The sequence below is a fragment of the Streptomyces sp. NPDC054047 genome, assembly GCF_055585065.1.
In genome coordinates, this window is record NZ_JBVJKV010000003.1 from 791,540 (window position 1) to 903,497 (window position 111,958).

The 111,958-nt window shown below is 70.2% G+C and carries 96 protein-coding genes and 5 pseudogenes (1 of these 101 only partly in view); 52 read left to right on the forward strand and 49 right to left on the reverse strand.

Annotation, left to right across the window (positions count from 1 at the left end; all coding sequences use genetic code 11):
- The 3 genes from ACZ6ZP_RS15135 to ACZ6ZP_RS15145 form a co-directional block, all read left to right on the forward strand.
- On the forward strand, positions 1 to 264 hold the final stretch of the coding sequence (locus ACZ6ZP_RS15135; protein ID WP_469407021.1) for a hypothetical protein. 462 nt of this gene lie to the left of the window's left edge; only the last 264 of its 726 coding nucleotides appear in the window; the start codon falls outside the window, past its left edge; it ends in the stop codon at positions 262 to 264.
- A gap of 214 nt (positions 265 to 478) precedes the next feature.
- Positions 479 to 1,027, forward strand: coding sequence for an EF-hand domain-containing protein (locus ACZ6ZP_RS15140; protein ID WP_351156414.1), 549 nt, complete (start codon positions 479 to 481; stop codon positions 1,025 to 1,027).
- A gap of 246 nt (positions 1,028 to 1,273) precedes the next feature.
- Positions 1,274 to 1,825 carry an EF-hand domain-containing protein gene (locus ACZ6ZP_RS15145; protein ID WP_469407022.1) on the forward strand — a complete coding sequence of 184 codons (552 nt, stop codon included), beginning with the start codon at positions 1,274 to 1,276 and terminating at the stop codon, positions 1,823 to 1,825.
- A 1,053-nt stretch (positions 1,826 to 2,878) separates the two neighbouring features.
- On the opposite strand, the gene ACZ6ZP_RS15150 is transcribed toward ACZ6ZP_RS15145, so the two are convergent.
- The gene (locus ACZ6ZP_RS15150) at positions 2,879 to 3,415 is read right to left on the reverse strand and encodes a DUF6790 family protein (RefSeq protein WP_469407023.1); all 537 of its coding nucleotides are present in this window, start codon (positions 3,413 to 3,415) and stop codon (positions 2,879 to 2,881) included.
- Positions 3,416 to 3,471: 56 nt separating this feature from the next.
- On the opposite strand from ACZ6ZP_RS15150, the gene ACZ6ZP_RS15155 reads away from it, so the two are divergent.
- Positions 3,472 to 3,930: a MarR family winged helix-turn-helix transcriptional regulator gene (locus ACZ6ZP_RS15155; RefSeq protein WP_351156406.1), complete on the forward strand. Its 459-nt coding sequence runs from the start codon at positions 3,472 to 3,474 to the stop codon at positions 3,928 to 3,930.
- A gap of 668 nt (positions 3,931 to 4,598) precedes the next feature.
- Here the strand turns inward: ACZ6ZP_RS15155 and exaC are convergent.
- The 8 genes from exaC to ACZ6ZP_RS15195 form a co-directional block, all read right to left on the reverse strand.
- Positions 4,599 to 6,122 carry an acetaldehyde dehydrogenase ExaC gene (gene exaC / locus ACZ6ZP_RS15160; protein WP_383827240.1) on the reverse strand — a complete coding sequence of 508 codons (1,524 nt, stop codon included), beginning with the start codon at positions 6,120 to 6,122 and terminating at the stop codon, positions 4,599 to 4,601.
- A 234-nt stretch (positions 6,123 to 6,356) separates the two neighbouring features.
- Positions 6,357 to 7,613 (reverse strand): GAF domain-containing protein, encoded by a 1,257-nt coding sequence (locus tag ACZ6ZP_RS15165; RefSeq protein WP_361464969.1) that lies wholly within the window; start codon positions 7,611 to 7,613, stop codon positions 6,357 to 6,359.
- Positions 7,614 to 7,724: 111 nt separating this feature from the next.
- The gene (locus ACZ6ZP_RS15170) at positions 7,725 to 8,324 is read right to left on the reverse strand and encodes an N-acetylmuramoyl-L-alanine amidase (protein WP_351156398.1); all 600 of its coding nucleotides are present in this window, start codon (positions 8,322 to 8,324) and stop codon (positions 7,725 to 7,727) included.
- A gap of 39 nt (positions 8,325 to 8,363) precedes the next feature.
- Entirely contained in the window at positions 8,364 to 9,377 is a 1,014-nt protein-coding gene (locus ACZ6ZP_RS15175; RefSeq protein ID WP_468616849.1) for an acetamidase/formamidase family protein, read from the reverse strand.
- A gap of 411 nt (positions 9,378 to 9,788) precedes the next feature.
- Positions 9,789 to 11,204: a tetratricopeptide repeat protein gene (locus tag ACZ6ZP_RS15180; protein ID WP_469407027.1), complete on the reverse strand. Its 1,416-nt coding sequence runs from the start codon at positions 11,202 to 11,204 to the stop codon at positions 9,789 to 9,791.
- Positions 11,205 to 11,341: 137 nt separating this feature from the next.
- Positions 11,342 to 12,616 carry an MFS transporter gene (locus tag ACZ6ZP_RS15185; RefSeq protein ID WP_469407029.1) on the reverse strand — a complete coding sequence of 425 codons (1,275 nt, stop codon included), beginning with the start codon at positions 12,614 to 12,616 and terminating at the stop codon, positions 11,342 to 11,344.
- The gene (locus tag ACZ6ZP_RS15190) at positions 12,616 to 13,554 is read right to left on the reverse strand and encodes a MerR family transcriptional regulator (RefSeq protein ID WP_469407031.1); all 939 of its coding nucleotides are present in this window, start codon (positions 13,552 to 13,554) and stop codon (positions 12,616 to 12,618) included. Before ACZ6ZP_RS15190 ends, ACZ6ZP_RS15185 begins: the two co-directional genes overlap by 1 nt.
- 69 nt (positions 13,555 to 13,623) lie before the next feature.
- Positions 13,624 to 14,514: a LysR family transcriptional regulator gene (locus tag ACZ6ZP_RS15195; protein ID WP_469407032.1), complete on the reverse strand. Its 891-nt coding sequence runs from the start codon at positions 14,512 to 14,514 to the stop codon at positions 13,624 to 13,626.
- Positions 14,515 to 14,678: 164 nt separating this feature from the next.
- On the opposite strand from ACZ6ZP_RS15195, the gene ACZ6ZP_RS15200 reads away from it, so the two are divergent.
- A complete protein-coding gene (locus ACZ6ZP_RS15200) occupies positions 14,679 to 15,152 on the forward strand; it encodes a cupin domain-containing protein (RefSeq protein WP_469407033.1) in 474 nt (157 codons plus the stop codon).
- A 167-nt stretch (positions 15,153 to 15,319) separates the two neighbouring features.
- Here the strand turns inward: ACZ6ZP_RS15200 and ACZ6ZP_RS15205 are convergent, their stop codons facing one another.
- Both ACZ6ZP_RS15205 and xylB read right to left on the reverse strand, forming a co-directional pair.
- A complete protein-coding gene (locus tag ACZ6ZP_RS15205) occupies positions 15,320 to 16,522 on the reverse strand; it encodes an ROK family protein (protein ID WP_399972306.1) in 1,203 nt (400 codons plus the stop codon).
- A 28-nt stretch (positions 16,523 to 16,550) separates the two neighbouring features.
- Entirely contained in the window at positions 16,551 to 18,014 is a 1,464-nt protein-coding gene (gene xylB, locus ACZ6ZP_RS15210; RefSeq protein WP_469407034.1) for a xylulokinase, read from the reverse strand.
- Positions 18,015 to 18,206: 192 nt separating this feature from the next.
- On the opposite strand from xylB, the gene xylA reads away from it, so the two are divergent.
- Entirely contained in the window at positions 18,207 to 19,373 is a 1,167-nt protein-coding gene (xylA, locus tag ACZ6ZP_RS15215) for a xylose isomerase (RefSeq protein ID WP_469407035.1), read from the forward strand.
- Positions 19,374 to 19,612: 239 nt separating this feature from the next.
- Positions 19,613 to 20,008, forward strand: coding sequence for a hypothetical protein (locus tag ACZ6ZP_RS15220; RefSeq protein ID WP_469407037.1), 396 nt, complete (start codon positions 19,613 to 19,615; stop codon positions 20,006 to 20,008).
- Positions 20,009 to 20,037: 29 nt separating this feature from the next.
- Here ACZ6ZP_RS15220 and ACZ6ZP_RS15225 read toward each other — a convergent pair whose 3' ends face one another.
- The 3 genes from ACZ6ZP_RS15225 to ACZ6ZP_RS15235 all read right to left on the reverse strand — a co-directional run bounded on the left by ACZ6ZP_RS15225 (position 20,038) and on the right by ACZ6ZP_RS15235 (position 26,050).
- Complete coding sequence (locus ACZ6ZP_RS15225) at positions 20,038 to 21,390, reverse strand: esterase-like activity of phytase family protein (RefSeq protein ID WP_469407038.1); 1,353 nt, start codon at positions 21,388 to 21,390, stop codon at positions 20,038 to 20,040.
- A 530-nt stretch (positions 21,391 to 21,920) separates the two neighbouring features.
- Positions 21,921 to 23,246, reverse strand: coding sequence for an SWIM zinc finger family protein (locus tag ACZ6ZP_RS15230; protein WP_469407040.1), 1,326 nt, complete (start codon positions 23,244 to 23,246; stop codon positions 21,921 to 21,923).
- Positions 23,243 to 26,050, reverse strand: coding sequence for a DEAD/DEAH box helicase (locus tag ACZ6ZP_RS15235; RefSeq protein WP_469407267.1), 2,808 nt, complete (start codon positions 26,048 to 26,050; stop codon positions 23,243 to 23,245). Before ACZ6ZP_RS15235 ends, ACZ6ZP_RS15230 begins: the two co-directional genes overlap by 4 nt.
- 307 nt (positions 26,051 to 26,357) lie before the next feature.
- Between ACZ6ZP_RS15235 and ACZ6ZP_RS15240 the strand changes: the two genes are divergently transcribed.
- Together ACZ6ZP_RS15240 and ACZ6ZP_RS15245 are read left to right on the forward strand one after the other, a co-directional pair.
- Complete coding sequence (locus ACZ6ZP_RS15240) at positions 26,358 to 27,413, forward strand: fatty acid desaturase family protein (protein ID WP_361464930.1); 1,056 nt, start codon at positions 26,358 to 26,360, stop codon at positions 27,411 to 27,413.
- 140 nt (positions 27,414 to 27,553) lie between these two features.
- A complete protein-coding gene (locus ACZ6ZP_RS15245; RefSeq protein ID WP_361464928.1) occupies positions 27,554 to 27,736 on the forward strand; it encodes a hypothetical protein in 183 nt (60 codons plus the stop codon).
- Positions 27,737 to 27,781: 45 nt separating this feature from the next.
- Here the strand turns inward: ACZ6ZP_RS15245 and ACZ6ZP_RS15250 are convergent, their stop codons facing one another.
- Together ACZ6ZP_RS15250 and ACZ6ZP_RS15255 are read right to left on the reverse strand one after the other, a co-directional pair.
- Entirely contained in the window at positions 27,782 to 28,651 is an 870-nt protein-coding gene (locus tag ACZ6ZP_RS15250; protein ID WP_351156360.1) for a hypothetical protein, read from the reverse strand.
- Between the two features lie 81 nt (positions 28,652 to 28,732).
- Positions 28,733 to 29,011 carry a hypothetical protein gene (locus ACZ6ZP_RS15255; protein WP_361464923.1) on the reverse strand — a complete coding sequence of 93 codons (279 nt, stop codon included), beginning with the start codon at positions 29,009 to 29,011 and terminating at the stop codon, positions 28,733 to 28,735.
- Positions 29,012 to 29,108: 97 nt separating this feature from the next.
- Between ACZ6ZP_RS15255 and ACZ6ZP_RS15260 the strand changes: the two genes are divergently transcribed.
- Positions 29,109 to 30,014, forward strand: coding sequence for an oxygenase MpaB family protein (locus ACZ6ZP_RS15260; protein ID WP_383824033.1), 906 nt, complete (start codon positions 29,109 to 29,111; stop codon positions 30,012 to 30,014).
- On the opposite strand, the gene ACZ6ZP_RS15265 is transcribed toward ACZ6ZP_RS15260, so the two are convergent.
- Positions 30,003 to 30,524, reverse strand: coding sequence for a PadR family transcriptional regulator (locus ACZ6ZP_RS15265; RefSeq protein ID WP_366462594.1), 522 nt, complete (start codon positions 30,522 to 30,524; stop codon positions 30,003 to 30,005). The two genes, ACZ6ZP_RS15260 and ACZ6ZP_RS15265, sit on opposite strands and share 12 nt — an antisense overlap.
- Before the next feature lie 101 nt (positions 30,525 to 30,625).
- Between ACZ6ZP_RS15265 and ACZ6ZP_RS15270 the strand changes: the two genes are divergently transcribed.
- Positions 30,626 to 31,381 carry an alpha/beta fold hydrolase gene (locus ACZ6ZP_RS15270; protein WP_469407043.1) on the forward strand — a complete coding sequence of 252 codons (756 nt, stop codon included), beginning with the start codon at positions 30,626 to 30,628 and terminating at the stop codon, positions 31,379 to 31,381.
- Between the two features lie 30 nt (positions 31,382 to 31,411).
- Here ACZ6ZP_RS15270 and ACZ6ZP_RS15275 read toward each other — a convergent pair whose 3' ends face one another.
- The gene (locus ACZ6ZP_RS15275; protein ID WP_469407044.1) at positions 31,412 to 32,011 is read right to left on the reverse strand and encodes a class I SAM-dependent methyltransferase; all 600 of its coding nucleotides are present in this window, start codon (positions 32,009 to 32,011) and stop codon (positions 31,412 to 31,414) included.
- Positions 32,012 to 32,162: 151 nt separating this feature from the next.
- Between ACZ6ZP_RS15275 and ACZ6ZP_RS15280 the strand changes: the two genes are divergently transcribed.
- The 5 genes from ACZ6ZP_RS15280 to ACZ6ZP_RS15300 all read left to right on the forward strand — a co-directional run bounded on the left by ACZ6ZP_RS15280 (position 32,163) and on the right by ACZ6ZP_RS15300 (position 37,002).
- Positions 32,163 to 32,936, forward strand: coding sequence for an MHYT domain-containing protein (locus ACZ6ZP_RS15280; RefSeq protein WP_351156345.1), 774 nt, complete (start codon positions 32,163 to 32,165; stop codon positions 32,934 to 32,936).
- A gap of 66 nt (positions 32,937 to 33,002) precedes the next feature.
- A complete protein-coding gene (locus ACZ6ZP_RS15285; RefSeq protein WP_469407047.1) occupies positions 33,003 to 35,552 on the forward strand; it encodes a sensor histidine kinase in 2,550 nt (849 codons plus the stop codon).
- Complete coding sequence (locus ACZ6ZP_RS15290) at positions 35,549 to 35,983, forward strand: roadblock/LC7 domain-containing protein (RefSeq protein ID WP_351156340.1); 435 nt, start codon at positions 35,549 to 35,551, stop codon at positions 35,981 to 35,983. Before ACZ6ZP_RS15285 ends, ACZ6ZP_RS15290 begins: the two co-directional genes overlap by 4 nt.
- Positions 35,984 to 36,002: 19 nt before the next feature.
- Positions 36,003 to 36,416, forward strand: a complete 414-nt coding sequence (locus ACZ6ZP_RS15295) for a DUF742 domain-containing protein (RefSeq protein ID WP_469407049.1) — start codon at positions 36,003 to 36,005, stop codon at positions 36,414 to 36,416.
- A complete protein-coding gene (locus ACZ6ZP_RS15300) occupies positions 36,397 to 37,002 on the forward strand; it encodes a GTP-binding protein (RefSeq protein WP_351156335.1) in 606 nt (201 codons plus the stop codon). The genes ACZ6ZP_RS15295 and ACZ6ZP_RS15300 overlap by 20 nt, the downstream gene beginning before the upstream one ends.
- Positions 37,003 to 37,024: 22 nt before the next feature.
- Here ACZ6ZP_RS15300 and ACZ6ZP_RS15305 read toward each other — a convergent pair whose 3' ends face one another.
- On the reverse strand, positions 37,025 to 37,453 hold the full coding sequence (locus tag ACZ6ZP_RS15305; protein WP_383824046.1) for a PPOX class F420-dependent oxidoreductase: 429 nt from the start codon (positions 37,451 to 37,453) through the stop codon (positions 37,025 to 37,027).
- Positions 37,454 to 37,546: 93 nt separating this feature from the next.
- On the opposite strand from ACZ6ZP_RS15305, the gene ACZ6ZP_RS15310 reads away from it, so the two are divergent.
- Entirely contained in the window at positions 37,547 to 37,960 is a 414-nt protein-coding gene (locus tag ACZ6ZP_RS15310; RefSeq protein WP_351156330.1) for a roadblock/LC7 domain-containing protein, read from the forward strand.
- A gap of 109 nt (positions 37,961 to 38,069) precedes the next feature.
- Positions 38,070 to 39,083: a DUF6397 family protein gene (locus tag ACZ6ZP_RS15315; protein ID WP_366462589.1), complete on the forward strand. Its 1,014-nt coding sequence runs from the start codon at positions 38,070 to 38,072 to the stop codon at positions 39,081 to 39,083.
- Between the two features lie 25 nt (positions 39,084 to 39,108).
- On the opposite strand, the gene ACZ6ZP_RS15320 is transcribed toward ACZ6ZP_RS15315, so the two are convergent.
- From ACZ6ZP_RS15320 to ACZ6ZP_RS15330, 3 genes and pseudogenes are all read right to left on the reverse strand, one after another.
- A complete protein-coding gene (locus ACZ6ZP_RS15320) occupies positions 39,109 to 39,615 on the reverse strand; it encodes a tetratricopeptide repeat protein (protein ID WP_351156324.1) in 507 nt (168 codons plus the stop codon).
- A 182-nt stretch (positions 39,616 to 39,797) separates the two neighbouring features.
- Entirely contained in the window at positions 39,798 to 40,826 is a 1,029-nt protein-coding gene (locus ACZ6ZP_RS15325) for a LacI family DNA-binding transcriptional regulator (RefSeq protein WP_469407051.1), read from the reverse strand.
- Positions 40,823 to 41,297, reverse strand: a pseudogene (locus ACZ6ZP_RS15330) (hypothetical protein); the annotation flags it as partial. The pseudogene ACZ6ZP_RS15330 and the gene ACZ6ZP_RS15325, both read right to left, overlap by 4 nt.
- 219 nt (positions 41,298 to 41,516) lie before the next feature.
- Between ACZ6ZP_RS15330 and ACZ6ZP_RS15335 the strand changes: the two are divergent.
- From ACZ6ZP_RS15335 to ACZ6ZP_RS15345, 3 genes are all read left to right on the forward strand, one after another.
- Positions 41,517 to 42,524: a glycosyl hydrolase gene (locus tag ACZ6ZP_RS15335; protein WP_469407052.1), complete on the forward strand. Its 1,008-nt coding sequence runs from the start codon at positions 41,517 to 41,519 to the stop codon at positions 42,522 to 42,524.
- A 173-nt stretch (positions 42,525 to 42,697) separates the two neighbouring features.
- Positions 42,698 to 44,968 carry an MMPL family transporter gene (locus tag ACZ6ZP_RS15340; protein WP_468616821.1) on the forward strand — a complete coding sequence of 757 codons (2,271 nt, stop codon included), beginning with the start codon at positions 42,698 to 42,700 and terminating at the stop codon, positions 44,966 to 44,968.
- 72 nt (positions 44,969 to 45,040) lie between these two features.
- On the forward strand, positions 45,041 to 45,943 hold the full coding sequence (locus ACZ6ZP_RS15345; protein ID WP_351156314.1) for an NADP-dependent oxidoreductase: 903 nt from the start codon (positions 45,041 to 45,043) through the stop codon (positions 45,941 to 45,943).
- Between the two features lie 223 nt (positions 45,944 to 46,166).
- On the opposite strand, the gene ACZ6ZP_RS15350 is transcribed toward ACZ6ZP_RS15345, so the two are convergent.
- Complete coding sequence (locus tag ACZ6ZP_RS15350) at positions 46,167 to 47,072, reverse strand: acyl-CoA thioesterase (protein WP_351156313.1); 906 nt, start codon at positions 47,070 to 47,072, stop codon at positions 46,167 to 46,169.
- Positions 47,073 to 47,131: 59 nt separating this feature from the next.
- Positions 47,132 to 49,645, reverse strand: a complete 2,514-nt coding sequence (locus tag ACZ6ZP_RS15355) for a DEAD/DEAH box helicase (protein WP_366462583.1) — start codon at positions 49,643 to 49,645, stop codon at positions 47,132 to 47,134.
- A 121-nt stretch (positions 49,646 to 49,766) separates the two neighbouring features.
- On the opposite strand from ACZ6ZP_RS15355, the gene ACZ6ZP_RS15360 reads away from it, so the two are divergent.
- Positions 49,767 to 50,561: a metal-dependent hydrolase gene (locus ACZ6ZP_RS15360; protein ID WP_351156307.1), complete on the forward strand. Its 795-nt coding sequence runs from the start codon at positions 49,767 to 49,769 to the stop codon at positions 50,559 to 50,561.
- Positions 50,562 to 50,608: 47 nt separating this feature from the next.
- Here the strand turns inward: ACZ6ZP_RS15360 and vph are convergent, their stop codons facing one another.
- The 3 genes from vph to ACZ6ZP_RS15375 are packed head-to-tail and all read right to left on the reverse strand — an operon-like array spanning position 50,609 to position 55,132.
- Entirely contained in the window at positions 50,609 to 51,520 is a 912-nt protein-coding gene (gene vph, locus ACZ6ZP_RS15365) for a viomycin phosphotransferase (protein ID WP_361464884.1), read from the reverse strand.
- Entirely contained in the window at positions 51,513 to 53,294 is a 1,782-nt protein-coding gene (locus ACZ6ZP_RS15370; RefSeq protein ID WP_351156302.1) for an ABC transporter ATP-binding protein, read from the reverse strand. The genes vph and ACZ6ZP_RS15370 overlap by 8 nt, the downstream gene beginning before the upstream one ends.
- Positions 53,291 to 55,132 (reverse strand): ABC transporter transmembrane domain-containing protein, encoded by a 1,842-nt coding sequence (locus ACZ6ZP_RS15375; RefSeq protein WP_399972351.1) that lies wholly within the window; start codon positions 55,130 to 55,132, stop codon positions 53,291 to 53,293. Before ACZ6ZP_RS15375 ends, ACZ6ZP_RS15370 begins: the two co-directional genes overlap by 4 nt.
- Before the next feature lie 290 nt (positions 55,133 to 55,422).
- Here ACZ6ZP_RS15375 and ACZ6ZP_RS15380 point away from each other — a divergent pair, with 290 nt between their 5' ends.
- Complete coding sequence (locus ACZ6ZP_RS15380) at positions 55,423 to 56,163, forward strand: L,D-transpeptidase family protein (protein ID WP_351156298.1); 741 nt, start codon at positions 55,423 to 55,425, stop codon at positions 56,161 to 56,163.
- 265 nt (positions 56,164 to 56,428) lie between these two features.
- Positions 56,429 to 57,916: a cation:dicarboxylate symporter family transporter gene (locus ACZ6ZP_RS15385; protein WP_469407053.1), complete on the forward strand. Its 1,488-nt coding sequence runs from the start codon at positions 56,429 to 56,431 to the stop codon at positions 57,914 to 57,916.
- Here ACZ6ZP_RS15385 and ACZ6ZP_RS15390 read toward each other — a convergent pair.
- The 3 genes from ACZ6ZP_RS15390 to ACZ6ZP_RS15400 form a co-directional block, all read right to left on the reverse strand.
- Positions 57,855 to 59,324 (reverse strand): Gfo/Idh/MocA family protein, encoded by a 1,470-nt coding sequence (locus ACZ6ZP_RS15390; protein ID WP_469407054.1) that lies wholly within the window; start codon positions 59,322 to 59,324, stop codon positions 57,855 to 57,857. The two genes, ACZ6ZP_RS15385 and ACZ6ZP_RS15390, sit on opposite strands and share 62 nt — an antisense overlap.
- A gap of 154 nt (positions 59,325 to 59,478) precedes the next feature.
- On the reverse strand, positions 59,479 to 62,397 hold the full coding sequence (locus tag ACZ6ZP_RS15395; protein ID WP_469407055.1) for an FAD-binding and (Fe-S)-binding domain-containing protein: 2,919 nt from the start codon (positions 62,395 to 62,397) through the stop codon (positions 59,479 to 59,481).
- A 61-nt stretch (positions 62,398 to 62,458) separates the two neighbouring features.
- Positions 62,459 to 62,902, reverse strand: a complete 444-nt coding sequence (locus ACZ6ZP_RS15400) for a MarR family winged helix-turn-helix transcriptional regulator (protein WP_351156289.1) — start codon at positions 62,900 to 62,902, stop codon at positions 62,459 to 62,461.
- Positions 62,903 to 63,037: 135 nt separating this feature from the next.
- On the opposite strand from ACZ6ZP_RS15400, the gene ACZ6ZP_RS15405 reads away from it, so the two are divergent.
- Both ACZ6ZP_RS15405 and mltG read left to right on the forward strand, forming a co-directional pair.
- Positions 63,038 to 64,855 (forward strand): ABC transporter ATP-binding protein, encoded by a 1,818-nt coding sequence (locus tag ACZ6ZP_RS15405; protein WP_361464864.1) that lies wholly within the window; start codon positions 63,038 to 63,040, stop codon positions 64,853 to 64,855.
- 46 nt (positions 64,856 to 64,901) lie between these two features.
- A complete protein-coding gene (gene mltG / locus ACZ6ZP_RS15410) occupies positions 64,902 to 65,777 on the forward strand; it encodes an endolytic transglycosylase MltG (protein ID WP_469407269.1) in 876 nt (291 codons plus the stop codon).
- Positions 65,778 to 65,801: 24 nt separating this feature from the next.
- Here the strand turns inward: mltG and ACZ6ZP_RS15415 are convergent, their stop codons facing one another.
- From ACZ6ZP_RS15415 to ACZ6ZP_RS15440, 6 genes are all read right to left on the reverse strand, one after another.
- Positions 65,802 to 66,923, reverse strand: a complete 1,122-nt coding sequence (locus ACZ6ZP_RS15415) for an NAD(P)-binding domain-containing protein (RefSeq protein WP_469407271.1) — start codon at positions 66,921 to 66,923, stop codon at positions 65,802 to 65,804.
- Between the two features lie 60 nt (positions 66,924 to 66,983).
- Entirely contained in the window at positions 66,984 to 68,192 is a 1,209-nt protein-coding gene (locus tag ACZ6ZP_RS15420) for an LLM class flavin-dependent oxidoreductase (RefSeq protein ID WP_469407056.1), read from the reverse strand.
- Positions 68,193 to 68,194: 2 nt separating this feature from the next.
- Positions 68,195 to 69,238, reverse strand: a complete 1,044-nt coding sequence (locus ACZ6ZP_RS15425; protein WP_469407058.1) for an ABC transporter substrate-binding protein — start codon at positions 69,236 to 69,238, stop codon at positions 68,195 to 68,197.
- A 68-nt stretch (positions 69,239 to 69,306) separates the two neighbouring features.
- Complete coding sequence (locus tag ACZ6ZP_RS15430; RefSeq protein WP_469407060.1) at positions 69,307 to 70,134, reverse strand: ABC transporter ATP-binding protein; 828 nt, start codon at positions 70,132 to 70,134, stop codon at positions 69,307 to 69,309.
- Positions 70,107 to 71,030, reverse strand: coding sequence for an ABC transporter permease (locus ACZ6ZP_RS15435; protein ID WP_361464855.1), 924 nt, complete (start codon positions 71,028 to 71,030; stop codon positions 70,107 to 70,109). The genes ACZ6ZP_RS15430 and ACZ6ZP_RS15435 overlap by 28 nt, the downstream gene beginning before the upstream one ends.
- A gap of 119 nt (positions 71,031 to 71,149) precedes the next feature.
- Positions 71,150 to 71,233 (reverse strand): putative leader peptide, encoded by an 84-nt coding sequence (locus tag ACZ6ZP_RS15440; protein ID WP_349817350.1) that lies wholly within the window; start codon positions 71,231 to 71,233, stop codon positions 71,150 to 71,152.
- 101 nt (positions 71,234 to 71,334) lie between these two features.
- Here ACZ6ZP_RS15440 and ACZ6ZP_RS15445 point away from each other — a divergent pair, with 101 nt between their 5' ends.
- The gene (locus ACZ6ZP_RS15445; protein ID WP_351156276.1) at positions 71,335 to 71,757 is read left to right on the forward strand and encodes a secondary thiamine-phosphate synthase enzyme YjbQ; all 423 of its coding nucleotides are present in this window, start codon (positions 71,335 to 71,337) and stop codon (positions 71,755 to 71,757) included.
- Between the two features lie 14 nt (positions 71,758 to 71,771).
- Here the strand turns inward: ACZ6ZP_RS15445 and ACZ6ZP_RS15450 are convergent, their stop codons facing one another.
- Positions 71,772 to 72,212 (reverse strand): hypothetical protein, encoded by a 441-nt coding sequence (locus ACZ6ZP_RS15450; RefSeq protein ID WP_351156273.1) that lies wholly within the window; start codon positions 72,210 to 72,212, stop codon positions 71,772 to 71,774.
- A gap of 183 nt (positions 72,213 to 72,395) precedes the next feature.
- On the opposite strand from ACZ6ZP_RS15450, the gene ACZ6ZP_RS15455 reads away from it, so the two are divergent.
- A complete protein-coding gene (locus ACZ6ZP_RS15455) occupies positions 72,396 to 73,076 on the forward strand; it encodes a response regulator transcription factor (protein ID WP_351156271.1) in 681 nt (226 codons plus the stop codon).
- Here ACZ6ZP_RS15455 and ACZ6ZP_RS15460 read toward each other — a convergent pair.
- Positions 73,051 to 74,253: a sensor histidine kinase gene (locus ACZ6ZP_RS15460; RefSeq protein WP_469407062.1), complete on the reverse strand. Its 1,203-nt coding sequence runs from the start codon at positions 74,251 to 74,253 to the stop codon at positions 73,051 to 73,053. The genes ACZ6ZP_RS15455 and ACZ6ZP_RS15460 overlap by 26 nt on opposite strands.
- Before the next feature lie 250 nt (positions 74,254 to 74,503).
- Here ACZ6ZP_RS15460 and ACZ6ZP_RS15465 point away from each other — a divergent pair, with 250 nt between their 5' ends.
- Positions 74,504 to 76,720: an MMPL family transporter gene (locus ACZ6ZP_RS15465; RefSeq protein ID WP_469407063.1), complete on the forward strand. Its 2,217-nt coding sequence runs from the start codon at positions 74,504 to 74,506 to the stop codon at positions 76,718 to 76,720.
- A 37-nt stretch (positions 76,721 to 76,757) separates the two neighbouring features.
- On the opposite strand, the gene ACZ6ZP_RS15470 is transcribed toward ACZ6ZP_RS15465, so the two are convergent.
- Positions 76,758 to 79,217 (reverse strand): tetratricopeptide repeat protein, encoded by a 2,460-nt coding sequence (locus ACZ6ZP_RS15470; protein WP_469407064.1) that lies wholly within the window; start codon positions 79,215 to 79,217, stop codon positions 76,758 to 76,760.
- A 210-nt stretch (positions 79,218 to 79,427) separates the two neighbouring features.
- Between ACZ6ZP_RS15470 and ACZ6ZP_RS15475 the strand changes: the two genes are divergently transcribed.
- Together ACZ6ZP_RS15475 and ACZ6ZP_RS15480 are read left to right on the forward strand one after the other, a co-directional pair.
- Positions 79,428 to 79,883: a carboxymuconolactone decarboxylase family protein gene (locus ACZ6ZP_RS15475; RefSeq protein ID WP_351156262.1), complete on the forward strand. Its 456-nt coding sequence runs from the start codon at positions 79,428 to 79,430 to the stop codon at positions 79,881 to 79,883.
- An 85-nt stretch (positions 79,884 to 79,968) separates the two neighbouring features.
- Positions 79,969 to 80,451, forward strand: a complete 483-nt coding sequence (locus ACZ6ZP_RS15480) for an iron chaperone (protein WP_399972381.1) — start codon at positions 79,969 to 79,971, stop codon at positions 80,449 to 80,451.
- Positions 80,452 to 80,537: 86 nt separating this feature from the next.
- Here the strand turns inward: ACZ6ZP_RS15480 and ACZ6ZP_RS15485 are convergent, their stop codons facing one another.
- The gene (locus ACZ6ZP_RS15485; RefSeq protein WP_469407283.1) at positions 80,538 to 80,816 is read right to left on the reverse strand and encodes a hypothetical protein; all 279 of its coding nucleotides are present in this window, start codon (positions 80,814 to 80,816) and stop codon (positions 80,538 to 80,540) included.
- A gap of 55 nt (positions 80,817 to 80,871) precedes the next feature.
- A pseudogene (locus ACZ6ZP_RS15490) lies at positions 80,872 to 81,162 on the reverse strand (2-methylisoborneol synthase); the annotation flags it as partial.
- 386 nt (positions 81,163 to 81,548) lie between these two features.
- Here ACZ6ZP_RS15490 and ACZ6ZP_RS15495 point away from each other — a divergent pair.
- The 4 genes and pseudogenes from ACZ6ZP_RS15495 to ACZ6ZP_RS15510 form a co-directional block, all read left to right on the forward strand.
- Positions 81,549 to 81,695: pseudogene (locus tag ACZ6ZP_RS15495) on the forward strand (SAM-dependent methyltransferase); the annotation flags it as partial.
- 98 nt (positions 81,696 to 81,793) lie between these two features.
- A complete protein-coding gene (locus ACZ6ZP_RS15500; protein ID WP_351156254.1) occupies positions 81,794 to 83,578 on the forward strand; it encodes a bifunctional metallophosphatase/5'-nucleotidase in 1,785 nt (594 codons plus the stop codon).
- A gap of 91 nt (positions 83,579 to 83,669) precedes the next feature.
- Positions 83,670 to 84,227: a PadR family transcriptional regulator gene (locus ACZ6ZP_RS15505; protein ID WP_361464830.1), complete on the forward strand. Its 558-nt coding sequence runs from the start codon at positions 83,670 to 83,672 to the stop codon at positions 84,225 to 84,227.
- A 66-nt stretch (positions 84,228 to 84,293) separates the two neighbouring features.
- Positions 84,294 to 86,015, forward strand: a complete 1,722-nt coding sequence (locus ACZ6ZP_RS15510; protein WP_351156249.1) for an acyl-CoA dehydrogenase family protein — start codon at positions 84,294 to 84,296, stop codon at positions 86,013 to 86,015.
- 95 nt (positions 86,016 to 86,110) lie between these two features.
- Here ACZ6ZP_RS15510 and ACZ6ZP_RS15515 read toward each other — a convergent pair whose 3' ends face one another.
- Positions 86,111 to 86,527 (reverse strand): Fur family transcriptional regulator, encoded by a 417-nt coding sequence (locus ACZ6ZP_RS15515; protein ID WP_361464825.1) that lies wholly within the window; start codon positions 86,525 to 86,527, stop codon positions 86,111 to 86,113.
- A 341-nt stretch (positions 86,528 to 86,868) separates the two neighbouring features.
- Between ACZ6ZP_RS15515 and katG the strand changes: the two genes are divergently transcribed.
- On the forward strand, positions 86,869 to 89,082 hold the full coding sequence (katG, locus tag ACZ6ZP_RS15520; RefSeq protein ID WP_351156244.1) for a catalase/peroxidase HPI: 2,214 nt from the start codon (positions 86,869 to 86,871) through the stop codon (positions 89,080 to 89,082).
- Positions 89,083 to 89,183: 101 nt separating this feature from the next.
- On the opposite strand, the gene ACZ6ZP_RS15525 is transcribed toward katG, so the two are convergent.
- Both ACZ6ZP_RS15525 and ACZ6ZP_RS15530 read right to left on the reverse strand, forming a co-directional pair.
- Positions 89,184 to 90,593: an MFS transporter gene (locus tag ACZ6ZP_RS15525; protein WP_366462571.1), complete on the reverse strand. Its 1,410-nt coding sequence runs from the start codon at positions 90,591 to 90,593 to the stop codon at positions 89,184 to 89,186.
- Positions 90,590 to 91,459 carry an alpha/beta fold hydrolase gene (locus ACZ6ZP_RS15530; RefSeq protein ID WP_469407068.1) on the reverse strand — a complete coding sequence of 290 codons (870 nt, stop codon included), beginning with the start codon at positions 91,457 to 91,459 and terminating at the stop codon, positions 90,590 to 90,592. The genes ACZ6ZP_RS15525 and ACZ6ZP_RS15530 overlap by 4 nt, the downstream gene beginning before the upstream one ends.
- A 92-nt stretch (positions 91,460 to 91,551) precedes the next feature.
- On the opposite strand from ACZ6ZP_RS15530, the gene ACZ6ZP_RS15535 reads away from it, so the two are divergent.
- Entirely contained in the window at positions 91,552 to 92,502 is a 951-nt protein-coding gene (locus ACZ6ZP_RS15535; protein ID WP_361464816.1) for a LysR family transcriptional regulator, read from the forward strand.
- Positions 92,503 to 92,509: 7 nt separating this feature from the next.
- Here the strand turns inward: ACZ6ZP_RS15535 and ACZ6ZP_RS15540 are convergent, their stop codons facing one another.
- A complete protein-coding gene (locus ACZ6ZP_RS15540) occupies positions 92,510 to 93,853 on the reverse strand; it encodes a Gfo/Idh/MocA family oxidoreductase (RefSeq protein ID WP_469407069.1) in 1,344 nt (447 codons plus the stop codon).
- A gap of 202 nt (positions 93,854 to 94,055) precedes the next feature.
- Between ACZ6ZP_RS15540 and ACZ6ZP_RS15545 the strand changes: the two genes are divergently transcribed.
- From ACZ6ZP_RS15545 to ACZ6ZP_RS15580, 8 genes are all read left to right on the forward strand, one after another.
- Positions 94,056 to 95,174 (forward strand): Gfo/Idh/MocA family protein, encoded by a 1,119-nt coding sequence (locus ACZ6ZP_RS15545; protein WP_469407071.1) that lies wholly within the window; start codon positions 94,056 to 94,058, stop codon positions 95,172 to 95,174.
- On the forward strand, positions 95,171 to 96,094 hold the full coding sequence (locus tag ACZ6ZP_RS15550) for a DUF6807 domain-containing protein (protein ID WP_469407072.1): 924 nt from the start codon (positions 95,171 to 95,173) through the stop codon (positions 96,092 to 96,094). Before ACZ6ZP_RS15545 ends, ACZ6ZP_RS15550 begins: the two co-directional genes overlap by 4 nt.
- Positions 96,088 to 96,834: a cupin domain-containing protein gene (locus ACZ6ZP_RS15555; protein ID WP_361464808.1), complete on the forward strand. Its 747-nt coding sequence runs from the start codon at positions 96,088 to 96,090 to the stop codon at positions 96,832 to 96,834. Before ACZ6ZP_RS15550 ends, ACZ6ZP_RS15555 begins: the two co-directional genes overlap by 7 nt.
- A 67-nt stretch (positions 96,835 to 96,901) precedes the next feature.
- Positions 96,902 to 98,185, forward strand: coding sequence for an ABC transporter substrate-binding protein (locus ACZ6ZP_RS15560; RefSeq protein ID WP_351156227.1), 1,284 nt, complete (start codon positions 96,902 to 96,904; stop codon positions 98,183 to 98,185).
- Positions 98,182 to 99,141, forward strand: a complete 960-nt coding sequence (locus ACZ6ZP_RS15565; RefSeq protein ID WP_351156224.1) for a carbohydrate ABC transporter permease — start codon at positions 98,182 to 98,184, stop codon at positions 99,139 to 99,141. The genes ACZ6ZP_RS15560 and ACZ6ZP_RS15565 overlap by 4 nt, the downstream gene beginning before the upstream one ends.
- Positions 99,138 to 100,004 (forward strand): carbohydrate ABC transporter permease, encoded by an 867-nt coding sequence (locus ACZ6ZP_RS15570; RefSeq protein WP_351156222.1) that lies wholly within the window; start codon positions 99,138 to 99,140, stop codon positions 100,002 to 100,004. Before ACZ6ZP_RS15565 ends, ACZ6ZP_RS15570 begins: the two co-directional genes overlap by 4 nt.
- Entirely contained in the window at positions 100,001 to 100,609 is a 609-nt protein-coding gene (locus tag ACZ6ZP_RS15575) for a hypothetical protein (RefSeq protein WP_366462564.1), read from the forward strand. Before ACZ6ZP_RS15570 ends, ACZ6ZP_RS15575 begins: the two co-directional genes overlap by 4 nt.
- On the forward strand, positions 100,606 to 102,414 hold the full coding sequence (locus ACZ6ZP_RS15580; protein WP_469407077.1) for a hypothetical protein: 1,809 nt from the start codon (positions 100,606 to 100,608) through the stop codon (positions 102,412 to 102,414). Before ACZ6ZP_RS15575 ends, ACZ6ZP_RS15580 begins: the two co-directional genes overlap by 4 nt.
- Here the strand turns inward: ACZ6ZP_RS15580 and ACZ6ZP_RS15585 are convergent.
- A pseudogene (locus ACZ6ZP_RS15585) lies at positions 102,371 to 102,577 on the reverse strand (hypothetical protein); the annotation flags it as partial. The gene ACZ6ZP_RS15580 and the pseudogene ACZ6ZP_RS15585 sit on opposite strands and share 44 nt — an antisense overlap.
- A gap of 127 nt (positions 102,578 to 102,704) precedes the next feature.
- On the opposite strand from ACZ6ZP_RS15585, the gene ACZ6ZP_RS15590 reads away from it, so the two are divergent.
- The gene (locus ACZ6ZP_RS15590; RefSeq protein WP_468616784.1) at positions 102,705 to 103,148 is read left to right on the forward strand and encodes a hypothetical protein; all 444 of its coding nucleotides are present in this window, start codon (positions 102,705 to 102,707) and stop codon (positions 103,146 to 103,148) included.
- Between the two features lie 24 nt (positions 103,149 to 103,172).
- Here the strand turns inward: ACZ6ZP_RS15590 and ACZ6ZP_RS15595 are convergent, their stop codons facing one another.
- Together ACZ6ZP_RS15595 and ACZ6ZP_RS15600 are read right to left on the reverse strand one after the other, a co-directional pair.
- Complete coding sequence (locus ACZ6ZP_RS15595) at positions 103,173 to 103,682, reverse strand: DUF6420 family protein (RefSeq protein WP_469407079.1); 510 nt, start codon at positions 103,680 to 103,682, stop codon at positions 103,173 to 103,175.
- The gene (locus ACZ6ZP_RS15600; RefSeq protein WP_469407080.1) at positions 103,682 to 103,840 is read right to left on the reverse strand and encodes a hypothetical protein; all 159 of its coding nucleotides are present in this window, start codon (positions 103,838 to 103,840) and stop codon (positions 103,682 to 103,684) included. The genes ACZ6ZP_RS15595 and ACZ6ZP_RS15600 overlap by 1 nt, the downstream gene beginning before the upstream one ends.
- 313 nt (positions 103,841 to 104,153) lie before the next feature.
- Between ACZ6ZP_RS15600 and ACZ6ZP_RS15605 the strand changes: the two genes are divergently transcribed.
- From ACZ6ZP_RS15605 to ACZ6ZP_RS15625, 5 genes and pseudogenes are all read left to right on the forward strand, one after another.
- Positions 104,154 to 105,137 (forward strand): ArsR/SmtB family transcription factor, encoded by a 984-nt coding sequence (locus ACZ6ZP_RS15605; RefSeq protein WP_399972423.1) that lies wholly within the window; start codon positions 104,154 to 104,156, stop codon positions 105,135 to 105,137.
- 138 nt (positions 105,138 to 105,275) lie between these two features.
- A complete protein-coding gene (locus ACZ6ZP_RS15610; protein ID WP_351156202.1) occupies positions 105,276 to 105,647 on the forward strand; it encodes a hypothetical protein in 372 nt (123 codons plus the stop codon).
- 123 nt (positions 105,648 to 105,770) lie between these two features.
- On the forward strand, positions 105,771 to 106,265 hold the full coding sequence (locus ACZ6ZP_RS15615; protein ID WP_351156199.1) for a hypothetical protein: 495 nt from the start codon (positions 105,771 to 105,773) through the stop codon (positions 106,263 to 106,265).
- 866 nt (positions 106,266 to 107,131) lie between these two features.
- Positions 107,132 to 107,944 (forward strand): phytanoyl-CoA dioxygenase family protein, encoded by an 813-nt coding sequence (locus tag ACZ6ZP_RS15620; protein ID WP_351156196.1) that lies wholly within the window; start codon positions 107,132 to 107,134, stop codon positions 107,942 to 107,944.
- 61 nt (positions 107,945 to 108,005) lie between these two features.
- A pseudogene (locus tag ACZ6ZP_RS15625) lies at positions 108,006 to 108,546 on the forward strand (helix-turn-helix transcriptional regulator); the annotation flags it as partial.
- Between the two features lie 292 nt (positions 108,547 to 108,838).
- Here the strand turns inward: ACZ6ZP_RS15625 and ACZ6ZP_RS15630 are convergent.
- A complete protein-coding gene (locus ACZ6ZP_RS15630; protein WP_469407084.1) occupies positions 108,839 to 109,900 on the reverse strand; it encodes a fatty acid desaturase family protein in 1,062 nt (353 codons plus the stop codon).
- 1,455 nt (positions 109,901 to 111,355) lie between these two features.
- On the opposite strand from ACZ6ZP_RS15630, the gene ACZ6ZP_RS15635 reads away from it, so the two are divergent.
- Positions 111,356 to 111,694 (forward strand): helix-turn-helix domain-containing protein, encoded by a 339-nt coding sequence (locus ACZ6ZP_RS15635; RefSeq protein WP_351156191.1) that lies wholly within the window; start codon positions 111,356 to 111,358, stop codon positions 111,692 to 111,694.
- Positions 111,695 to 111,958 lie beyond the last annotated feature (264 nt).

The following is a 111,958-nucleotide window of genomic DNA, read 5'->3' on the forward strand; positions in this document are numbered from 1 at the left end:
GGTGAGGTACGTCGGCGGATTGATGAGCTGGCTGGCTCAGGCGCTCCCGCCATGCTGTTCCTGGACCGTCTTGCGCGTCTGATGCTGGAACGCCGTACGGGTGACGTGCTCGAACGGACCGAACGCATCCCGATCGTCCTCGACCACCTTGTGCAGTGCTTCTTCGCGTGGCGCCGACACGACACCTTGCCCGAGCCGGCTCAGGTATGCGAGGCGGCCCGTGAGTCGTGGATGTTCCGGCCGGACGAGCAAGGCCGCCCCTGAACGTATGCGGCCCCCTCCGGTCTCGTGCCTCCGCTGCGGCTACCCAGGGGGCGATGCACGATCGGGAGCCGGGACGCCGCCGATGGGGGCATACCCCCGCCGATGTCGACCTCGACGACGAGACATCGCTCGCTGAGCAGTGCAGCCCACCCGTCCACGTCGGCGGCCGGGAATAGGCCTAGTCGCACCGCCGAGGCGCATTTACCGTGCGCCTATGGATGAGCTGCGCACACGCAAGTACGAGCGGTGGTTCCGCGCCGCCGACGTCGACGGCGACAGCGCGATAACGCGGCAGGACGTCGTCACGATGAGCGAACGCTACGTCCAGGCCAGGGGCATCGCCCCCGACTCCCCTCAGGCACGGCAGATGTACGAGACCATGCACGGGTTCTGGGAGTCCGTGATCGCCCCCGCCGACGCCGACAAGGACGACAGGGTGACCTTGGCGGAAGTCACACAGGCGTTCGCCGCCACCTTCACCGATCGCGCCCACTACCCCGAGGAGCTCGCGCCGGTCGCCGACCGCTTCTTCGACCTCGCCGACGGCGACAGCGACGGCGCGATCAGCCGCACCGAGTTCACACACATCTTCGGAAGCACCGGACGGGCCGCCGACGACGAGTGCGCCGAGGTGTTCAACGCGCTCGACCTCGACGTCTCCGGATCCCTCTCACGGGCCGAATATCACAAAGCCGTCTCCGAGTTCTTCTACGGAGACGATCCCGGCTCACCGGCCAACCACATCTTCGGCCGTCTCACATAAGGGAATTGGGCCGACTCCCTCACACACATCGAAACCTGAGGTTCCGACGGAACCCAGGGCGCGCCGGCTCCAGGTTCCAAGGTTGGGCCGACCACCTTCAGCGCCCAATATGTATTCGCCGTAGCATCTGCCGACTACATCCACTACATGTGCCTGACCAGCAGAAACGCGGGAGGCAGGTGTGCGCCACGGTAAGCAGGCAGGACATGAGAGCCCTGACCAACCATCCCGTTCAAGGAGGCCACCATGGCGCAGAACAGCACCGAGCAGAAGTTCACCTTCCTGTTCACCTGGTTCGACCGCACTGGCGACGGCTACCTCACCCGTGATGACTTCCAGCAGATCGGCGAGGTGTTCGCCGCGGTGGCGCCGGACGAGAGCAACAAGAGCGCGCTGCGCGAGGCCTTCATGCTCTGGTGGGACGTCCTGGGCGAGGCCGGCGCCCCTGATGCTCAGGGCCGCGTCGGGCGCCAACAGTTCATCACCGCCATGCGCTCCCATATCGCCGCCGATGCCCAGACCGTCGAACGCTTGGTGACGCCCATCATCGACGCCCTCATGCGCGCCCTGGACACCGACAAGAGCGGCATGCTCACCGCTGATGAGTACGTCCGCATGTACGAGGCCCTCGGTATCGACCCGGCCACCTCCAGCGCGGCCTTCCAACGACTCGACCGCAACGGCAGCGGCACCATCACCCACGACGAATTCCGCACCGCCATCGAGGAGTTCTACCTCAGCACCGACACCGAGGCACCCGGCAACTGGCTGCTAGGCTCGCCACTGCCGAGCAGCTGATTGGTCCCGATCAGCACCCAAGCACCCATCTTCATGCCGCTGCTGCCCTGACCAAGGAACCTGCTGACTCAGGCAGTTCCCCGTAGATGTGCCGCCGCGGGTCCGCACTGTTCGACACCCGGAATCCACGAACCTGTTCGCTTCCGTCTTCGACATCCTCCGGCTCCGCGACGAAGTATTGCTCAAGCGCCCCCGGCGGGAGCGCCGGGCACTCCTGGAGTACTGTTCGCGCGCAGTGCGCTTACGGCGCCGTGGACACTGTGCTCGGCTATCACCGGTCCCGGTCAGGCGAGGCAGTGACTGGTCCGGCCTGGGCCGCCATCGGCGTCGAGGGCGCGTCAGGAACACGTCTAGGCCCGCAGTTGCATTCCAGCCGATCATGTCCCACGCTGAGCCAGATCCGGGATGCCCTGGGGCCGCATCAAATGGTGCGGCCCTCGTCCATGTCTCCGTTGGCGGCACGTATCCGCATCCAGACGTGAGTGACCGATACCCGACACTCCGCACGCTGCTTCCAGCTTGCCGAGCCTGGGGCAATCGGGGTGCGGACGCCGGGCGAGGTCGCCAGAGACCCGCCTCTTCGGACGGCGCCGAGAGTGCTCTCGGTGAACTACGCCCTCGACAAGGGACCACACGCGCGCCTATCGCGTGGCAATTGCGCAACCCCGCTCGCCCGGACAAGCGACTGTGGCGACTCTGTGGACCCTGGCTGTAAGCCCAACGGCAGAGGCGCCGGTGACTCACGAGGTGCCGCCGGCCGGCGGGGGCGCTGGACTAGGTATGCCCTAGAAGTGTCTGCGGCCATTGTCTGCGCCGCTGTAGTCGTCGGTCGGGTGTGCGCCCCACCCGGGTTCCGCACCGGCAGTCAGTGGCAGGAGATGCCGGAGGGTGGAAGTGGAGACGTGCGCAGAGGAATTAGCATGCGCCGAACGGGGACGCACGGGGACGTGGGGTGCGGTGCGGGTTCGCCAAGCTCGTGACGTGAGGCTCGAAGTGCCGGGCAGTGGAGCGCAGTTGGCGCGAGCGCGGCCGTCGCCGCTTACGTGGCGGAGGTCACCGCAAAGGCGAGGCGGCCGGGTCGATGGCGCGACTGACGCCGGGTCGCGCACGGCGGAGGTCCCGTGCCGCCAGGGCGATCATCACGGCGGGGATGAGGATGTCGTTGGCCAGGATGCCGCCCGTGTTTCCGGCGGCGTGATCGCCGTGGGCGAGCCACTGGTAGACGTGGCCGATCGCCGCTCCCCACAGGAACGCGGCGGCCGCGAGCCCGCTCGTGAGGCGTTCACGGGGTGACGCGGACGCGCCGCGGAAGCCCAGCAGGGCGAGGCCGAGGTTGGCAAAGGCGATCTCGAACTGGAACGGCGAGTGGGCGAAGCCGATCGTGTCGGCCATGCCGTCCGGGAACGCCAGGAATGAGAGCGTGATCCACAGGCTTCCGATGCCGAGGGCGCCGACGGACCACCAGCGCTGCCAGACCTCCGCCGCGGGCCTGCCGGGGTTGCGGCGGCAGCTCAGCAGTGACCCGAGGGCGGGCACCAGCATGAAGAGGAGCGGGAACGTGGTCTGAACCGCGTACGGGAGAGTGTTCATGCATTGAGTGTTGCATGGTTAATATTAACCACGCAAGTATCCGGTAGGGTGGGCTCATGGACGAAGGACTGGCAGAGCTTCTGTACCGCGTGGTCATGCTGATGGGTGAGGCGGCCCGGCGCCGCTCCGGCCCCGAACAGCGCCTATCCCCAAGCCAGTTGCGACTGCTTGGCACCCTTGAGGAGATCCAGCCCGCCACCCAGCACCAGCTCGCCGAGGCGCTGAACCTGTCCGACCCGGCCATCAGCCGCGCGCTGCGCCCGCTGGAGGGGGAGGGGCACGTGACGATCAGCGTCGACCCCGCCCACCGGCGCCGGCGCCTGGTCTCCCTCACCCCGATGGGCCAGGCCGCCTTCCTCGCCGAGGGGAAGCCCCTCGAGGAAGAACTCCGCACAGCCCTCCTGAAGGCCGGCTTCCCCTATGAGCGCTATCTGGCAGACACCCTTCGGCTCGCCGCCCTACTGACACCCACTGAACCCCGGCGCGGATCCGCACCCCTCAACGAACGCTCGTGACGCCGAAGCGGCCACCGAGGGCTGGCCGAGCGCCCCTCACCAACCCCATGCTCTTGGCCACCTCGGCCTGGGCTGCCGCGATCTGCTCCTTGTGGACTCGATGGCATCCGCCCCCCAGGGCGCGTCAGCAGGTCCGCGAGAGCCTGCTTGTGAGCAGGGTGCGTGATCGGTACGGCGTCGAGGGCGGTGCTTATCAGCCAGTCGAACAGCGCGATGGCGTCAGAACGCGACAGGCGGAGCTCGACGCTTGGCGTCGCCCTCAAGGGAACCCGGATTCCATGCGGGCATCTTGCCAGGTCAGCGGGCCACACCCGGGACCTGATCCGGCACCGGCAGTGCGAGAGCACACGAAGTCGGAGACCGACCCACCCGCAGACCCAGGCCGCCGCAGAAAAACCCGATCATCGAACCCGTGGTGCACGTAGTCGTCTTTCAGGAGGCACGACGCGGTCGTTGTCCAGCTTGTGTGCGTCGTCAGGGTAGGGGTCGGCGGGGCCGCCTGGTCCGCCTGGTCCGCTACTGGCCCGGGAGAATTCGCTCGAGTCGCCCATCGTGGCGCGAGGTGCTGAGGTGCTGAGGTGCTGAGGTGGAGGTGATCGCGGGGGAGCGGCGTACGTGTAGAGGTTGCCTGGAGCGGAACGGAGCCTCCAGGCAACCGACTTGAGGCTCTAGAAGAACCCAAGCTTCTGAGGGCTGTATGAACAAAGAATGTTCTTCGTCTGCTGGTAGTGCTCCAGCATCATCTTGTGGGTCTCGCGCCCGATCCCGGACTGCTTGTAGCCACCGAACGCCGCGTGTGCGGGGTACGCGTGGTAACAGTTCGTCCAGACCCGACCCGCCTGGATCGCGCGGCCCGCCCGGTAGGCGGTGTTCATGTCGCGCGTCCACACTCCGGCGCCCAGGCCGTACAGCGTGTCGTTCGCCGTCTTGATGGCGTCGTCGAAGTCGCTGAACGACGCGACCGAGACGACCGGGCCGAAGATCTCCTCCTGGAAGATCCGCATGCGGTTGTCGCCCTCGAAGATCGTCGGCTGGACGTAGTAGCCACCGGCCAACTCGCCGTCGTACGTGATGCGCTGGCCGCCCGTCAGGACCTTCGCGCCCTCCTGCTGGCCGATGTCCAGGTAGGAGAGGATCTTCTCCAGCTGGTCGTTGGAGGCCTGGGCGCCGATCATCGTGTTGGTGTCCAGCGGGTGCCCCGGCACGATCTGCTCCGTGCGGGCGACCGCCGCTTCCATGAACTCGCTGTAGTGACCCCGCTGGACCAGGGCACGCGACGGGCAGGTACAGACCTCGCCGTTGTTGAGGGCGAACATCGTGAAGCCCTCGAGCGCCTTGTCGCGGAAGTCGTCGTTGGCGGCCCACACGTCGTCGAAGAAGATGTTCGGCGACTTCCCGCCCAGCTCCAACGTCACCGGCTTGATGTTCTCCGAGGCGTACTGCATGATCAGCCGCCCCGTCGTGGTCTCACCGGTGAAGGCGACCTTGGCGACGCGCGCGCTGGAGGCGAGAGGCTTGCCCGCCTCGACCCCGAAGCCGTTGATGATGTTGACGACACCCGGCGGCAGCAGGTCGGACACCAGGCTCATCCAGTAGTGGATGGAGGCCGGGGTCTGCTCGGCGGGCTTGAGGACCACCGCGTTGCCCGCCGCGAGGGCCGGCGCGAGCTTCCATGTCGCCATCAGAATGGGGAAGTTCCACGGGATGATCTGCGCGACGACGCCCAACGGCTCATGGAAGTGGTACGCGATGGTGTCCTCGTCCACCTCGCTCAGCGACCCCTCCTGGGCGCGGAGGACCCCCGCGAAGTAGCGGAAGTGGTCGATGGCGAGCGGGATGTCGGCGGCCAGCGTCTCGCGTACCGGCTTGCCGTTCTCCCAGCTCTCGGCAACCGCGAGGCTCTCGAGGTTCGCCTCCATCCGGTCGGCGATCTTCCGCAGGACGTCCGCGCGGTCGGTGGGGGAGGTACGGCCCCAGGCCGGTGCGGCGGCGTGCGCCGCGTCCAGGGCGCGCTCCACGTCCTCGGCCGTACCGCGGGCGATCTCGGTGAACGGCTGCCCGTTGATCGGGCTCGGGTTCTCGAAGTACTGGCCGCGGGCGGGCGGGACGTACTCGCCGCCGATGAAATGGTCGTAGCGGGCCTCGTAGGAGACAACTGCTCCGTCGGTACCGGGCGCTGCGTAACGGGTCATCTTGGTGGCCTCCCGGGGAAGGCTGCCCGCCGTTGGGCAGCTCTCGCCCGGAGAGTAGGAGCGCGGACGTTGCAGGTACGTTGCGGGAGTTGATCGGCGGTGGCTGATCGGAGGTTCGCAGGGGGCGGGTTCGGTCAATCTCGTCTGCGCCTGCCCCCCCCGGGCGCCTGCGCCGGCACGCCGAGTTCGGCCCACAGGCGTCGACCAGCAGCCCACCCGGCGGGTTCAGCTCGCCTACCCCGCGTCAGTCAGCTCCGCGTCCAGCTCGCGCAGCCGGGCCAGCACCGGCGGGGTCGCCCGTACCTGCGCCAGCGCCCGCCACACCACCAGGTCGTCCTCGCCCCACGGGGTGTGCGCCCAGTCGGCCAGGAGGTCGGGGTCGCGGCGAGCGATGAGCGCCGCCCGCAACTGATCGGCCAGCCTGCGCCGCAGCCGCGCCACGGCAGGTGCCTGCGAAGCGGGCAGGAGCGGACCCGCGTACGCGGCGGCGGCCGCGGCGACCGCCCCCGAACCGAGCCGCCGCTCGACGGCGTCGACGTCCGACTCGACGGGCAGCGCGAGCCGGTATGGGCGTGATCGCAGCAACTCCGGGCCCAGCAGTCGCCGCAGCCGGGCCAGTTCGGCCCGCAGCGTCACCGGCGTCACCGACTCGTCCTCGTACAGCGCGCACAGCATCTCGTCGCCGGTCAGGCCCTCCGGGTGGCGGGCGAGCAGGACGAGGATCTCGCTGTGCCTGCGGCTCAGCCGCACCTTGCGACCGCCGGTCAGGAGCAGCGCCTCATCACGGCCGAGCGCGGTGAGACCCACCGTGTCCCTGGTCTCCACCGGTGGCGACAACAGGGCCAGTTGGGACTCCCCCGCCCGGGCGACCGCCTGCACGAAGGCCAGGCTGTGCGGATGCGCGAGCCCGTCGCCCCCGGTGATGTCCACCGCCCCGAGCAGCCGCCCGGTCCGCGGATCGTGCACCGGCGCCGCCGCGCACGTCCACGGCTGGACGCGCCGGATGAAGTGCTCGGCGGCGAACACCTGTACCGGCCGGTCCAACGCCACCGCCGTGCCCGGAGCATTCGTGCCCATCGCGGACTCCGCCCACCGAGCGCCCGGCACGAAGTTCATCCGTCCCGCCTTCTGCCGGGTCGCGGAGTGGCCCTCGACCCAGAGCAGCCTGCCGTGCGCGTCGCACACCGCGAGGAGATGCTCGCCGTCCATCGCGAACGTGCCCATCAGCTCACGGAACAGCGGCATCACCCCGGCCAGCGGATGCTCGGCCCGATACGAACCGAGGTCCCCGTCGGTGAGTTCCACCGCCGCGCCGGTGTCCTCCGGGCTGACCCTGGCCCTGGCCGAACGGCGCCACGAGTCGGCCACGACGGAACGCACCGGTCGCGTGACCGTCCCCGCCTCGGTGAACCTCTCATGGGCACGCCGCAGCACCCGCACCCGCTCGGCCGGATCGACACCGGCCTCCAGGGCCACCCATGGTTCGGTCAATTCGGCCTCCCGGGACGGCGATGCGGTGCTGCCATCGTCACCCCGTGAGCGTGCCCGGACAAGCGCCCCGACAAGCGCCCGGACACGCGCCACGGGATGAGGAGGCCGATGTCAGGTGGAATTGACCAGGCGGATGTAGCGCGTCCAGTCCCAGTGCGGCCCCGGATCGGTGTGGTCGCTCCCGGGCACTTCGACGTGCCCGATGATGTGCTTGCGGTCCTTGGGGATGCCGTACGTATCGCAGATGGCCGAGGTCAGCAGCGCCGACTGCTCGTACATCGCGTCGGTGAAGTACTCGGGCTGATCCACCCATCCTTCGTGCTCGATTCCGATGCTGCGGGTGTTGTAGTTCCAGTTGCCGGCGTGCCAGCCGACGTTCCGTTCGCGGACGCACTGGGCGATGTGGCCGTCCTGGGAGCGGACCACATAGTGGGCCGACACCTTCTTCGCCGAGTTCTGGAAGATGGCGAGAGTGTCGGCGTAAGTCTCCTGGGTGACGTGGACGATCACGTAGTCGACGGGGTAGGTGCTGGGGCGGTTGGCGGCCGTGTAGTTGGAGGTACTTGCCGGGACCCACTCGGCGAGCGGATAGTCGACCGCCCGAGGCCCGGCCGTGGCCCGGGTGGCGGGGAGGAGCGCGGCAGGGAGGGCGGCGAGGGCCGCTCCCTGCAACAGCCTGCGCCTGCTGGGGAATCGTCTTGCTCGATCCATGGCTGGCCTGCCTCTCGGTGGGGGGAGCAGCTGGAGTTCTCAGTGGGGTAGCACCTTGGCCGTCTCGCGCAGCCGCGCGTGCAGCCCCCGGTGAGTTTCGCGCGCGGGCAGCCACTCCTTGCGGATCTTGGCCACGCACGTGTAGTTGGTGTCGCAGACGTTGGCGAGCGGCGACTCGACGGTCTGCGTCGCGAACTGGTAGGCGTCGAGCTCGCTGAAGCCGTAGTCCCGCACCAGCCACTGCACCAGGTCGAGTTGGGATATTCGGAACGCGTCCTCAAGGGGGCGTGCCGAGCCGGTGGAGATGATGTGGGTGTCGGACTCCAGGCGCGGCCAGGGCGTTGCGATCCCCTTCAGGAGTTCGACGATCACGACTGTGTTCATGGCGCATTCGACGGCGACTCCGCAGGTCTCTCCCTCGCCCTGCCGCGCGTGTCCGTCGCCCAGGCTGAGGAGAGCGCCCTCCACATTCACCCCCAGGTAGCAGGTGACCCCGGCTCGCATCTCGGGGGTGTCCATGTTGCCCCCGTGCGCGTCGGGCACGAGCGCTGAGCGCACCTCCAGATTGGCCGGTGCGACGCCGACCGTGCCGTGCATCGGGTCCATCGGCAGCGCGATCTCGAAGTCGCCGTCATGTGCGCTGAACTGTGCGGTGCGCCGGTCCCGGTCGAGTTGCCATATCCAGACGGTCTCGGGCAGCGGCGGCTGGAGCGATGCGGTGGTGTGGGTGGAGGTGAGCGCCCCGAAGAGAGGGACCGTGGTGGACGCCGCCCAGTCGCGGGCCGGTTCGATCGACACGAAGTGCACGGCGACGGTGTCGCCCGGCTCCGCGCCCTCGACATGGAAGGGACCGGTCTGCGGATTCAGGAACGGGAACTGGCAGACCTCGGACACCAGGTCCTTCTCGGAGCGCACATTCCCCGCGAAGCAGTCCTCCGTGTACAGGTCGAGGACCGTGCCGGGAGCGATCCGTGCCACGGGTGGCGCACCGCCGAACGTCCAGGCGAACTCACCCGGTTCGGGGCGCACGGTCAAGATCCGAGGCTGGTTCATGGCAGGCTGCTCCGCTCCGTCGCTCTGTCTCTTTGTCGCTGTGTGGGGAACTTGGGGAACCTTGTGCGGCCCGCAGACCCCGTGCGCAGCCCAGGATGGATTGCCCCCGACACCTGAATCCCCCGATCCGCGTGGACACGAAACCGCCGCCAGAGCGATGGTGTCCCGCCTCAAATACGTTACGGCGAGGGCTGGTTGAGCCGGAAGGGTGTGAACTGAATCTGTGTACAGCACCGTGAATGTGGATAACGCGGCCACCCTGAAGGGGACCGGGGCCCTTGAGGTGCGCACGCGCATGAACGCCCGCGCATGAGCGATCCGTACGCAGCCGCAGCCGCAGCCGCAGCCGCAGCCGCAGCCGCAGCCGCAGCCGCAGCCGCAGCCGCATTCGCATGTGCAGCCTGAGCAGCCTCAGCCCAACGCAGCCGCCCCCACAGCAGCCTGCTCCTCGGCCCGGGCGCGGGCGGCCGCAGCCTGGCCCGTGTCTCCGAGCCGGTCGGCCAGCCTGGCACGAGCTCGCCAGTTGTACGGGCAGATGGGACGCAGGTTGACGCGTTCGCTGAGCAGGGTGCGCGCCAGATCGTGCCGGCCGGAGCGGATGGCTGCTTCCACCAGCGTGCGCTGGATGGCGTCGCGCTGTGCGTGGCTGCCGCCGAAGGAGTTGAGGTTATAGCGGATCGGGGCGAGCAGCTCGACCACGCGGTCGTACTGCCGCTGCCGATAGGCGATGAGGGCGCGGCACACCGGGATACCGATTTCGCGAGTCATCGCGTGGTTGGACACGGCGGGGTCGGTTCGGACGAGCCATTGCTCGCGGTCCTTCACCAGCCGTTCGGCGTCGGAGAGCCGCCCGGCCCCCGCGAACGCCATCACGGCATGGACGTCGTTGAAGGCGTAATAGGCGCCATCCTCGCGCCCCGCCCATGCCTGGGCGAGCGCCGCCCAGCGTCCCTCGACGTCGATGTCGGTGAGGAGCAGCCGCCACAACAGGGCGGAGGCGTCCAGGAGTTCCATGGCGACTGCCTGCGACGCCTCGTTGTGGAGGGTGTTGTCGTAGACGCCGAGGACGCGCTCGATGCTCCCCGCCTCCAGCGCGTACAGGGCGTAGTGCCATGCGTTGTGCACGGAGAGATAGTTGCCGTCGGCCCAGTCTTCGGTCCGGGCGTCCAGATAGCGGATCCCCTCGCCGAACAGTCCCCGCATCTCGTACGTGTGGACGACCGCATGGATGCCCCACACGTCCCGCGGATGACGTTCGACCGCCCGCAGTCCGATCTCCTCGGCGTGTCCGTAGTGCCCGGCCTCTTCAAGCCCGAAGGCGTACATGCCCAGCAGCGGGCCGAAGTGCGGATCGTCGCCGTCCCACGCGGAGAGCGCGCCGCCGACCCGGTCGCGCAGCCGCTGCGCATCGCCCGTGAAGAAGTCGATCTGGTGGCCGACGGCCAAGGCGAGGGCGTCGCGTGGGAACTCGGTGCTGACCTCGCCGAGGATCGCGCCGGCGCGCAGCATGTCCCCGTCCAGCCATGCCTCGGCAGCCGCCGCGTGCATCCTCTCGCGCGGCGAGAGCCCGGCAAGATCGACCGCGCCCCGGAACGCGCCGAAGGACCGCCGGGCCTTGGCCGCCTCCTTCTCCTCGGTACCGAGGAGCCCGAGATAGGCGCTGAAGACGTGTGCCATCGCGGAATCGGGAGACGCGGCCACCATCGCCTGCGCCTCGTCGGCGACCTCCGCACGGAAGAACAACAGGGCGTCGAGCGCCCGCTCGTAGTGGCGTGCGGCTTCGCCGCTGGTGCCACTCAGGACGTGGGCCTGCCGGTCCATCTCCATCGCTGTCCCCTCGTCCGTCGGCTCTGTCCGCTCTGTCCAGTCTCGCGATTCTGCCCGCGCGACACGAGCGCGACGCTCGGTTCACCGGAACGACATATTGCCGCGATGCGCCCCGGCAGTTCGAGGCCCGGGGATCGTCACGGCGTCCGTGCCCGCGTGTTCCAGCTGACCACGGCGGCCACCAGGACGACCGCAGGTACCCACAGCAGTGCCGTCCGGCTTCCCTGTTCCGCCGCGATGTGGGCGAACACTGCCGCGCCGATCGCACCACCGGCCATGTCCAGGCTGCTCAGCCAGGACATCGTCTCGGTGACGCGCCCCTCGGGGGCGAGGCCGCCGCCGGTCGTGCGCAGCGTCGCAAAGGTGCAGCCGATCACCAGCCCGGCCAGCGGGCAGACCAGGAGCACCGCGAGCGGCGACACTTCCGTGGCCCACGTCAGCGCACCAGTCCCCACAGCGAACACACAGAGCAGCACGGAGATTTTGCGCCCCCGGGGGGACAACAGATTGGGTACGGCACCCAGGGCGAGGCTGCCCAGAACACTGCCGACGGATAGAACCCCCAGGTACAAGCCGGTGAACCCGGCCGCGTGGTACTCCCGTGCGTAGATCGGCAGGACGACATCCACGGCGGTCACCGCCATGACGAAGAGCGCGTCCGCGGCCAGGAGAGACCGCAAGGGAGGGGATGCCAGAGGACCAAGCCGATGTCCGGAGCGAGCGGAACGTGGCGGTGGGCCCGCTGAGTTGACCAGCAGGCCGACCGTCGCAGTAGTGAGGAGGGCAACGACTGCGAACGGGACGACAGGGGAGACCGAAAGGCTCAGCCAACTGGCGAGCACAGGGCCGGTGATCAGCGCGGTGGCCATCATCGACGAGTCGAGAGCCATCGCGGTGGCCAGCATCCGGGTGTCCGTGGAACCGTCCACAGCGTCGTCCGCGGAACTGCCCGTGGAGCGGTGCCAGACCGAGCGCATCATCACGGTGACCGGTGGGGCGCTCGCCCCCATGGCCGAGGCGAGCGTCAGGATCGCGGAGGCAGACCCACCCCCGCGCACCACCAGGACCAGCACAAGAGTGGCCGTCAGATGCACGGCAAGACAGCCCAGCAGGACCGGACCCGGGGAATGGCGGTCGATGAGTCGTCCGCGCAGGGGAGCGGTGACACCTTGGCCGATCGCCAAGCCGCTCACCGCAAGGCCCGCCGTGCCGTAGGAATGGTCCCGGCCGACCAGGAGCAGCAGGCTCAGGCCGGCCATGCTGGGCGGCAGTTTCGAAGCCATGCCGATCGTGGCTAGGCGCCAGAAGCCGGGTACGTCCGCCAGGAGCCGGTAGCTGGAGATGAATCGACGCTGTGCGGCATCGGCTGGTTCGGTGAGGTGGGCGGTGCGGATCGATCTCGGCTGGCTCACTACCGGGGCATTCGGGCGCGCAGGGCTCGTACGGCCCAGTCCAGCACCGGCGCCAGACTCTCCGGCGCCGGCCACCCGTTGATCACCGCGAGCAACGTCAGGTAGCGGTCCCTGCGGGGGTCGTCCATGGTCTCCAGGCGAGTCACCAGGCGTCGGCGGAGGGCGGTGTCATCGGGCAGTCCGAGGATGTGCGCGTAGTGCGCCGAGAGGCTCGCGACGACGGGCTCGGCTGCGGGCGATGCCGGATCGGTGCCTGCGTCCAGGGCCGGGGTGACCTGGGTGCGCACGGCAGCGGCGAGGACGCGTGGCAGGCCTGTGACGTCGTCCGGGGCGCGGTCGGCCGCCAGATCCCTGGCCATGCCCTGCATGGTGGAGCGGAACCCCGAATCCTGAAACAGCTCGGCCAGCTCCACCCATGCCTCGACCTGCGCGGCCTCGGGGGTGTCGGGCAGTTCCGGAGTGAGGGAGCGGGTGACCGCAGCGAAGGCGGGGTGGTCGCGGAGACCATCGAAAACAGTGCCCAGGAAGTCGTCGATCAGACGTCGGCGTTCGTCCTCGGAGAGCTTGGCCAGCTTGTGCATGAGATCCAACTCCTCAGGTGTGGACCCGCGCTTGGCCACCGCTGTCAGAACCGCGCGCCGCAGGCGCAGCACACGGATCTGCACTTCCAGCGCCTCTGCGTGCGCCGCGGCGACCTCGGGCAGCGAGACCTCCCGGTCCACCACCTTCCGGATGGTGGCGAGGTCAAGCCCCAGATCGCGAAGGGTGCGTACGAGATCGAGGCGGGCGACGGCATCGGCGCCGTACAGGCGGTAGCCGGCCGGGCTGCGGTCGGCGGGCGGCACGATCCCCGCGTCGGAGTAGAACCGGACGGTTTTGACCGTCAGTCCGGTCCGCCGCGCCAGATCACCGATCGAGTAGAGCGTGTCGCCGTTCATGCCCCTACCTTCACGTCTCCCCCTACTGGAGACTCAAGCCCCACCACCCACGGGGACGGGTCACAGGACCTATGACGCATCCATGGGCTTCAGCGCAGTGAGCAGATGCCGGATCGCGGGGGACAGCGGCCCTGGCCGCACGGCAAGGCTGACGGCCGATCGCGCGCCGAGGAGCGGCCGGAAGGCGACGCGGCGGGCCGAGGGGAGCCCTCCCACGAGGTCGAAGACCGTCCACGAGTCCGCGCCGCTCACGGAGTCCGCGGCGATCGCCGCCAGAGTCCCCTGCAAGGTGGTGAAGTGCGGGCCGGTCGGCACGTCGACCCCGGAAGTCCGCAGCAACCCCGTCACCAGGTCATGAAAGGCAGGGTTGCGGTCCCGCGGCGCCAACCGCAGCGGCAGGTCGGCGAGATCGGCCGGTTGAAGACGGGGCAGAGCTGCCAGTGGGTGCGTCACGGGCAGCGCGACGATCAGTGGATCGTCCCAGACCCGCACCGCCGCCAGGCCCGGCAGCAGTCCGTCGCCCCGGACGAGCGCGGCATCCAACTCTCCGCTCCGTAGCGCGTCGATACGCCGCTCGCGAGCTTCCTGGACCAATCGGATCCGAAGCCTCGGCACCCGCTCAGCCAGCACGTCGAGAGCCGGATGCACGCGCTCCGCGAACGCCCGGGCGGTGCCCAGCCGCAGCACACCCTCCCCACCGGAGACGATCTCGGCGGCCACATGGCTCACGTGAGCAGCGGCCGCGAGCGCGGCCCGAGCCTCCGGCAGCAGCCGCTCCCCGGCCGCCGTCAGACCCACTCGACGGGTGGTCCGGTCGAAGACGCGTACGCCCAACTCCCGCTCAAGACGGGCGATCTGTTGGCTCACCGAGGCCTGCACGACGTGCAGCCGCCCGGCCGCCCGGCCGAAGCCGCCCTCGTCGACGACTGCCACGAAGTACTCGAGCTGCCGAAGCTCCACAGCCGTCGCCCCTCCCGTGTCCGGTGCCCATGTCCGTTCCACACCTCACGCATTCATCAGCGCAAGTGATCACTGCCTTCATGAACGGCTTCTTGGACGTGCTGTGTTCCCGCGATGGACTGGTCCCTCGCGCACGCCCACCACAGAGCCCGAAGGAGTACGGCATGCCCCGCAACCCGCAAGCCTTGATCGTCCACGAACGAGACGCGGAGGAAGTGCCGCTGCCTGGGGGCGGCCGGTTCCGTTTGCTGGAGGACAGCCGGGCGACCGGCGGACTCCTGGGCGCCAACCGGCTCGTCCTGCCCGCCGGTTCCGACGGCACGCGTCCGCACCACCACCGCCTGTCCACAGAGATCTTCTACGTGCTCGGCGGCACGATGGAGTTCCTTCTCGACGGCACCCTGACGGTGGTGGGCAAGGGCGGTCTGATCGTGGTGCCGCCCGGCACAGTGCACGCCTTCGGAGCGTCGGGCGACGGCTCGGCGGAGTTCTTCGCCGTGCTCACTCCGGGGATCGAACGGTTCGGCTACTTCCGGCAGCTGGGGCGCATTGCGCGGGGTGAGGCGGGGTGGGACAGCATGGACGACCTCCACGACAGGTACGACGTGCATTTCGTCGGGGGACCGCAATGGCGCTGACAGGAAGGCGACCGCAACGCGGCGGCATGCAAGGAGGCGGCTACAACGCGGCGGCGCATAAGGAAGCGGCCCACAAGGAAGCGGCCCACCAGGAGGCGGCCCACAAGAAGTCGGGCCCCAAGGAGGCAGCCGTCAGCTACGTAGCGTGCGCCGGGGACCAGCAGACCCTACGCCGCCGCCCCCGCCGGATCATCGAGTACCGCCCGTACGACCGAGTGCGCCGCCCCCAGCAACGGACCATCGGAGCCCAGCCCGGAGACAGCGACATCGCACGTCGTACTGGCCGTGCGGCGCCCCAACTCGGCCTCCAGCGACGGCAGCAGCCACGGCGCGAGCCGCGACAGGGCTCCGCCGAGCACCACCGAGCGCGGGTCCAGCAGATTCACCGCACCGGTCAGCGCGATGCCCAGTGCGGCCCCGGCGTCGTGCAGCGCCCCTCGTACGTCCTCGTCGCCCTCAGCGGCGCGCTCCGCGAGCAGCCCGACGCGGTCCGTGCCCGGATCAAGGCCCGCCGCGCGCAGCACCGCCTCCTCGCCCGCGTACTGCTCCAGGCAGCCACGGCCGCCGCAGGGGCACGCCGGGCCGTCCGGCCACACCGGCACATGGCCCAACTCCCCGGCGAAGCCACGCGTCCCGCGCAGCAGCCGGCCGTCGACGACCAGCGCGGCGCCGATGCCGATCTCCGCCGAGACGTGGAGGAAGTCCTGCGGCACCGAGTCGCCGAGCCACAGCTCGGCCAGTGCGCCGAAGTTGGCTTCGTTGTCCACTGTCAGTGGCAGGCTGCCCGGCAGCAGTGTGCCGAGGTCGACGTCGTGCCAGCCGAGGTTGGGGGCACGGACCACTGTTCCTGTTCCGCGGGCGACGAGCCCGGGGACGGCGACGGCGAGTCCCGCCGGACGCAGCCCGGCCTGGTGGGCTTCGTTGCTCACCTGCCGTATCAGGGCGATGAGTTCCTTGACGACGGGCTCGGGGGCACGCCCCCGGTTGTCGCCCTGCCGCACGGCACGCGCGCGTACCTCTCCACGCAGGTCGACGGCGCAGACCGAGAGATGATCGACACCCACTTCGGCGCCGATGCCGGCCGGTCCGCTTCCGCTGACCGCCAGTGCGGAACCCGGGCGCCCCACCTTGCCGGGACGCTCGGGGCCCAGCTCGTCCAGGAGCCCGGAGCGGATCAACTCGTCCACCAGGGTGGAGACGGCGGCCCGCGTCAGGCCGATCCGGGTGGCCACGGCGGCACGGGACAGCGGCCCGTGCGCCGCGACGGCGTGCAGGACGCGGGAGAGGTTGCGGCGGCGCATCCCCTGCTGGGTGTCGGGCAGCCGGGCTTCGGACGTGCCCTGGCGCGCGTCGTGCGGTGGTGCGGTCATGCCCCCGTCAGCCCCTGCTCTTGCGTCCTCATGGCCGTGTGTCCTCGTGGCCCGCGCTGCCGAGCAGCGGCGCCGCGTCGGAGACTACCCCGGCGATCCGGGCGAGAGCCGATTCGTCCCGCTCCACAGAGGGCAGCACGGGCCCCTCGGCCGTACCCCAGCGGCGCGCGACAGCTGCCGGGTCCTCGCCCGTGAGGAGGCCCGCGGCCTGTGCGGCGGCGCCGAGCGCGACCAGTTCCCGGGCCTCGGGCACCTGAACGGGGCGTCCGGAAAGGCGCCGCACGGTGTCCTGCCAGGCCGTGCCCCGTGCTCCGCCGCCGATGAGCAGGAGCGGGGCCGAACGGTCCGCGTCCGCGTCCAGGACCAGATCAAGGGCGCCGAGCAGCGAGTGCACGGCCCCGTCGTAGGCCGCCTGTAGGAGCTGCCCCGGAGTCGTGTCGTGCCGCAGCCCGTGCAGCAGTCCCGAGGCGTGTGGCAGGTCGGGGGTGCGCTCGCCGTCCAGATAGGGCAGCAGGGTGACGGCGCCGCCCGCCTCCACCGCCTCACGATCCAGGCTCAGCAGGGCGGCCACCCGGTCCACTGCCAGGGTGCAGTTGAGGGTGCAGGCCAGCGGGAGCCAGTCGCCGCGTGCGTCGGCGAAGCCGGCCACCGTCCCCGTCGGATCCGAGGGGCGCCGCGTGGAGACCGCGTAGACGGTTCCCGACGTTCCCAGGCTCAGCACCGGGGTGCCGGGGCGCAGGCCGAGTCCGAGTGCCGCGGCCGCGTTGTCGCCGGTGCCGGGCGCGACCAGCGTGCCCTTGGAGAAGGGCAGTTCGCCGCTTCCGCGCACAGTGCCCGCGACCTCACCGGGGCGGACCACGCGCGGAAGGAGTTCGGGGTCCAGGCCGATCAAGCCCAGGACCTCTTCGTCGTACGCCTCCGTCCCTGATGCCCACCATCCCGTACCGGAGGCATCGCCCCGGTCGGTCGTGCCGGATCCCGTGAGGCGTTCGGTGAGGTAGTCGTGGGGGAGCCGCACGGCCGCGGTGGCGCGGGCCGCCTCGGGCTCGTGCTCGCTGAGCCAGGCCCACTTGGTCACCGTGAAGGAGGGCCCCGGCACGCTGCCTACGCGCTCGGCCCACGCCTTCGGGCCCCCTAGACGGTCCACCAACGAGCGGGCCTGCGTCGCCGAGCGGACGTCGTTCCACAGCAGCGCGGGCCGTACCGGCCTGGACTGCGCGTCCAACGTGACGAGCCCGTGCTGCTGGCCGCCGACCGACACGGCTGCGGCCTCGCGCGCGGCGCTGCCGCACTGGTCCAGCGCCGCGCACAGGGCGCTCCACCACTCCTCGGGGTCGCTCTCGCGGGCGCTCCCCGAGCTGACGCTGTGCGGGGCCTGACCACTGGCCACCACCCTGCCCGTGGCGGCGTCGACGACCAGAACCTTCGTGGACTGCGTGGAGCTGTCCACGCCGACGACGAGGGGGCCGTCGGCTGCTGGTGCTGAGGACATCGAGGGTCTCCGTTCCCGCGGCTCTTTCCGGGCACGCCCGGACTTCTTTCCGTCCGACCTTCCCAGGGATGCCTCCGGATACTAATTTGTTAAGCGCCATGACGAAATAGTCGCGGCAGCCGTACATCACGGGCACGCAGTCATGCCCGGGTCGGCCACGCAGTCGTGCACCAGTCATCCAGGGAGCCGCACATGACGTACCAGCCCACTCCTGAGGACAAGTTCACCTTCGGCCTGTGGACCGTCGGCTGGCAGGGAAGGGACCCGTTCGGGGACGCGACCAGGGCGGCCATCGACCCGGCCGACTCCGTGCGTCACCTGGCTGAACTGGGTGCCTACGGAGTGACCTTCCACGACGACGACCTGATCCCCTTCGGCGCCACGGACACCGAGCGCGAATCGCACATCAAGCGCTTCCGCCAGGCGCTCGACGCGACGGGCCTCGTCGTCCCGATGGCGACCACGAACCTCTTCACGCACCCCGTCTTCAAGGACGGGGCGTTCACCGCCAACGACCGCGACGTGCGCCGTTACGCGCTGCGCAAGACGATCCGCAACATCGACCTCGCGGTGGAACTGGGCGCCCGTACCTACGTCGCGTGGGGCGGCAGGGAAGGCGCGGAGTCCGGTGCGGCGAAGGACGTACGCGTCGCTCTCGACCGCATGAAGGAAGCCTTCGACCTCCTGGGCGACTACGTGACGGAGCAGGGATACGACCTGCGCTTCGCGATCGAGCCCAAGCCGAACGAGCCGCGCGGCGACATCCTGCTGCCCACCGTCGGGCACGCCCTCGCCTTCATCGAGCGCCTGGAGCGTTCCGAACTCTTCGGCGTCAACCCCGAAGTAGGCCATGAGCAGATGGCCGGCCTCAACTTCCCGCACTCCATCGCCCAGGCCCTGTGGGCGGGCAAGCTCTTCCACATCGACCTCAACGGCCAGACCGGCATCAAGTACGACCAGGACCTGCGCTTCGGGGCGGGCGATCTGCGGAGCGCCTTCTGGCTGGTCGACCTCCTGGAGAGGGGTGGTTACGAAGGACCGCGGCACTTCGACTTCAAGCCTCCGCGTACGGAGGACTACGCGGGTGTGTGGGCCTCGGCGGCCAGCTGCATGCGCAACTACCTGATCCTTCGGGATCGTGCGGCCGCGTTCCGCGCCGACCCGGACGTCCAGGAGGCCCTGCGGGCATCCCGTCTGGACGAGCTGGCCCTGCCGACCGCGGAGGACGGCCTCTCCGGGCTGCTCGCCGACCGCGCGGCCTTCGAGGACTTCGACGTGACGGCCGCCGCGGACCGTGGCATGGCCTTCGAACACCTCGACCAGCTGGCCATGGACCACCTCCTGGGGGCGCGGGGCTGACCGGAGGCTCCACTCCGAAGGCATCAACTTCCGCACAGGGGTCGCATCCTGACCCTTTCGAGGCGACTCTTGACGGTATGGCCATGCCGCCCGTACCGCCGCCTCCCCCTCCGCCGGGCGACACGCCCCCTCCGGGCGATGGTGGCTTCGGCCCGCCCGGAGGAGGGTACGGTCCGCCTCCGGGCGGCGGGTACGGGCCGCCCCCGGACGGCGGGGGGTGGCCTCCTGCGGGTGGCGGTGTGCCCCCTGGCGGTGGCGGGTGGCCGCCTCAGCCGCCGCCGGGTGGGCCCTCCGGGCGGCGCGGCGGCCTGTTCGTCCTGCTCGCCGTGCTCGTCGCGATCGGAGTCGTCGCCGCAGTGGTCCTCGTGGTCAGCAGCGGTGACGGTTCCGGTGACAAGAAGGGCCCCTCGGAGACCAGCGAGAGCTCGGAAGGCAAGCCCACCCCGTCGCTGAGCATCCCCTCGGAGCTTCCGTCCGAGCTTCCGACGGAGCTGCCCTCTGACCTGCCCAGCGGCCTGCCATCGGACTTCCCCAGCGATCTGCCCAGCGACCTGGACTCCCTGGTCCCCTCACGTGTGGACAGTGAAGTGCCCTACTACTTCTTGCAGGTGGGCGTCACCAGACCACTGTCCTGACCGGGGTGTCGAGCGTGGGGCCGACGGGCTCAGATGCCCTTCGGCAGCCGCACGTACGTCACCGTGGTCTCCACGTCGCTGTCCACGAGCCGGCCGTCCTTGTCGAACGCCTCTGCCCCGTCGGTCATCCCGAAGTCGTTGTCGTTGATCAGGGCGAGGGTGCGACTGTTCACGCGAGCCACGCCTTCGATCTTGTCCGGCACTCCGTCGATGGTGTCCAGGTCGACCAGGAGACGCTTCTTGAGAACGGGCACTCCGGAGGCCGCCGGATCGTCGAGCTGCTCCAGGGAGGGCTTGGTGGCGGCGTCGTCCCACCGCTCTCCGAGGATGTCGGAGCGGCGGTCGAGCTTCACCATCTGCAGCCGCGCGGCCTTGTCGGTGCGCTCCTCGACGAGGAGCCGGTCACGGCCGACGGCCACCACGGAGGAGATCTTCAGCTCGGACGTGTCGTCCTCGCCCGGGTCGACGACATCCACCGCGTCGAAGCGGTACGCGTACTCGGCGGTGACCGCCTGCTTCTTCGGTGAGAAACGCAGCAGCCGCGCCGTCCGCGATGCGTCCCCCGCGCCCTCGTCCGGGAGGGACAGCGGGCTCTGGACCGCCATCACCAGGTCGCCGCCCGGCAGTTGGGCGAGCCCTTCGAAGCCGCGGTTGCCCTTGCGGTGCAGCAGGACGCCGGGCAGCGCCTCGACGACCGGGTAGTCGGCGCCCGACAGCTTCAGGCCCTGGGGAACATAGCGCTTGAGTACCTTCCCGCGAGCGGAGACATGCACGAGTGAGGGCCCGTACTCGTCGATCAGCCAGAAGCTGCCGTCGTGCGCCCGCACGATGCCCTCGGTGTCCAGGCCGTTCGGGTCGTACGTCAGCGGGGTCTTCGCGTCGTAGGTGTAGGGCGCCTCGTCGCGCCCCTTCTGGTTGGGCAGTCCGGTGACGGGCTTGCCGGAGGACGTCGTCAGGGGGAGCGCGTCGATGACCTTCACGGTGTCACCGGAGACGCGGACCTTCACGATCGCCGGGTCGAAACCGGGCACGGGGAAAGTGCGCCGCTTCTTGCCGTCCACCTTGATCTGGCCGTTCGGGCCTCGGTCGGTGACCGTCCAGAACTCGCCCTTGCGGCCCGCCGGATAGATGTCGCTGCCGATGCCGCCGAGATCCACACCGCGGTCGTCGTTCACCGTCCCGGGCAGCAGGGAGTTGCTGAACCTGCCCAGAGGGACGTCGCCCAGGGTCGCCGTCGAGGTGATCCGGGGCGCCTTCTCCTTGCCGCCGGTCGGGGCCCCCGTGGCGGTACCGGTCACCGCGATCGCGGTGAGCACGGCGATCGGCACACCCGCTGCGACGGAACGGCGGACGCGACGCTGACGGGCGGCGTGCGGGGACATGAGTGCCTCCTGGGGCGCAAGTGTTCGGTGACAGCGATCAGACTTCGCCGTCGCCACGAACACAGGGAGGCAGAGAGGTGAACGTGAGGGGGCGTGCTGACGGCGCCTCCCGCGAGGGGCAGGAGGCGCCGCCGTCACCCACAGGCCGGTCAGCGGTCGTTGGGCACCTTGCCCTTGTCCTCCCCCTTCGCCTGGATCACGCTGACGTACTCATTCACTCCGGGGCCCTGCGGGAAGGGGGAGGCCAGTCGCGGTCGGTACCCCCTGAACCGGTGTGATCCACAGTCGCGGATGACATGCCCGCGCTCAATCGCTGGTCAGGGGGAGTGCACGTGCCGGTGTTCCCGGCGCGTGCGTGAGCGGCGTGGACACGCCGGTGGCCGCCGTGCGCGTTCCGGCCAGGAGGTGCGCTGCGGTGGCGTGAACGCGTGGGGTGGCGCGCTCCGTAGGGGCGACGATGCGGGCACGCGGGGGTGCGGGCACGCGACGGTGCGGGCACGCGGGGATGCCCGCACCGGATCTGCCTGCCCCTACTCTCCGCTGGTCACCGCGGCCAGTGCCGTCGCGGGGTCGTGGGCCGCGGGGCCCGCCGGGGTCCAGCGGCCGCGCTCCTTGCGGTAGGGCCACCAGCGGCCGTCGGACCCGTGCCGCAGCTGGGCATCGCTCCCGACCACCGTCCAGCGATTGCGGGCGGCCCGAAGCTGTGGCCGCTCGTCGTCGTCCCAAGCCGCGTCCAGCGCCGCACGCGCGCGTGCCAGTGCGTCCGCCTCAGGAGTCCACTCCTCCTCCAGGACGGCCAGCGCGGCAGGACCTCCGAGCTTCCAGGCCCGTACGGCCAGCGCGAGCCCGTCCTTGCCGCGGCCAGCGGCGGTCGCGAGACGTCCGGCCACCGCCGCGGGAGCTATGACGGAGAGGCGCACGGCATCCTCGTCCAGCGTCAGTTCCTGCTCGACCGGCTTCTGCTCGTGCCCGGAGGAAAGCGCCTCGGCCAGCATCCGGTGCGCCTCCACGGCCGCCTGCGCCGCCAGGAACTCCAGCGCTGCCACATCGAGACCGGGCGCCGGCTCCGCCTCCGTGTCGAGTGAGGGCGGCAGGCCCGGCTCTGACGGCAGCGGAGGGAGGTCGGGCAGCGGAGGGAGGATGGCCCCCTCCGCGTGCGCCTCGTCGGCGTCCACGCCCTCCTGGGCCCCCTCCTGCTCCTGCGCCGGCTCCTCCTCGGCCTCCGCCGGTGCCACGCTGCGTACTTGCAGCTCGTCCAGCAGCTCGCGCTCGGCACGGCCCCGCATCAGGAACAGCACGAACGGATCCTGGTCGAGCAGCCGGGCCACCTGATAGCAGAGCGCGGCGGTGTGGCCGCAGTGGTCCCACGCGTCGCAGTCGCACTCCGGCTCCAGGTCACCGATGCCGGGCAGGAGTTCGACCCCCGCTGCCGCCGCGTCCTCCACCAGATGCGGCGGCATCTCGCGGTCGAGCAGCGCCGCGATGTGGCCGGCCCGCTCCACGGCCATGCCCAGGAAGCGGTCCCACTCGTCCTCGCTGAGCTGCTGTAGCAGTACGTCGGAGCGGTGCGGCGTGCCGTCAGGGTCCTGGACGACCGCGGTGATCCGGCCAGGGCGTACCGAGACCGCGCCCACGGCCCCCGCGCGCGCCAGTCTGCGTCCGGCCTTCAGCTGCGCGAGGTCCAGCGCCGTGTCCTCCAGTGCCTTCAGCCAGGCCTGGCCCCACCAGCTCTGCGCGAACCCCCGCCCGTGCGCGGGCGGCAGTGCCGCGAAGGTGCGCTCGTGCTCGTCCGCGCCCTCCCCGTGACGGCCGTCCCCGTGTGTGTCGCCATTCGACTCGTTGTACATGTCGCTCATCGCGTCCCCCCTCGCAGCTCCACCAGATCCGACAGCTCGGCGTCGGTGAGTTCCGTCAGCGCCGCCTCGCCCGAACCGAGGACCGAGTCCGCCAACTCCCGCTTGCGCAGCAGCATGTCGGCGATGCGGTCCTCGATCGTCCCCTCCGCGATCAGCCGGTGCACCTGGACCGGCTGTGTCTGCCCGATGCGGTACGCCCGGTCGGTGGCCTGTGCCTCGACGGCGGGGTTCCACCAGCGGTCGTAGTGCACGACGTGCTCGGCCCGCGTCAGATTCAGTCCCGTGCCCGCGGCCTTCAACGACAGCAAGAAGACCGGGACTTCACCGTCCTGGAATCGCTCCACCATCGCCTCGCGCGCCGCGATGGGCGTACCGCCGTGCAGGAACTGGGACGGGGTGCCGCGGGCTGCCAGGTGCTGCTCGATGAGGCGCGCCATCTGCACGTACTGCGTGAAGATGAGCACGCTCGCGTCCTCGGAAAGGATCGTGTCGAGCAGCTCGTCGAGGAGTTCCAGCTTCCCGGAACGGCCCTCGATCCGCGGCTCGTCCTCCTTGAGGTACTGCGCGGGATGGTTGCAGATCTGCTTGAGACCGGTGAGCAGCTTGACGATCAGACCGCGGCGGGAGAAGCCGTCGGCGCCGGCGATCTCCGCGAGCGTCTCGCGCACCACGGCTTCGTAGAGGCCCGTCTGCTCCGTGGTGAGCGACACGGCCCGGTCGGTCTCCGTCTTGGGCGGCAGCTCGGGCGCGATGCCCGGATCGGACTTGCGCCTGCGCAGCAGGAAGGGTCGCACGAGCTGGCCGAGTCGCTCGGCCGCTGCCGGGTCCTTGCCGCTCTCGACGGCCTGGGCGTAGCGGGTGCGGAAAGTGCCGAGCTTGCCGAGCAGGCCCGGTGTCGTCCAGTCGAGAATGGCCCACAGCTCGGAGAGATTGTTCTCCACGGGGGTGCCGGTGAGAGCCACGCGCGCGCGTGCCCCGATGGTGCGCAGCTGCTTGGCGGTGGCCGAGTAGGGGTTCTTGACGTGCTGGGCCTCGTCGGCGACGACCATCCCCCACGGCGTGTGGGCCAGGCTCTCCGCGTCGAGTCGCATCGTGCCGTACGTGGTGAGCACGAACTCCCCGTCGGCGAGGCCTTCCAGGCTGCGCCGGGCACCGTGGAAGCGGCGTACGGGCGTGCCGGGGGCGAACTTCTCGATCTCGCGCTGCCAGTTGCCCATGAGGGACGTGGGGCAGACGACCAGGGTGGGGCCCGCGGATTCGCGGTCCGACTGCCGGTGCAGATGCAGGGAGATGAGCGTGATCGTCTTGCCGAGACCCATGTCGTCCGCGAGGCAGCCGCCCAGGCCCAGGGAGGTCATCCGGGCCAGCCAGTTCAGGCCGCGCAGCTGGTAGTCGCGCAGGTTCGCGGCGAGAGCTTCGGGCTGTCCGACGGGCTCCATGCCCTCGGGGTCCGCGAGGCGCTCGCGGAGGGTGGCGAGCCAGCCCGTGGGCTCGACGTCCACGCGGCGCCCCGCCACTTCCGTGGTGCCCGTCAGGACGGCGCTCAGGGCATCGATCGGCGTGACCTTGTGGTCCTGGTGCGCGCGAGCGCGCCGGGCCTCTTCGGGGTCGATGAGAACCCACTGGTCGCGCAGGCGCACCACGGGGCGGTTGGCTTCGGCCAGACGGTCGAGTTCCTCGCGGGACAGCTGCTGATCACCCAGCGCGAACCGCCAGTTGAAGGTGAGCAGCGCGTCGGCGGAGAGGTAGGACGGCGTGTCCGACGACGGCTTGTCCGGGTCCTTGGCCTCGTCGTCGGGCGGGCCGATGACCGCGCGGGCGGTCAGGTTCCGTGCCAGCTCCCTGGGCCAGTGCACATCGACACCCGCGGTGGCGAGCATCCGGGCCCCCTCGCCCAGGAGCGAGGTGACCTCTTCGTCGGCGAGCTCGATCGCATCGGGCACGGTGGCCGAGAGCAACGGGGCGAGCGGCGGCCACACGCGCGTGGCGCGACGCAGCGCGAGCAGGGCATCCATCCGGGACCGAGGCCCGAAGGCCTGCCCCGATGCGCCGGAACCGGCCCACACCTCGGCCGCGTCGGCGACGAGCGAGGGGTCGCTGACGCTGTGCATCTGCAGCACGGCGCGGAACGGCAGTCGGGTCCCCTCGGAGGTGTCCGACACCAGGCCGGGCACCTCGACGCGCAGCGAGATGCGTACGCCGGCGTCGTGTCCTGCGGCGACATCGGTGGCCCAGGGACGCTGATCGGGGATGTGCTGGGGCTGCGGGGAGGCGAAGGCGGGGGCTCCCGCGGCCAGCGTCGCGGCGGGGGAGCGCGGCAGCGCGTCGGCCACCGCGTCCAGGAACTGGCGCAGCAGCCGCTCGGGTTCGGGCAGCCGAGGCGGTTCGGTGTCCGCCAGCGGGAGGGCGTGCGCGGCAGGGGGCATCGCGGCGGCGAGGTCGCGCAGGCGTCGCAGGTCGTCGGCGCCCAGCGGACCCGAACGCCATGCGTCGTGATCACTCGGCGTCAGTCCGGGCAGCAGCAGGCCGCGTGCGGCGAGTTGCAGCGCGAGCACCCCCGCAGCTCCCCAGAACGCGGCCGTCGGATGACTTCCCGACGCGGCACGCGCGCGTGTCAGGACCGGCAGCGCGACCCGCACCGGGAGCATTACGGCCGACACGTCGTTGAGCTGTACTCCGTCGTCGCCGGGCACGGCGACGGTCAGCTCCTCGACGGTGCCCGCGGAGCAGGCGGGCGGTGCGTCCCCGTCGGGGCGCCAGAAGGCGACCCGGCCCATGCGTGCCGGGTCGGCGGATACGAACAGCACAGAGCAGCGGGACAGTTCGGAGAGCTCGGAAGGTGACGCGGCAAGGGGCCTCAGCACGGCGATGGCGCATTCCTCAAACTTGACTACTAGGGGCGGAGTCGCCGAGGGTACAGCACGCTCGGGGCAAGGTGTGAGTGATCAAGGAGTGATCCCGGTCACGCCCCTCCCGTGGTGTACTTAGCCCCCCTTCCAGACGGTGCTGACCCCCTTACAAGACGGGTGAAGGCGCCATGGTTGCCCCAGGTCACCGGCTCATACGTTGATTGGCGTCAGCCCGATCCAGTCAGAGACCGGAGACCTCACCATGTCCCAGGCCGCCGCCGTTGTCGCGGAGCGTTCCCCAGTCACCACCAAAAGACAGCCCGCCGGGAGCGACTTCGCGCCTCTCCTGCGCACCGTCAAGGAACAGGGGCTGCTGGGCCGCCGCACCGGCTGGTACGCCCGCACCATCGTGGTCAACACGGTGGCGCTGGCCGCCGTGGCGACGGGCATGTTCCTCATCGGAGGCTCCTGGTGGGTGCTGCTCCTCGCGCCCGTCCTGTCCGTGCTGTGCGCCCGGACGGCGTTCATAGGCCATGACGCGGGGCACTCCCAGATCACCGGCGACCGCCGGGTGAGCAATGCCATCGGCCTCATCCACGGCAACCTCCTCCTCGGCATGAGCTCGGCCTGGTGGAACGACAAGCACAACCGGCACCACGCCAACCCCAATCACCTGGAGAAGGACCCCGACGTCGCCGCGGACGTCCTTGTGTGGACCAGCAAGCAGGCCAAGGTCCGTGTGGGCTTCCGGCGCTGGATCACCCGCAACCAGGCCTGGCTGTTCTTCCCGCTGACGCTGCTCCAGGGCATCGCCATGAAGATCTACGGCTTCCAGGATCTGCGCCGCCAGGCCCCGCGCGAACGCGTCTTGGAGGGCCTCCTGCTGGTGGCCCACCTCGTCGGTTACGTGACACTCCTGCTCGTCACCATGCCGGTGGGCCACGCCCTCGCCTTCGCGGCCATCCACCAGGCGCTCTTCGGCCTGCATCTCGGACTGGCCTTCGCGCCCAACCACAAGGGCATGGAGATGACCGACTCCGACGGAGAGCGCTGGGGTCACCTCAGCCGCCAGGTCCTCACCTCGCGCAACATCCGTGGCAGCGCGCTGACCGACTGGTTCCTGGGCGGACTGAACTACCAGATCGAGCACCACCTGTTCCCGAGCCTGCCTCGTCCCAGCCTGCGCCGCGTTCAGCCTCTGGTCCGCGCCCACTGCGCCGAACTGGGCATGCCGTACACAGAGGCCGGGTTCATCGACTCCTACCGGCAGGTACTGCGCCACATGTACGAGGTCGGCGAGCCGCTCAGGGTCGAGTAGTCGCTGACCCGCGGCGCTCCTCAGGGTTGCGTCAGGGTCGCTCCTCAGGGATCTATCAGGGGAGCAGACTGGAACCGTGGGCGGCCTGATGCCGTTTCTCAAGACAGAGAGCGGCAACAGCCGCGAAGGAGGCGTCGCACATGTCGAAGAACGCGAAGATCGCCGCAGGAGGTGTGGCGGTCGGCATCATCCTGTTGTTCTGGCTGCCCTGGTGGGCCGCCCTCCTGATCGTGCTGGGTGTCCCGGCGGCGGCCTATCTGACCCTCGACCCCGGGCAGCGGCGCAGGCTGCGCCGCGTCTCACGCAAGGAGCTGGGCCACTGACCCCGCCGCCGGAGTGACGGCGCTCGCCCTCGTGCGCCCCGCGCGTCAGGCGGGGCGCACGGCCATCTTGTCGAGCGCGTCGAGAAGCGAGGGGAGTTCGGGCCCGCGGCCCACCGGCAGCACTTCTCCAGGCTCTTCGTCGAGGAGCACGAACGCGATGTCGTCGGTCCTGGCGACCATGGACCAGCCAGGACCGTCGGCACGCAGGGTGCGGGCCTCTCCGGAGGCGAACGACGACCGCACGCGACCCAGGGGCGGCGGAGTGTCCACGTACGCCCGTGCTTCCGCCAGGACGCGTCGTACGCCGGTGAGATGGCCCTGATCGGCGTCGGCATCGGTCTCGGGGGCGTCGCTGTTCCGCGGGTCGGGGTCCTTGTCCCCCTGATCCGCGACGGCCTCGGCTCCGTCGGTCAAGAAGTCGGCGTCGTCGATCCGATCCCGCCAGGCCGCCCACTGGAGCGCGATCTCGTCGGCGCCGAGCCGTCGCTGAGCGGGACCCCAGGTGTCGGACTGAGGGGGCGAGAGCGGCTTCTCGTCCGCCTCCTCGGGCTCGGGATCGTGCGGCGCGGGCACGTTGGGTGCCGCCACGGCGACCGCGAGCGGCCAGCCGGGCAGCGCGGCGACCACCGTGCGCTCGTCGGGCGACAGGTCGTACTCCATGCCGCAGTCCCAGGAGGCGATCGCGACGGCCACAAGGGAGACGTCGTCGATGACGACGGTCCACCGGGCACCCGCACCGTCCTGACCGAGCACCAGACCGTACCCGTCGGCGAGCGGCGCGAGCCCCAGAGCCGCGCACGCCTCCGGATAGTCGTCACCGAGCACACTCGGGAACTTCGCGGGTGTCAGCAGCACCGCGGTCAGCACGTACAGCGCGTCGTCATCGGCGGCGACAGCGTCGTCCGTTCCGGCCATGCCAGCCTCCCCATCGCTTCATCCGTCGGCGCACCCTAACCACAGGTCCGCTTGATCGTCGAGGGGCGCGTGACCGGGACGTCAGGCGGCGGGCAGGCCGAGGAGCGTTCGTGCCACGTCCGTCGGCGACTCGTCGCGCTCCCGGGCGAGGGCGATGACCGCTCGACAGGCGAGCTCGCTGACGCCAAAAGACAGAGCCTCCGGTGACACCCAGCCCGTGGCCTCGTCCATGCGGTCCTGGTCGTCCTCGGCGCTCGCCGCCACGTAGACGGCGGCCGCCTCGAAGAGGTTGTGCGGGCGCTTCTCCTTGCTGCGAACAGCTTCGTCCGTGCGCCACAGCTTGCGGATCTTGTCGAACATGTGGGCCACCTTCCCCCTGTGGTTGCCGCTGATGATCACTCATCTGTTGTACCCCAACGTAGAGTTGGAGCTCCAACGACAGAAGGGGGTCCGTGCGGTGAAGCGCTATGACCGGCTCAAGGAGATTCGGCGTCTGGACCCGGAGAAGGACGCCCTGGCGATCTACCGGCTCACCGCGACGTACGAATTCCCCTGGGACTACACCCGCGCTCTTGAGCTGGCGCTCTACCGCACGTACGCCGTGCCCAGCATCGGCAGGCTCCTCGCCGAGACGGCGGAACTGACGGATCGTACGCAAAAGCGGTACGACGACACGGCCCTGCTGCTCGACACCGTCGTAGAGCACGGCTTCGGCACGGACGAGGGCCGCACCGCCATCCGCCGCATCAACCAGATGCACCGCAGCTACGACATCAGCAACGAAGACATGCGCTACGTCCTGTGCACGTTCGTCGTCATGCCCAAGCGCTGGATCGACGCCTACGGATGGCGCACGTTGTCACGCCATGAGACGACCGCTGCCGCCGTCTACTACCGCACCTTGGGGCGGCACATGGGGATCCAGGACATCCCGGACACCTACGAAGCCTTCGAGAAGTGTCTCGATGCCTACGAAGAGGCCCACTTCGCTTGGGACGAGGGGGCGCGCAAGGTCTCCGACGCGACCCTCGATCTCATGGCCTCCTGGTATCCCGGCCCGCTGGCGCCCCTGTTGCGCGCCTCGACTCTCGCCCTGCTCGACGAGCCCCTCCTGCGCGCCTTCCGCTACGAACCGCCGGGCGCCGTCACCCGCACGCTGGTCAGGCGCGCTGTGCGGTTGCGCGGCCGGGCCGTGCGCCTGATGCCGCCTCGTACCGCACCGCACTACGCCCGGCAGAACTGGGAGATCAAGGGCTACCCGAAGGGGTACCGCGTCGGTGAGCTCGGCACGTTCCCGGTGCCCGGCGTCCGGGGCTGCCCGGTGGCGCACACGGACGAAGCGGCCCCCTCCTCAGCGGAGTGAGCTCAACGTCGTCCGCAGCCAGGCGAGTTCGGCACGGCTCGTCGCACGCGCGACGGTGAGGATGCCGCGTCGGAACGGGTCGTCCAGTTCCTCGGCGCGCAGTGGACGCTCGCCGTCGTAGAAGAAGCTGGCCGGCTCCTCCAGAAAGGCCAGGCGGCGCTCGAGGACCGCGGCCTGGGCCGCCTTGTCGTCTACGTGGCGCAGAAAGGCGAGGACCGTGAACCAGCGGTTCTCGTCGGTGATGTCGGCCCGCTGCGGCTCCGTGAGCCTGCGGCGCAGCTCGCTCCTGCCCGCCGCGGTGAGGTTCAGGACGTGACGCGGGGCCGCCACGGAGCCCGGCTGCGTCTCGCGGGCCAGCAGGCCGGCCTTCTCCAGCCGTTTGATGGCGGGGTACAGCGTGCTCTCCGCGACCGGTCGTACGTGCCCGGTCAGCGCGGTGATGCGCTTGCGCAGCTCATAGCCGTGCAGGGGCGTGTCGTAGAGGAATCCGAGGATGGTCAGTTCGAGCATGGAGGGCATTCTGTCGCACCAGCGGTGTACCTCTGATCCGTCATACATCGTGACCGATGTATTCTTCCTCGGAGCACCGGCATACGAGTGGGGGAGCGACGATGCGACAGGCACGGTTCGACGCACAGGGCAGCTGTATCCGCTGGAAGGAGAGTGAGGGATCGGACCCTGCCCGGGTGTATGTGCACGGGCTCGGGGCGGCGTCGGCGGTCTATCACGCGCATATCGCGGCCAGGCCCGAACTGGCCGGACGCCGATCGCTCTTCGTCGATCTGCCGGGCCACGGCATCAGCGACCGGCCGGCGGACTTCGGCTACTCCCTGGAGGAGCACGCGGACGCCCTGGCCGCGGCGCTGGACGAGGCCCAGGTGACCGGAGCGGAGATCGTCGCGCACAGCATGGGCGGCTCCGTGGCCATCGTGCTGGCGCACCGCCGCAGCGACCTGGTGTCACGGCTGGTCCTCACCGAGGCCAACCTCGACCCCAACCCCGCCGCGACGGAGGGCAGCAGCGGAATCGCGGCCTACGAAGAGGAGGACTTCGTGGCCGACGGGCACGCGCGCGTGCTCGAGAGGGCTGGCCCCCAGTGGGCGGCGACCATGCGGCTCGCCGATCCCCGCGCCCTGCACCGCAGCGCGACGTGCCTCGTGCGAGGAACGAAACCGACGATGCGCGCAATGCTCATGGACGCGCCCGTGGAGCGTGTCTTCTTGCAGGGCGCGCGGAGCGGCGAACTTGTGGGCGCAGACCAGCTGGTGGCGTCCGGGGTGCGGGTGGTGACCGTGCCGCAGGCGGGGCACAACGTCATGTTGGACAACCCGGAGGCGTTCGCCGCGGAAGTTGCCGGACGCCAGTGATCCGTCGGCCCGTTTGGTTGGGCTTGCGGCTCAGTCCTCCCGTACGGCCATTGCGAGGAACCGCGCGTCCTCGTCGACGTACGAAGTCATGCTCCATCCCGAAGCGGCGAGCAGCGGGCGGAGGTTCTCCTCGGCCCGCAGATCGTCCGGGGTGATCTGACGGCCCTGCCGCGCCGCGAGCGCCACCCGGCCGATGGGGTGGAACAGGGCGAGGGTCCCTCCGGGACGCACCACGCGCCTCAACTCCCGCAGATTCTCGGCCGGATCGGGCAGATGGGAGATCAGGCCCGCGCCGAACACGGCATCGAGCGACGCGCCCCGCAACGGAAGCCGGGTCACGTCAGCGAGCAGGAGCCGCCCTTCGCGGTCCCTGCCCGCCCGCGTGGCGGTCTCCAGCATGGCGGGAGTCAGATCGACCCCGAGCACGACTCCGGAAGGCCCCACGACCTCCCTGAGCGCGGGCAGCGCCCGCCCGGTGCCGCACCCGGCGTCGAGGACACGACCGCCGGGGCGCAGGCCGAGCTCGGACGCGGCGGCCCGGTAGGCGGGCCCGTCGTCGGGGAACCGGCTGTCCCAGTCGGCCGCTCGGGCGGAGAAGAAGTCACGGACACGCGTGTGGTCATCGCTCATGTGGCCATGATTGCTCAACGACGTGCATGCGCGTTGGGGGCACACGTTCGAGCGTCATGCGATCGTTCAGGATCCTCTCTCTGTCAGATTCCAGCAGCTTTCGAACTGCGCCCCCGTTGTGCGCCCCTGCCCGGACTAGCGTCCCGGAGCCATGGGACACCTGGACCACGCCGCCTTCGGCTGGCTGACCCCCGTGCTGTCGTACGCGATGGCCTGTATAGGCGCCGCCCTCGGGCTGCGCTGCACCGTCCGTGCGCTCGGCGCCACGGGCACCTCGCGCCGCAACTGGCTCATCACCGCGGCCTCCGCCATCGGCACCGGCATCTGGACGATGCACTTCGTGGCCATGCTCGGCTTCGGGGTCACCGGCACCGAGATCCACTACAACGTGCCCCTGACGATCCTCAGTCTGATCGTCGCGATGGCCGTCGTCGGAGCCGGCGTCTTCGCCGTCGGCTACGGCCGTGACCGCGGGCGTGCGCTCGCGCTCGGCGGGCTGACCACCGGGCTCGGCGTCGCGAGCATGCACTACCTGGGCATGGCCGCGCTGCGACTGCACGGCGACGTGCGCTACGACCCGGTGCTGGTCGGTCTCTCCGTGGTCATCGCCGTCGTCGCGGCGACCGCGGCGCTGTGGGCGGCGCTCAACATCAAGTCGCCTCTCGCGGTCGCCGTCGCGTCGCTCGTCATGGGCGGGGCGGTGAGCAGCATGCACTACACCGGAATGCTGGCCGTGAGCGTGCGGGTCACCGAGTCCGGTGCGGCACTGCCCGGGGCCACGACCATGCAGTTCATCTTCCCCCTCGCGGTCGGCCTCGGGTCCTATCTCTTCCTGACCTCGGCGTTCGTCGCGCTCTCCCCGACCTCGGGGGAGCGTGAGGCCTCCGTGGCGGCCCAGCGACCGGTGGAGCGCGCCGCCCGATGACGGCGTACCCGGACCGGCCACGGCCGGGCGGGCACACGCCCCGACATCTTTCCGAGCGAGGAGGCCATGCGCACACCCCGTAGGACCCCCGACCCGGCCGACGGCACGGTGCCGCCGCAGCCCGGGGCCCCGGCACGTGGTCGCCGCGCACACGCGGGACCACCCGCCGACGAACGGCCCGACGCAAAGGCCCCACCGGAGCCCGCGCCGCCGACACCGCCCGCGCGCGGGCGGTCGAGGTGGCCACGCCCCCGCACCGTACGAGCCAAGATCGTGTGCCTGCTGATGGTGCCGGTCGTCTCCCTGCTCGCGCTGTGGGGGTACGCCACGGTCACCACGGCCCAGGACGTGGCGCACCTGCGTCAGTTGCAGCGCGCCGACGCCCAGGTGCGCGGTCCCGTCGACACGGCCATCGCCGCGCTGCAGGCCGAGCGAGTGGCGGCCGTGCGCTACGCGACCGAACCCACGCCCACCCGTGACAGCGCCCTCCAGAGGCAGGCGGGCCACACGGACCGCGCGCTGGCGAAACTGCGCCGCGGTGAGGGCCGGACGGTCGCCGACGGCGCGGATCTGCCCACCGGCGTGGAGTTCCGGCTCGAAACGTTCCTCCTCGCAGCCGAGGACCTGAGCACGGTGCGCGCCGACGTGCTCGACCGCCGCACGGGCTGGGACGCGACCTACGGCCAGTACACGAAGACCATTTCGGCTGCCTTCGGAGTCGGCGGCGCACTCACCGGCATCCAGGACTCCGAACTCGGCTCCCACGCGCGCGTGCTGCTCGAATTCTCCAGGGCCGCCGAGATGCTGGCACGCGAGGACGTCGTCCTGTCCAGCGCCCGGCTCGACGGTTCCCTGGACGGCGAACGACTGCGCCAGTTCACCGGAGCCGTCGACACCCGGCGAACCCTGACCGACACGGCGGTGGCGGATCTTCGCGGACCCGAGCGAGCAGCCTGGCAGGACCTCGTGGAGGGGAGTGCGTACGCCGACGTGCGCGCCGTCGAGGACAAGGTGCTCGTCGCACCGCCCGGCCGCGAAGCCGCCGACGCGGCATCGGCCGCCAAGTGGGACAGCTCCCATGCGGCGGTGCGGGACGCACTTCGCGCGATCGACGCGGGCGCGAGCCGCAGCGCGGCCGACCGCGGCGACCCGTTCACCCGAGGGTTGCTCACCCCGGCAGGCGCCGCCGTACTGCTCGGCCTCGTGGCCGTCGCCGCCTCGCTGGTCATCTCCGTACGCATCGGGCGAGGCCTGGTCGTCGAGCTGGTGAGCCTGCGCAACGGAGCCCTGGAGATCGCCCGCCACAAACTCCCGCACGCCATGCGGAGGTTGCGGGCCGGCGAGGAGATCGACATTCACGCCGAAGCGCCACCCGGTCCACCCGCGGAGGACGAGACGGGGCAGGTCTACGAAGCGCTCGGCACGGTGCACAGGGCGGCCCTGCACGCCGCCATCGAACGCGCCGAACTCGCCAGCGGCATCTCAGGAGTCTTCGTCAACCTCGCCCGCAGGAGCCAGGTTCTCGTGCACCGTCAGCTCAGCCTCCTCGACAGCATGGAGCGAAGGTCGGACGACCCGAACGAACTCAGCGACCTCTTCCGGCTCGACCACCTCACCACCCGGATGAGGCGGCACGCCGAAAGTCTGATCATCCTCTCCGGTGCCGCACCAGGGCGCGCCTGGCGCATGCCCGTCTCCCTGACGAACGTCGTCCGAGCGGCCGTCTCCGAAGTCGAGGACTACGCGCGCGTGGAGGTACGGCAACTTCCCGCCGCCGCGGTCGTCGGCACGGCCGTCGCCGACCTCACCCACCTCCTGGCCGAACTCGTCGAGAACGCGGCCCAGTTCTCGCCGCCCCACACCAAGGTGCGGGTCAACGGCGAACCGGTAGGCAACGGCTACGCCCTGGAGATCGAGGACCGCGGCCTTGGAATGGGCGCGGAGACCCTGGCCGAGGCCAACCGCCGCATCGAGCAGTCCGAAGCGCTCGACCTGTTCGACAGCGACCAACTGGGACTCTTCGTGGTCAGCAGGCTCGCCGCGCGACACGGGGTCAAAGTGCACCTTCGCACGTCCCCCTACGGCGGGACCACCGCGGTCGTCCTCCTCCCCACAGCACTGCTGCAGAGCACCACACCGGAGAGCCCCGGAGCCCACACCATGGAACGTGACCGCAAGCAGGACGCGCACGCGCGCGTGCCCGACACCGCGCCGCTGAACGGAAACTCCGTTCCTGCCCCGACCGCCCGCCCCGCACTGTCCGCCTCGGCGGAACCTCCGGAGACCACGCCCCCAGGCGTCACCGCACTCCGCCTGCACAAACCCCCGGACACGGGACCCGACAGTGCCCCGGAGCCTTCGGACGACCTCCCGCGCCGCGTGCGCCAGGCCAGCCTGGCCCCCCAACTGCGCGAGCGGCACACCGACGACGCGGCCGGATCCGTGAGCGTCCGCGAAGACACCGAACGCAGCCCCGAAGCGGTACGGGACCGCATGGCCGCCTACCGCGACGGCTGGACCCGAGGCGGCGGACGCCGACCGGGCATCGTCGGCGCGGTCCCCGACATTCCAGGGCCCGCACCGGCCAGTGACAGCACCGAAGGAGACCACGCATGATCCAGGATCAGAGCATCACCGCCGGCCGGTCCGGCGAACTCGACTGGCTGCTGGATGACTTGGTCCTGCGCGTCGGCGAGGTACGGCATGCCGTGGTGCTGTCGAACGACGGACTCGCCGTCGGCGCGTCGACCGCCCTCAGCCGCGAGGACGCCGAGCACCTCGCCGCGGTGGCCTCAGGATTCCACAGCCTCGCCAAGGGCGCGGGAAGGCACTTCGGGGCCGGAGGCGTGCGCCAGACCATGGTCGAGATGGACGACGGCTTCCTGTTCGTGGCCGCGGCGGGCGACGGCTCCTGCCTCGCCGTACTCAGCTCCGTGACGGCCGACATCGGCCTGGTCGCCTATGAGATGGCACGCCTGGTCAAGCGGGTGGGCGAGCATCTCTACACGCCACCGCGCTTCGCGGCGCAGCCACCGGCCGCCGGATGACACAGGGCGGTCGACACAGATGACCGAGGACAGGAGCGGCGTCCCGCGCGACGCCGGCAGCCAGTGGTACGACCACGAGGCCGGGCCCCTGGTCCGCCCCTACGCGATGACGGGCGGGCGGACCCAACCGGGTCCCGGCGGAGAGCAATTCGACCTGATCGCACTGGTCACGCTGGACGCGAACGCGCCCGGCCCCGGGGACGACACCGCGCTCGGACCGGAACACCGGTCGCTCATCGAGCTGTGCCGCACCGAGACCCAGTCGGTGGCCGAACTGGCGGCCGACGCCGATCTGCCCGTGGGCGTGGTCAGGGTGCTGCTCGGAGACCTGCTGGAAATGGGCTGCGTGAAGGTGAGCCGACCCGTGCCACCCGCACAGCTGCCCGACGAGAAGATCCTGCGAGAGGTGATTGATGGGCTCCGAGCGCTCTGACGTCGACGGCGGCGACACGACCGCCATGGCGTTGAAGATTCTGGTCGCGGGCGGCTTCGGGGTGGGCAAGACCACCCTCGTCGGCGCGGTCAGCGAAATCCGCCCGCTTCGTACCGAGGAACTGCTCAGCGAGGCGGGCCAGTCGGTGGACGACACCGGCGGAGTCGACCGCAAGACCACGACGACCGTCGCCATGGACTTCGGCCGCATCACCATCAGATCGGGCCTGTCGCTGTACCTCTTCGGTACGCCGGGGCAGGACCGTTTCTGGTTCCTGTGGGACGAGTTGTCCCAGGGCGCGCTCGGAGCCGTCGTCCTCGCGGACACCCGACGGCTCGAGGACTGCTTCCCCGCCGTCGACTACTTCGAGCACCGGCACATCCCGTTCGTCGTGGCCGTCAACTGCTTCGCGACCGCGCGTACGTACGGTGCGCACGAAGTGTCACGGGCCCTGGACCTCGACCGCGGAACCCCCGTGGTGCTGTGCGACGCACGGGACCGCGATTCGGGAAAGGAGGTGTTGATACGCCTGGTCGAGTACGCCGGGCGGATGCATACCGCCCGGCTGCTCGACACCGTGGGCTGAGGTCGGACGGTGGTCTGCGGCGTCAGTCGGAGACGGCGCCGCGCGCGACCACCTTGTCGATCCTGACGCGCACGAGGAGCTCGCCGGGCACGCCATTGCGCTCGCCGAACTCCTCGGCGCGCCCCTCACCCATGTAGCGGGCGCCGAGCCGTGTCGCCCAGTGCCGCACTTCGTCGAGATCCTCGCTCAGTCGGGCCTGTCCCTGCAGGACCACGAACGCGAACGGCGGCTTGTCGTCGTCCACGCACAGGGCGACACGCCCGTCCCGCGCCAGATTCCGCCCCTTGACGGTTTCCGCCCCGGTGTTGAACACCAACTCGTCCCCGTTCAAGAGGAACCAGATCGGTGCGATATGTGGGCTGCCGTCCGCTCGGACGGTCGACAGTTTGCCGGTGCGGGTGCCCTGGGAGACGAAAGCCCGCCACTGGTCCTCGGTCATCTTCTGTGCCATGTCCCCATCATGCTTGCCGGGGCGCCGCCGGTGGGGAAGGCTGGCAGGTCAGTTCCTCCAGCCAGGGGGAACAGAAGGCGGGGAGACGGGAACATGGTGCAGAACACGGGGCTCGGTTGGCTGCTCGACGACTTGACCAAGCGCATGGAGTCCGTGCGACACGCGCTGGTGCTGTCCAACGACGGCCTGGTGACCGGCGCGAGCTCGGAACTGAAGCGGGAGGACGCGGAACATCTGGCCGCGGTCTCATCCGGTCTGCACAGCTTGGCCAAGGGCTCCGGACGCCACTTCCGGGCGGGTGCCGTGCGCCAGACGATGATCGAATTCGACGACGCGGTCCTGTTCGTCACCGCGGCCGGCGACGGCAGCTGCCTGTGCGTCCTCAGCTCCGCGGAGGCGGACATCGGTCAGGTCGCGTACGAGATGACACTCCTCGTCAATCGTGTCGGTGAGCATCTCGGCGTGGGCGCCCGACAGCCGGAGAGGACACCGGTCGTAGACCTCTGACCTGCTGGAACATCGAGGCCGCGAGAGTTATCCACAGGCTCGGCGCGGGTTGCGGTGATCGCGCTACGGTTTTCCCGAGAGCAAAGACGCCTCACGGGGGAGAACCACCATGACAGGTCACACGATCACGCAAGAAGCCGCCGACACGGCAGCGCAGACCACGGTCACGCAGAGCCGCGCGGCACGGGAACTGGGACTGAAACGCGGCGAGTTCGAGCTCGCCGTGATGCTGGGGCGCATCCGCACCGTCAGCGACACCGTGGGCGGGCGACGCCGCGTCACACGCGAGGAGATCGAGCGTGTCCGCGCCGCGGAGGGCTTTCCCGAGGCATGGGTGGAGCGCATCAGAGCCGTGGGGACCACCGAGGGCGCGGCTCTCATGGACATTTCCACGGCCCGGTTCACCCGGCTGACCCGCGCGGGCTTCGTCACCCCGGTGAAGTTCTACCTCAACCGCTATCGAGCCGTGGTCTGGCTCTATCTGGCCGAGGAACTGACGCAGTTCGCCGAGGCCGAGGTCAACGCCGGCCTGCTCACCGGCCGAGCCCCGAGCACGATTCGCGCCCAACTGGAGGCGGGCGTCGATCTCAGGGCACGGAACTGGCGGGGCCGCCACGCGGGAGCGCTGTTGCGGCAGTCCGACGACCCCTGGGAGCGTGCCGCGGCCGTGGCCTCGCTGCTCGACCCGGTGCAGATCGCGGAGATCATCAAGGATCCGTACGAACGCGCCTATGTACGCAGGCTCGTGCCCGAGCCCTTCGGACAAGGCGCACCCGAGTCACCGGCGGTACGGATCATTCAGAAGATCACGACCGCGGACGACCCCGACGAGATCCGCTGGTTGCGGGCGAACCTGACCATCAGCCTCTCCCAGGCCCGGGGACACCGCCCGGCACCCAGGCCCGGGCCAAAGCCGGGGCCTGGCCCGGGGCCGGTGGACTCTGCGCCGGAGCCCGCTTCCGGTCCTCAGGCAGAACTCGATGCTCGGCCGAGCCCTCACCCCGCGCCCGATCGCGAGGCGACACGTACCGGACGGCCCGCCGCACTGCCCGAGGAAGAGCCGAGAGAGCAGGCACCGGAGCCGCGTGGCCTGCTCAAGTGGCTGCGCCGCAGGGGAACGTGACCGGGCAGACGGGCGAGGAGGTCGCCTACTCCGTCGCGTCGAGATCCTTCGCATAGTGCTCGATCGCGGGCCGGTAGCTGACGATGTCCGGGTCCTGGCTCGTGGAGGCGAGCACGGTCAGCAGGATCTCCATGGCGTCGTGTGCACGGCCGGTGTTGTAGAGCGCCATGGCCAGAAAGGTCTTGAGAGCGGCGTCGTCGGGGAATTCGGCCACCGCGTCACCCAAGGTCACGACGGCCTCCGGATACCGGCCGAGGACGCGATAGGTGCTGCCCAGACCGAGAAGGGCTCCCCGGCGGTCATCAGGAGAAAGGCCCGACCCCGCGCCTCCCTCGACCGCGCGTACGTAATGCGGCACCGCCTCGGCCTCCAGGCCGAGTGCGTCGTGCACCCACGCGGTCTGGTAAGCCACCTCCGGGTCCGTGGGGAACTGCTCGCACAGGGCGAGCAGTCGCTGCCGTGCCTCCTCGCGGCGACCGCCCTCGCGAAGTCGCACGGCCTCGGCGAGCAGGTGGTCGCGGTTCCCGGTCATGTCGTCATCCCTCATCGCTGCCCCATCACTCTCTCTGTTCTCTGCCCTGTCCGAAGCGATCGGAGGCACGAATGTCATCCTGCCTGGAGCGAACCCAACGAACCCAACGAACCGAACGAACCCCCTCCGGACAACCCGGCGGGACCCGGCTGCTCCTGAAGGCCCGCGAACGGCTGCGGCAGCTACTGACGTCTCGGTGGCGGGCCCGTGGAACCCCGTGGCGTGAGCGTGGGCGTGGGGACCTGGTGCGGGGCGACGCGCTTGCCCAACAGGACCTCGTAGAGAGCACGGGCGACATCGGCGCCGAAGGCGTGGATGTCGTGGCTCATGGCGGAGAGTGTCGGGTGGGTCAGCTCGCACAGCTGCGAGTCGTCCCAGGCCAGGAGGGAGATGTCGGAGGGCACCCGCAGGCCCATCTCGGCGGCGACCGACAGCCCTGCGACGGCCATCAAGTCGTTGTCGTAGATGATCGCCGTGGGCCGCTCGGCCGCGGCGATCAGCGAGCGCGTGGCGCGGGCCCCGGCCTCTCCGGAGAAGTCCGTGGCCAGCTGGCGCCCCTCCGGGAGCCCCAGGTCGGCCATGGCCGCGGTGAAGGCGGCGCCGCGCATCACGCTGTGCCCCAGCTCGGCCGCCCCGCCGACCCGGGCGATGGACCGGTGGCCCAGGGCGGCGAGATAGCGCACCGCCTCGGTGACGGCCGTGGTGTCGTCGGTCCACAGCGAGGTGAACGGCCCCGTCAGAGAAGGGTGGGCGACGGCGACCACGGGCATCCCGAGCTGAGAGAGCACGGGTACGCGCGGGTCGTGCTCACGGAAGTCGACCAGGACGGAGCCGGCGATCTGCCCGGACCGCCACCAGTGGCGCTGGAGCTCGATCTCCTCGTCCAGGCTCTTCACCAGGCGCAGGAGCAGGGCGCTCGACTGGTTGGACAGGACGCTTTCCAGGCCGGAGATGAACTCCATGTAGAAGGGTTCAAGGCCGAGTTGACGTGCGGGGCGGCTGATCGCGAGCCCGATCGTTCCCGTCCCTTGCTTGTTCAGCGCTCGCGCCGAGCGGTTCGGCTCCCAGCCCATCGACCGGGCGACCTCCATGATCCGGGCCCGCGTCGCCTCCGACACCCCTGGTTTGTCGTTGAACGCCAGCGATACGGCAGCCCGTGAAACCCCGGCGCGGGCGGCGACGTCCCGGATGGTCAGCCTCTGCTCACTCATGCGGGCTCCACCGCGAACAGGGCTGCCTCGACGGCGGCGAGGTTGTGTGTGCGATCAGAGGCCGGAGTCCAGCCGCGTACACCGATGGGCACGCTCTGACCGGGCAGCAGCGTCACAAGTCCTCGGTCCGCAATGGCCGTCGGCGCGAGTCGGTCGGCCTGAAGCAGCAGGTCACGCAGCAGCGTGCGGGCAGTTACCACGACATCGACCCTATCCTCGTGCCGGACCACGTCCACCTCATCGGCCTCATCGGCGGGAACGGGATACGCGACCTCCTTGTCCGCCCCGGCATCGGGCAGCAGCTCGTCGGGGACGTCCGCGCACGCGACCGAGCGCCCGGCGGCCGTACCGCGACGGTCGTCTCGGCCAGACCGGCCAGCAGTCGTTGAGCTGCCAGACGACGGTGCCCGCGCAGGGCGGCCAGTGGGAGCGCCGGTGCTCGATGCCGGTGGCGATGGCGCCGGCTTGGTTGGGACCGCTGGCCTTGGCGCACAACCTAGACAGGAATTCTGGAGCTCGTCCATAGACCGGTCCAGTTTTCTACAACCAGTAAGCCAAAGGCTTCAGTCCTAGATTGCTAAACCTTTACTTAAATTGACAGACATCTAGACAACGTTGTCTCCGGTGGGCAGAGTGTGCGCTCGACCGCGGGCCGCTCCGGTCTCGCATCCCCGACAGAGGGGCTTTCCCATGCGTAGAAAACGCGTCATCGCGATGCTCACCGCCGCACTCCTGGCGCTGTGCCTCACCCCCGACGCACAGGCGTTCCCCAGTAGTTCCAAGCAGCAGGTGATCAATTACCTGCGCTCCATCACGGGATCGGGGATCGTGTCCGGCCAGCACAACAAGGAACCCGCCGGCAACCCGGGCCAGTACACCCAGCAGGTCAAGGACGTCACCGGGCAGTACCCGGGCTTGTGGGGCGGGGATCTGATGTTCCGGGCCGAGGACGTCGCCAACCGACAGCGGATCGTCGATCAGGCGAAGACGGAGTGGGCCAACGGCTCGCTCGTGTCGCTGACCTGGCACGTCTGCCCGCCGACCATGGGCAGCTCCTGCGAGTTCGAGGGCGGCGTCAAATCACGCATCACCGACGCCCAGTTCTCCCAGGTCGTCACCGACGGCACGGCGCTGAACAACGCGTGGAAGCGCCGTCTGGAGGAGGTCGTCCCCTACCTCCAGCAGTTGAAGGCGGCAGGAGTGCCCGTGCTGTTCCGGCCGCTGCACGAGATGAATGAACAGTGGAACTGGTGGGGTCACCGACCGGGTGCGAACGGTGGCGCACGGCTCTACCGCATCACCCACGACTACCTCGCGGGCAAGGGCCTGGACAACCTCATCTGGGTGTGGAACGTGCAGGACAACCCGGAGGGCGGCTGGTCCAGTTACTACCCGGGGGACAGCTACGTCGATGTCGCGTCGCTCGACGTCTGGTACAAGAACCACCCGAGCTCGTCCGACTACCAGCAGCTCCAGAGCATCGCGGGCAGCAAGCCGATCGCCCTGGCGGAGATGGGCAAGGTCCCCAATGCCGCACTGCTCAACAGCCAGACCCGCTGGTCGTACTTCATGATCTGGTCGGAGCAGCTGAAGGGGAACAACACCAACGCCGAGATCCAGGCCTGCTACTTCCACCCACGTGTTCTCAACCAGGGTGAGGTGAAGCTCCCGGTAGCCCGGAGCGGCGCCCCGACGTAGGGAACCACCTTCCTGCGTGCGGGACCGGGGCCGGATCTCCCGAGCCCCGTTCCCGCATCGCGCGCGCCCCCGCCCGGCGGAACGCCGAGCCGTCACCCGTTTCCCCTGCCCTGGGTGCCGACAGCGCTGCCGTTGAGTTGAATCCGAGAGGACTGATGCCTCCGGGAGCGAGCATGTCTGTGCCACATGGGCCGCACGAGCCACGGCCGACCGACTCACCCTCACAGCAGGGTCGCCTCCGGCGGACAGGGCAGTGGTGCGCCCGTCACTGCGTGATCGTCATCGTGGTGTGGCTGGCCGCCCTGGTCGGGCTGCAGGTCCTGAACCACGCCTACGGCGGTGAGTACTCCGACGACTTCTCCCTGCCCGGCACCCAGTCGCAGGCGGGCCTCGACGTCCTTCAGACACACGAGCCCGCAGCCGGCGGTTACAGCGCCCAGGTCGTCCTGCACGACGCCGACAAGCCACTCAGCGACGAGAGCGACCAGGTGAGCTCGGCCGTCAGCAGCCTGCAGAAGCTTCCCCACGTGCTGTCCGCGCAGAGCCCGCTGCCCGCGCAGCAGCAGCCCGCCGGGACGCCGAACCTCGGGCCGCTGTCCTCCGACGGAAAGACGGGCTACATCACCGTCCGCTTCGACGTGCAGCCCTCCACCCTCGGCGACGGCTATCTGGACGGCGTCGACAAGGCGGTGCAGCCGCTGCGTGCCGCCGGTGTCGAAGTGGAGTACGGAGGTCCGCTGGGCGAGCTGGCCCGGCCGGAGCCGAACGACCTGACGAGCGAGGCCATCGGATTCGGTGTGGCGATCGTGGTCCTGCTGATCGGCTTCGGCAGTGTGCTGGCCGCGCTGCTGCCCCTGGTGACGGCACTGATCAGTGTGGTCTGCGGCCTGGCCTGCCTGGGCCTGCTCGCGTCGGCCTTCACCTTCGCCACGGTCTCCCCGACGTTGGCCACGATGATTGGAATCGGCGTCGGGATCGACTACGCCCTCTTCCTGGTCACCCGCCACCGGCAGAATCTCCTGGGCCAGGACCCGTTCACGGCGGCGGGACACGCGACGGCGACCAGCGGCCGGGCGGTACTCGTCTCCGGCTGCACGGTGATCATCGCCCTGTCCGGCCTGTGGGTCTCCGGGATCTCGTTCATCGGCAAGCTGGGCCTGGCCGCCGCGGTCACCGTCGTCACGGCGGTGCTCGGCGCGCTGACCCTGGTGCCCGCGCTGCTGGGACTGATCGGACGGCGGATCGACAAGCTCCGGGTGCGGACCCCGATCGCCGAGACGGACACCACGACGGGCGCGGCCTCCCAGGGCGGCTGGCACCGCTACGCCCAGCGCGTGGAGCGACGTCCCTGGTGGTTCTTCATTGGCGGGGCCCTCGTGCTCGCCGTCCTGTCGGTCCCGGTCTTCTTCATCCAGCTCGGGCACATCGGCGATGGGGCGGACCCGAAGTCCTTCACCGACCGGCGCGCCTTCGATCTGATGTCGTCCGCCTTCGGACCCGGTTCGAACGGCCCGATGACCCTGGTCATCGACCAGAGCGAGGTGCCGCAGTCGGACAGGGCGGCGCTGGCCAGCCAGGCGCAGAAGGCGCTCACCGGCGTACCCGACGCGGCGGCGATCACCCCGCTCCAGGCCACGTCGGACGGCGACGTCCTGATCTCCACGGCCTATTCTGTGGCAGCTCCGCAGGACGAGCGGACCACCGACCTGCACGAGAATCTGAGCGACGACGTGCTGCCGCAAGCGGTTTCCGGGACGAAGGCGAGCACGTATGTCACCGGGACGACCGCCGCGCAGGCCGACTTCCTGGAGATCGTTTCCCAGAAGCTGCCACTGATCATCGCGGTGGTCGTGGCCCTGGCCTTCCTCGTCATCCTGGTCGTGTTCCGCGGGCTGCTCGTCGCGGTCAAGGCCGCGGTGCTCAACGTGCTGTCGATCGCCGCCTCGTACGGGGTCGTCGTGGCCGTCTTCCAGTGGGGATGGGGCGGCCCCGCACTCGGGGTCTCGGGGAAGGTGCCGATCGAGAGCTACGTACCGATGATGATGTTCGCGATCGTCTTCGGACTGAGCATGGACTACGAGATCTTCCTGCTCTCCCGGGTCCACGAGGCCTGGTTGCGCACCCGGGATGCCAGAGCGAGCGTCGCCCACGCACTGGAGATCACCGCACGCGTGATCACCTGCGCCGCACTGATCATGGTGAGTGTCTTCGCCGCGTTCATCCTCAGCGACAACATCGTCGTGAAGATGCTGGGGCTGGGCCTCGCCGCCAGCGTCCTCATCGACGCCACCGTGGTCCGCCTGCTGCTGGTGCCCGCGGTCATGACCCTCTTGGGCAAGTCGGCCTGGTGGGCGCCTCGTTGGATGGACCGGCTGCTCCCGCACATCGACGCCGAGGGCGAGAGCGAGGGCGAGCAGGCGCGCCCGGTCAGGAAGCCGGGCTGACACAATCGCTCACGGGCAGTGGGCCGCGAGCGGCGATGGTGAGCCAGGAGACTGCCGAGATCGGAGTGAACCATGAAGGCGGCCCGTTTCGAGCACTTCGGGGGCCCGGAGGTCCTTGAGGTCGTGGATCTCCCCGACCCGCATCCGGGGCCCGGACAGATCCGGATCGCGGTGCGCGCGGCCGGCGTCAATCCGAGCGACGGGAAGAAGCGCAGGGGCCTGATGGATCAGGAGCTTCCGCAGACCATGGGCCACGAGGCGGCGGGCGTGGTCGACGAACTCGGCGAGGGCGTCGCGGACGTGGCCGTCGGCGATCGCGTGTTCGGCTTCTCCGCCACGGAAGCGGCCCAGGCCGAGCTGGTGGTGCTGTCCCACTACGCGCCGATCCCGCCCTCCCTCGACTTCGCCGGCGCGGCCGGGCTGCCGGCCGCCGTCGAAACGGCCACGCGCGCCCTCGACCGGCTCGGCGTCCAGAGCGGCAGCACGCTGCTCGTCAGCGGAGCCTCCGGAAGCGTGGGCAGCGCCGTGGTCCAGCTCGCCGTGGTGCGGGGTGCGCGCGTGATCGGCACGGCGAGTCCCGCGAACCACGACTACCTCCGCTCCCTGGGAGCCGAGCCCGTCGCCTACGGAGAGGGTCTCGTCGAGCGGGTGCGTGCGCTCGCGCCCAAGGGCGTCGACAGGGCGCTCGACGTCGCCGGGAGCGGTGTCCTGCCCGACCTCATCGGCCTCGCGGGCGGCCCGGAGCACGTGGTGACGATCGCCGATTTCGCCGGTGCGCAGCAGTACGGGGTGACGTTCAGCCGCGGGGACGACGGCCGCGCGCTGCACGCGCTCGCCGATGTCGGCGGGCTGATCGAGGCCGGGCGCTTCTCGCTCCCGGTCGCGCGGACCTTCCCGCTCGCCGAGGTCGCGAAGGCGCACCGCGTCATGGAGGACGGTCAGGCGCGAGGGAAGCTCGTGCTGCTGGTCGGCTGACGGGACTGGCCGGACTGGCGAGGCTGGCGGGACTGGCGAGGCTGACAAGGCTGGCCGGGCCGACGGGACCACGAGACCCCGTCGCTCCCGGCCCGCCTCCTCGCTCGACGATCCTTGCCGCTCACGGCCCGCCGCTCACGAACCCCTCGCTCACGGCCCGCCGCTCACGAACCCCTCGCTCCCGGCCCGCCGCTCACGGACCCGCCGCTCACGACCCCCTCGCTCACGCCCCAGTCGACGGGCGCCCGTCCATGTGCCGCTCCCCATAGGCCCGGAAGAGCCCCTCCTGTACGACCGAGACCAGCAGCCTGCCCTCAATGTCGTAGATACGGCCGCGCGCCAGACCGCGGCCGCCCGTGGCGATCGGGGACTCCTGGTCGTAGAGGAACCACTCGTCCGCGCGGAAGGGACGGTGGAACCACATGGCGTGGTCCAGCGAGGCCATGTCGAAGCCGCGTGGACCCCACAGCGGTTCCACCGGGATGCGCACGGCGTCCAGGAGCGTCATGTCGCTCGCGTACGTCAGCGCGCAGGTGTGGACGAGGGGATCGTCGCCGAGCGGGCCGACCGCGCGCATCCACACCGCGCTGCGCGGCTCGGCGTCCTTGATCTCCTCGGGCGTCCAGCGCAGCCGGTCCACGTAGCGGATGTCGAAGGGCTGGCGTCTGGCCATGCGCTCAAGAGCCTCGGGGAGCTCGCCCAGGTGCTCGGTGATCTCCTGGGCGACCGTCGGCAGCGACTCGGGGTCGGGGGCCGTGATGCGCGGCGGCAGCTGGTGCTCGAACGCGCCTTCCTCGGGCTGGTGGAAGGAAGCGGTGAGGTTGAAGATGGTGCGGCCCTGCTGGACCGCGGTGACCCGGCGCGTGGTGAACGAACGCCCGTCCCGCACCCGCTCGACCTGGTACACGATCGGCACGCCCGGACGGCCGGGCCGCAGGAAGTAAGCGTGCAGCGAGTGCACAGGGCGCTCGCCCTCGGTGGTGCGCCCGGCCGCCACCAGGGCCTGCCCGGCGACCTGCCCGCCGAACACCCGCTGAAGGGACTCCTCAGGGCTGCGGCCACGGAAGATGTTGAGCTCGATCTGCTCCAGGTCCAGCAGGTCGACAAGACGGTCGGCGGGATTGTTCATGGCGGTTCCTCGACTCCTGTCCGGGGGAAGCTCGGTGCGCTCGGTGTCGGCGTCAGAGGTCAGAGCTGGCCGACGTCGGTGACCCGGACGACGGCGAGGCCTTCCTCGTCGGAGGCCGCGAGATCGACCTCCGCGCTGATACCCCAGTCATGGTCGCCGTTCGGGTCGGCGAACGTCTGCCGGACGCGCCACAGACCGTGCTCCGGGTCCTCCTCGATGAGCAGCAGCTTGGGGCCACGGGCGTCGGGACCGGTGCCGAGATCGTCGTACTCGTCCCAGTACTTGTCCATGGCCGCGCCCCACGCGTCCGCGTCCCAGCCGGAATCGGCGTCCAGTTCGCCCAGCTCGTCGACGTGGTCGAGGGCGGCGAGCTCGACGCGGCGGAAGAGCGCGTTGCGGACCAGGACGCGGAAGGCGCGGTGGTTGGTGGTGACCGGCTTGACCTGGTCGGCGCGCTCCTGGGCTTCCTCGGCGGTCATGACCTCGGGGTTGGCGAGCTGCTCCCACTCGTCCAGGAGGCTGGAGTCGACCTGACGGACCATCTCGCCGAGCCAGGCGATGAGGTCCTCCAGGTCCTCGGACTTCAGGTCGTCCGGGATGGTGTGCTCGAGCGCCTTGTACGCGCTCGCCAGGTAGCGAAGGACGATGCCCTCGGTGCGGGCGAGTTCGTAGAAGGAGGTGAACTCCGTGAAGGTCAGCGCCCGTTCGTACATGTCGCGGATCACGGACTTGGGGGAGAGCGGGTGGTCGCCGACCCACGGGTGGCTCGTCTTGTAGGTGTTGTACGCGTGGAAGAGGAGCTCCTCCATCGGCTTCGGGTACGTGATGTCCTGGAGCCGCTCCATGCGGTCCTCGTACTCGACGCCGTCCGCCTTCATCAGGGCAACGGCCTCGCCGCGCGCCTTGTTCTGCTGGGCGGCCAGGATCTGGCGCGGGTCGTCGAGCGTGGACTCGACGACGGACACCATGTCGAGGGCGTACGAAGGGGACTCCGGGTCGAGCAGCTCGAAGGCGGCGAGGGCGAACGTCGACAGCGGCTGGTTGAGCGCGAAGTCCTGCTGGAGGTCGACCGTCAGACGCACGATGCGGCCCGAGGCGTCCGGCTCGTCGAGCTTCTCCACCACGCCGCCGTCGAGCAGCGAGCGGTAGATGGCGATGGCGCGGCGAATGTGCCGCAGCTGCTGCTTGCGCGGCTCGTGGTTGTCCTCAAGCAGGTGACGCATCGCCTCGAAGGCATTGCCCGGACGCGCGATCACCGCGAGGAGCATGGTGTGCGTGACGCGGAAGCGGGAGGTCAGCGGCTCGGGCTCGGCGTTGATGAGCTTCTCGAACCCCTCCTCGGTCCATCCCACGAAGCCTTCTGGCGCCTTCTTGCGCACCACCTTGCGGCGCTTCTTGGGGTCGTCGCCCGCCTTGTTGAGCGCCTTCTCGTTCTCGATGACGTGCTCGGGCGCCTGGGCCACGACCAGGCCCGCCGTGTCGAACCCCGCGCGTCCCGCGCGGCCCGCGATCTGGTGGAACTCCCGGGCGCGCAGTGTCCGCACGCGCGTGCCGTCGTACTTGGTGAGGGCGGTGAACAGCACCGTACGGATCGGGACGTTGACGCCGACGCCGAGGGTGTCCGTGCCGCAGATGACCTTCAGGAGACCGGCCTGCGCCAGCTTCTCGACGAGGCGCCGGTACTTGGGCAGCATGCCCGCGTGGTGCACGCCGATCCCGTGGCGCACGTACCGCGAGAGGTTGCGGCCGAACTTGGTGGTGAAGCGGAAGCCGCCGATCAGGTCGGCGATCTTGTCCTTCTCCTCGCGCGTGCACATGTTGATGCTCATCAGCGACTGCGCGCGCTCGACGGCCTGTGCCTGCGTGAAGTGGACGATGTAGACCGGCGCCTGCTTGGTCTCCAGGAGCTCGGTGAGCGTCTCCGTGATGGGCGTCAGGCGGTACTCGTACGAGAGGGGCACGGGGCGGGTCGCGGAGCGGACCACGGAGGTGGGGCGTCCCGTGCGGCGCGTCAGGTCCTTCTCGAACATCGAGACGTCGCCGAGCGTGGCGGACATGAGGATGAACTGCGCCTGCGGAAGTTCGAGGATCGGGATCTGCCAGGCCCAGCCGCGGTCGCCCTCGGCATAGAAGTGGAACTCGTCCATCACGACCTGGCCGATGTCGGCGTTCTTGCCGTCCCGCAGCGCGATCGACGCGAGGACCTCGGCCGTGCAGCAGATGACGGGGGCGTCGGAGTTCACGGACGCGTCACCGGTCAGCATGCCGACGTTCTCGGTGCCGAAGAGCTTGCACAGGTCGAAGAACTTCTCCGACACCAGCGCCTTGATCGGAGCCGTGTAGAAGGTGACCTTGTCCTGGGCCAGCGCAGTGAAGTGCGCACCTGCCGCGACCAGGCTCTTTCCGGAGCCGGTCGGCGTGGACAAGATCACGTTGGCTCCGGAGACCACCTCGATCAGCGCCTCCTCCTGAGCCGGATAGAGAGTGATCCCCGTGTCCTCGGCCCATGAGGAGAAGGCTTCGAAGAGGGCATCGGGGTCGGCATCCGGCGGCAGCTGATCAATAAGTGTCACACCCCCATCTTGCCTTCCTTCTCACCCGATGAGGGAACCGGCGGTCCGTACGAAGATCACGAACGCTACGCTGTGTCGCCAACGGGGCGTCAGTACAACGGAAATGAGGCGGGGAACAGCCATGATGGGTCCGGCACACTCACTGTCGGGGGCGGCGGCCTGGCTCGGCGTCGGAGCGGCCGCGGCGGCGGCGGGGCACACGATGCCCTGGCCGGTTCTCCTCGTCGGAGCCTTGATCTGCGCCGGAGCCGCGCTCGCACCCGACCTCGACCACAAGTCGGCGACCATCTCGCGGGCCTTCGGGCCGGTCTCCCGGGGCCTGTGCGAGATCGTCGACAAGCTCTCGGCCGCCGTCTACAAGGCGACGCGCAAGCAGGGCGACCCGCGCCGGGCCGGCGGGCACCGCACCCTCACGCACACCTGGCTGTGGGCGGTCCTCATCGGGGCGGGCGCCTCCGCCCTGGCCATCTTCGGGGGCCGCTGGGCGGTGCTCGCGCTGCTCTTCGTCCACATGGTGCTCGCCATCGAAGGCCTGCTGTGGCGGGCGTCGCGCGGGTCGAGCAGCGATGTCCTGGTGTGGCTGCTCGCCGCGACGAGCGCCTGGATCCTCGCCGGAGTCCTGGACAAGCCCGGCAACGGCGCGGACTGGCTGTTCACCGCGCCGGGCCAGGAGTACCTGTGGCTGGGCCTGCCGATCGTGCTCGGCGCCCTGGTGCACGACATCGGGGACGCGCTCACGGTCTCCGGCTGCCCGATCCTGTGGCCCATCCCCATCGGCCGCAAGCGCTGGTACCCCATCGGACCGCCGAAGCCGATGCGGTTCCGGGCGGGCAGCTGGATCGAGCTGAAGGTCCTTATGCCGGCCTTCATGCTGCTCGGGGGAGTGGGCGGCGCTGCCGCGCTCAACTTCATCTGAGGGGATGGGCGGGGACACGTGAGCATCCGACGGAGGGGCTCTGCCCCCTACACGTACCCCGCAAGTCCGTCCGCCAGCTCCTCCGCGTCGCCGTCGCGGTACGCGGCCAGCGCCTGCTGCAGGGCGAAGGTGCCGCGGATCGTGGCGGCGCGTGCGCCTACCCCGGTGTCCGCCCGCGACCAGCCGCCCAGCGCGAGCACCCGGTCCAGCAGCTCCTCGCCGTAGTCGGCGTCGATGGCCGCGAGATCCTCCGCCGGATCGCCGAGCGCGGCCTCGTCCCAGTCGACCACTCCGCTGAGCCGCGGTCGTCCTCCAACGTCGTCCCACAGCACGTTCTCCCCGCCGAGGTCACCGTGCACCAGCGCCCCGGTGAGGTGGGGGAGGCCGTCGAGCGCCGCGAGCTGCCGCTCCGCGCGCAGCCGCCCGGCGCCGGACATGAGGCCGAACAGCTCCGCGCGGACATCCGCGGCGAACCTCCGCCACTCGCCCTCGGGCGCACGCGGCAGCGCACCCCGAGCCCTCTCGTCGGCGCCCGCCCGCGCGAGGGCGGTCAGCAGCGTGGCGTACTGCGCCGCCACCGAATCGGCCACCTCGGGGTGGTCGAGCACGCCGTCGGCCAGCGGTGCTCCGGGGACACGGCTGAGCACCAGGTACGGCGGCTCGTCCGTGCCGTGAGCGCCGCCGGCCAGCAGGGGCTCGGGTGTGCGGAAGCCGAGGCCGAGTCCGGCCAGCGCGCGCAGCGCGGTCGCCCGCGTGGTCAGCCGCGCGGCTGCCGCCTCGGTGCGGGCGAAGCGCACCACACGGTCCGAGCCGATCACCACATGGTGGAACTGCCCCTGCACCAGGGGCAGTTCGGCCACCTCGTCCCCCGGCAGCAGGCGGCCGAGCAGGGCCCGATGCGATACGCGGGGATCGAAGCCCGCAGGGCCAAGGCCCGCTGCCGGTGGCGGACTATCCATGCCAGGACCGCCACAGGGCCGCGTACGCACCGCCCGCACCCACCAGCTCGTCATGGCTGCCCAGCTCGCTGATCCGGCCCTTCTCGACCACCGCGATGACGTCCGCGTCGTGCGCGGTGTGCAGCCGGTGGGCGATGGCCACGACCGTGCGGCCGTCCAGGACGCGGGCGAGGGAGCGTTCCAGGTGGCGTGCCGCGCGCGGGTCGAGGAGGGACGTCGCCTCGTCGAGGACCAGCGTGTGCGGGTCGGCGAGGACCAGACGGGCAAGGGCGATCTGCTGGGCCTGCGCCGGGGTGAGGGCGAACCCGCCCGAGCCCACCTCGGTGTCCAGGCCTTCGCCCAGAGCCTCTGCCCAGCCGTCCGCGTCGACCGCGCCGAGCGCCGCCCACAGGTCGGCGTCCCGCGCCCCGGTCCTGGCGAGGAGGAGGTTGTCGCGCAGGGAGCCCACGAAGACGTGGTGCTCCTGGTTGACCAGCGCCACGTGGGAGCGGACCTCCTCCGCGGGCATGGCCGACAGCTCCGCCCCGCCCAGCGTCACGTGGCCGTCGCGCGGTGCGTAGATCCCGGCGAGCAGCCTGCCGAGGGTGGACTTGCCCGCGCCGGACGGGCCGACCAGGGCGACGCGCGAACCGGGCTCGACGGCGAGTGACACCTCCCGCAGGACGTCGACGCCCGCGCGGTAGCCGAAGTGCACGTCGTCGGCGAGGACATGGCGTCCCTCCGGCGTGACGGAGCCGTCGCCCGCGTCCGGTTCGATGTCCCGCACGCCCACCAGGCGGGCCAGCGAGACCTGGGCTACCTGTAGCTCGTCGTACCAGCGCAGGATGATCCCCAGCGGATCGACGAGCATCTGCGCGATCAGGGCGCCGGTGGCCAGCTGGCCGACGCCGATCCAGCCCTGGAGGACGAACACGCCGCCGATCATCAGGACGGAGCAGAGCACGATCGTGTGGGTGAACGTGATCACCGGGAAGAGGACCGAGCGGAGGTACAACGTGTGCCGTTCCCACGCCGTCCATTCCTTGATGCGGCGCTCGGACAGGTCCACGCGCCGCTGCCCGAGCCGGTGCGCCTCCACCGTGCGGCCCGCGTCGATGGTCTCGGCGAGTGCCGCGGCGACGGCGGCGTACCCCGCGGCCTCCGAACGGTAGGCGGAGGGCGCCCGCTTGAAGTACCAGCGGCAGCCGACGACCAGGAGCGGCACCGCGATGAGGAGAGCGGGCGCCAGCGGCGGCGCGGTCACGGCGAGACCGCCGACCAGGAGCGTGGCCCACACGACGCCGATCGCGAGCTGCGGCACAGCCTCCCGCATGGCGTTCGCCAGCCGGTCGACGTCCGTGGTGATCCGCGACAGCAGATCGCCCGTCCCGGCCCGTTCGAGCACGCCCGGTGGCAGCCCGACCGACCGGACGAGGAAGTCCTCGCGCAGATCGGCCAGCATCCTCTCACCGAGCATCGCGCCGCGCAGCCGCACCTGGTGGACGAAGAAGGCCTGCACGACCAGGGCGACGGTGAAGAGCCCGATGGTGCGTCCCAGATGGAGGTCGCGGGCGCTGTCCGAGACGTTCTCGACCAGATCGCCGAGGAGGTAGGGGCCGGCCATCGAGGCGATCACGGCGCAGGTGTTGACCGTGATGAGCAGGGCGAAGGCCCGGCGGTGCCGCTTGACCAGCTCGCGTACGTAGGCTCCCACCGTCGCGGGCGCGCCCACGGGCAGGGTGTCCGCGGTGGTCGGGGCCGCCGGGTCGTACTCCGGTGGCGCCAGGCCGATCATGCCGTCTCCTCGATGTCGATGTGGATGTCGGATCTGATGTCGGTCGGTGTCTGCGGCGCCTGTTCCTCGTCCGTCTCACGCGTCACCACCGCCCGGTAGCGCGGTTCGCTGTGCACCAGTTCGCGGTGCTCGCCCACCGCCACGACCTCGCCCTCGTGGAGGAAGACCACGCGCTCGGCCCGGTCGAGGAGAAGCGGCGACGACGTGAGGACCACGGTCGTACGTCCCTTGCGCAGACCCTTGATGCCCTCGGCGATCCGCGCCTCGGTGTGCGAGTCGACGGCGGACGTCGGCTCGTCGAGCACGAGGACGTCGGGGTCGGTGACCAACGAGCGTGCCAGCGCGAGCCGTTGGCGCTGCCCGCCCGACAGGGAGCGCCCGCGCTCGGTGACATGGGCGTCCATCGGGGCCTCGTCCACCGAGGCCTGCGCCAAGGCGTCCAGGACGTCCGCGCACTGCGCGGCCTCCAGGGCGTCGTCGGCGCTCACCGCTCCCGACGCGGGTACGTCGAGGAGCCCGCGCAGCGTGCCGGAGAGCAGCACCGGGTCCTTGTCCTGTACGAGGACGGCGGTACGGGCGGTGGCCAGCGGTACCTCGTCGAGCGGCACCCCGCCGAGCAGCACGGACGGCAGCTCCTCCGCGTCGTCGAACGCCGCGTGCCCGCCGAGGCGTTCGGCGAGCCGCCCCGCCTCGTCCGGGTCGCCGCACACGACGGCGGTCAGACGGCCCGAGGGGGCAAGGAGCCCGGTGACCGGGTCGTAGAGATCACCGGCGGGCGTCTCCACGGGGGCACGCCGTTCGTCACCCCCGACGTGACCTCCGAGGTCACCCCCGACATGCGTCGTGCGCTGGAGCGAGAGCACCCGGGCGGCGCGCTTGGCCGAGGGGCGCGAGAAGCTGTAGGCCATCGCGATCTCCTCGAAGTGCCGCAGCGGGTAGGTCAGCATCGTGACCGCGCTGTAGACGGTCACCAGCTCGCCGACGGTGATCCGGCCCTCGCGGGCCAGGTTCACGCCGTGCCAGACGACCGCGATCAGCAGCAGTCCCGGCAGCAGCACCTGGACCGCCGAGATCACCGCCCACATCCGGGCGCTGCGCACGGCGGCCGTACGCACCTCCTGCGAGGCACTGCGGTAGCGGTCGAGGAAGAGTTCCTCGCCGCCGATGCCACGCAGCACCCGCAGGCCCGCCACGGTGTCCGAGGCGAGTTCGGTCGCACGCCCGGCCTTCTCCCGCTGGTGGTCGGCACGCCGGGTGGCGCGCGGCAGCAGCGGAAGAACCGCCAGCGCCAGTACCGGAACTCCCACCGCGACGACGACGCCGAGAGCGGGCTGGTAGACGACGAGCCCCACGCAGACGAGAACGACCGTGAGCGCGGCCGCCGCGAACCGCGAGGCCGCCTCGACGAACCAGCCGATCTTCTCGACGTCACCGGTGGAGACCGCGACCACCTCACCGGCGGCGACGCGCCGCGTGAGGGCCGAGCCGAGCTGCGCGGTCTTGCGGGCCAGCAGCTGCTGGACGCGGGCGGCAGCGGTGATCCAGTTGGTGACCGCCGTGCGGTGCAGCATGGTGTCGCCCAGCGCGATGGCGATGCCGCACAGCGCCATCGCCGCGCCCGCCACGGCGAGCCGTTCCCCGGAGCGGTCGATCACGGCCTGTACGGAGAGGCCGACGAGGTAGGGGAGTACCGCGATGGAGCCGAAGTGCAGCAGGCCCCAGGCGAGCGATTTCAGCTGGCCGCCGAGCTGGTTCCGCCCGAGCCAGCGCAGGAAGTGAGGGCCCGAGCGGGCATCCGGCATGCCCGGGTCGGTGAACGGAAGATCGCGAATCTGCATGACGTGTGACGTCCCAGGGTCGGAGCGACGGACCGTCGGTTCGGCGGAGCGCGCCGGCGTGAACGGACGGTGGTGAACGGACGGTGGTGAACGGGGTGAACGGGCGGAAGCAACAAGCAAGAAATGACGAGCAAGAGGGGGACAAGCTGCGGTAACAGGCCGTGAAAGGTTCGCCTCGGACGGTGGCGCGAAGCAAACGATTTTCCGTCGGGAAGTAAAGATTCGGCCCCTTCTCCGCCCGGGGCCGGGTGCCGGGGCGGCTCACGTGAACCGGGTGCGACCATGGACGGATGCGTATAGCCGGTGCGGTGCGAGCGGTGGCCGCAGTCGCGGCCTGCGGTGTTCTTCTGACGTCCTGTGGCAGTTCGGACGACGGGGCGAAGGCCGGAGCGAAGAACGACGAGGGCGCGGGCCGGGCGAAGAAGGCCGAGGCGCCGGCGACGACCGACCTCAAGCGCATCCCCGACGTGGGCGACGGCCTCCAGAGCAAGATCCCCAAGAACTCCCGGCAGGTCGTGGCGGTCTACGGAGAGGGCGAGGACTCGGCGAAGTCCACCGTCGCCCTGTACACGAAGTCCGGATCGACGTGGGACAAGACCCGCGGCTGGGACGCGCACAACGGCAAGAAGGGCTGGACCACCGACCACCGCGAGAACGACAAGCGCAGCCCGGTCGGCGTCTTCACGCTCACCGACGCGGGCGGTGTCCTCGCCGATCCCGGCGCCGAACTGCCGTACACGCAGAGTGAGTCGATGCAGGCCCCGCACTACTGGCCCAAGACGCACTGGCACGACTTCGACTACGTCATCGCCATCGACTACAACCGCGCCAAGGGCACCCCGCCCAACGACCCGACGCGCCCCCAGGGCCAGTCCAAGGGCGGCAGCATCTGGCTGCACATGGACCACGGCAGCGGCACGTCGGGCTGCGTGAGCCTGCCGAAGCCGGGCATGGAGTATCTGCTCAAGAACCTCGACCCGAAGCAGCACCCGGTCGTGGTGATGGGCGACAAGGCGAACTTGAAGAACTAGCCCGGCGCGGCTCTCCACGCGTACGCGGCTCCCACACGCACACGGCTCCCCACACGACAGCCATCGAGCAGGCACCCGGCACGGTGTACCGGGCTGCGCTGTTGGGATCCGCGCTGCCTTCTTGCGATTTGGAGCAAGATCCAAGATTTACGTCGATGTGATCTGGAGGTCTTTTGCGGAAGCAGGCACTCCGCCATAGTGACGCCTCGCGGAAAGAAATTTCCGTATGGCAGAAGTCAGTTGACGCCTCACTACAGGAGTGCCCGTGCCGCAGTCCGTACCGTCCCTACCGCGACGCGTAGCACGCACATTGCGAACCTCACTGTTCGCGCAGGTCGCCTGCGCGCTGGTGCTCGGAGTCCTCGTCGGAAGGCTCTGGCCCGACGTGGGCACCGCCGTCCAGCCGCTCGGCGACGGCTTCGTACGTCTGATCAAGGCGATGATCGCCCCGCTCGTCTTCTGCGTGGTCGTCGCCGGAATCACCAAGGCCGGAGACCTCAAGGCCTTCGGCCGCATCGGGGTCAAGGCCCTCATCTGGTTCGAGGTCGCGACCACGGTCGCCCTCGTCGTCGGCCTGCTCGCCGGGAACCTCGTCAGCCCCGGCACCGGCATGAACGTCGCCCCCTCCACTCTCGACGCCTCGGCCGTCGACGAGAAGACCGGCGGCGGTGAACTGCCCTCGACCAGCGAGTTCATCCTGCACTCGCTGCCCGACAGCGCGATCGGCGCCTTCGCCGAGAACTCGCTGCTCCAAGTCCTCGTGCTGTCCTGCCTGGTGGGCGCGGCCCTGCTGCACCTGGGCAACACGAAGGTCCCCGCGATCCTGCCCGCCATCGAGCAGGGCCAGGAGATCGTCTTCGCGATCGTCGGCTTCATCATGAAGCTGGCGCCGCTCGCCGTCTTCGGCGCGACGGCGCACCTGGTGGGGGAGTACGGGCTCGGCGCCCTGTCGACCTACGGCAAGCTCATCGGCGTCTGTTACGCGGTCGCCCTGATCTTCCTCGTCCTGCTCGGCGTCGCCCTGAAGGTCCTGACGGGCCTGAGCCTGTGGAAGTTCGTCCGCTACACCCGCGAGGAGATGCTGCTCGCGCTCGGCACGGCCTCCAGCGAGGCCGTCATGCCGCGCATGATGCAGAAGCTGCGCCAGGCGGGCTGCCGCGACGACGCGGTGGGCCTGGTCCTGCCGACGGGGTACTCCTTCAACCTCGACGGCGCCTCGATCTACCTCTCCGTCGGTACGTTGTTCATCGCGCAGGCCGTGGGCGTGGACCTGAGCCTGGGCCAGCAGGTCACGGTCGTCCTGGTCCTGATGCTGACCAGCAAGGGCATGGCGGGCGTGCCCGGTTCGGCGTTCCTCGCGCTGTCCGCGACCGCCTCCGCGCTCGGGGTCATCCCGGCCGGTGCGGTCGCCCTGCTGCTCGGCGTGGACCGCATCATGGACGCCATGCGCGTCGCCACGAATTTGCTCGGCAACTGCGTCGCCGTCTTCGTGGTCTCGCGCTGGGAGGGTGCGCTGGACACGGCGCGGGCCAAGAAGGTCCTCTCCGGAGAGATCGCCTTCGTGCCGGAGCAGGCGGAGTCGGCGGAGCAGGCGGAGTCGGCCGACGCGGCCGAGTCGGCGAAGGAGCCCGGCAGTGCCGACGTGAGCACCGCCGGGCCCGAACGGCCCAAGTCCCTTACATCCGAGGCCCTTACGCCTGCGGCTTCTCCGAGTCCACTCCCGGACGCTCCTTCTTCCACAGCCCGCGAGTGAAGTCCGGGATCGCCTGCGGCGCGCCCTTCGCCTTGATCGACAGATGGCTCAGGGGGACGGGCGACGTCCAGACCGCGGCGTCGTAGACGTCGAAGTCCGGCACGAGGCCGAGCTGCATGGTCTGCATCAGACGGAAGATCATGATGTAGTCCATGCCGCCGTGCCCGCCCGGCGGGTTGGAGTGCTCCTTCCACAGCCAGTGGTCGAAGTCCGCGGCGTACTTGCCGAAGTCGCCCCACTCGTCGTTCGTGTGGTCCGGCTCGATGTAGATGCGCTCGGGATAGTCCTCGAAGACGCCCTTGGTGCCGCCGAGGCTGTTGATGCGGCTGTACGGGTGGGGTGTGGAAACGTCGTGTTCGAGGCGAATCACCCGCCCCTTCGCCGTCTGGACCAGGCTGATGGTCCGGTCGCTCTCGATGTACGTCTCTTTCCAGCTCGGGTCGCCGGCGGGCATGTGTGCCTTGCGGTACTCGGCGAGACCGAGGGCGGGTGTGCCGAAGCTGGAGATGTGCGTGACGCGGTCGCCGCGGTTGATGTCCATGTAGTTGGAGACCGGGCCGAAGCCGTGGTTGGGGTAGAGGTCGCCGCGCAGCCGCGTGTGCCACAGGCGCCGCCACGGGCCTTCGTAGTAGTCCGGGTCGAACATCAGGCCGCGCAGGTCGTGGTTGTAGGCGCCCGCCCCGTGCAGCAGATCGCCGAACTTGCCCGCGTGCGCCATGCGCAGGACGCGCATCTCGTTCTTGCCGTAACAGCAGTTCTCCAACTGCATGCAGTGTCTGCGGGTCCGCTCCGAGAGGTCGACCAGTTCCCAGAGCTGGTCGAGCTGGAGGGAGACGGGACACTCCACGCCGACGTGCTTGCCGTTCAGCATCGCCGTCTTGGCCATGTCGAAGTGCCAGTCCCAGGGCGTCGCCACGTACACGAAGTCGACGTCCCCGCGCTTGCACAGGTTCTCGAAGTCGTGATCGCCCTTGGTGTACGTCGCCGGGGCGGGCTGGCCCGCCCCGGTGACCTTCTTCGCGGCGGCCGCGGTCTTGTCCTTGACCGGGTCGCAGAGCGCGACGACCTTCACTCCCGGGATCGCCAGGAAGAGGTCGATCATGCTGCCGCCGCGATTGCCGAGCCCGACGATGCCGACGCGCACGGTGGAACGCCGCTCGAACGGTACGCCGATCATGGTCTTGCCCTTGCGGGGCGGTGCATCGGCGGCCGAGGCCGCGGCGGCGGGCGCGGTGGGCGCGCCCTGCGGGGCGTCGGCGTGGGCCGTGCCGCCGGTGAGGGCGCCGAGGCCGAGCCCGGCTCCGGCGAGGCCCGCGGTGCGGAGCACGGCACGGCGGGAGGCGCCGTCGGCGGAGTCGTCAGGGGTCGCGGACTCGTCAGGGTTCGGTATCGCGTGCTCGTCGTGCATCGGACCTCCGTGGCTTGGATGCCTGCGCTGGAACGGATGCCACCCTGATGGGGGGATGGGCGTGGCGCAAGGGACCGAAGTGGCCAGGGAGTTGGATTTATTTCGCGCCCCCGTCAGCGGGGCGTCGAGTCCGGCAGCTTTGGCAGGGTGGCGCTCACGGACGCGTCGCGCGCTCCAGCTCCTGGAGCACGGAGTAATAGGAGCGGCCCGTGGCGTGGTCCATGCCCACCTCGCACATGCGGTTCGCCGAGAGATGCGCGTCGAAGGGACGGGCGGTGACCTCGGCCGCCTCCTTGCGGGTGGCCGACTCCGTCAGCTCCTTGTGCAGCATGCCGCGGTCACCGGCGAAGGCGCAGCAGCCCGCGTCGTCCGGGACCACCACCTCGTCCGCGCAGGCGTCGGCGACGGCGCGCAGCTGGGCCTCGTCCCCGAGGTGGCTCATCGAGCAGGTGGGGTGCAGGACGGCGGAGCCGACCGTGCGGTGCACGGTCAGGTGGGGGAGCAGCTCGTCCGCGGCCCAGACCAGGGAGTCGACCACGGTCAGTTCCCGGTGCAACTGCCGGTTGTCGGCGGTCAGGTAGGGCACGACCTCGTGCGCGATGCCGAGCGTGCAGGACGAGGCGTCCACCACCAGAGGCAGCCTGCCGCCCGCCGTCCAGCCCCAGGCCGCCTCGACGATGCGATTGGCCATCACCGCGTTGCCCTCGTCGTACCCCTTGGAGTGCCAGATCGTCGCGCAGCACGTGCCCGCGACGTCGTCCGGAATCCAGACGGGCCGTCCCGCGCGCGCGGAGACGGCGACCACCGCCTCGGGCAGGGAGCGGTCACCGGGGCTCCCGAAGATGCGGTTGACGCACGCCGGGTAGTAGACGGCGCTCGCGCCCACGCGCGTGGTGCGCGGCAGCTTGCGGGCGGCGGCTCCCGGGATGTCCGGCAGCCACTCGGGGACCAGATCGGGGCGGACGGCCTTGCGCGCGGCGCGCGTCACCGTGGTCAGGAGCCGGTCGCTGATCCGGCTCGAGGCGCCCACCGCGAGCCGTGCCGCGGCCTCGACCGCCTTGAAGTTCTTGGCGGTGAAGGCGGCCGTCCTCTCCTCGCGCGGCGAGTGCCGCGCGTGCCGGAAGTCCTTCATCAGAGCGCCCGTGTCGATGCCCACCGGACAGGCCAGCTTGCAGGTCGAGTCGCCGGCGCAGGTGTCCACGGCGTCGTATCCGTACGCCTCGACCAGGCCGTCCTCGACCGGCGAGCCGGGCGCTTGGCGCATCATCTCGCGGCGCAGCACGATCCGCTGGCGCGGAGTGGTCGTCAAGTCCTCGCTGGGGCAAGTCGGTTCGCAGAAGCCGCACTCGATGCAGGGGTCCGCGATCAGCTCCACCTTGGGGATCGTCTTCAGGCCGCGCAGGTGGGCCTTCGGATCGCGGTCGAGGACGATGCGTGGCGCGAGCACGCCGTCCGGGTCGATGACCTGCTTGGTGCGCCACATCAACGCCGTGGCCTTCGGGCCCCATTCGAGCTCCAGGAACGGGGCGATGTTGCGGCCCGTCGCGTGCTCGGCCTTGAGCGAGCCGTCGAAGCGCTCGACGGTCAGCCGGCAGAAGTCGTCCATGAACGCGGCATAGCGCTCCACGTCCGCCGTCAGTCCCGCGTCGAAGGCGAGCAGGAAGTGCAGATTGCCGTGCGCGGCATGTCCCGCGACGGCCGCGTCGAAGCCGTGCCGCGTCTGGAGCTCAAGGAGGGCCTGGCAGGCGTCGGCGAGCCGGGAGGGCGGCACCGCGAAGTCCTCGGTGATCAGCGTCGTCCCGGAGGGGCGCGAGCCGCCCACCGCCGTCACGAACGCCTTGCGGGCCTTCCAGTAGCCCCCGATCACCTTCGGGTCGCGGGTGAAGGCGTTGGTCACCGAGGCCACCGGCGTGACGAGTTCGAGCTCCTCGACGACCTTTGCGGCCGCCGCTTCGTACGCCTCCTGGCGCGCTTCGTCCGGCGCGCGGAACTCCACCAGGAGCGCGGCCGTCGACTTCGGGAGCCGCGCCCAGTCGGCGGGCACCCCCGCGACGCTGGTCGACGCACGCAGCGTGTTGCCGTCCATCAGCTCGACGGCCAGCGCGCCCGCCGCGTTGAACAGCGGGACGGCCGCCGCGGCGGCCGGCAGGGACGGGAAGAACAGCAGGCCCGTGGTCACCTGCCGGTCCAGCGGAAGCGTGTCGAAGACGACCTCGGAGATGAAGCCGAAGGTGCCCTCGGAGCCGACCATCAGGCCGCGCAGGATCTCCACGGGCGTCGAGCCGTCCAGGAACGCGTCCAGGCGGTAGCCGTTCGTGTTCTTGATCTCGTACTTGGCGCGGATGCGGGACGTGAGCTCCTGGTCCGCCTCGATCTCCCGCTTGATCGCCAGCAGGCCCTCGCACAGCGCCGGTTCGGCATGCGCCAGCTGCTCGTCGGCGTCCGGGTCCGCTGTGTCGACGACCGTGCCCGTCGGCAGGACGAAGGTGAGCGAGGCCACCGTGCGGTACGAGTTGCGGGTGGTGCCCGCCGTCATTCCGGACGCGTTGTTCGCGACGACCCCGCCGATCGTGCAGGCGATGGCGCTCGCCGGGTCGGGGCCGAGCACGCGCCCGTGCCGGGCGAGCGTGGCATTGGCCCGCAGGACGGTCGTGCCGGGGCCGATGCGCGCCCGCTCGCCGTCCCCGATGACCTCGACGCCCGCCCAGTGCCTGCGCACGTCTACCAGGATGTCCTCGCCCTGGGCCTGGCCGTTGAGCGAGGTGCCGGCCGCGCGGAAGACGACCTCGCGCATCCTGCCGTGCGCGTACGACAGGACGGCGGAGATGTCGTCGATGTCCTCGGCGACGACCACCACCTGGGGCACGAAGCGGTAGGGGCTGGCATCGGAGGCGTACCGCACGAGGTCGGAGATCTTCGTCAGGACCTTGTCCGCGCCGAGCAGCGCGGACAGCTCCGAGCGCAGCGGCTCGGGGGTGCCCGTGGCCCGCCGGTCCGGCACCCGGTCGTGCGCCGGTCCCTCGGGGCGCGAGGCGGGACGCAGGGCTTCCGGCGTGGGCTCCAGCAACGGCATGAGCTCTCCTCGGCGGGTCGGACGGTCGGACGGTCGGGCGGTGCCGGACGGTCGGCCAAAGTCAGCAGCGGCGGACGTCCGGCACGTCGAACAGCGCGTTCAGCAGGCCGCCCAGCTGCTCGCGCTGGTCGGCGTCCAGTGGAGCCAGGATGTCCTCCGCGGCGGCCCGGCGCGCGCTGCGCAGCTCCCTGAGTGACTTGCGCCCCGCGTCCGTGAGCTCGATGCGGATCACCCGGCGGTTGGTGGGATCGGGGACGCGACGCACGAGATCACTGGCCTCCAGGCCGTCGACCAGGCTCGTCACGGCGCGCGGCACGACTTCGAGGCGCTGGGCGAGGTCGGCCATGCGGGGCGGGGTCTCGTAGTGCACGAGGGTGCGCAGCAGGCGCGACTGGGCCGGGGTGATGCCGATCGGCACCAGATAACGCTTCTGGATGCGGTGCAGCCTGCGGGTCAGCCGCAGCAGCTGTTCGGCGAGCAGGCCGTCGGCGTCCGGGGTGTTCATGCGGGAACATTATCAGGACCTTGTGCATTGTGAGTATAGGTAACAGTGAGCTATGCTCCATCAGTCATCGTCGGCTGAATGTCGACCGTCATCGCCGGCCCGCGCCGGCGGCCGTCACACCTCCCGTAGGAGCCCATGCGTCCCGACGAACCCAAGTGGACACCGCAGCCCCTGGCCCCCGGCCAAGAGGAACAGCCGCGGCAGATCCGCCGCATCCTGCGCCTCTTCCGCCCCTACCGCGCCCGCCTCGCGATCGTCGGCCTGCTGGTGGCCGCCGCGTCCCTGGTCTCGGTCGCCACCCCTTTCCTGCTGAAGGAAATCCTCGACACCGCCATTCCGCAGGGACGGACGGGCCTGCTGAGCCTGCTCGCCCTCGGGATGATCCTCAGCGCGGTCGTCACCAGCATCTTCGGCGTCCTGCAGACCCTGATCAGTACGACGGTCGGGCAGCGCGTCATGCACGACCTGCGCACCGCGGTCTACGGCCGCCTGCAGAGCATGTCGCTCGCCTTCTTCACCAGGACCCGCACCGGTGAGGTCCAGTCCCGCATCGCCAGCGACATCGGCGGCATGCAGGCGACGGTCACCTCCACCGCCACCTCCCTGGTCTCGAACCTCACCAGCGTGATCGCCACCATCGTCGCGATGCTCGCCCTGGACTGGCGGCTCACGGTCGTCTCGCTGCTCCTGCTGCCCGTCTTCGTGTGGATCAGCCGCCGCGTCGGCCGCGAGCGCAAGAAGATCGCCACGCAGCGCCAGAAGCAGATGGCCGCGATGGCCGCGACGGTCACCGAGTCGCTCTCCGTCAGCGGCATCCTGCTCGGCCGCACGATGGGCCGCGCCGACTCGCTCACCAAGTCCTTCGCCGACGAGTCCGAGCGCCTCGTCGACCTCGAGGTCCGGTCGAACATGGCCGGGCGCTGGCGCATGGCCGTCATCTCGATCGTCATGGCCGCCATGCCCGCCGTCATCTACTGGACCGCGGGCCTCGCCTTCCAGACAGGCGGCCCCACGGTCTCGATCGGCACGCTCGTCGCCTTCGTCTCGCTCCAGCAGGGCCTGTTCCGGCCCACCGTGAGCCTGCTCACCACCGGTGTGCAGATCCAGACCTCGCTCGCGCTCTTCCAGCGCATCTTCGAGTATCTGGACCTGCCCATCGACATCACCGAACCCGAGCACCCGGTGCGCCTGGACAAGATCAAGGGCGAAGTCCGCTTCGAGGACGTCGAGTTCCGCTACGACGGAGACGACGGCCGGAGCCGCCCGATCCTCGACGGCATCGACATCACCGTCCCCGCCGGCGGCAGCCTGGCCGTCGTCGGCCCCACCGGCTCGGGAAAGTCGACCCTCAGCTATCTGGTGCCGCGGCTGTACGACGTGACGGGCGGCCGCGTGACGCTCGACGGCGTCGACGTGCGCGACCTGGACTTCGACACGCTGGCCCGCGCGATCGGCGTTGTCTCCCAGGAGACGTATCTGTTCCACGCCTCGGTCGCCGAGAACCTGCGCTTCGCCAAGCCCGACGCCACGGACGAGGAGCTGATCGCGGCCGCGGGCGCCGCTCAGATCCACGACCACATCGCGTCGCTGCCCGACGGGTACGACACGGTGGTCGGCGAGCGCGGCCACCGCTTCTCCGGAGGCGAGAAGCAGCGTCTGGCCATCGCCCGCACGATCCTGCGCGATCCGCCCGTGCTCATCCTGGACGAGGCGACCAGCGCCCTGGACACCCACACCGAGCACGCCGTGCAGGACGCCATCGACGCCCTGTCCGCCGACCGGACGACGCTCACGATCGCCCACCGGCTCTCCACGGTCCGCGGCGCCGATCAGATCGTGGTCCTGGACGCGGGCCGGACCGTCGAGCGCGGCACCCACGAGGAGCTCCTGGAGAGGGACGGCCGTTACGCCGCCCTGGTTCGGAGAGACGCCCAACTGGAGCCAGCAACATGAAGATATGCACGGAATGTCGGCATTTGCGGGATACCGTGCCCGCATGCTGCAGACCAAGACTCCGCGCCGGGGCACGATTCGACTGACGCGTCGGGGCCGGATCGCCCTGATCGCGACCGGAGCCGTCGCGGCGGTCACCGCCGTTGCGGTGCCGCTGCTGCTCCCGGACGACGACGCACGCCCCGAGTCCCTGACCATCCCGGAGGGCTGGCGCTCGGGCCAGGTGTACGGGGCCGTCGACAAGGCCCTCGGCGTGCCGGACGGCACCACGAAGAAAGCCATTCCCCAGGCCGCCCTCAGACTCCCCAGAGACGCGGGCGGAAACCCGGAGGGCTACCTCTTCCCGGCGACCTATCCCATCAGCAACCAGTCGACTCCCGCGTCCGTGCTCTCGTACATGGTGAACACGGCCACCAAGAAATTCAGCGGCGGCCAGGTCACGGCGGGCGCCGACCGCAACGCGGTGAACGTCTACCAGACCGTCACCATCGCCAGCATGATCGAGGCCGAGGCGGGCTCCAAGGCGGACATGGGCAAGGTGGCCCGCGTCATCTACAACCGCCTCGACCAGGGCATGCCGCTACAGATGGACTCCACGATCAACTACGCCCTGAACCGCTCGACGCTGAACACCCGCGACCGCGACACAAAGATCAACAGCCCGTACAACACCTACACGCGCATGGGTCTGCCCCCCACCCCGATCGGAAATCCCGGCGACGAGGCGATGCGCGCGGCGACCAGTCCGGCGCAGGGCGACTGGCTGTACTTCGTGACGGTGAAGCCGGGGGACACCCGCTTCACGTCGAGCTTCGAGGAGCAGCAGAAGAACGTGGCGGAGTTCAACAAGAACCAGAGCAAGAACAAGAACAAGGACGAGGACAAGGGCGAGAGCGAGGGCGAGAAGAAGCAGGACGCCTAGCAGTCCGCCGGGTAAGGGCGCCGGTCACACCGTGACCGGCACTCCCTCCTTCAGGAGCCGCTGGATGTCCCGCACCGCCGCCCGCCCCGCACGGTTCGCGCCGATCGTGCTGGCCGATGGGCCGTACCCCACCAGGTGGATGCGGGGGTCGGCGACGGCCCGGGTGCCCTCGAGTCGGATGCCGCCGCCCGCCTCACGCAGCCGCAGCGGCGCCAGGTGCTCGATCGCCGCCCGGAAGCCGGTGGCCCAGAGAATGACGTCGGCATCGACGCGCCGCCCGTCGTCCCACTCCACACCGCTCGGCGTGATGCGGTCGAACATCGGGAGCCGGTCGAGCACCCCGTCGGCCCGCGCCTGCCGGATGGCGTCGTTGACCGGAAGCCCGGTCACGGACACCACGCTCTGCGGCGCGAGTCCCTGGCGCACCCGCTCCTCGACCATGGCCACGGCCGAGCGGCCCCAGTTCTCGTCGAACGGCCCCTCGCGGAAGACGGGCTCCCGCCGGGTGACCCAGGTGGTCTCGGCGGCGTAGGGAGCGATCTCCATCAGATGCTGGGTGCCCGAAGCCCCGCCGCCCACGACGATCACCCGCTGCCCCTTGAAGGCCTCGGGCCCCGGATAGACGGCCGTGTGCAACTGCCGCCCACGGAAGGTGTCCTGCCCCGGGTAGCGCGGCCAGAACGGCCGGTCCCACGTGCCCGTGGCGTTGATCAGGGTGCGGGTCGCCCAGGTCCCGGCCGACGTCTCGACCAGCAGCCGCCCGCCCTCGCCCTCGCGCACACGGCGTACGTCGACGGGGCGGTGCACCCGCAGGTCGAAGCGCTGCTCGTACTCCTCGAAGTACTCCCGGATGACCTCCGACGAGGGCCGCGATGGGTCGGCGCCGGCCAGCTCCATGCCGGGCAGGGAGTGCATGCCGTGCACTTTGCCGTAGGTGAGCGAGGGCCAGCGGAACTGCCAGGCGCCGCCGGGCCGGGGCGAATGGTCCAGGACGACGAAGTCCCGGTCCGGCTCGAAGCCGACCCTGCGCAGGTGATGGGCGCTGGACAGGCCCGCCTGCCCCGCGCCGATGACGACCGCGTCCACCTGTTGTGCCGCCTGTGCCGCGTCTGCCGCTTCGTGTGCGGCCGCGTCCCGTGCCCCGATGTCGTTCACGTTTCTACTAACTCCATCGGGGCCCGGGATCTTCCCGGACGCGGGCGCGGGTCAGCGCCCGCCCGCCACCAGGAGCGGCGCGCCGCCCGGCGCGGAGGCCGGACGCCCGTTCGCCGCGGGCACCCCGGACAGCTGGGATGCCGGAATCCGCGGCAGCAGCCCGCGCGCCGCCAGATCCGGGATCACGCCCTCGCCGAACCAGTACGCCTCCTCCAGATGCGGATAGCCCGAAAGGACGAAGTGCTCGACGCCGAGCGCGTGATACTCCTCGATCCGGTCGGCGACGTCCGCGTGGCTGCCGACGAGCGCGGTGCCCGCGCCGCCCCGCACGAGACCGACGCCCGCCCACAGGTTCGGCGAGATCTCCAGGTCGTCCCGGGAACCGCCGTGCAGCGCCAGCATCCGCTGCTGGCCGACGGACTCGCTGCGGCCGAGCGCCTGCTGGGCGGCGGCGATGGTGTCCGGATCGAGGTCGTCGAGCAGCCGGTTGGCGGTGGCCCACGCCTCGGCGGCGGAGTCGCGCGAGATGGTGTGCAGCCGGATGCCGAAGCGGACCGTGCGGCCCTGCTCCTCGGCGAGCCCGCGAATCCAGTCGATCTTCTGCTTGACCTGCTCCGGCGGCTCACCCCACGTCAGATACACGTCCGCGTGCCGGGCGGCCACCGGCCCGGCCGCCGCCGACGAACCGCCGAAGAAGACCTCCGGCAGCGGGTCCGGCGGCAGCGCGGTCAGACCGCCCTCCACGTCGTAGTGCTCGCCGTGGAAGTCGAAGGGCTTGCCGCCCCACACGCCCCGTACGACGGACAGGAACTCGTCCGTACGGGCATATCGGCGATCGTGGTCCAGGTGGTCGCCGAAGCGCCGCTGCTCGGTCGAGTCGCCGCCCGTGACGACGTTCAGGAGCAGCCGCCCGCGCGTGATGCGCTGATACGTGGACGCCATCTGCGCGGCGAGCACGGGGGAGATGACGCCGGGACGGAACGCGACCAGGAACTTGAGCCGCTCCGTGTGCTGGGCCAGCGCGACCGTCGTCAGCCAGGCGTCCTCGCACCAGGTGCCGGTCGGGGTCAGCACCGCCTCGAAGCCCACCTGCTCGGCCGCTTTGGCGATCTGGATCAGATAGTCGATGTCGGGGGCCCGCACTCCGCTGACGGGGGTGACGCGGGAGCGTTTGACGCCGCCGTCGGTGTAGGCGTGCCGGTCGACGAGGGTACGGCCGTCGCCGCCGGTCGGCAGGAACCAGTTGAGGTGGACGGTCATCGTCAGGACTCCTTGTCGTACGTGCGCGGCTTGCTGGTCGAGGGCGGCAGGCTGCCGTTGAAGCGGGTGTCGACGAAGTCACCGAAGTCGATGCGGCGCGGAATGAGCTTCTGGTCGGTGAAGGTGTCCGCGATCTCCTGCTCGGAGGTGATCACGTTCTTGTCCACGGCCACCGGCACCCGCGTGCCGTTGCTGCGCTTGACCGCCGCGAGCGCGACCTCGTAGGGCAGCCCGGTGTCCTTCGCCCAGACCTTCGCCCACGTCTCCGGGTGGTCGTAGACCCAGGCCTGGGCCTTGCGCAGCCGCCTGAGGTAGTCGTCGATGGCCGCGGACTTCTTCTTGTCCTTGAGTGCGCCGGGCGCCGCCACCTGGAAGTTGAGGCCGTTCACCAGGCCGTCGCCGTCGGCCAGGACGCGGCCCTGCTTGCCCACGAGAACCTGCGAGGTGTACGGGTCCCAGACCGACCAGGCGTCCACCTTCCCGCTGGTGAACGCGGCCAGCGCGTCGGCCGGCTGCAGATACTTGACCTTGACGTCCTTGAAGTCGAGTCCCGCCTCCTTCAGGGACGCGATCAGCTGGTAGTGCGCCGACGAACCCTGCGCCACGGCGACGGACTTGCCCTTGAGGTCCCGGGGCTTCTTCAGCGGCGAGTCGTTCGGGACGAGGATCGCCTCGCCCGACGCGGTGCCATGGGTGGCGGCCACCACGGAGATCTTCGAGTTCGCCCCGGCGGCGAAGACGGGCGGCGTGTTGCCGACGGCGCCGATGTCCACGGCCTTGGCGTTGACGGCCTCCAGAAGGGGCGGCCCGGAGGTGAAGGTGGACCAGCGGATCTTGTACTTCAGGTCGTCGAGCTCCCCGGCCGCACGCAGCACGGCCTCCGAACCGCCCTTCTGGTCACCGACGTTGAGGGTGAGTTGGCCTTTGCCGTCGGTTCCGCCGCCGGCGCCGGCGGACGAGGTGCTTGCGGAGGACGCGCCGGAGCAGGCGGTGAGCAGCAGGGCCAGGGGGAGAAGCAGGGCGGGGGCGGCGAGATGTCGTCGCATGGTGAGTCCGTTCGGTGTGTTCGTGCTGTGCACGGGGAGGGGGACTGCGGGTGGTTCAGGCGGGTGGTTCAGGCCGCGGCGGAGGCTTGGGTCTGGACCTGGGTCTTGGTCTCGGCTTCGGCTTCCGCAGAGTGGGGCGCGTCGACGCCCAGTCGCTGCAGCAGCTCGGCACGCAGCTCGGCGAAGCGCGGATCGGAGATGCCGCGCGGCCGGTCCAGGTCGATCTCGGTTTCGTACGCGATGACCCCGTCGTCCATGACGAGCACCCGGTCGGCGAGGAGCACGGCCTCCTCGACGTCGTGCGTCACGAGCAGGACGGCGCAACCGCGCCGCTGCCACAGCTCGTCGACGAGCCGCTGGGCCTTGATGCGGGTGAGTGCGTCGAGCGCGCCGAACGGCTCGTCGAGCAGCAGCAGATCGGGCTCGCGCACCAGGGCCCGGGCCAGCGAGGCGCGCTGGGCCTCGCCACCGGAGAGCGTCTTGGGCCAGGCGTTCGTACGGTGCTTCAGCCCGACCTCCTCCAACGCCCGCTCGGCGACGCTCCGTTCGGGCTTTCCCTTCAGCCCGAGCAGTACGTTCCGCCACACGCGCTTCCAGGGCATGAGCCGCGGTGCCTGGAACGCGACGGCCTTGCGGCGCGGCACGAGGACCGTCCCCTCGATGTCCCGGTCGAGCCCGGCGAGGATGCGAAGAAGGGTCGACTTGCCGCAGCCGCTGCGCCCGAGCAGCGCCACGAACTCCCCGGGCCGCACGTCGAGATCGAGCCGGTCGATGACGGCACGCCCGTCGAAGGAGCGGGTCAGCCCTTCGACGCGTACGGCCGAAGTGGCCTTCCTGGCAGGGGTGTTGGCCGTGGGGTCGGCGGGGGTCACCGGCCGGTGAACGTCGGTCGCCATTGCAGCAGCAGCCTTTCGAGGGTGCGGACGATGAAGTCGGCGATGAGGCCGAGGAAGGCGTAGACGATCAGGCAGACGACGATCACGTCGGTCCGCAGGAAGTCACGCGCCTGGACCATCAGGAAACCGATGCCGGAGTCCGCGTTGATCTGCTCGGCGAAGACGAGGGCGAGCCAGGCGATGCCGAGGGAGTACCGCAGACCGGTCATCGCACCCGGCAGCGCGCCCGGCAGGATGACGTGGCGCACAAGCCCCCACCGAGAGAGTCCGAGGGACTCCCCGGCCTCGATGAGCTGCGAGTCGACCCCGCGGATGCCCGCGTACACGTTCAGATAGAGCGGGAACGAGACGCCCAGCGTGATGATGGCGACCTTGGGCGCCTCACCGATGCCGAACCAGATGATGAACAGCGGGATGAGCCCGACGAAGGGCACGGTCCGCAGCATCTGCACGCTGGCGTCGACGAGATCCTCGCCGACGCGGAAGAGGCCCGAGACGAGCGCGAGCGCCGTCCCGACGACGGTGCCGAGCAGCAGCCCCACCGCGACGCGCTGGAGGGAGACCCCCATGGCGGAGGTCAGCGAACCGTCGCTGAGGAGATCGCGGGCGACACCGGCGATGGTGCCCGGCGAGGCGAGGATGTCTTTGGTCAACACCCCTGTGGAGCTGAGGAGTTGCCACAGGGCGAGGAGCGCGAGGGGGCCGGAGGTGCGGCGCAGCCAGCGGGGGATGCGGGTGCGGCGGGTGGAGGAAGGAACGATGGGGACGAGATCGGGCTGCGCCGACCGGGCGCCTTGGGCGCCATCGGCGTTGCCGACGTCCTGGGCGGGATCATCGGACTTGGATATACCCGAAATGTCGGATACGGAATCCGGCGGGGCATGGCTAATGCTCATGGGGCTCCACGGCAGGAGGGAGGGATGCCCGAAGCGGCTACGCGCGGGACGGCGAAATCAACCGCGCGAAGGCAGCAGGGCAGAGAAGTGCGAAGAGTGAAAAGCGGGCTGAGAGAACGTCAGCAGCCGCGGCGACACGCAGCAGAAGCCACCCGCAGCAGGTCGATGTGACCGCGCGTGGTGAGCAGAGCTGAACGCAACATGCCGCTGAACGTAGCCAGATCGTCCACGTACGGTCAATGGCGTCTCGAAAGGCGGACGCCACGTATCAGTGAATGGGAGTGACGTGAGGGAGGATGGACCCATGTCCGATGCTTTCACCACACGTGTCCTGAACGTCACCACCGGCTCGTCCGAGAAGGTCTTCGACCTCACCGACGACTGCCAGAGCTTCCTGCGCGAGGCGGCGGCAGGCCGGGACGGCCTGCTCAACGTCTTCGTCCCGCACGCCACCGCGGGCATCGCGATCCTGGAGACGGGCGCGGGCAGCGACAACGACCTGCTGGCCGCGCTGCACACCCTGCTCCCGGCCGACGACCGCTGGCAGCACCGCCACGGCAGCCCCGGCCACGGCCGCGACCACGTCCTGCCGGCCCTGGTGCCTCCGCACGCGACGCTGCCGGTGGTGAGGGGGCAACTGGAGCTGGGGACCTGGCAGTCGGTGTGCCTGGTGGACACGAACCGCGACAATCCCGACCGCCAGGTGCGGTTGAGTTTCCTGGGCTGACCGGTGATCCCGGGTCAGCGGCGGCCGGTGGACAGGGTGATGAGGAACTGGCCGCCGCCCGGCTCGATGTCGGCGGTCACCGGCAGCCCCGGTACCAGTCGTGAGAACCGGTCCACCAGCCAATCCGCCGCCTCCTGGGCGTCCTGCCTGGTCGGACAACGGCCCACCATCTCGCGGCCCCCCTTGCGCTCCAGCCTCCCGGCCACGGTGATCAGTGGCGCGGGTTCGACCACGTACAGGCGGTCCGGCCAGGCGATGACCACCTTGACCGCGCCCTTGCGGGTGTTGCACCCGCGGTGCGCGAGCCGCTCGGCGACCTTGGCTTTCCGGTCGGCGGTCCGGCTGTCGACGCTGGGCCCTCGCGGGTCGTTCACCGACTCGTCGGGGTCGACCGCCTCGTCACACACCCAGCATCGCCAGCCGTCACGCTCGGCCACATCATCAAGGAGACTCATCCGAGCAAACTAGCCTGCCCGGCCGCCACCCCGCGCACCAGGGCCCGGCAAGTTCTGACCTGCGCATACGTCGGCTGCCCTGCCGCGTGCCGTCCTTCCGGTCACCCGGCACGTGAAGACGAGATCAGGTACCTTGACGGTCGCGTGCGGGGCGAATCTTGCCGGAGACGGAAGGGACGGGCTGTGCCTGACGAGCCGATCGATGTGGTGATCGCCGACGATCAGGAGTTGGTCCGAACCGGCTTCGAGATGATCCTCGACGCCCAGCCGGGTATCCGGGTCGTGGGTGTCGCCCGAGACGGTGTCGAGTGCGTGGAGCTGGCCCGACGGCTGTGCCCCGCGGTGGTGTTGGTCGACATCCGCATGCCGCGCATGGACGGCCTGGAGGTCACCCGCACCCTGGCGGGCGGGTCGCCCGGCGCATCCGCGATGAACGTCGTGGTGATCACCACCTTCGACCAGGACGACTACGTACGCGACGCTCTGCGCTACGGCGCCTGCGGCTTTCTGCTCAAGGACGCTCCGCCCGCGCTGCTCGTGGAGGCGGTACGGGCGGCCTCTCGCGGCGACGCGCTGGTCTCGCCCGCGGTCACCGTGCGGCTGCTGCGCGGCCTGCGGCACAGAGCCGGCGGTGAGGAGCAGCAGGCGGCCGCCGGGCTGAGCAGCCGGGAGACGGAGATCTCTCGGCTGGTGGCCGTGGGACGCACCAACCAGGAGATCGCCGAGGAACTGTTCCTGTCGCTGTCGTCGGTGAAGACATACCTGGCCCGGATCCAGGCCAAGGTCGAGGCCCGCAACCGCGTGGAGATCGCTGCCTGGGCATGGGAGAACGGTGTGGTCACCTCGCGGGAACAGCCGTCGTGAGAGGGCGCGGCAGTCCGGCCACCACCTCCCACTGACCTGAGCTCGTGGCCCCGGCCCGGAACGTGCCGTCGAGCGCCTCGACGCGTTCGCGAAGACCGATCAGGCCGAAGCCGCTGCGCCCGCCCGCCGGATGGTCCGCCTGGCGCTGACCCGCGCTGTTGGTCACCGCCACCCGTAACCACCCCGGATCGGCGTCCAGACGCACGGTCACCCGCTCGCTCGGGGCGTGCCGCAGCACATTGGTGAGGGCCTCCCGGACCACCCGCAACACGGTCGCCTCGACCTCCGGGCTGAACCGGCTCGTGCGGACCGCGGCGCTCGCCTCCAGCCGGGCCGCCGGAGCGTCGGGGCGGCGCCGGGAGAACTCACCGACGAAATCCCCGAGTTCGGCGAGGAGATCGCCGGGCCGCAGCGCCTGATGGTCGTCCTCGCGCAGCACCCGCACCAGCCGCCGCATCGACTCCAAGGTCTCCGTGCCGGACCGGGCGATCGCCTCCAGAGCCGGCTCGACCCTCTCGGGCGCCGTCGCGTGGACGGTCCTGGCCGCGTTGGCCTGCACGATGATGCCCGTCATGTGGTGGGCGATCAGGTCGTGCAGATCCCGAGCCAGAGCCAGCCGCTCTGCGTGCCGCACATCCCTCACGGCACGCTGCCGACGGGCCTCGGAAGCGCGGACGACGCACCCCATGGCGATGCCGAGCGAGAGCAGGATCGTCACCATGTAGCTGCCCCCGACGAAGCCGTCCAGGGTCCGCGTGCGCAGCGTCTGCATCAGCATGCCGGCGGCCAGGGCGGCGACCGTCCACGCCATGGCGCGGGTGCCGGGGACCTGGGCGAGCGTCTGGATGATCAGGAACAGCAGCGCGAACATCTCCAGATACCCGAAGTCCGTCCCGCTCACCGGCACGAACAGGCACACGCAGCTGAGCGTGAGGGAGATGGCGGCCGCCCCCACCGCCCGCGCCGGGAAAGGCAGCGGGTGGTGGAGGCCGGGCAGTGCGAGCGCGGCCAAGGGGCCGGTGACGAACACCGGCAGCCAACTGGTGGGTGCGATCGGCGGCTCGGTCACGAACAGGAGCACCAGGATGTCGGCCGCCCACAGCAGGGCCAGGGACATCACCGCGGCGGTGGAGACGACGCGGCGGACGCCGGGCAAGAACGGAGGTTTCCAGTCCACGCCACCAGCCTAGGGAGCCGGATGGCTCATGTGGTGTCGGCCGGATGACCGACACGGAACGCCGCACTCCGTACCCAGGGCTGACGCCGGGCCCCCGCGGGCCGGCCCAGCATGGTTCGAGGGCACGGGCGTTCCCCCGGCGCCTGTGCCCCGCCCGGCCCGTCGACGACGGTTCCGCCGGGCGGCAGCCCAGGGCCCCGACCGCTTCCCATCCTCGTCTCGCTCCTGACGTACGGAGACTGTTGTTCACATGGCTACTTTTCTGCACCGGCTCGGGCGCGGCGCGTTCAAGCGTCGCTGGCTGATCCTGTTGTTCTGGGCGGTCGTACTCGGCGTCGCGGGCACCGCGGCGGCGGGCAGCAGCGGCAGCGGCAACTCGAACATCACCCTGCCCGGCATCGAGGCACAGAAGGCGTACGACGTGCTCGGTGAGAAGTACCCCGCGGCCAACGCCGACGGGGCGAGCGTCCGCGTCGTGGTCCGGGCACCCGACGGGCAGAAGCTGGCCGCCGCTGAGCCGCGAGCCGAAGTCTCCTCACTGCTCAAGGACGTGCGGGGCTCTTCGCCGCGAGTCGCCTCGGTCGCCGACCCGTTCAGGGCCAGGACCATCAGCGCCGACGGCACCACCGGCTACGCCCAGGTCACGTACAAGACCAAGCCCGTCGAACTGACGGACGCAGACCACAGCCACCTCGACGACGCCCTTGCCGCGGCACGCGGCCAGGGCCTGACCGTGGAGGCGTCCGGCAGCGCGCTGGCACCCGCCGAGGCGAGCAGTTCCTCCGAAGCGATCGGGTTCGTGCTCGGCGCGTTGATCCTGATCGTCACCTTCGGCTCGTTCATCGCGGCCGGCATGCCGCTGCTGACCGCCCTGCTTGGTGTCGGCATCACCATGAGCGCCATCACCGCGCTCACCTCGGCCCTCGATCTCAACAGCAGCACCTCGTCCCTCGCGACCATGCTGGGCATCGCGGTGGGCATCGACTACTCCCTGTTCATCGTCTCCCGCTATCGATCCGAGCGGGCCCTGGGCCACGACGCCCGCGAGGCGGCCGCCCGGGCGAACGGCACCGCGGGCTCCGCGGTGGTCTTCGCCGGTCTGACCGTCGTCATCGCCCTGGTCGGCCTGGCCGTGGTGAACCTGCCCATCCTCACGGCCATGGGCATGGCCGCCGCAGGTGCCGTCGTCGTCGCCGTCCTGGTCGCCGTCACGCTGGTCCCGGCCCTGCTCGCCTTCGCCCCCGAGCGCGTGCTCGGCCGCCCCTCCCGCAGGAAGTCCGCCGGTTCGAAGGACACCGGCACCAAGCCGCCGCTGGCGGAGCGCTGGGCGGCCTTCGTCCTGCGCCGCCCCTGGAAGGTCCTGCTCTGCGCGGTTCTCGGCCTCGGTGTGATCGCGCTGCCCGCGACCCGGCTCGAACTGGGTCTGCCCGACGACAGCACCAAGCCCGCCTCCACCACGGAGCGCAAGGCCTACGACATGCTCGCCGAGTCGTTCGGTCCCGGCTTCAACGGCCCGCTGACGCTCGTCGTCAGCGGCAGCGATCCGGCGGTCACGAAGAGCGCCGTCGGCCAACTCGACGACAGCGTGAAGGACGTGAAGGATGTCGCCACCGTCGCCCCGGCCACGTACAACCCGGCCGGTGACACCGCGATGGTCACGCTCGTCCCCAAGAGCTCGCCCGCGAGCGAGGCGACCAAAGACCTCGTCCACACCATCCGCGACCAGGCCAAGGGGGTGCAGACCGACACCGGCGCACAGGCCATGGTCACCGGCACCACGGCGATGAACATCGACGTCGCCGCGAAGTTCGCCGACGCGATCATCCCCTACCTGGCGCTCGTCGTCGGCCTGGCCTTCCTGGTCCTGATCCTCGTCTTCCGCTCGATCCTGGTGCCGCTCAAGGCGGCGCTCGGCTTCCTGCTGTCCGTCCTGGCCTCGCTCGGCGCGGTGGTCGCGGTCTTCCAGTGGGGCTGGCTCAAGGACCTGTTCGGCCTGGAGACCCCTGGCCCGATCATGAGCCTCATGCCGATCCTTCTGGTCGGCATCGTCTTCGGCCTCGCCATGGACTATCAGGTCTTCCTGGTCACCCGGATCAGGGAGGCGTACGTCCACGGAGCCGATCCGCGCCAGGCGATCACCGAGGGCTTCCGGCACAGCGGCAAGGTCGTCATCGCGGCCGCGCTGATCATGACGGGCGTCTTCGCCGGGTTCATCGGCGGCGACGACGCCATGATCAAGTCGCTCGGCTTCGGTCTGGCCATCGGGGTCGTCTTCGACGCGTTCGTGGTCCGCATGACCATCGTGCCCGCCGTCCTGGCCCTGCTCGGCCGGCGGGCCTGGGCGCTGCCCGGCTGGCTCGATCGACGCCTGCCGCATGTCGACGTCGAAGGAGAGAACCTCGACAGCACGGTCCCCGCGGTCCGCGAACCCGCCCACAGGGAAGCCGACACCGCGCCGACCCGTTGAGTCTCCGATGCGCCCGCACGAGCCGTCTTGGACTGTATTAGCGAACCCCGGGTTGGAAGTCCCGCAGGATCGCCTGGCCCGCCACGCGGTGCTCGGCGGCAGCGGACGGGTCCTTTTCGGCGAGCAGGATCGCGACTCCCTCGTGGGCCAGTGCTTCCTCGTGCCGGTAGCCCAGCTGTGGGGCCAGGTCCAGGGCCTGGCGGTGCAGGCGCAGGGCCTCGTCGGGGAGGCCGGCCAGACGGCAGGTTTCGGCGTAGCTGTTGAGGAAGCGGATCTTCCAGTGGTCCTCGAACAACTCCTCCAGGAGCGCGAACGCCTGGCGGTGGCTGGTCAGCGCCTCTTCGTGGCGGCCCATGCGGCGCAGCGCGACACCCAGGCAGTTCAGGCACCATGCCTCGTTGTTCAGATGCCCGTCCTCGCGGGACAGCGCCAGCGCCCGGTTCAGATGTTCCGCCGCCGCTTCGGGCTCGTCGTCGGCCACGGCCACGCCGAGGGTGATCCGTGCCGTCAGCGCGGGCGGCCACGCGGGGTCGGCGTGGGGGACGGCAAGCACCTCGCGGGCCCGCTGCGCCGCCTCCTCGCGGTGGCCCAGCTGCAGCATTGCCCAGGCCTCCGACGCGGCCGCACTGGCTGTGCCCGTCGGACTGTCGGCCTGCTCGTACAACTTGCCTGCCAGCCTGAAGAGTTCGAGCGGCTCCTCGACGTACCCCTCGTCCCACTTCAGATAGCCGCGACGCAGGGCCAGTTCGGCTTCCGAGCCGAAGTCGCCCGCCTGGGACAGCCGCGTCTGTGCCGCCTCGTACGCGGCTTCCGCCTCCGCCATCCGTCCCGCGTTGTAGCGCGCGAAGCCCAAGTCGCTGTAAGCGTCGGCCAGTTGCAGCGGGTCGCCCAGACGCTCGGCGGCGGCCAGTGACCGTTCGAAGAGCACGTTGAGATGGGTCGTGCCGCAGCGTCGCGCGAAGTACGCCCGGAGGAAGCGCGGCAGCTCGCACACGTGCGCGTCCGCCCCCACGGCGTCCGCCGTCTCGAAGGCGGCCACCAGGTTCTCGTACTCCGAGACGAGCCAGGCGAACGCCGCGTTCTTGTCCGTGAAGTGGGGGAGGGCCGTCGGGGGCCGGCCCGCTGAAGCCGGGCGGCCGGGGGAGAGGAACGGCATCGCGGCATCGGCCGCGGCCGCCGCGTGCACGTAGTAGTCGAGGAAGCGGCCCAGCGCACGTTGCCGCTCGGCCGGTGCGTCCAGCTCCGTCCCGGCCCGGCGCGCGTGCTGGTGCACCAGGTCGTGCAGGCGGTAGCGGCCCGCTGTCGACTCCTGCACGAGGTGCGCGTCGACCAGATCCTCCAGCATCGCCCGCGCATCGCGCAGCGGCACGTCCGCCAGCGCCGCCGCCAGGTACGCGTCGAAGGAGCCGCCCGGCAGCAGGCCCAGCATGCGGAACAGGCGGGCCTGGGACCGGTCCAACTGCCGTACGGACATGGCGAACGCGGTGTCGAACTCGCTCGCCCCCTCGGCCAGCCGCTCGACGAGGATGCCCACCGTCCAGCCCGGCCGGTGCCGCAGCCGGGCCGCGGCAAGGCGCAGGGCGAGCGGCAGATGGCCGCAGAGCCGCAGCACCTCGGCGGCGGAATCCGGGTCGCGGGCCAGGCGTCCCTCGGGACCGCTCGGATCGCCGCTCGCTCGGGCAAGCAGCTCCGCGCTCTCCTGCGGGCTCAACACGTCGAGCGAGACCGGGGGCACCTCGTCCAGGCCGAGCAGCCGGTTGCGGCTGGTGACCAGGGCGACGGACGGACCGGCGCCGGGCAGCAGCGGGCGGACCTGGTCGGCATCGGCGGCGTTGTCGATGACCACCACGACCCGCCGGCTCGCCAGCTCCGAGCGCCAGCAGGCCGCCAGCTGCTCCACGCCCTCCCGAGGGACCTTCTCGGAGGGGACGTCGAGCGCGCCGAGCAGCATCCGCAGCGCCGAGTCGGGGTCGAGCGGCTCCCTGCCCTCGGTGAACCCGTGCAGGTCCACATAGAGCTGGGCGTCCGGGTAGTCGGCGGCGAGTCGGTGCGCGGCGTGCATCGCCAGACAGGTCTTGCCGACACCGGCCATGCCGTCGACGGCGACCACCCGGTGGCTCTCCACCGCGGCCAGCACGGCGGCGAGTTCGGCCTCGCGCCCCGTGAAGTCGGGCACGTCGCGCGGCAGGTCGTTGCGGGGCTTCGGTCTGCCCTGGCGGCTGGACTTCGGGGGCGCGGGCAGCGGGCTGGAGGACCGTTCCCACAAGGGGCGCAGCGGACGGGGGTCGCGCTTGACGAGGCGGCAGAGCGCGATCACCGCGGGCCAGGGCGGCACGGTCTGACCGCCGAGGTAGCGCGACAGGGACGAGGAGCTGAGTCCGGCGTCCCGCGCCAGGGCCCGTACGCCGAGCCCGGACAGCTCCTGGAGCAGGCGCAGCCGGGCCGCCAACTCGTTCTGCGGGTCCGACTTCGCGGCTGTCCCGTGCAGTTCATCCATCAGGTTCCCCCCGGTGTCCCGTTGCGGCAGAAACCTACCGGGCCGCGTCGCCGCTGCTCAAGGCTGTTTCAGCTGTCCCACGGTGTCCCATCGCCGTGGTCGTGGCGAGCGGATCGGGCTGAGATGGACTCACACCCCGAGGGAACGGGGCACCGGCCCCGAAGGAATGGGGCACCGGCCCGAAAGGGCCCCAACAGAGGAGCAGCCGAAATGCAGTCTCGTATGCAGAACCCCGCGGTCGTCCTGTCCGACGCGATGCCGTCCATCCAGTCGCTCTTCAAGGCCGTGCACTCCGGGGGAGTGGACGGGCAGACCCTGGAACTGGTGCACCTGCGGGTCAGCCAGATCAACGGCTGCAGCGCCTGCGTCGACGGCGGCGCGAAGTCGGCCCGCAAGGCCGGGGTGAGCGACGAGCGGCTCGCCACGGTCGCCGCCTGGCGCGAGGCCCCGTACTTCACCGAGCCGGAGCGGGCGGCACTCGAACTGGCCGAGGCCGCGACGCGCCTCGCCGACCGTCCCGACGCGGTGAACGACGAGGTCTGGGACGCCGCCGCCACCCACTTCGACGAGAAGCAGCTGGCCGCGCTCGTCCTCATGATCGGCGTCACCAACCTGTTCAACCGGCTCAACGCCTCGACCCGCCAGATCGCGGGCGCCTGGGGCTGACACACCCGGCCCGCCGCCGCGTCCCACCGAGCCACGCGCAAGCCACGCACAAGCACGTACAAGCACGCACAGGAGGAGCCCCGCCATGACGAACACGCTGAAGCCCGCCAAGAGCACCACTACCGCGACCGCCGAGAAGTTCGACGGATTCACGGAGGAGGAGCGAGGCGCGATGAAGGCGCGCGCCCAGGAGCTGAAGGCGTCCTCACGCCGTGGATCGCGCGCCGACAAGGCGGCGGAGGAGGAGGCCGCCGTGGTCGCGAAGATTGCCGAGATGCGGGACGCGGACCGGGTCATGGCCGAGCGGATCCACGCGGTGATCAAGGAGAACGTGCCGGAGCTGGCCCCGAAGCTCTGGTACGGGATGCCCGCGTACGCCATGGACGGCAAGATCGTCTGCTTCTTCCAGAGCGCGCAGAAGTTCAGCGCGCGGTACGCCACCTTCGGCTTCAGCGACAAGGCGAACCTCGACGACGGGACCATGTGGCCGGCCTCGTACGCACTGAAGGAGCTGACCGCCGACGGCGAGGCGCGGATCGCGGCGCTCGTGAAGAGGGCGGTGAGTTGAGGGGAGGCCTGAGGGCCTCAAGCCCACAAAGGCATCAAGCCCTCAAGCTCACACAGCCCTCAAGAGCTCACACAGCCCTCAAGCCCTCAGGGTGAAGTCGCGTACCGCGTGCCGACGTTCCCCGCGTGCCACTCGTGGTTGCCGCCCACCCAGTTCGAGAGCCCGGTCATGAAGCGGGCGACGCGCGGGTGGGTGGCGGAGAGGGCGGCGGCCTGCTCCTCGAAGAGGTGGACCAGGTCGTTGTGGACCTCGATCGCCCGCTGAAAGGCATCCTCGATGGAGCAGTCCTGGGCGGGCAGTTCGTAGCCGCCGACGGCGTCGGTGATCGTCAGGCACGGGCGGAAGCTGTTGAACTGCCGCTGCAACCAGGTACTCCCACACCGCGGGAGTGCGGTGCTGGGTGATGCGGTCGCCCTCCGCGTCGTAACCGAGGTAGAGGCTGGCGATGTCGTGCCGGTAGCGGTGCGCCTGGGCCGGAGTGGCCAGGGCACGCAGGTGGTCCATCGCCGACCGCATCGAGCGCAGGGCCGGGTGGGAGGCGAGGCCGGACCGCCAATCGGCCTCGTAGCGGGGGGTGTTGTGGGCGGGGTCGATCGTGGACTGGGCCACGGCGAGTGCCGCGCCGCGCCGGTCCGCGCGACCTCCGTACTCCGCTTCGCAGAAGTAGTCGTCCACGGCGTTCTCGCCGACCAGCAGGCGGGCGGCGGCCATGAGGTGGTCGATGCCCGGTGCGTCCGGCGACCAGCCGGGCGTTGATCTCGTCCGCCAGCGCGCGGTCGTCCCGTACGGCGGGCGGGGAGTAGAGGCCCTCGATGCGTTGCGAGGGTGGGGGATGGGCTGCTGACGCAGCCTCAGGAAGGGCTTCCGCTTCCGCCATTGGTTCCGCCATTGGTGCGAGGCGCAAGGACCCCGTCCCGATCCCGGACGGACCCGACAGCAGGCGTGTCAGCAGGCTGGGAGAGCCAAGGGCGTCCGCGGTGTCGTCGGTCGTACCGGAAAGGGGCGCCTTCATCCGCGACTCCGTCCACGGGAGGATTGCCTCGACTCGGGTCGACTCGGCTCGGTCTTCGACGCAGGGATAGCACGGCCCCGGTGCCGCAATCGTCGACCTCACGGCCGCGACCATCCCCTACTGGGAACCGCGGGCCAAGTCCTCGCTCGCCACCGGCATCGAGGAGCCCTTCCTGACCGCGTACCGAGAAGGCAGTTTCCACTACCTCCTCATCGCGGCCGACCGCGTCTGACCCGCCGAGGGCGCGGCCCGCGGGGCTCCCCGGGTGATCATCCGTGCCGTCGGGTGTGTCCGGCACGGTCCTGACCTCGGGCTTCGTAGCGTCGCTGCGTGACCGAAACCTCTCGTTCCCTCCCACGTCCCCCGACATCCCTGCTGAAGCGCACCGCGATCACCTGCGCTGCCACCGCGCTGGCACTGACCCTCGGCGCCCCGACCGGTCCTGCCACGGCCTCCGCCGCCGACCCGGCACCCGCGCCCGCCCCGCTCGGCGGAGTGCCGGTACAGCTCCTGGCCCTGAACGATCTGCACGGCAACCTGGACCCCGTCGAGGGCGCGGCCGGCCGCGTGCGGCGCGGGGGCGACGTCCAGGCGGGCGGGCTGCCCCAGTTGGCCACGCTCATGGACAAGGCCCGGACCGGACCGAACTCGCTCAACGTGGCGGCCGGCGACATGATCGGCGGCAGCCCGCTGCTGTCCGCCCTCTTCCACGACGAGCCGACGATCCACGCCCTGGAGAAACTGGGCCTCGACGTCGCTTCGGTGGGCAACCACGAGTTCGACGAGGGGCCCGGCGAGCTGGGCCGCATCGACCGGGGCGGCTGCCACCCGGAGGACGGCTGCGCCCCCGGCGGCGCCTACGACGGCACGGACTTCCCCTACCTCGCCGCCAACGTGACCCGCAAGGGCAGCGAGTCGCCGGTGCTGCGGCCCTACATGATCAAGGAGCTGCGCGACGGGCGGCGGATCGGGTTCATCGGGCTCGTCACCAAGGAGGCACCCCAGGCGATCAACGCCTCCCAGATCCGTGACCTGGAGTTCCACGAGGAACTCCCCGTCATCAAGCGCTACTCGAAGGAGCTCGCAGGGCACGGAGTCGACGCCCAGGTCCTCCTGATCCACGAGGGCGAGACCGTGAACGGGGTCGCCGGGGCCGGGAACTGCGACGCCGAAGGGCCCGGGTCCCGGCTGCGCGGCCGCATCAAGGGCATCGCGGAGAAGGCGCCGAGCGCGGTGGACCTCGTCGTCACCGGCCACTCGCACGACTCCTACGAGTGCACGGTCACCGACCCCGCCGGGCGGCCCCGACTGGTCACGCAGGCCGACTCCTTCGGCCGCTCCTTCACGGATCTGCGCTTCCGCCTCGACCAGGGCGGCGACGTCATCCGCCGCTCGGTGGTGGCGAAGAACCACGTCGTCCCCGTCGACACCCCGAAGGAGCCCGCGATGAACCGGCTCGTGGAGACCTGGCGGGGGCGCTCCGAGGCCGCGGCGAACCGGAGCGTCGGTTACATCTCCGCCGACGTGCCCGGCCGCGGCTCCCCCGAGTCCGAGACCCCGCTCGGCAGCCTGCTCACCGACGCGCAGGTGCGGGCCACCCGGGGCTACGAGGCCGACCTGGCCTTCCTCAACCCCGGTGGCATGCGCGCCGACCTGGTGCACAAGGGCGACGGGACGGTCACCTACGCCGACGCGTACCGCACCCAGCCCTTCGACAACCCCCTGTGGACGATGACGCTCACCGGCGAGCAGCTCATCACCGTCCTGCGGCAGCAGTTCACCGGCGCCAACGCCGACGAGCCGCGCTTCCTCCAGCTCTCCTCGGCCCTGCGCTACTCCGTCGACATGAGCCGCCGGGGCGCCGACCGGCTGCTCACGGACACCGTCCGGGTGAAGGGCGAGGCGGTGCGGCCCACCGACACGTTCCGCGTGACCGTCAACGACTTCCTGGCCAACGGCGGGAACGGCTTCACGGAGTTCACCAAGGGCACCGACCGCGACGGCGGCGACGTGACCGACCTCGAGGCGCTGGTGGACTACCTGGACAAGAACTCCACCCGGGAGGCCCCGCTGGCTCCTCCGGCTCCCGGGCGCATCACCTTCGTCGGGAGGTAGGCGCGCGGTTCGTCGCGCCGCCCTGGTGAGCCGTGTCTCACCAGGGCGGCGCCTCTTGTTTATGCAACGAGTTGCATAGCAGGATCGGGGCATGGCACTGGAGCACGCGATCCTCGTCTCGCTGCTGGAGAAGCCGGGCTCCGGCTATGAGCTGGCCCGGCGGTTCGAGCGGTCCATCGGATACTTCTGGACCGCCACCCACCAGCAGATCTACCGCGTGCTCAAGCGCATGGAGAGCGACGGCTGGATCGACGTCCGCGAGGTGGCGCAGCAGGCGCGCCCGGACAAGAAGGAGTACTCCGTCGCCGCCCTGGGGCAGACCGTGCTCTCCCAGTGGCTGCACGAGCCCATCGAACCCGAGAGCGTGCGCCACGAGCTCGCCGTGAAGATCCGCGGTGCGGCCTTCGACGACCCGGCCGCGCTGATCCGCGAGGTCGAGCGGCACCGCCAGGCGCACACCGACCGGCTCGCACGCTACCTCGCGGGGGAGCTGCGCGACTTCACCGGACCCGACGCGCCCACCACGCCCGAAGCCGGGCGCGAGCTCCAGCACGTCGTGCTGCGCGGCGGCATCGCGTACGAACGGATGACGCTCGCCTGGCTCGACGACGTGCTCGACACCCTCCACCGGCTCGGTCCCCAGGACTGAACCGGCCCAGGCTCCATGCCATTACCCCACCACCCCTCACCTCCCGAGCCGGAAAGGCGAACACTCATGGCCGACCAGCTGCTGTTCAACCCGCGCACCTACGACCCCAAGCAGTTCGACACCGAGACCCGCAGGCTGCTGCGCGCGACCGTCGACTGGTTCGAGGCCCGCGGCAAGCGACAGCTGATCGAGGACTACCGCACCCGCGCCTGGCTGGCCGACTTCCTCGAGTTCTCCGCCAAGGAGGGTCTCTTCGCGACCTTCCTCACCCCGGCGTCCGCGGCAGAGGACAAGCCGGACGCGCGCTGGGACACCGCCCGCATCGCCGCCCTCAACGAGATCTTCGGCTTCTACGGGCTCGACTACTGGTACGCCTGGCAGGTCACCATCCTCGGCCTCGGCCCGGTCTGGCAGAGCGAGAACGCCGCCGCCCGTACCCGCGCGGCGGAACTCCTCTCCCAGGGCGAGGTGTTCGCCTTCGGTCTGTCCGAGAAGACCCACGGCGCCGACATCTACTCGACCGACATGCTTCTGGAGCCCGATGGCGAGGGCGGCTTCCGGGCCAGCGGCTCCAAGTACTACATCGGCAACGGCAACGCGGCCGGGCTCGTCTCCGTCTTCGGCCGCCGCACCGACGTCGAGGGCCCCGACGGCTACGTCTTCTTCGCCGCCGACAGCCGCCACGAGGCGTACCACCTCGTCAAGAACGTCGTCGACTCCTCGAAGTACGTGAGCGAGTTCCGCCTGGAGAACTACCCCGTCGGCCCCGACGACGTGCTGCACACCGGCCGCGCCGCCTTCGACGCCGCCCTCAACACCGTCAACGTCGGCAAGTTCAACCTCTGCACCGCCTCGATCGGCATCTGCGAGCACGCGATGTACGAGGCCGTCACGCACGCCAGCAACCGCATCCTGTACGGCCGCCCGGTCACCGCCTTCCCGCACGTGCGCCGCGAGCTGACCGACGCCTACGTCCGCCTGGTCGGGATGAAGCTGTTCAGCGACCGCGCCGTCGACTACTTCCGCTCCGCGGGCCCCGACGACCGCCGCTACCTCCTCTTCAACCCCATGACGAAGATGAAGGTGACCACGGAGGGCGAGAAGGTCATCGACCTGATGTGGGACGTCATCGCCGCCAAGGGCTTCGAGAAGGACACCTACTTCGCCCAGGCCGCCGTCGAGATCCGCGGCCTGCCGAAGCTGGAGGGCACGGTCCACGTCAACCTGGCCCTGATCCTCAAGTTCATGGGCAACCACCTGCTGAACCCGGCCGAGTACGAGCCCGTGCCGACCCGCGTCGACGCGGCCGACGACGACTTCCTCTTCCGGCAGGGACCGGCCCGCGGTCTGGGCGCCATCCGCTTCCACGACTGGCGCACCGCCTACGACGCGTACGCGGCGGTGCCCAACGTCGCGCGCCTGCGCGAACAGGCCGACGCCCTCTGCGAGTTCGTCAAGACGGCAGCCCCCGACAAGGAGCAGAGCAGCGACCTCGACCTCCTCCTCGCCGTCGGCCAGCTGTTCGCGCTGGTCGTGCACGGCCAGCTGATCCTGGAGCAGGCGCGTTTGACCGGCCTCGACGAGGACGTGCTCGACGAGCTGTTCGCCGTTCTCGTACGCGACTTCTCCGCGCACGCCGTCGAACTGCACGGCAAGGACTCCGCCACCGCCGAGCAGCAGAGCTGGGCGCTCGGCGCGGTGCGGCGCCCGGTCGTCGACGACGCGCGCTCGGCACGGGTGTGGGAGCGCGTCGAGGCGCTGGCCGGTGCGTACGAGATGGCGCCGTAGTACTCCTACGAGTTGGCGCCGCAGCACCTCGGAGCCGTGGCTACTTCCTGCCGATCAGTCGGCGGGGGGCGGTCACGGCTCCTTGCGTAGGCACCTCACCCGCGAGCGGCGCAGTCCGGGCAGACTCCCCGATACGTCACCTCGGCCTCGGAGATGGTGAAGCCGAAGCGCTCGGAGGCCGGAAGGGCGGCCAGGGGATCGCCGGCGGGGTGCACGTCACGGATGGCGCCGCAGCCCGAGCAGACCAGGTGCTGGTGCGGGTGGTGGGCGTTGGGGTCGTACCGCTTCGCGCGGCCCGTGGACACCTCGATCACTTCGCCGAGGGAGACCAGCTCACCGAGGGTGTTGTAGACCGTGGCGCGAGAGATCTCCGGCAGCCGGGCGGTGGCGCGCGCGAGAACCTCGTCGGCGGTCAGGTGGACGTGTTCACCGTCGAGTACCTCGGCGACCACTCGGCGCTGAGCGGTCATCCTCCAGCCACGTCCGCGGAGCCGTTCCAGGAGATCGCTCATGCGTACCAGCCTAACTGTGCATCGTCTGACGACTGAATTCGTACGGACCCGTCTGTCGTATTGACTTGGACTTGGTCCATCGTAGGATCAGTTCCGGCCGACGGCCAAGGGACAGGGCAACAGCAGGGAACAGCACGTGACTTCAGGAGACGGGTCCGCTCGCCCCGGCATCCGGTGCGTTCGCCCCGACATCCAGTGCCCCGCTCGCGGAGAAACAGTCCAGCGGGCAGGCGGGCGTCCTCGGCCTGGAACTGATGCCCCAGCCGCCCCTCGGCGCCCCAGACCGTTCCGTCGTGCGCAGTTCCCGAGCACCGTGATCCGCCCCGTCCGGAAGGATTCCCATGACTGACAACCATGACGCGATCGTCACCGACCCCGAGCCGGAGGAGACCGGCGGTTGCCCGGTCGCGCACGGTCGCGCCCCGCACCCGACCCAGGGCGGTGGAAACCGCCAGTGGTGGCCGGAGCGGCTCAACCTGAAGATCCTCGCCAAGAACCCCGCCGTGGCCAACCCCCTGGGCGAGGAGTTCGACTACGCCGAGGCGTTCAAGAGCCTCGACCTGCCGGCCGTGAAACGCGACATCGCCGAGGTCCTCACCACCTCGCAGGACTGGTGGCCCGCCGACTTCGGCAACTACGGCCCCCTCATGATTCGCATGGCGTGGCACAGCGCGGGCACCTACCGCATCAGCGACGGCCGCGGTGGCGCCGGAGCCGGGCAGCAGCGCTTCGCCCCGCTCAACAGCTGGCCGGACAACGTCAGCCTCGACAAGGCCCGCCGACTGCTCTGGCCGGTGAAGAAGAAGTACGGCCAGAACCTCTCCTGGGCCGACCTCATGGTCCTCACCGGAAACGTCGCCCTGGAGACGATGGGCCTCAAGACCTTCGGCTTCGCCGGCGGCCGCGCCGACGTCTGGGAGCCCGACGAGGACGTGTACTGGGGCCCCGAGACCACCTGGCTCGACGACGAGCGCTACACCGGCGACCGCGAGCTGGAGAACCCGCTCGGCGCGGTCCAGATGGGCCTCATCTACGTCAACCCCGAGGGCCCCAACGGCAACCCGGACCCGGTCGCCGCGGCCCGCGACATCCGTGAGACGTTCCGCCGCATGGCGATGAACGACGAGGAGACCGTCGCGCTCATCGCCGGTGGTCACACCTTCGGCAAGACCCACGGCGCGGGACCGAGCGAGGCCATCGGCGACGACGTCGAGGCCGCGCCCATGGAGCAGCAGGGCTTCGGCTGGAAGAACTCGCACGGCACCGGTGTGGGCCCCGACGCCACCACCAGCGGTCTCGAGGTCATCTGGACCACCACCCCCACGCGGTGGGGCCACGACTTCTTCAAGCACCTCTTCGAGTACGACTACGAGCTCACCCAGAGCCCGGCGGGCGCGAACCAGTGGGTGGCGACGAACGCCGAGGCGATCATCCCCGACGCCTTCGACGCGTCGAAGAAGCGCCTCCCGATGATGCTCACCACCGACCTGTCGCTGCGCTTCGACCCGGTCTACGAGCAGATCTCGCGGCGTTTCTACGAGAACCCGGACCAGTTCGCGGACGCGTTCGCCCGCGCCTGGTACAAGCTGACGCACCGTGACATGGGCCCGATCGTGCGCTACCTCGGCCCTGAGGTGCCCGACGAGGTGCTGCTGTGGCAGGACCCGCTGCCGGCGGCCGAGGGCGAGCCGGTCGACGCCTCGGACATCGCATCCCTCAAGGAGCAGATCCTCGCCTCGGACCTCACCACCGCGCAGCTGGTCTCCGCGGCCTGGGCCGCGGCGTCCTCCTTCCGCGGCAGCGACAAGCGCGGTGGCGCCAACGGCGGCCGTATCCGTCTGGAGCCGCAGCGCAGCTGGGAGGTGAATAACCCGGACGACCTCGCGCAGGTGCTGCGTACGCTGGAGGGCATCCAGGCGTCGTTCAACTCCGGTGCCAAGAAGGTCTCGCTGGCCGATCTGGTCGTCCTCGGCGGCTCCGCCGCGGTCGAGAAGGCGGCCAAGGACGCAGGTGTCCAGGTCGAGGTGCCGTTCACGCCGGGCCGTGTCGACGCCGCGCAGGAGCAGACGGACGTCGAGTCGTTCGCCGCGCTCGAGCCGACCAACGACGGCTTCCGCAACTTCGTCGGCAAGGGCAACCGCCTGCCGGCCGAGTTCCTGCTGATCGACAAGGCGAACCTGCTGACCCTGAGCGCGCCCGAGCTGACGGTCCTCGTCGGTGGTCTGCGCGTCCTGGGCGCCAACCACGCCGGGTCGAAGCACGGCGTGTTCACGGACAGGCCGGGCACCCTGTCGAACGACTTCTTCGTCAACCTGCTCGACATGGGCACGACCTGGAAGTCGACGTCCGAGGCGCAGGACGAGTTCGAGGGCCGTGACGCGAGCGGCGCGGTCAAGTGGACCGGCACCCGCGCCGACCTCGTCTTCGGCTCCAACTCCGAGCTGCGTGCGCTCGCCGAGGTCTACGCGAGCGATGACGCGAAGGAGAAGTTCGTGAAGGACTTCGTCGCGGCCTGGGACAAGGTCATGAACCTCGACCGGTTCGACCTGGTCTGAGTCTTCTGATCGCCACGTCAGGGTCGGCCCGCACGGGCCGACCCTGACGTCTTCTCAACTCGCGGCGGAAGCAGGAAGGCAGAACGCGTCGTCGTCGGAGCTCAGCTGTGCGTCCCGCATGCGTGCCCTTCGGCTGGAGTGCTGTGGCCGTGCACGGGCTCGGTGCCAGGCCGGTCGCGGAGCCGGAGGCTGATCAGTGCGGTGATCGTGAAGGCGGCGGCCTGGTAGAGCATGGCGTGCCGGAACGCGGTGTCCGCGTCGGCGGCGGGGGCGTAGTAGGCGAGTCCGGCCGCGGTCACTCCGATGGATCCGCCGAGCTGCTGCGCTGTGGGCAGCAGCCCGGAGACCGAACCGGCGGCGGGGCCGTGCACCTCGGCCAGGACCAGGGTGAACACCGACGCGGTGAAGGCGCCGAACGCGGCTCCGCCGATGGCCAGCACGGGCAGTGCCGCCTGACGTCCCTCCGCCGAGCCGACGAGCGGGGCCAGTGCCAGGCACATCCCGGCCAGCACCAGGGACGCGACCGTGAGCACCGTCGGCCCGTGTCGGCGGGTGAGAGCGGGTGCGGCTCTGCTGCCGACGACAGCGGCTGCGGCGAACGGCGCCGACGTCAGAGCGGCCGCCAGGGCCGAGTACCCGACGGCGGACTGGAGGTGAAGGAAGAGCAGGTAAGTGAAGGAGGGCACGCCCGTGTTGAACACGAACACCAGCAGCGTGCCCCTGCGCGCCGACCGGTCACGCAGCACCGACGGATGGATCAGCGGGTCGGGCCGGCGCGGGAGGCTCCGGACGAAGTGGCCGAGGGCGGCCACCGCCACGGCGAAACCGGCCCACGTCCACCAGGGCCAGCCCGCTTCCCGCCCCAGCGCCAGGGGCAGGACCAGCGCACCGGCTCCCACGGTGACCAGCAGCGCACCCAGCTTGTCGACGCGGAGTCCGTCCGCCCCGCGGGTGCGGGGCAGCGCGGTCGCTCCGGCCAGCGAGGCGAGCGCCACCGGCACGGTGAGGAGCATGACCGGTCGCCAGCCGAGGCCGAAGAGATCGGCACTGAGGACGAGGCCGCCGATCAGCGGTCCGGCCAGTGACGCGACGGCCATGGTGGCGCCGTACAGGCCGAAGGCGCGCGGCCGGCGTGTGGCGGGCACGGCGGCCTGGATGAGCGACAGGACCTGGGGGGCGACCAGACCGCTGCCCGCGCCCTGCACCAGCCGGGCCGTGATCAGCGACGCGGCGTCCGGGGCACACGCGGCGGCCAGTGACCCCGCGGTGAAGACCATGGTGCCCACCACGAACAGCCGGCGGTAGCCGTACCGGTCGCCCAGCCGTGCGGCGGGGATGAGCAGGCACGCGTACGTCAGGGTGTACCCGGCGAGGACCAGTTGCACGGCGCCAGGACCGGCGCCCAGGCCGGTCTGGATCGCCGGCGCGGCCACCTGGGCGACGGTGACGTTGAGCAGTTGCACGAACGTGGCGCTGAGCACCACCGGCAGCACGAGGCGTCCGCCGCTCACGGCAGCAGCGCCGCGGCGAGCTCATGGGGCCGGGCGGCGAACGGGCTGTGGCTGCCCGGGAGGGTGCGCACGGTGAACGGGTTGCCGGGCACGGCCCGGTCGGCTTCCGCGATCATGAGATCCTGCACGGCCGTCGGCAGCGCCCGATCGTCGGCGCAGCGCAGGAAGGTCCGCGGGACGCGCCCCCACCGTCCCGGAGTCACGATGACCGGGGTGGTGGGGATCGCCAGCGGCAGATCGGGGCTCAGCGCCGAGCGCCAGCGGTCGAAGCGGTCCCGGGGAGTGTCGTGGTAGTGGGTCTGCCGCAGTTCCTCTACGTAGGCGGGGTCCTGTGAAAGCGGGTTGATGCGCACGGCGCCCAGTTCCCCGGGGTCGCCGAGGTTGAGGCTCTGGCCTCGCGCCGTGGCGTTCTCGGGCGAGCCGAGATAGTCGAAGAACCGGGGCCGTCCGGCGGGCACGAAGGCGGAGAGATAGACGATCTCGTCGACGAGTTCGGGTGCGCGCTCGGCGGCCAGTGACGCGGGGCCGCCGCCCGCGCTGTGGGCGACGAGCACGACACGACGGTGGTGGCGGGCCTGGCGCAGCGTGTCCAGCACGGCCGCGGCGCAGTCGTCCATCGTCACGGTGGCGAGCGCGGACTTCTCGGTCAGCAGGCCCGGCTGGCCCGCCGTGAGGTATCCGCTGGGCAGGGGCGCGTCGAAGCCGTGTCCCGGCAGGTCGACGGCCATGCTCGCGGCACCGAGCCCGGCGAGTGCGCGCTGCGTCGCCGCCCACTGCCCGGCGCCGTGCCAGGCCCCGTGCACGAAGACGAAGACGGTGTCCGGGCAGGAGGAAGCGGTGGTGTCTGGGGAGGAGGAATCAGTCATGACCGCATTCCACGCGACCCGGCCTCTCTCATCCAGCGAAAGATCTGACAGGCTGGCCGACGATACCTGTGAGATATGGCTGGGAGGCTGACATGGAGGCGCGGCACCTGAGGTACGCACTGACCCTCGCCGAGCACGAACACTTCGGACGGGCGGCCGGTGCGCTGGGGATCGCGCAGCCTCCGCTGTCCAAGCAGATCGCCGACCTCGAACGGGAAGTGGGCGCCCGCTTGTTCGACCGCACCCGCCGAGGGGTGTTTCCGACGGCTGCGGGCGCGGCCTTCCTCTCCCGGGCGCGCAGGGCGCTCGACGAGATCGCGGCGGCCTCGGTCGACGCGGCCAGGGCGGCACGCGGCGAGACGGGCCGACTGCGCCTGGGTTTCATCGCATCGGCGCTGCTCGAACCCCTGCCGGACGTTCTTGGCCGGTTCGGCCGTGAACGGCCCGACGTGCGGTTGGAACTGCACGAGATGGCGACCAACCGCAGCACGGCCGCGCTCGTCGCCGGCGAGCTGGACGTGGCGATCGGCCTCGGCCGGCCACGGGGCGTCGGAGCCGAGCAGCTGGTATCGGTGCCGATCGGGCACGACCACATGGTCGCGGTCGTGAGCAGCACGCACCCGTACGCGGGTCAGTCGTCGGTGGACGTGGACCAGTTGCGGCGACAGCCGCTGATCGTGGCGCCGGGCGAGGATGAGCCCGCCGTCGTCACCGGACTGCGGACCCTCCTGGGCAAGGACTCCCCGGCGCTGTCCGGCGCGACCGTCGCGAGGGACATCCACACCATCATCGGCCTCGCCGCCTGTGGGGTGGGCGTCGGCCTGGGGCCCTCTCGCATGCTGGCGGCCCCACGACGGGGCACGTGGTTCTGCGAGGTGACCCCGCGCACGCCGCTGCCCGATCTGGTCCTGTCCTTCAGCGCCCGGGACCGTTCCCCGGCGCTGAACGCCTTCCTCGACGTCATCCGCACGAACTGCCCCGATGTCGGTGCGGCGCTCGACCACCGGCTCGGCCCCCTCGGACCACAAGGGGAAAGCGATTGACGTCCTCTCAGCTCTCCATCAGGACCCGGGCGTCGACCGGCAGCCCCGTCGCGAAGGACTCGTTCGCGGCCAGGCCCGTGGCCAGGGAGAGCGCTCCGTCGCCCGCGTCCGCCGCGCGGCCGAGCGAGTCCGTATCGCCGGGCGCCCGCTCGCCGAAGAGATCGGCGAGCATCCGCACGTCTCCGCCGCCGTGCCCGCCTTCCTCCGTGGGCACCTTCACTTCCCGCGGCTCCTCCCAGAAGCGGCGCAGCAGCAGTTGCGTACGGCCTGCCTCGTCCCCGACCGCCGCGCCGTGCATGACGGCGCTCGCCCCCTCGGTCCGTACGTCGGGGCGTGTCCAGGTGGATTCCTCCACGAGGAGTTCGATGCGTCCCTCGCTTCCGTTGAAGGCGATCCGATAGCCCTCCCAGGGCGCGTACGCGGTGAGGTGGTACGTGAGGGTCGCGCCGGACGAGTAGCGCACCAGCACCGCCATGTCGTCCTCGATGATCACTCCGGGCCCGAACACGTTCTGGTCGCGGTGGTAGCCGTCCTCCGCCTCCGCCTCCAGATACAGGGCGCTGAGCACGGACGAGTCGGCCAGGCGGATGGCGAAGGGGTCGCTCTCGGCGGCGGGGGAGCCGTGCGCGCGCGTGTAGTCGCGGGCCAGGCCGCGCCGGTTGCCCGCCTGATCGCCGTAGAAGAAGAGCCCGCCCTGCGCGTAGACGGTCTGCGGCTGCGCGCCCAGCCACCAGTTGACCAGGTCGAAGTGGTGGGTGGCCTTGTGCACCATCAGGCCGCCGGAGTTCGCCTTGTCGCGGTGCCAGCGGCGGAAGTAGTCCGCGCCGTGCCGCAGGTCGAGCAGCCACTCGAAGTGCACCGAGCCGACCTCGCCGATCTCACCCGCCGTGAGGAGCTCGCGCACGGCCGCATGCACGGGGTTGTAGCGGTAGTTGAAGGCTACGCGGACCTCGCGGCCCGTGCGGCGCCGGGCGTCCAGGATGCGGCGGGCGCGCTCGGCGCTCGTGGTCATCGGCTTCTCGGTGACCACGTCACAGCCCGCTTCGAGCGCCCGCACGATGTAGTGCTCGTGCAGGTGGTCGACGGTGCACACCACCACGAGGTCGACGCGCTCGCGGCGCAGCATCTCCTCGAAGTCGTCCGCGCGGTAGGCGGGTACGGGCGGTCGGCCGGGGCGGGCGGTCGCGATCCAGTCGTTGTGGACGGCCATGCGGTGCGCGTTGACGTCGCAGAAGCCGGCCAGCTCGATGCGGTCCGCGTAGGGACCGGCGAGCGCCTCGGTGAAGAGCTGGGCGCGGGCGCCGAGTCCCACCACGGCGCAGCGGCGACGGCGCGGGGCGTCGAGGGGCATGCGTGACTCCGTTCGCGGAGTTGGGGTGTGCGGATGACCGGATGTGGGCGTCGCGGGGGGAGGTGGTGAGCGTGCGGCAACGGTCGCCGTCCACATATTGAGTCGTTTCATTTTTCGGCTCCGAGGTCTTGTCCTGACATTCCCGCAGTGCCTAGGGTCGGCACCGGTGCAAGCGCTTTCTAAGCTCGTTCGAGGAGACCGTATGTCCTCCACCCCCACGCGTCTACGGGCCGCCGTCGTCGGCACCGGCGGCATCGTGACCGGCAGTCACCTGCCCGCCCTGCGGGCCCATTCCGACCGGATCGAGCTGAGAGCCGCCGTCGACGTCGACTCGGCCAGGCTCGACGCCTTCCGCACGGAGGCCGGGGCGCTGGGCGCGGACGTCGAGGGCTTCGCCGACTTCGGCGCGATGCTCGAAGCGGTCCGCCCCGACCTGGTCCTGATCGGCACCCCGCCGTCACTGCACCGGACCCAGACCGTGGCCGCGCTGAAGGCGGGCGCATGGGTGCTGTGCGAGAAGCCGCTGTGCCTCTCGCTCGCCGAGTACGACGAGATCGCCGCCGCCGAGGAGGCATCGGGAACGTACGCGTCGGTGGTCTTCCAGCACCGCTACGGCTCGGGCGCCGTCCACGCCCGCGAGCTGATCACCGGTGGCGAGCTCGGCGCGCCCCGCGTCGCGCACTGCCAGACCACCTGGCACCGCGACAGCGCCTACTACGCGGTGCCCTGGCGCGGCCGGTGGGCGAGCGAGGGCGGCGGCCCCACCATGGGCCACGGCATCCACCAGTTCGACCTGCTGCTGCATCTGCTCGGCGACTGGACCGAGGTGCGCGCCATGGCGGCCCGCCTCGTCCACGACACCGAGAGCGAGGACGTCTCGACCGCGCTGGTGCGCTTCGAGAACGGCGCGCTGGCCACCGTCGTCAACAGCGTCCTGTCCCCGGACGAGGTCAGCCGCATCCGCGTCGACTGCGCGGACGCGACGGTCGAACTCACCCACCTGTACGGGCACTCCAACGCCGACTGGGTCTACACCCCGGCCCCGCACGTCGACGCCGGACGCGCGGACGCCTGGCGCACTCCGGCCGCGGATGTGCCCAGCTCGCACGCCGCCCAGCTCGGTGCCCTCCTGGACGCGTACGACCAGGGAGTACGGCCGCCGGGCAGCGGCACCGACGCCCGGCGCACCCTCGAATTCGCCGCCGCGCTCTACAAGTCGGCGTTCACCGGACAGCCGGTGCTCGCGGGCGAGATCGCCGCCGGTGACCCCTACTACCCGGCCATGCACGGCAGCCACCCCGACTGGAGCCCCACGCGATGACGATTCAGGTCACCCACACCCACGGCGAGCGCATCACGGTCCGGTCGGGCGACGTCGAACTGCTCAGCTACGTCTACGCACCGGACCCGGACGCCTTCGAGGCCCGCAAGCCCTACATCCACCCCCTGCGCACCCTGGCCGGACACCAGGTCTCGGGGTACCGGCCAAGCGACCACCGCTGGCACAAGGGCCTGCAGATGACCGCCAGCCACCTGTCGGGGCAGAACTTCTGGGGCGGCAACTGCTACGTCCACGGCGAGGGCTATCTGCGCCTGCCGGAGCGCATCGGATCGATGCGGCACGACGGCTTTCCCGCCGTCGACGTCGAGGAGGACCGCTTGCACCTCACCGAAGAGCTCACCTGGATCGAGAACGGCGGCCGGGAATGGGCCAGGGAAGAGCGCGGCATCACCGTCCACTCGGTCGACGAGGAAGCCGGATCGTGGGCCCTGGACTGGTCGATCCGCCTGACCAACATCCGCGACGAGCCCCTGCGCTTCGGCTCGCCGACCACCGCGGGCCGCGACATGGCCGGGTACACGGGCCTGCAGTGGCGCGGGCCGCGTGACTTCACCGGCGGCGACGCCTTCGGACCCGACGACGAGAAGGACGCGGCCGGTCTGATGGGCACCCAGGGCCCCTGGCTCGCCTTCACCGCCGAGCACGACGACATCGACGCGCACTCCACGCTGGTCTTCGCGCACGCCCCCGAGAACCTCGACGAGGCGAGCGCGATCCACGAATCGCACTGGTTCGTCCGCTCCGAACCCATCCCCACCGTCGCCTTCTCCTGGGCGTTCTTCGACGAGTTCACGCTGGTGCCCGGCGCGTCCTTCAGCTACCGCTACCGCGTCGTGGTCGCCGACGGTGCCTGGGACCGCGACCGCGTCGCCACCCACCTGAAGGGACTGACATGGTGAGCCTTCCGCACCCGCTGCCCGGAGCCGTCGGCCTCTCGCACCTGACCGCGTACGACTGGGAGGCCGCCGACGGAGTGTGCGGCGGCAGCCCGCATCTGCACCTGGTGTGCACCGAGGCCTATGTCGTCACCGGCGGCCGCGGCGCCGTCCAGACCCTCAGCCCCGACGGCTACCGCGAGGTCCCCCTGGAAGCGGGCGCCGTCGCGTGGTTCACGCCCGGCACCGTGCACCGCATGGTCCAGGGCGGCGACCTGCGGATCACGGTCCTGATGCAGAACAGCGGCCTGCCCGAGGCCGGGGACGCCGTCTTCACCTTCCCGCCCGACGTGCTCGCCGACCCCGAGCGGTACGCCGCCGCGGCGAAGCTCCCCGCGAAGGAGGGCCCGGAGGCGGAAGCCGCCGCCCGCAAGCGCCGTGACCTGGCCGTCGAGGGCTATCTGCCGCTGCGCGACGCGCTCGAAGCCGGGGACAACGGCCCCTACCTGGAGTTCCAGCAGGCCGCGGCCGGGCTCGTGCGGGACAAGGTCCCCACCTGGCGCGAGCTGTGGCGGGCCGGCGCCCTCGCCACCGCCGAGCGCACGGGAGCACAGCTGGACGCGCTGGAGTCCGGCAGCCCCGACTACCTGGCCGGCTCGGGCTCGTACGACAGCCGCCCTTCCCGCATCGGCGGCTACGGCATGTGCGGGCGCCGCGACGAGTACGAACTGCCGGGCACCACGCTCCCGTACCACGGCGAGTAACCGACCCCGTCACACGAACACCCGTCAGCGAACCGTCGACACACCAGAGAGGAGAGGTGTCATCGGCATGCCCGGAAACAGGACGAAGTGGTCCTGCGCGACGGCCGCGGTGCTCACGCTCAGCGTGCTGCTCACCGGCTGCGGCGGCTCGGACGAATCGAGCGGCGGCGGCACGACCGTGCTGCGCTACACCTGGTGGGGCAACCCCGACCGGGCGGCCCGTACCCAGGAAGCCGTCGCGCTGTTCGAGAAGGAGCACCCCGGGGTCGAGGTGCAGACCTCGTTCGCCGGCTACGAGGCGTACAAGCAGAAGCTCGCCACCCAGGCGGCGGGCGGCGACGCCCCCGACGTGATGCAGCTCGACTACCGGCAGATCGACCAGTACGCCTCCGGCGGCATCCTCCTCGACCTCGGCAAGCGGAAGAAGGCCCTGCGCACCGACGAGATCGACCCCGGTCTCCTCGCCACCGGCGTCGTGGACGGCACCCAGTACGCGATCCCGCAGGGCCGCGGCACCGAGACGGTGGTGTACGACGCCAAGCAGTGGAAGGCGGCCGGGGTGAGGCTCCCGCGCAAGGGCTGGACCTGGGACGACTGGGCCGACGCCATGCGGGAGTTGGCGAAGAAGGCGGGCAAGCCGGGGTCCATCGACCCCGGCCAGAGCGAGGACTGCTTCGAGGTGTGGCTGCGCGGCCAGGGCAAGGCCCTCTACACCAAGGACCGCGAGCTGGGCTTCACGGCCGACGACCTGACGCGCTGGTGGACCTTTACCGACAAGCTGCGGCGCGAGGGCGCGGTGTCCTCCGCCGAGCAGACCACGCAGCTCGACGGCTCGGTGGAGAACCAGCCGCTGGCGCGCGGCACGGCGGTCGCCGACTTCAACTGGGACGCCCCCGCCAGCGGCTACACCGCGATCGTGGGCGAAGGACTGACGCTCGCCCCGATGCCGTCGGGCGCGGACGGAACCCCCGGCCAGTACTTCAAGCCCTCGATGTTCATGGGCGCAGCGGCCGGCACCCGACACCCCGAGGAATCGGCCCAGTTCATCGACTTCATGATCAATGACAAGAAGGCGGCGGCGATTCTCGGCGCCTCCCGCGGCATCCCCGTCAACGAGCCGATCCGCGACGACCTCGGCCCCGAACTCAAGGACTTCGACAGAACAGTCGCCGACTACCAGGACTCGGTCGACGGCACCCTCAAGACGCCGCCGAAGGCCCCGCCCACCGGCGACAACTCCCTGCAGACCACCTTCCAGCGCGACTACGACCAGGTGTCGTTCGAGCAGATGACACCCCGCGAGGCCGCGGAGGACTTCATCACCGAGGCGAAGGCGGAGCTGAGGTCATGACCACCACCGACATACCCGTGAAGGCCGTGCGGGCCAAGAGCCCCGCGCCACCGCACAAGCGGCGCGGCAGGCTCCGCCGCGAGGGCGCCGCCTGGGTGTTCCTCTCGCCCTGGGTGCTCGGCGCCGTCGTCCTGACGCTCCTGCCGATGGCCGTCTCGCTGTATCTGTCCTTCACCGACTACGACCTGTTCAACGCCCCGCGCTGGGTGGGCCTGCGCAACTACGTCCAGATGTTCACCGAGGACCCGCGCTACTGGCGCTCGGTCGGCGCGACCCTCATGTACGTCGTGATCGCCGTGCCGCTGCAGCTGGCGCTCGCGCTCGCCGTCGCGCTCGCCCTGAAATCCATGAAGCGCGGCAAGTCCTTCTACCGTTCCGCCTTCTACGCCCCTTCGCTGCTCGGCGCGTCCATGTCGATCGCCCTGGTGTGGCGGGCGGTCTTCAACGACGGCGGCACCGTCGACAACCTCCTCTCCGACATCGGCATCCACACCGGCGGCTGGGTCAACAAGCCCGGCTGGGCGCTGCTCGCCGTGGCACTCCTGACGGTCTGGCAGTTCGGCGCCCCCATGGTGATCTTCCTTGCCGGTCTCCAGCAGATCCCCGTCGAGCTCTACGAAGCGGCGTCGGTGGACGGGGCGAGCCGCAGGCGGCAGTTCGTCTCCATCACCCTGCCGATGCTGTCGCCGGTCCTCTTCTTCAACCTCGTACTCCAGACCATCCAGGCCTTCCAGGTCTTCACCCCCGCCTTCGCGGTCAGCGGCGGCAAGGGCGGCCCCGCCGACTCCACCCTCTTCTACACGCTCTACCTCTACGACCGCGGCTTCGTCGCCTCCCACATGGGCTACGCCTCCGCCATGGCCTGGGTCCTGCTGCTCGCCATCGGAGCCGTCACCGCGGTGCTCTTCCGCACCTCGCGCTCCTGGGTCTTCTACGCGAACGAGGGGGAGCGATGACCACCACCGCAACCACCGTGGGCCGTCGGTCCCTTCCCTGGCGCCGGGTGGCGCTGCACGCCGGATGCCTGGCCGCGCTCCTGGTGATGCTGTACCCGCTGGCCTGGCTCGTCGCCACATCGCTCAAGCCCGCCGACGAGGTGATCGCCAGCCTGAACCTGCTGCCGAGCAAGCTGGAGTGGTCGAACTATTCGACCGCCCTCGACGGCGTGGACGACGTGTCCGTCGGACGGCTGCTCGCCAACTCCCTGCTGATCGCGGGCGGCGCGGTCCTGGGCAACGTACTGAGCTGCTCGCTCGCGGCCTACGCGTTCGCGCGGCTGCGCTTCCGCTTCCGGGGGCCGCTGTTCGCCTTCATGATCGCGACGATCATGCTGCCCCACCACGCGGTCCTGATCCCGCAGTACATCATCTTCAACCAGCTCGGCATGGTGAACACCTACTGGCCGCTGATCCTGCCGAAGTTCCTCGCCACCGAGGCCTTCTTCGTCTTCCTCGTCGTGCAGTTCATGCGCGGGCTGCCGCGCGAGCTGGAGGAGGCCGCCAGGATCGACGGCTGCGGCCCGTTCCGCAGCTTCTTCCTGGTCGTCCTGCCGCTCACCAGGCCCGCGCTGATCACCACCGCGATCTTCACCTTCATCTGGACCTGGAACGACTTCTTCACCCAGCTGATCTATCTCTTCTCGCCGGAGAAGTTCACGCTGACACTGGCCCTGCGGTCGTTCGTGGACGCCTCCAGCCAGTCGGCGTTCGGCCCGATGTTCGCCATGTCGGTGATCGCGCTCCTCCCGATCGTGCTGTTCTTCCTCGCCTTCCAGCGCTTCCTGGTCGAGGGCATGGCCAACTCCGGGGTCAAGGGATGAGCGCGCGGACCCGCGAGCCGGGCGAGATCTTCGGGCCACGGATGACCCTGTTCGCGGACGTACTGGCCATCGGCGTGATCACGGCGTTCGCCTGTCTGCCGCTGATCACCGCTCCGGCGGCGTTCTCCACCGCGTGCACCATCGTGCGCGGCACCAGGGACGCCCAACCCGCCACGGCGGGGCGGTACATGGCGCTGCTGCGTGAGCGGTTCCATCCCGGTGACCTCGCCGCGGGCGCGGTCGCACTCGCCGGCGTGCTGCTGTTCGCGGCGGATCTGGCGCTTGCCGGGGCGGGTCTTCCGGGTGCCCGTGTCTTCGCCGTGACGGCCGCGGTGATCGGGGCCTGCGCCGTGATCGTGGGGCTGCGCGCCTGCGCCCGCCCCGAAGCGCTCGGCGACTGGCGCGCCGCGGTGCGCGGGGCCGCCGGTGACGCGGGGCGGGACGTGGGCGGCAGCCTGCTGGTCCTGCTCGCCCTCGCGGCGGCGGGGCTGTGCGCCTGGATGATGCTGCCGCTCGCGTTCCTCGTGCCGGGGCCACTGGCCATCGCGCTCACCGCCATCGACGTACGCAACCACGTACGCATGCCCCAAGGGGAGACAGCGTGATAGCCCGCAGAACCTTCCTCGCCACCTCCGCCACGGCCACCGCCGCGGGGATCGGCGGCCTCTCCGGTCAGACGGCGGCCGCGGCCGAACAGCCGCGACAGGACGCGGACTTCGTCGCCTTCCTCACCGATGCCGCCGACGCGCGCGCCGCCGCCGTCCTCGACGGGTACGACGACCACCTCACGGAGCTGCGCGACCTGGGCAAGGCCCGCGCCGCCGCCCGCAGCCTGCGCACCCTCACCTCCGTCCACGTGCACGCCGCGTCCGCGTACCACCACGACGGCGCGCTCCTGGGCCCGCTGCACGAGCTCGCGGACACGCTCGCCGAGGAACAGTTCGACGACGGGCTGTGGGACCAGGGCGCCGTCCACTCACCGCCCGACACCGCCTTCTCCATCGTCGACCTCAACATCGCTTACGCCCTGCTCGACAAGGACGCCGATCGGTCCACCGCCAAGCTGCGGGCCACGGTCGAGCGCATCCTGCGCAAGGCAGGCCCCGGCCTCGCGAACGGCGGCGTGCACACCGCCAACCACCGCTGGCTGGTGTGCTCCGCGCTAGCGCGTATCCACCGGCGCTGGCCCGACGCCTCCTACCTCCGCCGCATCGACGCCTGGCTGGCGGAGGGCATCGACCAGCTGGCGGGCGGCGAGTACAGCGAACGCAGCCCCACGTACTCGGCGGTCGTGACCAACCCGGCCCTGCTGACCATCGCCCGCTTCCACGACCGGCGCGACCTGTACGCCCACGTACGGGACAACCTCACCGCCTCGCTCTACGTCACCGAGCCCAACGGCGAGGTGGAGTCCCTCCATTCGCGCCGCCAGGACCAGGCGACACTGCGCTACTTGCCGGAGTTCTGGCTCCAGTACCGGGAGCTGGCGATCCGCGACGGCAACGGGACCTTCGCGGCGGTCGCCGCGCTGCTGCGGGAGCGCGGCGCCGGGCAGACCTTCGGCGAGACCCCGCTGGGGGACCGGCTCGCCGAGGTCCTCGACCGCCCCGAGCTGGCCCGTGAGCTGCCTGCGGGCAAGGAGCTTCCCACCGACTTCGAGCACCACGACGACAGCTGCCGCCTGGTGCGGGTGCGCCGCGGCGAGCGGACGGCGAGCGTCTTCGGCGGCACGGACCTGCCCGAGGTGCACGCCATCTCGTCGGGCCTCTCCACCAACCCCACGTTCTTCAAGATGCGCAAGGGCGCCGCGATCCTCGACTCGCTGCGGCTCGCCCCGCAGTTCTTCTCCCTCGGCCCCTTCCGGTCCGAGGGCCTGCAGCGGCGGGGCGACGCGTGGCGGCTGCACGCGGAGGTCCGGGCCGCGTTCCACCAGCCGCTGCCCCGGCGCCACCGGCGGAGGGACGGGCTCTACCCGCTCACCGACGACGGGCGCTTCTGGTCGGCGATGGACTTCCCGCACCGGCCCAAGGAGTACCGGACCCTGCGCACCGAGATCCTGGTGCGCGAGACGGACGACGGCGGCTGGGAGCTGTCCTTCGACGTGTCGGGGTCCGCGGTGCCGCTGGCCCTCGAACTGTGCTTCCGGCGGGGCGGTGAGCTGTCGGGGGAGGGGCTTGAGCCGGTCGCCGGTGCCGACGACACCTACCAGCTCGTCAGCGGCGAGGCGGTCTACACGGTCGGCGAGGACCGGATCACCTTCGGCCCGGGCAACGGGAAGGGCGGCAAGCAGCCGCCCGTGGTCGATCCGGGGGAGCGCTACACCTGGATGAAGGGCTCCCTCACCCCGGACGGCATCCGGGTCCTGATCACCGGCCGTTCGCCGCTGACGTATCGGATGACGCTGCGTTGACGTGCGCGTGGTCCGGGCGGCGGGCGAAGAAGACGAACTCCCTGCCCGGCCGGTCCGGGGCGTCGCGGACCTCGTCCACCACGTAGCCGTGCGCGGTCAGCGAGGCGGTCACTTCGTCGCGCTCGCGGAAGCGCAGGGTGGAGTCGGAGGCGAGCCGCTCGCCCGTCGCGCTGAGGATAGGGATGGGCACGCAACCGGCGGAACCGTGCTGAACGCAGACAGCACGGCCCCGCCGCCCCGGCCTGAGCTGCGCGAGCGCACTGTCCGCCCCCGTCGCTCGTTGACCGGGCATGAGCGACTTCGAGCAGTGGATGGCCACCGTCGCGGCGACGCCCGGCCCCGGCGAGGAACGCCTCGACCAGCTACGCAAGGGCGACGGGATCGACGGCCTGGACGACGACGAACAGGCGGTGTGGGTGCTGCGCGTCCTCGTCGACTACACCCGCGAGCCCCTCGGCTGGCAGGCCCGCGTCCTCGTCGGCCGCGCCGGCCCCGAGTGCGTTGGCCCCGCGACCGGCGTCGGCCGCCTCAACAACTCGATCGTCGCCGTCATGGACCAGGCGCAGGGCCTCGCCGACATCACCCGCAGGCCGGTGAAGGTGATCCACGGCGTGGACGGCGAGCCGGACCGCTTCCTGCCCACCCTGGCCAAACATGCCCCTGGCCTGCGCGGCATCGACTCCTTCGTGTGGGCAGTCCTCCCCGAGCTGCTGGCGGCCCCTGCGGCAACCTGATCAGACCTGTTGGATCTATCGGACCTAACCGGCTGCTGCCTGGTCTTCCTCGCCGAGCTCCTCTGCCTGGCGGACCGGCCCGAACCGCGCTTCGGTCTCCTGTAGGAGCCGGTCGGCGAGGGCGAAGTCGCCCAGCTCGACCGCGAGGGCGGCGCGCACGAACGCGGTGAGCGGAATGCTGCCGGTGCGCACCTCGAACGACCTGAGCACCCCGCCCGCGTACGCGGCGGCGTGCCGGCACTTCGCCTGGAGGCAGTAGCCCTCGGTGGCCAGGGCGAGCCGCTTGAAGGCGGCGTTCTTCTCCTCGGTGTGCTGGGCGGGACAGCCGAGGTGGTCCAGCGTGACCCGCAGATGGGCGGCGTTCTTCGCAAGCTCCGGGATGGTCAGCCGCCCGCCGCCGGGCGTGACGTAGCGCCCGGCGGCGGGCGGGGCGTACGGGTGGATCAGCGGCAACTTCACCTCCGTTGCGTGCAGGACGGGCAGCCCGTCGTACTTGGTGTACGGGCCGGCGGCGCCGCGGTGCTCGATCGTCATCAGGTGCTCGTCTCCCTCGCGCGGGCGACGACGAGCTCGTGCTCCTGGTCCTCGTCGTCCTGGTGGTCGTCGGTGGGCCAGACACCGAACGGGCCGGGCAGGCCGGGGGACAGTAACGCCGAGCTGGGCGGCGCCGCCCTTGAGCCAGTGGTGGGCACGGATCACGGGCGCGATTCTCCTGCGGGTCGGCGGGCGGTACGGGCCCATGGTGGCCTCTGCTGCGGACGCGTGCGGCACGTTCCGGCCGCTCGCCGTTCGGGACAACCATCTGCGACGGAACAGCCTGGATCTAGGCCATCGACGAAACACGGTCACACCCGGGAAACGGGTGACGGTACCGTCCGCTGACCGACCCACTTAGCCCCACGTAGGGCCGGCAACAGGCAGGTGCTTGGCCGAGTTTTCCCTTACCCGTGCCGACGTGCCTGACGAAGATCCTCGGTGACGCCGCTGGGCAACCGGGGGGAAACCATGCTGCGCATCCACTTCACCGGCCGAGACCTGCAGAGCGTGCGCCTGGCGCAGCGCCCCGACCCGCTGTGGGAGATCGTCTGCAGTTTGTGCCGTCTCCAGACCCGCGAGGGTGCCATCGCCTTCGATCCATGGCGGCGGGCGGCCAGCGACCAGACCCGCCGGAGCGGGGCAGTACGAGAGGCAGCGATGGCACTGCGCACTCTGGTGCCGCACGCCGCCTACTTCCCGGACTTCCTCACCCCTTCCGTCACGCCCGCTCCCTATGATCTGCAATCCGGTCTTGACCGAGTCCTTGCGACGCCGCGCCACCGTTTGCGCCACGAACTGACCCTGCTGGCAACAAGCGGCGGAAGACCCCAGTTCGGCGCGGAGCTGGCACGAGGTGACACCACGGCGCTGAAGGCCTTGGGCGAGAACCTACGCACCTACCACCAGCGACTCATCGCGCCCCTGTGGAACCGTATAGACACGGCTGCGACTGCGGATACGGCGCTGCGAACCCGCGCCTTGACGAACGGTGGAATCCAGGCTCTGTTCGGCAGCCTGCGGCCCATGGCGGCTTGGCAGGCGCCCGTGCTGACGGTCGACTATCCACTCGAGCGCGATCTCCACCTGGAAGGCAGAGGGCTGCTGCTTGTGCCGTCGTACTTCTGCTGGAAGCGACCGATAACCCTTGCCGAAGACCATCTTCAGCCCGTACTGATCTACCCGATCGACAAGACACCGCCTCCGACGGATGCTTCCGTCACGTCGTTGACGCGCCTGCTGGGCTCTGCCCGCGCCGCGCTGCTGTACGAGCTGGCCGAACTCGCCTGCGCCTCTACATCCGAGCTCGCCGATGCCACAGAGTTATCCCTGCCAAGTACCAGTCAGCAACTGGCCATCCTGCGAGACGCAGGTCTTATCGCATCTCAGCGCGACGGAAAGCGCGTCCTGCACACCGCAACACCGCTGGGTCGACGTCTGCTCAACGGCCGCTGAAGTCAACGCCATCAGTGCCGGCGCCCTATGCGCTCCGACGTTTTGGCTGGAGCCAAAACCACACGCGCTCGGTGCAGCAACCACCCCAGACTGCTGGTGCCGCTCGACCGGTCGGCAACCGCTGTTGAAGGGGGAAACATGCCCGTACGTCATCTCGCGGTATCGGTAGCCATGGCTGCCGTGGCATCCATCGGATTCACGGCGCCCGCGGCGAACGCCACCACGGAAGGTTCCATCCAGGTGAAGGGCGGCTGCGGCGACCGAAAGGACGTGTATACCAGCGGGGCGGAAGCACACTGGACGATCTCGTGCAGCAGCACCTCGGTCTACGTCCGAGGCTGGCTGAAGGACACTGCCTCTGACGGCCAATGCGCTGAGGTCTACGCGTTCTTCCCCAAGACCGGAAACACGCTGTACAGCCCGAAAGCGTGCCCCAAGGGCGAGGTCCAAAATATCAACCTCGGAGACCTCGGGAACACGGCGAACGTCTACCTGCGCGAAATAGGCTGATCGACTCCGCCCAGCCTGACAGACGTCTGACTACGAAAGCGGCTCGGGCAGAGGCATCACCGTCAGACGATGCCTTGTCTGAGCCGCGCGAAGCGCCTTCCACAACGGCCAACGGCCTCCTCCGTGAAAGACCGGAAGAACAAGAAAGGTGTAGCCGTGCGTACAAGAATTTCAGCTCTGGCTGCCGGCGCGGCCGCCCTCACGCTGTTGGCTGGTGCCGCCGGCTCAGCGCAGGCGAGCCCCAGTGCGACGATCCAGCGGTGCAAGGCGGGCCAGGTATGCGTGTATGACAGCGACAGCCCGAGGGACCCGGCCGTTGCCACATACGGGAACTGGGACGGCAACAGCGGCGCGGACGTGATCTTCAACAACGGCCAAAGCGACCCCGGAGCCGATCACATCCGCTGGCGTGGATACACAGCGAGAGGTGACGCACACGGATGCCTGCACTTCCAGGAAACCAACCGCACCGACGCCCTCGGATGGCCAGCCGGAACCCCCGGGGTCATGATGGCCGGGGACCCCAACAGCACGCTGAAAGTGCATGTCACCTCCTTGCGGTGGGGCGGGGAATGTAGGTCCACCGAGAAGGTATTCGAGTACGGCAGCACCGAATGACGGCGCGGAGTTCCCTGGCGGTGCGGTCGTCTTCACCGAAGCGCAGTTCTCCGGCCGCACGGTCGACTTCTTCGGTGCCGTCGGCACCGTGCGGCCGAACGATCTGGTGACTACGGACGGAGGGTCTTTGCCGCCCGATGTCATGAGCGTGCCAGATGCGTGGCGGCCGCCGGTGCCCTGAGCCCCGGCCCGCCGCCCGTCCCTGGCATCAAGGAGCCCGCCCGCGAAAGAAAGACTCGATCGTCGTCGGGGAACTGGCGGAGGGTCAGCGTTGACGATGCGCGGACTTCTTGCGACGCGGTAGGCGCAGTTCGGCAACCTAGCGGCTTACTGATGCCACGGATATCCCCAGCTCTTCCCCGATGTCTTTCACCGTGCGCGAGGTATCGGGCCACAACTCCTTCAATCGTGCCTCCGCCTCCGCGTCCAGCAGGTGGCGAGGGCCTGCGGAACGCTTGGGGGGGGCTGGCTTTGTTCACGAGAACGAGCAGCAGATGTTCACCACTTCGGAAGGCACTTTCGCTGCTCGCGGAATAGAACAAGGACATGGCGTTTCTCTGATCATTTCGGGGCGTTGGGCAGGGCGTGAAGATCATTCCCGTGCTGGTGGCCGCTCCTATTACGGCCGTGCTGCCCTTGGCTCTCCCGGGTCAGAGCACCGGCGCTCCCGAACCCCTCGCGCGCGATCCGGGTGAAGACCCGCCAGAATCACGGGCCTCGGGGAACGCTGGCACAGCCGTTGCGCTGAGAACGATCAAGGCCGGGTTGGTGGCGCGCGCCGCCTGACCGCGCTCCGGTGATCACTCGATAAAGGCGGTGCGGAAAATGTCGGGTGACCAGGGCCGGTGTCGCCACACGATGGCGGCATGGATGACACGACCTTGGTATCAAGTTTCCTCCGCGACGGCTTCGTGAAACTGGAAGGCGCTGTCGCGCCGCGCGTGGCCGCGGACTGCGCGCGGCTGCTGTGGCGAGAGACGGGCTGCGACCCGGACGACCCGTCGACGTGGACGCAGCCCGTGCACTGGGTGGCCGGCATGGCTCAGGGACCGTTCGCCGCCGCACCCAACTCACCGTCCCTGCACCGCGCGTACGACCTGCTCGTCGGCGCGGGACGCTGGGAGCCGCGCTACTCGCTGGGCACGTTCCCGCTGCGCTTCCCGCACGAGGAGGAGCCGGACGACGCGGGCTGGCACATCGAGGGGAGCTATCTGCCGGAGGGCGAGAGCTGGTACTTCACGAATCTGCGCTCCCAGGGCCGGGCGCTGCTGATGCTGTTCCTGTTCAGCGAGGTCGGTGAACAGGACGCTCCGACCCGGATCCGGGTCGGCTCGCACCTCGACGTGCCGAAGGTGCTTGAGAAGTACGGGGAGGACGGGGCGAGCGGGCTGGCCCTCGCCCCCGATCTGGTGGCGGCGTCCGACCACCGGCCACTCGCCCTTGCCACCGGGTCCCCTGGCGACGTCTTCCTGTGCCATCCGTTCCTGGTGCACGCGGCGCAACCGCACCATGGGGTGCGGCCGCGCTTTATGGCCCAGCCGCCGCTGATGCCGGCCGCACCGTACGAACTGGAACGGGCCGACGGCGCTTACTCACCCGTGGAGATTGCGATCCGCCGGGGCCTGGGACAGAACACCCCCGGTCCGGACGGCGGCGGCACCGACCGCAGCGCCGGATAGGCGTGCTTCACGACCATCGCTGTCAAGGCGGTGGTGAAATGGGGAAGGACAAGGGAACGGCATGTTGGAGCGGCTGAACCAGGCCATCGGAGCACATCGAGCGCCAGTTGGACCGGGCCATCGACGTAGCCGAGCTGGCGCGCATCGCGGCGACCTCGGAGCACCACCTGCGCCGGATGTTCTCCGCGCTCGCGGGAATGCCGCTGCCGGAGTACATCCGGCGCCGCCGGCTCACCCTCGCGGGCGCCGAAGTACTCGCGGGGCGCGACACGCTGCTGGAGATCGCGGTGCGTTATGGCTACAGCTCCGGTGAGGCGTTCGCGCGGGCGTTCCGTGCCATGCACGGCATCGGACCGGGCGAGGCCCGGCGTACCGGCGCCGCACTCATCTCCCAGTCCCAGATGGCCATCCGCCTCACCATCGAAGGGAGCAGCAGTGTGCGATACCGCGTCGTAGACAAGGCGGACTTCACTGTCGTCGGGCTCAAGACCCGGGTACCGCTGGTGCATACGGGGACAAACCAGGCGATCATGGACTTTGTCCGTGGGATCGATCCGCGGAACCTGGAGCGCCTGGAGAAGCTGTCGCGGCCATGGCCCCAGTATCGAGCGTCGAGGCACAACGGTCAGCACAGCCGTCCAGCTTCGCTGTCTGGCTCGCCTCCCCTATCGCTGAGAGGTTCGCGAGAGGGTTCACTGGCAGCGTGGCACCAGGCGGCGACCGCCAGAGGGCACGGGAACGGTTGGCGGAGGAAGTTCCGTTCGGGACCAGCCGGATCATCACGATCCGTTGACACCGCAGTTCAAGCGGGCGGCGTCGCCCCGGTGCGGAGACAAGACCCTCCGCGCAGGCCGACAGCACGGGTGCGAGACTTTGCCGCCGGCGCTCGACGCGTCAGAGTGATCGGGGCTGCTGTCGCAGGGGGCGGCTCGCCTGGTGCAGGCTCTTGAGCGCCTGGCCGTAGGAGGCGATGAGCGAGGTCTGGAGGTAGGCCACGCCCAGTTCGTCGCAGTAGCGGTGGACCAGGAGTTGAGCCTTGCGCAGGTTCGGCGACGGCATGCTGGGAAACAGGTGATGCTCGATCTGGTAGTTCAGTCCTCCGAGGACCACGTCCGTGAACCAGCTTCCGCGCACGTTGCGGGAGGTGAGGACCTGGCGGCGCAGGAAGTCGGGCCGGTCGTTGCCGGTGAACGTGGGCATGCCCTTGTGGTTCGGGGCGAAGATGGCGCCCAGGTAGAGCCCGAACAGGCACTGGTGCACCACGACGAACACCACTGCCTTGCCCGGGGAGAGCATGACGAACAGGGCTCCGAAGTACAGCAGGAAGTGCGCGGTGAGCAGCGTCCCCTCGAGCCTGCGCTGCTTCAGGGACCGGTCCGCGAGGGCGCGTACCCCTGCGACGTGCAGGTTGAAGCCCTCCAGGGCCAGCAGGGGGAAGAACAGATAGGCCTGCGCCTTCCCGATCAGGCGGGGCAGGCCGCTGGCCGCGCGGGCCTGCGCCTGACTCCAGACCAGGATGTCGGGGGCGACATCGGGATCGAGCTCCTCGTGGTTGGGGTTCGCGTGGTGGCGCGAGTGCTTGTCCTGCCACCAGCCGTAGCCCATGCCGATCCCCAGGTTGCCGGCGAGGCGCCCGATCAGCGCGCTCACCGGGGTCCTTCGGAACACCTGGCGGTGGCCGACGTCGTGCGTGACGAGTGCGATCTGTCCGAAGACCAGAGCGAGGAAAGCTGCGGCAGCGAGCGTCCACCAGCTGTCACCGATGGCCACGAAGGCCAGCCAGCCCCCGGCGAAGGCTGAGGCCACCAAGGCCATCCGCACGCCGTAGTAGAAGGGGCGGCGCCGCATCAGTCCGGCGTGCTTGATCTCCTTCGACAGCCGGGCGTAGTCACTGCCCCCGCGTCGAACCGGTGTGCCCACGGCTGTGCCCGCCCGCAGCGGTGTCTGCGTGCTCATCGGCGGGCCTGTTGTTGCGCCGACGACGAGCGGAGGGTGACCGGCATGATGCCTCTTTTCCCGCCAGGTGCCCGATCGCTGCGCGTGGACGTCGGGCAAGACCGTCACACGAGGATCTGGGGCAGGCGGTAGCGGTGTGATCTGTCACGCGGCCGTGGCGACGTGTCGTAGAGATCGGACCCGCACAGTCGTGGCGCATTGCTTGCGAGCGCCGTCATCGCGACCGAGTGCGGAGCCAGTACGTCTTCCGGGGATTCCAGGAAGAGCAGCCAAGGGCTAGGGCATCTTGCATCCAGAGTACCCATCGTCGTGTTCACATCACGTAAGGGGAGTGGCGGCGACGAGACCCGCTCTCCGATCACCTGCGATGTTCGCGGTTCGGCGGTCCTGGCCAATCCAGCTGCCCCCGTGGGCACCGGTAACGGCGGTCCCAACGGTCCTGCCGGTGACTTCCGCCCACACGTAGTGCGGGATGAACCCGCGCAGCGTTCCGTGCCGCATCCGGGCGAGGATCGAGGACGGCTCACCCCGCTTCAGCGCCGCGGTGACGTTCACCGCGTGTGCGGGGAATGGACGCAGACGGCTGTGGCTGAGGCCCTCTGGCGAGTCGCCGCTGCCGCCGCAGCCGTCCCGGCGCCACAGAGGCCTGTGGGCGTGGGCAGGGAACAGTCGGCTGCTGTGGATGTTGCTGAACCCACCGTCTCTCATGGGGCTCGAATATCTAACCGTCACTTAGACGGAAATCTATCGCGGTCAGAGTAGACATTGGGTGGTGGTGTGGTTATGGTTTCTCTCGTAGCCGAGATCGAGCAAGGCCCGGCAGAGACGAACTGCCGGGCAGCAGTACCCGCAGTTGCAGTGCGCAGGACGGTGCGGTGGTGGAGTTCCGAAGCCAGAGCGGTTGCAGGACGGTGACAGGACTGACGACCGGACCGGGTGGCCCGCAGTGATCAGGGGCCGCCGCGAGTAGGACCGCAGTACGAGCAAGTGCAGTTCGCGGTACTCAGCAGTGAAGTAAGTGAGCAGCACCTCGGTGAAGGCGTCGGCTGCGGACGCGCGTGCCGGGAGGTTCGGCAGTGGGGTTCTAAGCCAGAGCAGATGCAGGAGCGGCGACGGGGCTGGCTGCCGGAGCGTGACGCTGACACAGGTCACCAGCAGTTCGCAGTACAAGCAGTTCCGTTGGAGTAGCTGAACAAGAGGGAAGAACGGAGGAGCCAGGCGCCATCAGGATCGCCCGGGCGGATTCACTGGGCCCGGGTACCGCAGGACATCGATAGTGAGGTGGTCTCCGGTCAAGCAACCGCGATCCCCGCAACCCCGACGGCTTCCAGGTCGGGTCAGCGGAAACAGAAGGCCGGCGCAGCACTAGGGCCGGTAGATGGTGTAGCAGTTCCTTCGGGGCTCGGGTGCCAGTACGGCACCCGGGCCCCTCCACGCGTTCCACAGAGAGGTGAAATGACAGCAGACGACTCTTTCGGCCGTCTCGATGACGACGACTACCCCGCCTACACCATGGGCCGGGCCGCCGACATGCTCGGCACCACCCAGGGCTTTCTACGCGCCATCGGCGAAGCCCGCCTCATCACCCCGCTGCGCTCCGCCGGCGGCCACCGACGCTACTCCCGCTACCAACTGCGCATCGCCGCCCGCGCCCGGGAACTGGTCGACCAGGGCACCCCCATCGAGGCCGCCTGCCGCATCGTCATCCTCGAAGACCAACTCGAAGAAGCCCAGCGCATCAACGCCGAACACCGCCGCGCCACCGAACCGGCGAACCCCACGGCCGCGGCCTGAGACGGCTGAGACCTACGGCATCCCCACAGTTCGTCTTCCGCTGGCCACGTGCTCGCGCCACATCGAGCAGGAACTGCGAGCGATGTGGGCCGAGTCGCGCTTCCAGGTCTCGCCGAAGACGGGGAACCGACGAAATGCGGCTCGCGAGGCGGCGGAATACACGAGGCGGGTGAGCGGGCCGGGCGACCGACGCGGTTCTGAGCGCGCGTTCGAGATGGTCGCAGAACGAGGCGGGGCTGCACCTGTGGCACAAGTGCGCCCGCG

Bases quoted from the DNA above. Each gene is read 5' to 3' on its own strand.
- ACZ6ZP_RS15140 (WP_351156414.1), top strand. From the start codon at position 479: ATGGATGAGCTGCGCACACGCAAGTACGAGCGGTGGTTCCGCGCCGCC.
- ACZ6ZP_RS15145 (WP_469407022.1), top strand. From the start codon at position 1,274: ATGGCGCAGAACAGCACCGAGCAGAAGTTCACCTTCCTGTTCACCTGG.
- ACZ6ZP_RS15150 (WP_469407023.1), bottom strand. From the start codon at position 3,415: ATGAACACTCTCCCGTACGCGGTTCAGACCACGTTCCCGCTCCTCTTC.
- ACZ6ZP_RS15155 (WP_351156406.1), top strand. From the start codon at position 3,472: ATGGACGAAGGACTGGCAGAGCTTCTGTACCGCGTGGTCATGCTGATG.
- exaC (WP_383827240.1), bottom strand. From the start codon at position 6,122: ATGACCCGTTACGCAGCGCCCGGTACCGACGGAGCAGTTGTCTCCTAC.
- ACZ6ZP_RS15170 (WP_351156398.1), bottom strand. From the start codon at position 8,324: ATGGATCGAGCAAGACGATTCCCCAGCAGGCGCAGGCTGTTGCAGGGA.
- ACZ6ZP_RS15175 (WP_468616849.1), bottom strand. From the start codon at position 9,377: ATGAACCAGCCTCGGATCTTGACCGTGCGCCCCGAACCGGGTGAGTTC.
- ACZ6ZP_RS15180 (WP_469407027.1), bottom strand. From the start codon at position 11,204: ATGGAGATGGACCGGCAGGCCCACGTCCTGAGTGGCACCAGCGGCGAA.
- ACZ6ZP_RS15190 (WP_469407031.1), bottom strand. From the start codon at position 13,554: ATGAACGGCGACACGCTCTACTCGATCGGTGATCTGGCGCGGCGGACC.
- ACZ6ZP_RS15200 (WP_469407033.1), top strand. From the start codon at position 14,679: ATGCCCCGCAACCCGCAAGCCTTGATCGTCCACGAACGAGACGCGGAG.
- ACZ6ZP_RS15205 (WP_399972306.1), bottom strand. From the start codon at position 16,522: ATGACCGCACCACCGCACGACGCGCGCCAGGGCACGTCCGAAGCCCGG.
- xylB (WP_469407034.1), bottom strand. From the start codon at position 18,014: ATGTCCTCAGCACCAGCAGCCGACGGCCCCCTCGTCGTCGGCGTGGAC.
- xylA (WP_469407035.1), top strand. From the start codon at position 18,207: ATGACGTACCAGCCCACTCCTGAGGACAAGTTCACCTTCGGCCTGTGG.
- ACZ6ZP_RS15225 (WP_469407038.1), bottom strand. From the start codon at position 21,390: ATGTCCCCGCACGCCGCCCGTCAGCGTCGCGTCCGCCGTTCCGTCGCA.
- ACZ6ZP_RS15230 (WP_469407040.1), bottom strand. From the start codon at position 23,246: ATGAGCGACATGTACAACGAGTCGAATGGCGACACACACGGGGACGGC.
- ACZ6ZP_RS15240 (WP_361464930.1), top strand. From the start codon at position 26,358: ATGTCCCAGGCCGCCGCCGTTGTCGCGGAGCGTTCCCCAGTCACCACC.
- ACZ6ZP_RS15245 (WP_361464928.1), top strand. From the start codon at position 27,554: ATGTCGAAGAACGCGAAGATCGCCGCAGGAGGTGTGGCGGTCGGCATC.
- ACZ6ZP_RS15250 (WP_351156360.1), bottom strand. From the start codon at position 28,651: ATGGCCGGAACGGACGACGCTGTCGCCGCCGATGACGACGCGCTGTAC.
- ACZ6ZP_RS15255 (WP_361464923.1), bottom strand. From the start codon at position 29,011: ATGTTCGACAAGATCCGCAAGCTGTGGCGCACGGACGAAGCTGTTCGC.
- ACZ6ZP_RS15265 (WP_366462594.1), bottom strand. From the start codon at position 30,524: ATGCTCGAACTGACCATCCTCGGATTCCTCTACGACACGCCCCTGCAC.
- ACZ6ZP_RS15270 (WP_469407043.1), top strand. From the start codon at position 30,626: ATGCGACAGGCACGGTTCGACGCACAGGGCAGCTGTATCCGCTGGAAG.
- ACZ6ZP_RS15275 (WP_469407044.1), bottom strand. From the start codon at position 32,011: ATGAGCGATGACCACACGCGTGTCCGTGACTTCTTCTCCGCCCGAGCG.
- ACZ6ZP_RS15280 (WP_351156345.1), top strand. From the start codon at position 32,163: ATGGGACACCTGGACCACGCCGCCTTCGGCTGGCTGACCCCCGTGCTG.
- ACZ6ZP_RS15285 (WP_469407047.1), top strand. From the start codon at position 33,003: ATGCGCACACCCCGTAGGACCCCCGACCCGGCCGACGGCACGGTGCCG.
- ACZ6ZP_RS15290 (WP_351156340.1), top strand. From the start codon at position 35,549: ATGATCCAGGATCAGAGCATCACCGCCGGCCGGTCCGGCGAACTCGAC.
- ACZ6ZP_RS15295 (WP_469407049.1), top strand. From the start codon at position 36,003: ATGACCGAGGACAGGAGCGGCGTCCCGCGCGACGCCGGCAGCCAGTGG.
- ACZ6ZP_RS15300 (WP_351156335.1), top strand. From the start codon at position 36,397: ATGGGCTCCGAGCGCTCTGACGTCGACGGCGGCGACACGACCGCCATG.
- ACZ6ZP_RS15305 (WP_383824046.1), bottom strand. From the start codon at position 37,453: ATGGCACAGAAGATGACCGAGGACCAGTGGCGGGCTTTCGTCTCCCAG.
- ACZ6ZP_RS15310 (WP_351156330.1), top strand. From the start codon at position 37,547: ATGGTGCAGAACACGGGGCTCGGTTGGCTGCTCGACGACTTGACCAAG.
- ACZ6ZP_RS15315 (WP_366462589.1), top strand. From the start codon at position 38,070: ATGACAGGTCACACGATCACGCAAGAAGCCGCCGACACGGCAGCGCAG.
- ACZ6ZP_RS15320 (WP_351156324.1), bottom strand. From the start codon at position 39,615: ATGACCGGGAACCGCGACCACCTGCTCGCCGAGGCCGTGCGACTTCGC.
- ACZ6ZP_RS15325 (WP_469407051.1), bottom strand. From the start codon at position 40,826: ATGAGTGAGCAGAGGCTGACCATCCGGGACGTCGCCGCCCGCGCCGGG.
- ACZ6ZP_RS15335 (WP_469407052.1), top strand. From the start codon at position 41,517: ATGCGTAGAAAACGCGTCATCGCGATGCTCACCGCCGCACTCCTGGCG.
- ACZ6ZP_RS15340 (WP_468616821.1), top strand. From the start codon at position 42,698: ATGTCTGTGCCACATGGGCCGCACGAGCCACGGCCGACCGACTCACCC.
- ACZ6ZP_RS15345 (WP_351156314.1), top strand. From the start codon at position 45,041: ATGAAGGCGGCCCGTTTCGAGCACTTCGGGGGCCCGGAGGTCCTTGAG.
- ACZ6ZP_RS15350 (WP_351156313.1), bottom strand. From the start codon at position 47,072: ATGAACAATCCCGCCGACCGTCTTGTCGACCTGCTGGACCTGGAGCAG.
- ACZ6ZP_RS15360 (WP_351156307.1), top strand. From the start codon at position 49,767: ATGATGGGTCCGGCACACTCACTGTCGGGGGCGGCGGCCTGGCTCGGC.
- vph (WP_361464884.1), bottom strand. From the start codon at position 51,520: ATGGATAGTCCGCCACCGGCAGCGGGCCTTGGCCCTGCGGGCTTCGAT.
- ACZ6ZP_RS15370 (WP_351156302.1), bottom strand. From the start codon at position 53,294: ATGATCGGCCTGGCGCCACCGGAGTACGACCCGGCGGCCCCGACCACC.
- ACZ6ZP_RS15375 (WP_399972351.1), bottom strand. From the start codon at position 55,132: ATGCAGATTCGCGATCTTCCGTTCACCGACCCGGGCATGCCGGATGCC.
- ACZ6ZP_RS15380 (WP_351156298.1), top strand. From the start codon at position 55,423: ATGCGTATAGCCGGTGCGGTGCGAGCGGTGGCCGCAGTCGCGGCCTGC.
- ACZ6ZP_RS15390 (WP_469407054.1), bottom strand. From the start codon at position 59,324: ATGCACGACGAGCACGCGATACCGAACCCTGACGAGTCCGCGACCCCT.
- ACZ6ZP_RS15395 (WP_469407055.1), bottom strand. From the start codon at position 62,397: ATGCCGTTGCTGGAGCCCACGCCGGAAGCCCTGCGTCCCGCCTCGCGC.
- ACZ6ZP_RS15400 (WP_351156289.1), bottom strand. From the start codon at position 62,902: ATGAACACCCCGGACGCCGACGGCCTGCTCGCCGAACAGCTGCTGCGG.
- ACZ6ZP_RS15405 (WP_361464864.1), top strand. From the start codon at position 63,038: ATGCGTCCCGACGAACCCAAGTGGACACCGCAGCCCCTGGCCCCCGGC.
- ACZ6ZP_RS15420 (WP_469407056.1), bottom strand. From the start codon at position 68,192: ATGACCGTCCACCTCAACTGGTTCCTGCCGACCGGCGGCGACGGCCGT.
- ACZ6ZP_RS15425 (WP_469407058.1), bottom strand. From the start codon at position 69,238: ATGCGACGACATCTCGCCGCCCCCGCCCTGCTTCTCCCCCTGGCCCTG.
- ACZ6ZP_RS15430 (WP_469407060.1), bottom strand. From the start codon at position 70,134: ATGGCGACCGACGTTCACCGGCCGGTGACCCCCGCCGACCCCACGGCC.
- ACZ6ZP_RS15435 (WP_361464855.1), bottom strand. From the start codon at position 71,030: ATGAGCATTAGCCATGCCCCGCCGGATTCCGTATCCGACATTTCGGGT.
- ACZ6ZP_RS15440 (WP_349817350.1), bottom strand. From the start codon at position 71,233: ATGTTGCGTTCAGCTCTGCTCACCACGCGCGGTCACATCGACCTGCTG.
- ACZ6ZP_RS15445 (WP_351156276.1), top strand. From the start codon at position 71,335: ATGTCCGATGCTTTCACCACACGTGTCCTGAACGTCACCACCGGCTCG.
- ACZ6ZP_RS15450 (WP_351156273.1), bottom strand. From the start codon at position 72,212: ATGAGTCTCCTTGATGATGTGGCCGAGCGTGACGGCTGGCGATGCTGG.
- ACZ6ZP_RS15465 (WP_469407063.1), top strand. From the start codon at position 74,504: ATGGCTACTTTTCTGCACCGGCTCGGGCGCGGCGCGTTCAAGCGTCGC.
- ACZ6ZP_RS15470 (WP_469407064.1), bottom strand. From the start codon at position 79,217: ATGGATGAACTGCACGGGACAGCCGCGAAGTCGGACCCGCAGAACGAG.
- ACZ6ZP_RS15475 (WP_351156262.1), top strand. From the start codon at position 79,428: ATGCAGTCTCGTATGCAGAACCCCGCGGTCGTCCTGTCCGACGCGATG.
- ACZ6ZP_RS15480 (WP_399972381.1), top strand. From the start codon at position 79,969: ATGACGAACACGCTGAAGCCCGCCAAGAGCACCACTACCGCGACCGCC.
- ACZ6ZP_RS15505 (WP_361464830.1), top strand. From the start codon at position 83,670: ATGGCACTGGAGCACGCGATCCTCGTCTCGCTGCTGGAGAAGCCGGGC.
- ACZ6ZP_RS15510 (WP_351156249.1), top strand. From the start codon at position 84,294: ATGGCCGACCAGCTGCTGTTCAACCCGCGCACCTACGACCCCAAGCAG.
- ACZ6ZP_RS15515 (WP_361464825.1), bottom strand. From the start codon at position 86,527: ATGAGCGATCTCCTGGAACGGCTCCGCGGACGTGGCTGGAGGATGACC.
- katG (WP_351156244.1), top strand. From the start codon at position 86,869: ATGACTGACAACCATGACGCGATCGTCACCGACCCCGAGCCGGAGGAG.
- ACZ6ZP_RS15530 (WP_469407068.1), bottom strand. From the start codon at position 91,459: ATGACTGATTCCTCCTCCCCAGACACCACCGCTTCCTCCTGCCCGGAC.
- ACZ6ZP_RS15535 (WP_361464816.1), top strand. From the start codon at position 91,552: ATGGAGGCGCGGCACCTGAGGTACGCACTGACCCTCGCCGAGCACGAA.
- ACZ6ZP_RS15540 (WP_469407069.1), bottom strand. From the start codon at position 93,853: ATGCCCCTCGACGCCCCGCGCCGTCGCCGCTGCGCCGTGGTGGGACTC.
- ACZ6ZP_RS15545 (WP_469407071.1), top strand. From the start codon at position 94,056: ATGTCCTCCACCCCCACGCGTCTACGGGCCGCCGTCGTCGGCACCGGC.
- ACZ6ZP_RS15550 (WP_469407072.1), top strand. From the start codon at position 95,171: ATGACGATTCAGGTCACCCACACCCACGGCGAGCGCATCACGGTCCGG.
- ACZ6ZP_RS15555 (WP_361464808.1), top strand. From the start codon at position 96,088: ATGGTGAGCCTTCCGCACCCGCTGCCCGGAGCCGTCGGCCTCTCGCAC.
- ACZ6ZP_RS15560 (WP_351156227.1), top strand. From the start codon at position 96,902: ATGCCCGGAAACAGGACGAAGTGGTCCTGCGCGACGGCCGCGGTGCTC.
- ACZ6ZP_RS15565 (WP_351156224.1), top strand. From the start codon at position 98,182: ATGACCACCACCGACATACCCGTGAAGGCCGTGCGGGCCAAGAGCCCC.
- ACZ6ZP_RS15570 (WP_351156222.1), top strand. From the start codon at position 99,138: ATGACCACCACCGCAACCACCGTGGGCCGTCGGTCCCTTCCCTGGCGC.
- ACZ6ZP_RS15575 (WP_366462564.1), top strand. From the start codon at position 100,001: ATGAGCGCGCGGACCCGCGAGCCGGGCGAGATCTTCGGGCCACGGATG.
- ACZ6ZP_RS15590 (WP_468616784.1), top strand. From the start codon at position 102,705: ATGAGCGACTTCGAGCAGTGGATGGCCACCGTCGCGGCGACGCCCGGC.
- ACZ6ZP_RS15595 (WP_469407079.1), bottom strand. From the start codon at position 103,682: ATGACGATCGAGCACCGCGGCGCCGCCGGCCCGTACACCAAGTACGAC.
- ACZ6ZP_RS15605 (WP_399972423.1), top strand. From the start codon at position 104,154: ATGCTGCGCATCCACTTCACCGGCCGAGACCTGCAGAGCGTGCGCCTG.
- ACZ6ZP_RS15610 (WP_351156202.1), top strand. From the start codon at position 105,276: ATGCCCGTACGTCATCTCGCGGTATCGGTAGCCATGGCTGCCGTGGCA.
- ACZ6ZP_RS15620 (WP_351156196.1), top strand. From the start codon at position 107,132: ATGGATGACACGACCTTGGTATCAAGTTTCCTCCGCGACGGCTTCGTG.
- ACZ6ZP_RS15630 (WP_469407084.1), bottom strand. From the start codon at position 109,900: ATGAGCACGCAGACACCGCTGCGGGCGGGCACAGCCGTGGGCACACCG.
- ACZ6ZP_RS15635 (WP_351156191.1), top strand. From the start codon at position 111,356: ATGACAGCAGACGACTCTTTCGGCCGTCTCGATGACGACGACTACCCC.